Raw genomic sequence first — 110,676 nt, forward strand, 5'->3', positions numbered from 1 at the left:
CGCCGGCCCTGGGCCGGCGCCGACGCCGTTCCCGGGCGCGGCCGTCACTGCTCCGCTTCCGCGAGCAGGGCGTACGCGATGGCCACGAACGGGTCGTGGGCGCGGAAGCGGCGGGTGCGGACCGCGGCCGGGGCCGTGCCTTCCCGTCGTCCCAGATCTGCTCGGCCGGCGGATTCCGGGACGGCCCCGAACCGCTGCGTGTCCGGGAGTGGACGTGCGGGGCCCGCGGGACGGTGCACGACCGCGACCACGACGCGGCCCGCGACGTCCTCGCCGAAGGACGCCGCATCGTCACCGCCGGGCGGGCGGAGGCGTGGAACGCCTCGTGGAGCGCGGGCCGGACCAAGGCGAAAGCCCGGGCACAGCGCGGTGGGGCAGGAAGCCCCGGAAGGGGCGGCCGCCCCGGGCCGGAATCCCTGGGCCTCGGACCGGGGCGCACGTCGATTTCGTCACTTCTTCGACAGGCCGCAGGAGTACGGAATCACGAGGAGACGGCGGGCGGGCGTACGCCGGACAGGAGCACGCCGCTGTGCGGGCGGGTCGGGACCCGGTGCAGCGGGATCGCGAGATTCTGCTCCGGCACCGTGTACTCCGTTCGTGCGAGCCGCACCGCGAGCGCCTCCAGCACGCCGACGGTGATCCCCTCGCCGGGGCAGCGGTGGCCGGCGGCCGGGTCGCCGCCGCCCTGCGGTATCAGTTCGTCGCGCTCCACGGGCCGTTCGAGGAAGCGCCGCGGACGGAAGGCGTACGGATCGCCCCACAGCGACTCGTCGTGGTTCTGCCCGTACACGTCGAGCACCACCAGCCCGCCGGCCGGGACCCACTCGCCCCGCCAGTACAGGTCCCGGGCGGCCAGACCGCCGAGGAACGGCACGAACGGGTAGAAGCGGCGCACCTCGTGGGTGAACGCGGCGGTGAACGGGACGTCCCCGTCCGCCAGGGGCGCCCGGTGCTCGGGCCACTTGTGCAGGGCGTGCGCGGTGAAGGCGACGAACCAGGCGACGGCGGTCGTCGGACGGACGACGTTGAGCAGTTCCACCGCGGCCGTCTTCTCGTCCAGCGCCCCGCCGTCCGCGTCGCGGTGCCGGCACACCAGGTCGAGGACCGAGTCCTCGGGGGCGGTGACCGTGCCGGACCGTACGTCCCGCACCAGCCGGCCCAGCCGGTCCTCCTGCCGGGCGCGGGCGCGCCGGGCCCGCAGATGGCGCGGTCCGGCGGTGGCGAAGCCGTCGACCATGGCGATCATGTCGCGGGCCGTCGCCTCCGCGTCGGCATCGGCCGGCGGTATGCCGGCCCATCGGTGGACCCCGGTGGTGAGCACCGTGGCCGCCTCGTCGAAGAGCACGACGGAGCCGCGCCGGCCCCAGGCGGGTACGGCCTCGTCCCAGGCTTCGGTCACGTGGTCGACGAGGCCGGCGATCCGGCCGGGGGCGAGCAGCGGCAGGAACAGGGACTTGCGGGTGCGGTGGGCGACGCCGTCGAGGGTGTGCACCGCCTCGTGGCCGAACAGGGTGGCGAGCACGGGTTCGGGGATGGCGCGGTGCCGGTGCACGTTCTGTTCGTCGTAGAAGAACCGCACCGCTTCGGGGCCGCGCAGGGCGAGTGCGGGCCGGCCCAGGATCCGGGTGCGGACCACGGGGCCGGGGGTGTCGCGCATCCGGTTGGGCAGCCAGGCGTAGCCCTCGGCCAGCAGCGGCAGGGTGCGGTCGATCAGGGGGCGGCTGAGTACGTCCATCGCCGTCGGGTGCCCCGGGGGGATGGCGGGACACTCCGGGCGGGGCGGGGCCACCCGTTCGGATGTGGCCGAGGCCACGTGCCGAAGGAGGTCGGGGTCATACCGGGACGGGTGGGGCGGCGGCTAGCGTTCCGTGCGGTCCTTTCACCCCAGCAGCTCGGGCGGCCCGGCAGTGCAAGCAGATCTCTCACCGGTCATCGCGGCGACGGCGCAGTGGCTGACGTGTTCCTTTCCCGCGCCCGGCGGGGCGCTGGCCGTCGCGCTGTGCGAGGCGCAGGCGCGACAGGCGGTGACCGTCGCGGCGCGGCTGCGGTACCCGACGGAGATGGATGCCGCCCTGGTCGGGCTGGCGGGGCCGGGGGGTTCGGGGCGGCTCGACCGGGTGACCGGGGCGGACGCGGAGGACTCGGGCGAGGCGTGGCGCACGTGGGTCGACGAGGTGGTGGCCAGCTGGGCGGTGTGTCTGCTGGCCGATCCTAAGCTGGCCGGTCTCGCGGTGAGCACGCTCACGGGGGGTGCCGTGCCTGCCGAGTTCCGTCGGCTGGTCGCGCCCGACGAGGCGGATCTCCGGGCGGCGGCGCTGCTGCGGCATCCGGATCTGGTGGCTCCGGTGGCGGGGCTCCACCAGTCGGCGCTTCTTGGACGACTCGATCCGGATGCCACGCTTGTGATGTGACCCCGCGGCGTCCTGCCGGCCCTGCGCTCGCGGGATGCTGTGCGTGGGTGCGGGACGGGGGTGTTCGCGCGGCCCGGCGCTCGCGGGGTGCCGTCGCGCCCCCCCGTGCCGCCCTGCGGCACGACTGCCCGCGGGAACGACCGCCCGCGGAGGGCGCGGCTCGCGGGGGTCACGTTCTGTCATTCACCGGAACGCAGTAGGCGAGCGGGCCGGGGGTGGGAGCGGGGGGCAGGGTGGGCGGTATGAGTACCGTCATATCGCGGAAGTGGGAGCACGCCGTCGTCACCGGTGGGGCGGGATTCGTCGGGTCCCATCTGTGCGCCGCCCTGCTCGACGCGGGTGCCGCCGTCACCTGCGTGGACGACCTCAGCACCGGCCGCCCGGAGAACATCGCCCCGCTGCTCGAACGGCCCGGGTTCACGCTCGTACGGGCCAACGTGGCGCAGGAGCTGCCGGTCGACCGGCCGACCGACCTGGTGCTGCACTTCGCCTCCCCCGCCTCCCCGGCGGACTATCTGCGGCTGCCGCTGCACACCATGGAGACGGGCAGTCTCGGCACCCGCAACGCCCTGAAGCTCGCCCAGGACACCGAGGCCCGCTTCGTCCTCGCCTCCACCTCGGAGGTCTACGGCGACCCCCAGCAGAATCCGCAGGACGAGCGGTACTGGGGCCACGTCAACCCGGTCGGTCCGCGCAGCGTCTACGACGAGGCCAAGCGCTTCGGCGAGGCGCTGACCACCGCCCACGCGGAGGCCCACGGCACGGACACCTGCATCGTGCGGCTGTTCAACACCTACGGCCCGCGGATGCGCGGCCACGACGGCCGCGCCGTACCGACCTTCGTCCGGCAGGCCCTGGCCGGCGAACCCCTCACCGTGACCGGTGACGGACTGCAGACCCGCTCGCTGTGCTACGTCGACGACACGGTGGCCGGCGTCCTCGCGGCGGCCGCCCACGGCATGCGCGGCCCCGTCAACATCGGCAACCCCGGTGAGATCACCATGCTGGGCCTGGCCCGTCTCGTCGTCGCGCTCGCGGGTTCCCGCTCGGCGGTCCGCTACATCGAACGCCCGGTGGACGACCCCGCCGTGCGCTGCCCGGACATCACGCTGGCCCGCGACAAGCTCGGCTGGGAGCCCCAGGTGGCCGCCGAGGAAGGGCTGCGCCGCACGATCGACTGGTTCCGCGCCGAAGCCCGTCGCTGAGCGAAAGGCCCGTCCGCCATGCGCATCCTCGGAATCAACGCCCTCTTCCACGACCCCGCGGCCGCCCTGGTGATCGACGGCCGGACCGTCGCCGCCGCGGAGGAGGAGAGATTCTCCCGGCGCAAGCACGGCAAGCGCCCGCTGCCGTTCTCCGCCTGGGAGCTGCCCGAGCAGGCCGCCGCCTGGTGTCTGAAACGGGCCGGGCTGCGCCCGGAGGACCTCGACGCGGTCGCCTACTCCTTCGACCCGGCGCTGGCCCGCCCCGCCGACGCGATGGGCCTGGACGACCCGTGGGACCACCTGCGGCTCACCTACGCGCGGGAGGCCCCCGGCTTCCTGCGGACCGCGCTCCCCGGACTCGACCCCGGCCTCGTCCGCTTCGTACCGCACCACATGGCGCACGCCGCCTCCGGCGCCTTCGCCGCACCGGACGCCGGGGACTGCTCCGTCCTCGTGCTGGACGGCCGCGGCGAACGCGCCTCCCACCTCGCCGCCCGCCGGGTGCGCGACCGGCTCGAGCCGCTGCGCGCCCAGGACCTCCCCCACTCGCTCGGCCTGGTCTACGAGGAACTCACCGAGCACCTGGGCTTCCTGCGCTCCTCCGACGAGTTCAAGGTGATGGCCCTCGCCTCCCACGGCACCCCGCGCATGCTGCCCGAACTGCGCCGGTACGTGTGCCCGACCGGCGACGGCGGCTTCCACGCCACCGGTGTGCCCTGGCACGAGATGTGCGCGCCGCGCGGCCCGGACGAGCCGTGGACCCAGGACCACGCCGATGTCGCCGCGAGCGCGCAGGCCGTACTGGAGGAGACCCTGCTGGACCTGGCGCGCTGGCTGCACGGCCGTACCCACCACTCCGTGCTCGCCCTCGCCGGGGGCGTCGCCCTGAACTGCGTCGCCAACTCCCGCATCGCCCGCGAGGGCCCGTTCTCCCGGGTGTGGGTGCAGCCCGCGGCCGGGGACGCGGGGACCGCGCTCGGCGGCGCCCTGCTGCTGTCCGCCGGCGCCGGTGACGGACCCGAGCCCATGACCGGCGCCGACCTCGGCCGGGACTGGTCCGACGCGGAGCTGGGGGCGTGGCTGAAGACGGCCTCCGTCCCCTTCGAGCGGCCGGCGGACATCGCCGCCACCGTGGCCCGGACACTGGCCGGCAACGGCATCGTCGCCTGGTTCCAGGGACGCAGCGAGTACGGGCCCCGGGCGCTCGGTCACCGCTCGCTGCTGGCCCACCCCGGACACGCGGGCAACCTGGAGCGGCTCAACGACGTCAAGGGACGTGAGCAGTTCCGGCCGGTGGCGCCGATGGTGCTCGCCGAACGGGCCGCCGAGATCTTCGACGGGCCGCTGCCGAGTCCGTACATGCTGTTCGTGCACGACGTGGCCCCCGCCTGGCGGGACCGTGTCCCGGCCGTGGTGCACGTCGACGGCACCGCCCGCATCCAGACGGTCGATCCGGCGCGCGAGCCCCTGGTGGCGCGGATGCTGGGCGAGTTCGAGCGGCTGACCGGGCTGCCCGTGGTCGTCAACACCAGCCTCAACACGGCGGGCCGGCCCATGGTGGACGACCCTCGCGACGCCCTGGAGTGCTTCGGCTCCTCCCCCGTCGACCTCCTGGCCATCGGCCCGTACGCGATCCGGCGCGGCGATCTGTTCCGCTTCGGCGACGCCGGCGAGGGGTCCCGGTGACCGGGCCGGCCGCCCCGGACGGGGAGTACGCGGTGGTGGTGCCGACACTCGGCAGGCCCGGCCTCGGCCGGTGCCTGCGGGCGCTGGCCGAGGCGGACGGGCCCGGCCCGGTACGGGTCGTGGTGGTCGACGACCGCCCGGATCGGGCCGGTGCGCCGCTGACCGCCGCCGTCCCGCCGTCGCTGCGCTCGCGCACCCTCGTCGTACCCGGCGGGGCGCGGGGTCCGGCCGCCGCCCGCAACACCGGGTGGCGGGCCGCCGGGGACGCGCCGTGGATCGTCTTCCTCGACGACGACGTGGTGCCCGGCCCCACCTGGGCCGACGACCTGGCGCTCGACCTCGCCGGGGCGAGCGTCGCGACCGCCGGGATCGCCGCCCGGATCGAGGTGCCCCTGCCGCCGGACCGGCCGCCCACCGACTGGGAGCGGGGCACCGCCGGGCTGGCCCGGGCCCGCTGGATCACCGCCGACATGGCGTACCGGCGCCGGGCGCTGGAGGCCGTCGGCGGCTTCGACGAACGGTTCCGCAGGGCCTTCCGGGAGGACGCGGACCTGGCGCTGCGGGTGCTCGACGCCGGCTGGACCCTGTCCGAGGGCCGCCGCACCACCGCCCACCCGGTGCGGCCGGCCGGGCGCTGGATCTCCGTACGGCTCCAGGCGGGCAACGCCGACGACGTGCTGATGACCAGGCTGCACGGGCGCGGCTGGTGGCAGCGGGCACAGGCACCGCGGGGCCGGCTGCCCGCGCACCTGGCGCTGACCGCGGCGGGCCTGACGGCGGCGGGCTGTCTGCTGTCCGGCCGGCCGCGTACGGCGGTGGCGTGTGCCACCGGGTGGCTGGCGGGGACCGCCGAGTTCGCCCTCGCCCGGATCCTGCCGGGCCCGCGCACCCGCGACGAGATCGTCACGACGGTCCTCACCAGCGTGCTCGTCCCGCCCGCCGCGACCTGGCACTGGCTGCGCGGCCACGTCGTGCACCGCACGGCACGGTCCCGCCCGCACCGGGCCGGTTCCCCCGCGCCCGCGCACTCCCCGTCGGCCGACGAACGGCTCCTGTCGTGACCCGCCCGTCCCGCCGGCCGCCCCCGGTAGCGGCCCCTCCGTTCGTGGCCCTCCGCGGCCGACCCGCCGGCCCCGCCGAGGCCGCGTCCCGGCCGGCGGGGCGCACGGCCTCCACCGTGGCGGACCCCCGCACCCGGGCCGTACGGCCACCAGGGGGAAGCCGCCCGGTCCGCCCGCCGTGCGGCCGGTGTGCCCGTCCGGTCCGGCGGACGACCGCGGCCGGGACAGCCGGCGTCCGGCCGTGGCGGCGGTCCGGGGTGCCCGGGAACATTCCGCCGTGGCCTGTGCCGCGACCGATCACGGAGGTGCGCCCATGACCCCCGCTTCCGGCCCGCTCGCCCCGGGCGTGCTGTCCGTCGCCCTGGTCTCGGAACACGCGAGCCCGCTCGCCGCCCTCGGCGGGGTGGACGCCGGCGGGCAGAACGTCCATGTCGCCGCCCTGGCCGGGGCGCTCGCCGACCGCGGCCACCGCGTCACCGTGCACACCCGCCGCGACGCGCCCGAGCTGCCCGACCGGGTGACCCTGCGCGAGGGTGTCGAGGTGCACCACGTCCCGGCGGGCCCCGCCGAGCCGGTCCCCAAGGACCGGCTGCTGCCGTACATGGACGAGTTCGGGCGCCGGCTCGCCCGGGAGTGGCGGGCGCGCACGCCGGACGTGGCGCACTCGCACTACTGGATGTCGGGGCTGGCCTCGCTGGGGGCGGCCCGGGAGCTGGGGCTGCCGCTGCTGCACACCTATCACGCGCTGGGCACGGTCAAGCGCCGGCACCAGCGGGCCGCCGACACCAGTCCGCCGGAACGGATCGGCTGCGAGATCGAGGTGGGGCTGGGCTGCGACCGGATCGTCGCCACCTGCCGGGACGAGGTCGCCGAGCTGATCCGGATGGGTGTGCCGGCGTACCGGATCGGGGTCGTGCCGTGCGGTGTCGACACGGACCGGTTCACCCCGGTGGGCCCGGTCGCGCCGCGCGGCCCGTTCCGGTACCGGCTGGTGCAGCTCGGGCGGCTGGTGCCGCGCAAGGGCGCCGCGGTGTCGGTGGCCGCGCTGGCGCGGCTGCCCGGCACGGAGCTGGTGGTGGTCGGCGGGCCCCCACCGGAACTCCTCGGCGAGGACCCGGAGGTGCGGCGGCTGCGCGGCGTCGCGCGGGACGCCGGGGTCGCCGGCCGGGTCCGGTTCACCGGCGGGGTGGACGCCGCGCGGGTGCCGGCGCTGCTGCGCTCCGCCGACGTGGTGCTGTGCCCCGCCGACTACGAGCCCTTCGGAATCGTCCCGCTGGAGGCCATGGCCTGCGGCCGTCCGGTGGTGGCCACCGCGGTCGGCGGCCAGCTCGACACGGTCGCCGATCCGGGCACCGGCCGGCTGGTGCCGCCCGGCGACCCGGAGGCACTGGCCGGGGCCGTGGCCGGGCTGCTCGCCGATCCGGCGGCCCGGGAGGCGTGCGGGGCGGCCGGCCGTCGCCGGGTGCTCAGCCGCTACGGCTGGGCACGGGTCGCCGCGGCCACCGAGGAGGCGTACTGCGAGGTCCTCGACGCCGAGCCCGCCGCGACCGGGACCGGCTGAACCGCCGACGTCCGACGTTGGAAGGAGGTGCGGGTGCCGCCGCCGTCCCCCGAGGCGGTGCGCCCGAGACGCCATGACCGAAGACTCCGCCCTCGAAGCCGCCCGGCTGCACTGCCGGTCGCTCCAGGAGGCCCTCGACGGCTTCTGCCGAAGCGGCCTGCCCCGGATCGCCGACTGGGGCGGACGCCTCGCCGCCGTGCTCACCGACGGCGGACGGCTGCTGGCCGCCGGCAACGGCGGCAGCGCCGCCCAGGCCCAGCACCTGACCGCCGAGCTGGTCGGCCGCTACCGCCGGGAGCGGCGCGCCTATTCGGCGCTCGCCCTGCACGCGGAGACCTCCAGCGTCACCGCCATCGGCAACGACTACGGCTTCGACCACGTCTACGCCCGCCAGGTGACCGCCCACGGACGTCCCGGCGACGTGCTGATGCTGCTGTCCACGTCGGGGCGCAGCGCCAATCTGATCGCGGCGGCGGTGACGGCCCGGCAGGCCGGGCTGCGGGTCTGGGCGCTCACCGGGCCCGGCCCGAACCCGCTGGCGGAGGCCGCCGACGAGGCGCTGTGCGTGGCGGCGGGCAGCACCGCGACCGTCCAGGAGACGCATCTGGTCGCCGTACACCTGCTCTGCGAGTGTTTCGACGCCGCCGTGGCCGCGCCCCTCGCGCGCGGTGCGGTGGCCGTCCCCGGGAGGATGTCATGACCGGTCCGAAGCCGCTGGTGGTGGTGGGGGACGTCCTGCTCGACGAGGACATCGAGGGGGTCGCGACCCGGCTGGCCCCGGACGCGCCCGCCCCGGTCGTCGACGTCACCGGTGACCGCCGGCACCCGGGCGGGGCCGGGCTGGCCGCCGCGCTCGCGGCCCGCGGCGGCCGGGACGTGGTGCTGGTGACCGCGCTCGGCGACGACCCGGCCAGCGAGGCCGTACGCCGGGAGCTCAGCGGCCGGATCCGGCTGTTGGAGCTGCCGCTGCACGGCACGCTGCCGGTGAAGACGCGGGTGCTGGCGGGCGGGCGGCCCGTGGTGCGCATCGACCGGGGCGGCGGGACGCCGGGCGAGCCGGACGACGCGGTGCGCGAGGCGCTCGCGGGCGCGCACGCCGTCCTCGTCGCGGACTACGGACGGCACACCGCGGGGGCCGTGCGTCCGCAGCTGGAGGACGCGGCCCGGCACACGCCACTGGTGTGGGACCCGCATCCCAAGGGCGACCCGCCGGTGCCGGGGGCGCGCCTGGTCACGCCCAACGCGGCTGAGGCGGTCGCGCTGTGCGCCGGTTCGCCGGGGGCGTCCGGGGCGCCGGGGGCGTCGTTGGGTGCCTTCGCCGAGCGCGGGGCGGAGCTGGCGGAGCGCTGGCGGGCGGCGGGTGTCGCCGTGACGCTCGGCGAGCGCGGGGTGCTGCTGACCCGGCCGGGCGGGGGTACGCCGATGCTGATCCCGGCGCCGTTCCGGGCGGACGGGGATCCGTGCGGCGCGGGTGACTGCTTCGCCGCGACGGCCGTCGCCGCGCTGGCCGACGGGCTGCTGCCGGAGGAGGCGCTGCAGCGGGCGGTCGCCGAGGCGGCGGCGTTCGTCGCGGCGGGCGGGGCGGGGAACCCGGACCTGTGGCACGCGCCGGCCGTGCCCGGGCCCGCGCACGGGTCCGCCGCCGACGCGTTCGAGCTGGCGGAGGGGGTGCGGGCGCGCGGGGGGACGGTGGTCGCCACGGGGGGCTGCTTCGATCTGGTGCACGCCGGGCACGTCGGACTGCTGGAGAGTGCGCGGCGGGTCGGGGACTGTCTGATCGTGTGCCTGAACTCCGACGCGTCGGTCGCTCGGCGGAAGGGGGCGGGGCGGCCGCTGACGCCGGCGGCGGACCGGGCGAGGGTGCTGGCGGCGCTGGGGAGCGTGGACGCGGTGGTGGTGTTCGAGGAGGACACCCCGGAGGTGGTGCTGGGGCGGTTGCGGCCGGATGTGTGGGTGAAGGGCGGGGACTACTCCGTGCAGGAGCTGCCGGAGGCGGGGGTGTTGCGGTCCTGGGGTGGGCAGGCGGTGGTGCTGCCGTATCTGGACGGGCGCTCCACGACGTTGCTGGCCCGGCGGGCGGCTGAGGCGGCGGCGGTCGCCCTTCAAGCGCCGGACGGGTGAGCGGGGGGCGGGGAGGTTTTTTCGCCCCGCCGCCCCTTCCCGTCCCGCCCCGGACCCCGCTCCTCAAACTCCCCCAAAGGGGGCACCCCCAGAAGGGCTGGATCTACGCGGCTGTTTCCAGAGTGGCCCGGCTGAGGACGGCCGAGGCCTGGGTGCGGCGGGTGTGGAGGAGGTGGCCTGCCGCTATCGAGCCGGCGATGATCAGGCCGCCGGTGATCAGGGCGCCGCGGGGGCCGGCCAGTTCCATGAGGAGGCCCAGGGCGGGCGGGCCGCCCAGGCTCCATACCGTGCCGACGCTGCCCCAGACGCCCAGGACGCGTCCGCGCAGATGGGCGGGCGGGTCGGTCTGCAGGACGGCCGTTCCGGCGGTGTCGGAGACGGACTCGACGACGGCCATGGGCAGCACCAGCACCAGCAGCACGGCCAGCGACGGTGACATTCCCGCCACCACCTGCAGCAGCGCGCCCGTCGCCGCGAGGGCGCCGACCAGCCGCACGGACGGCCGGCGCAGCCGCGCGCCGAGCACCGCGCCGAGGATGCCGCCGACCGCGAGGACGGTGGACACCGTGCCGAACGCCCCGGCGCCGCCCGCGAGCGGCCCGGTGACCAGGACGGCGAGGGTGAGCCCGTAGTTGCGGCCGAAGACCGCGCTGATGCCGGTCACCCCGGCGAGCGCGAGCAGCCGCGGCCGGCGGGCGAAGAAGGCGATCCCCTCGCGGACGGTCATGGCGTTCCGCGGACGCTCGCCCTTCCCGCCCTTCTCGACGACGTGCCGGACCGCTCCCGCCGCCGGGCGCAGGAAGGGGATGACCGCGGTCACGAACAGGAAGGAGAACCCGTTGGCGAAGTAGGCGGCGGCGGTGCCGAGGAACCCGACCGTCACCCCGGCGAGCGCGGCGCCCGCGAGCCGGCCCGCGTTGAACACCAGCGCGCCCACGCCGATGGCGGAGGGCACGTCCTCGGCGGGGACGAGGTCGTTGCCCAGCAGGGCGCACGCCGGGTTGTCGACGGTGGCGATCATGCCGGTGACGGCGGCCAGCACCATCAGGGACGTCATGTCGAGCCGGTCCAGCGCCACCAGGGTCGCCGTGGTGAACGCGATCACGGCCAGCAGCGCCTGGCTGACGGCGGCCGTCAGCTTCCGCGGCCAGCGGTCGACCGCCGCGCCGCCGAGGACGCTCATGAGCAGGGCCGGGGCGGCCTGCACGGACATGGACAGACCCGTGGCGGCGGCGGACCCGGTGATCTGGAGGACCAGCAGGTTCTGCACCGTGAGCTGCATCCACGTACCGGCGTTGGACACGAAGTTCGCGACGGACCACCAGCGCATGCTGCGGTGCCGCAGGGAGCGCCAGGGCGAGCGGGACTCGGGCTGGGCAGGGGGGAGCGAGGAAGACACAGATGCGCTACTCGGGGGGACGAGTCGGAGGACTCAGCGGAGGGGCGCGGGAAGCGGAACGCCGGCTGCGCTGCGCGGCGGTTCCCGTCGCCCGGAAGGGCGCGGCCCATCGTGGCAGAAGGGACCGCCGAGTCGGTTCCGGGCAGCCGGTGGTCAGGGGGACGCGGACGTCAAATGTGCTCTCGTATAGGGGACTTGGGCCGTGAGTGTGGTTGCTCACAAGGACGGGGGAGGGGCCCGTCACCGGTGTGACGGGCCCCTCCCTCCGTGTCCCCGTGTGCGCCCCTGGCGTCAGCCGAGCCTGCCGCGTCCGCTCAGCGCGTCCCGGACCCGGTCCACCATGCCGGCGCCCGGTGCCAGCAGCTTGTTCGCCGGGGGCTTGTCCGGGGCGGACGGGTGCGGCCGGGTCGGGGCCGTCTTCTTCGCCTGCCGGACCTTGTCACCGAGCTGGTCGAGTGCCTCCGGGGAGCAGGAGGCGCGCAGCATCGGGAACAGGTTCTGCTCCTCGTCGGCGACGTGCTCGCGGATCTCGCTCATCAGCGCGCCGATGAGCCGGTCGAACTCGGCGTCGCCCGCGTCGCAGCCCTCCAGCTCCTTCATCGTCCGCTCGGCCGTGGCGTGGTCCTCGAGCTCACGGTCGGCCAGCGCGTCCCCGTTCTCCACGTGCTCGCGCACGGCCGGGTAGAGGTACGCCTCCTCGGCCACCGAGTGCCGGACCAGCTCGATGGTGACCTGGTCGGCGTACGTCTTGCGGTCCTTGTGGCCGGGCGGCAGTGCCTCGATCTTGCCGAAGAGCTCCTCGACCTCCCGGTGATCGGTCACCAGTTCGTCGATGACGTTGCCTCCGTGTCCCATGTCCTTCTCACCTCCGGTTCGTGGTGGCACCCGGCCGGGTCCACCCGCCGACGAGTCCCCCCGACTCCGGGGAGCTAACGCGGTCCGCGCGTCAGCAGGACAGCTTGGCCCGGACCCGGCCGGCCGCCGCGGCGGGACCGGCCCCGGCCCGGACGGACCGGCGTACGAGGTGGGCGTCGCGGCGCAGATCATGGGCGGCGTGCCGGCTCCGCCAGAGCAGTGAGGGGGCGGCGCCGGTGTCGTCGGCGGCGATCAGCAGACCGCCGAGCATCGACAGGTTCTTCAGGAAGTGGATGCGCTGCTGCATGCGCTGACCGGGGTCCTCCTCCTCCCAGAAGCGGTGGGCGGCCAGCGTCGTGGGCACGAGCGTGACGGCGACGGCGAGCGCCGCCGGGCGGGACAGGCGTCCCGTGGCCAGCAGCAGTCCGCCCACGACCTGGACGGCGCCGCTGAGGCGTACGGCGTCCTCGGTGCGGTCCGGCAGCACCGCGACACGGTCGGTGACGGGCTTGACGACGGACTCGGCGATCGGGGCGACGTTCTGGGGATTGCGGACGGAATCCAGCCCGCCCGCGACGAACATCGACGCCAGCATCGGCCGGCCGAGGACGCGCAACAGACTCATGCCTTCTCCTGGAGGTGTGGGTGGTGGAGGTGCGCCGGGTTCCCCGCCGGGCGGGGACCATTCGGCACGCCCTCACCAGAAGCGGGTGGTGAGCGCGGGCCGGTGGACGGCCTGGACGGCGTCGCGCAGGCACAGGGCGACGCCGATGGTGGTGCGCAGGGCCGAGGGCCGTACGGTCTGGGCGGTCTCCGTGGCCAGGACCAGCAGGCAGCCCGCCGCCTGTTCCACCACGGACACCGGGAGGGTGTAGTCGCTGTCGGCGGCCGCTCGGAACGCCTTCAACGGGATTCCGGCGCCGTCCACGGTCCGCCGGGCGGCCTGCTCCAGATGGTGCGCGGCCTGTTCGCACAGCGTGGCGGGCAGGGTGAGGGTGCGCTGGAACGATGAACTCGTCATGCTCCGAGTGCTCCCCCGGCGCGGTTTCCTTCGATCGGCGGCGGCCGGGATTTCACCGTCCCGCGTGACCGGCCGACGGCGAACGCGGGCGTGCGGGGAGCCCATACCCTGGGCACGACCGCTCGCCCGTACGTGAGGAGTCCGCCCATGAGCTTCCCTCCCGGTCCGGCCGTCCGGGACGGTGACGGGCCCGGGGCCGTGGCGGCCCGGTTCACCGGACGGGCGGTGACCGGTGTGCGTACGCTGTCCGGCTCACTGGCCGAGGTCGCCCTCGACGACGGCCGGGTGGTGGTCGTCAAGAGCGCCGGCGGAGCGCAGGCCGCGCGCGCCGAGGCGGCGGGGCTGCGCTGGCTGGCCGAGGCCGGGACGGTGCGGGTTCCGGTGGTGCACGGTCACGACGCGTACCGGCTGGTCGTCGACCGGGTGGCGCAGGGCCCGCCCGGGCGGGAGGCGGCGCTGCGGTTCGGCCGGGAGCTGGCCGCGCTGCACGCCGCCGGCGCGCCGGCCTTCGGGGCGCCGCCGCCGGGTGGCCCGGTGGAGGCGTTCATCGGGCTCGCCCCGATGCGCAACGTCACCGGCGACGACTGGCCCGGCTGGTACGCCGGGCACCGGGTCCTGCCGTATCTGCGCCGGGCGGTCGACGACGGCACCGTCACCATCGCTGAGGCGGGTGTCGTCGAGCGGGTCTGTGAGCGGCTGCCGGAACTGGCCGGGCCCGCCGAGCCGCCCGCGCGGCTGCACGGCGACCTGTGGAACGGCAATGTGCTCTGGGGCGCCGACGGGCACGTCCGTCTGATCGACCCGGCCGCCCACGGCGGGCACCGGGAGACCGACCTCGCGATGCTCGCCCTGTTCGGCTGCCCCCATCTGGAGGCGGTGCTGGACGGCTACCGGGAGGTGGCGCCGCTCGCCGACGGGTGGCGGACGCGCGTCGGCGTGCACCAGCTGTTCCCGCTGCTGGTGCACGCCGTGCTGTTCGGCCGCGGTTACGCCGGACAGGCGCTCGCGGTGGCGCGGTCGGCCGGGTGACTCACCGGGTCACCACGTGCCGTTCGTCGGGGACGCAGTGGGTCATGGTGAGTCCCTCCACGTCACGGGGCGGGTTGTCGCCGAGGCTCGCCAGCCGCTTGCGGTCCTCGTCGGTGAGGTCCTGGCTCGCCAGGGGCTCCAGGTGGGCGACGTCCTCCGGCATGATGCCGAGGCCCTCGCCGACCCTGCGGCCGAGGTCGTTCTCGACCAGCAGGAAGTGCCACACCATGCGCTCCTGGACCGGCCGGTCGCACTGGGAGATCAGGGTGACGAAGTTCTTCACCAGGTCGTCGCGCTCCCAGTCCTCCATCAGGCAGTACCGCTGGCCCGCCTGGAGGTAGTCGTTGGTGCGTTCGATGCGCTTGCGGGTGAGCCGGCCCCGGATCTCCGGGCCCTGGTCGTCGTGCGTCGGGTACTCGCCCTCGCGCAGACCGCCGGTGATCGACGGCTCGTAGTTGACGTGCGGATTCTCCCCGCCGTTGTCCTGGAAGTACGCCATCTGCCCGTCGCGCTGGTTGGTGCGCACGTCCGCGTGCTTGGCCTGGTTGACCGGCAGCTGGAGGTAGTTCGGGCCGACCCGGTGGCGCTGGGTGTCGCTGTAGGAGAAGGTCCGGCCGACGAGCATCTTGTCGTCGGAGAAGTCCAGCCCGTCGACGAGGACGCCGGTGCCGAAGGAGATCTGCTCGTTCTCGGCGAAGAAGTTGTCCGGCATCCGGTTCAGCACCATCCGGCCCACCGGCTTCGGCGGGAAGTCCTGCTCGGGCCAGGTCTTGGTGTCGTCCAGCGGGTCGAAGTCCAGTTCCGGGTGGTCGTGGTCGTCCATCATCTGGACCAGCAGTTCCCACTCCGGGTACTCGCCGCGCTCCACCGCCTCGTACAGGTCCTTGGTGGCGTGGCCGAGGCCGTCGGCCTGGACGTTCGCCGCGTCCTCGACGGTCATGCTGCGCACGCCCTGCTTGGGCATCCAGTGGTACTTGACCAGCTTGGTGTTGCCCTCGGCGTCGACCCACTTGTAGGTGTTCACGCCGAAGCCCTGCATGTGGCGGTAGTCCGCCGGGATGCCGCGCGGGCTGAACAGGTTGACCAGCATGTGCATCGACTCGGGCGTCTGCGACATGAAGTCGAAGATGCGGCGCGGCTGCTGCTCGAAGGTGACCGGGTCGGGCTTGAGGGCGTGGATGACGTCCGGGAACTTGATGGCGTCCCGGATGAAGAAGACGCCCAGGTTGTTGCCGACGAGGTCCCAGTTGCCGTCTTCGGTGTAGAACTTCACCGCGAAGCCGCGGGGGTCACGGGCGGCCTCGGAGGAGTCCCGGCCGCCGATGACGGTGGAGAAGCGGACGGCCAGGTCGGTGCGCTTGCCCTCCTCCTGGAAGAGCTTGGCGCGGGTGTAGCGGGAGACCGGCTCGTCGCCCCACTTCCCGTACGCCTCGAAGTAGCCGTAGGCGGTGACGCCGCGGGCGTGCACCACGCGCTCGGGGATGCGTTCCCGGTCGAAGTGGCTGATCTTCTCCAGGAACTGGTAGTTCTCCAGCGTGGCCGGGCCGCGGGAGCCGACGGTGCGCTGGTTCTGGTTGTCGTAGACCGGATGGCCCTGCCGGTTGGTGAGTACCTTGCGGTCGTCGCCCGGAGCGGGGCCCCGGCTCGAAACGTCCGTCATGATCGTGGGCTCCTTGCGCTGTTCGACGTCCCTGCGATGCCGTCCGTACGAGGGCCATGCTGCCCCGCATCACCACGGTCGGCGACTCGGGGAGCGGCCGGTTGCGCCAGGTCGGGTGAGGAAGCGGTGCCCCGGGACGGCACGGACCCGGCCGCCGTGGTCGTCCGCGGTGGCCGGGCCTTGTGAAGCGGCGTGTTCAGCCGCCGTTCAGGCGTGCGCGCAGCAGCCCCTTGCCGAGTTCCGCGCCCTTGCGGCTGTCCGCCTGGGCCTTGCGGAACAGGTCGGCGACCTCGGTGTCCTTGGCGCGTTCGGCGTCCTGGATGTAGCTCTCCAGGCGCAGTGCGTTGCTCAGGCACGCCTCGACGTACCAGATCAGGTTGTAGTCCTTGTCCTGCGTGCCGGTGACGCCGCCGGTCTCCGTCTCGCTGGTCATCCGGGCCTCCTCGTCGCGATGCTCGTCACGGGCCCGTCCGCCTCGGTACACGATGCCGGGGGCGGGCCTCCACAGCGGCGGCCGGGTACCCGTCCGCGCCGGAGGCACACAACGACGAAGGGGCGGGGGCGCGACCGGTCCCCCGTTCCGGTCGTGCCCCCGCCGTGCTGCCGAAACTATTCGGAGTGGGGCGGTCCTGTGTACCGCACCGGTGCCCGTTGTGGCCGCCGGAGGGCTCATCCGTGCACAACTGAGTCCGAAAAGCCCGGTTCACCCGCCTGTGAGGACCGGCTGTTCCAGGTCACCCGCCGCCAGATGGGCCAGGACGACCTCGTACAGGTCGGCCCCGGTGGCCAGCAACTGGCGTTCCAGGACCGGTTCGGCGCTGCGCACGTGCTCGCGCACGGTCTGGGCGTGCACGCCCAGGCTCTGCGCGGCCCGCTCGGCGTTGCCCCCGGCGGCGATCCAGGTGCGCAGGGTGCGGCGCACGTTCCGGGTGTCCCCCTCCAGCCGTCCCAGCAGCTCCCGCGCCCAGCCGCCGACGGCGGGGCCGGCCAGCAGGTCGGCGAGGCCCGGGGAGTGCGCCGCGGGGTCGCCGGCCGCCCGCCCGTCCAGGAGGTTGATCTGGGTGTGCAGCGCCAGGTGCACCACGGCGCGGGCGGTGACGTCGTCGAAGTCCGCGCCGAGCATGGTCTCGACGCGTTCCATGCGGGCCCGTACGGTGTTGCGGCTGACGCCGAGGATCTTGGCCGTGTTGACGGCGGTGAACTCCAGGCCGAGGCGGGTGGTGGCGAGGAGTTCGGCGCGGGTGTGGTGCGGCAGCGCGTCGAGCGGGCGCAGCACCCGTGCCGCCCAGCCGCGCAGCGCGGCGGGGTCCATCAGCCGCTCCGGGTGGGTGCGTTCGGCGTACACGGCCGTCTTGTCGGCGCGGAAGCGCGCCACCGCCAGGGCGCTGACGGCCTGCCCGTACGCGGTGGCGGTACGGGCGAGGCTCTGCCACACACTGCCGCCGAGGAAGGTGCCCGGGTGCCGTTCGACCAGCGACCGCAGCTCGCCGGCGGTCGCCTCGCGGGGGCTGACGACGATCACGTGCCCGTCCATCGCAGGGCAGCGCACGACCAGCGCCTCCTCCCGCGTGGTGTCCAGGCACTCCGCGGCGAGCCGGTCGCGCAGGGCGGGCGCGGACTCGACGACGTAGACGCAGGCGGTGTCGGCGTCGAGCAGCCCTGGCCAGAGTCCGGCGGCGACCCGGCGGGCGGCGACGGTGTCCTCGACCATCAGCAGCTGCAGGATCGCGAGGCGCAGATCGGCGGTGGCCCGCCGCAGCCGGTGTCCGGCGGCGGCGGTCTCGTGGGCGGTCAGCAGGAGCTCGATCACCTGGGCGGTGTACGTGACGACGTCGGAGGTGTGCCGGTCGAAGGGGGCCTCGCGGGAGACGGCCAGCACACGGGCCCCCGAGGGGTGCCCGATCCGCACCAGGCGCACATGGCGCCCCTCCCCCTCCCAGGCGGCGGAGGCGATCCGGCCGGAGCCGAGGCCGGCGACGAGGGACTCGTCCAGCGGCAGCCCGGTCCCGGCGAGCAGCGCCCCGGCGGCGTCCTGGAGGGACACCTCCGCGTGCGCGGTGGCGGCCAGCCAGTCGACGACCCTGCGGGCGTCCCGCCCGGCCGGACGCAGATGTTCGAGCAGCTCCCGCGCCCACGCCGGATCCTCCCCGGCCGCCTCCGGCGCCTGCCGGATTCCGTCCCTACGGCCCGCCACCTCGGCCTTCCCCTCGTCCGCTCGTCGTCCCCGGCCCAGGTCGGGGACGTTACCCCACTCGTGCGCGCGACTCATCCCGGCGTGTCGGCGCACCGGGCCCCGGGGCCGACGTGTGCGGTCCTGGCGCACGGGCGGCATAAGCTCGGTGAATGGCGAAGTACTTCGACGTGCACCCCGACAACCCCCAGCCGCGTACCATCGCGCAGGTCGCCGAGAGCATCCGCTCCGACGCCCTCGTCGCGTACCCCACGGACTCCTGCTACGCACTCGGCTGCCGTCTGGGCAGCCGCTCGGGCATCGACCGGATCCGTACGATCCGCAAACTGGACGACCGGCACCACTTCACCCTGATGTGCCGGGACTTCGCGCAGCTCGGCCAGTTCGTACGGATCGACAACGACGTGTTCCGCGCGGTGAAGGCGTCGACCCCGGGCAGCTACACGTTCATCCTGCCCGCGACGAAGGAGGTGCCGCGGATGCTGCTGCACCCCAAGAAGAAGACGGTCGGCGTGCGCATCCCGGACCACGTCGTCACCCAGGCCCTGCTGGCGGAGCTCGGTGAGCCCCTGCTGTCCAGCACCCTGCTGCTGCCCGGCGAGGACGAGCCGATGACCCAGGGCTGGGAGATCAAGGACCTGCTCGACCACCAGGTGGACGCGGTCCTCGACTCCGGCGACTGCGGCACCGAGCCGACCACGGTGATCGACTTCTCGGGCGGCGAGGCGGAGATCGTACGGCGGGGCGCCGGCGACGTCACCCGGTTCGAGTGAGGGCGCCGCGCCGTCCGCCGCGCCCGGCCGGCGTGCCACGATGGGCGTGATCCACACCCTTCGAGAGGCAGCGCAGTCATGACCGCCGTACAGGGAACGACCGTCGGCATCCCCACCGGGGACGGCACCGCCGACGCGTATCTGACGCATCCCGCCGACGGGGGACCCCGGCCGGGGGTGCTGCTCTACATGGACGCCTTCGGTGTCCGTCCGCGGCTGCGGGAGATGGCCGACCGGCTGGCGGAGGCGGGTTACACCGTCCTGGTGCCGAACCTGTTCTACCGGCACGGCCGTGCTCCGGTGGTCGAGCTGCCCGAGTTCATCGATCCGGGGGCGCGGCCGGAGGTCTTCGAGCAGCTCAGGCCGATCATGCTGGAGCTGACGCCCGAGCGGGCGATGCGGGACGCCGACGCGTATCTGCGGTGGCTCGCCGGCTGCCCCGCGGTGGCCGGCGGCCCGGCCGCGGTGACCGGCTACTGCATGGGCGCGGCGCTGTCCCTGCGTACCGCCGGCACCTACCCGGACCGGGTGGCCGCCGCGGCCGGGTTCCACGGCGGCCGGCTGGCGACGGACGCGCCGGACAGTCCGCACCTGGTGGCCGGCCGGATCACCGCCGAGGTGTACTTCGGCCACGCCGACCAGGACCACTCGCTGCCCGGGGAGCAGATCGAGCGGCTGGAGCGGGCGCTGACGGAGGCCGGTGTCCGGCACCGCTGCGAGGTGTACGCCGGGGCGCCGCACGGCTACACCCAGTCCGACACGGCGGCCTACGACAAGGAGGCGGACGAGCGTCACTGGGCGGCGCTGCTCGACCTGTTGGCACGTACCTTCTGACCACTGTCCCCAACTCGGTGCCGTACGACGGGGATCCGCCGGCACCCCGCTCTCCGGCCGCCCACCGCACCGTTGTTACGGTGCACCGGTGTCCGACTCCTCACGTGATACCGCCGAGGGCGCCGGCTGGGGCACCGCTGAACGCGGTGCGTACCGGCGGCTGATGCCGAACCAGGTCGAGAAGATCTCCTGGCTCGACCCGAGAATGCTGTGGGCCGCCCGCAACGGGGTCCTGGCCTCCTGGTTCGGCGACCCCACGGGAGACACCCGCGGGCGCTGGGTGGCCCAGCGGGAGGCGGCCGGCGCACCCGCCGACAAGGTGATCCGGCGTGACGATCCGGACCGGTTCTCGTTCCTGGTGATCGGTGACACGGGTGAGGGCGGCGAGCCCCAGTACGCGGTGGTGCCCGGGCTGCTTCAGGAGGGCCGGGACACCGCCTTCGCCGTGCTCGCCAGCGATGTGATCTACCCGGTGGGCAGCGCCGACGACTACGGCACCAAGTTCTTCCGCCCGTACCGGGACTACCGGGCCCCGATATACGCGATACCGGGCAACCACGACTGGTACGAGGACCTCGGCGGCTTCATGCGCGTCTTCTGCGGCGACGCCCCGCCGTTGCCGCCCGGTCCCCGGCCGCGCCCGCTCACCCGCGCCTGGCTGCGCTCCCTGCTGTGGCACCGGCCGCGCGCCGGGGACGGCGGGCGCCTGGACGAGGCGCGGGAGATGCGGTCCGCGCCCGCCCAGCAGGCGGTGCAGCCGGGGCCGTACTGGGCGATCGACGCCGGGCCGGTGCGGATCGTCGGCATCGACACGGGACTGCTGGGCACGGTCGACGCCGAGCAGGGCGCGTGGCTGCGCGAGGTCTCCCGCGGTCCGCGCCCGAAGATCCTCGTCACGGGCTCGCCCCTGTACGTGGACGGCGAGCACCACCCGTGCCCGATCGAGGGCGGCGGCACCGTCGACGACATCGTCCGCGACCCCGGTCACCACTACGTGGCCGCGATAGGCGGCGACATCCACAACTACCAGCGCTACCCGGTACGGCTGGACGACGGCCGCACCCTGCAGTACGTGGTGGCGGGCGGCGGCGGGGCGTTCACGCACGCCACCCACACCATCCCCCGGGTGGACGTCGCCGGTGTCACCGAGCGGGACTTCCGCTGCTATCCGCTGCGCGGCGACTCCCTCGCCTTCTACAGCAAGCTCTACGGGCGCCGGCTGCGGCTGCGCCGCTTCTTCGCCCTCACCGACGCCGAGGCGATGGCCGTGATCGCCGAACGCCTCGGCATCGGGCCCACCCGTGCGCCCGGCGCACCGGTCCGCGTCACCCGCCGGACACGGCTGGTCGCCGGGCTGCTCGGCACCGGCCGCCGGCCCGACCGGGGCAAGCGGCTGCGGCTGCCCGTGCGCAAGGCCTACACGTCGCTGTTCTCACCGGGTTCGGCCACCTACAGCCCGCCGTTCTTCAAGTGCTTCCTGCGGCTGGACGTGAGCCCGGAGGCGATCCGGCTGCGCTGTCACGCGGCCACCGGCCACCGCGCGCAGGAGGTCGCCCCGCCGGTCGAGGACGAGGTGACCATCCCGCTGAAGTGAGCTACCAGCGGCCGGGGGCGGTACCGGTGAGGGGCCGCGAGGGCCGGCCGTCCACGCCGACGGGTACGTCACCGGCGAGCATCACCCGGTGCATGATCCGCGGGTGGTCGAGGTGGGCGGTGTCGCTCGGGGCCAGGTGGATGGTGGCCCGGTTGTCCCAGAAGGCCACGCTGCCCGGCTCCCAGCGGAACCGCACGGTGTACTCGGGCCGGGTGGCCTGCTCCAGGAGCATCTGGAGGACGGCCGTGCTCTCGGGGCGGGACAGGCCGGTGATCTGCTCGACGTAGTAGCCGTTGACGAACAGCACCCGCTCCCCGGTCTCCGGGTGGACGCGCACCAGCGGGTGCTCGGAGGCGGTCTGGCGGTCCAGCAGATGGCGCAGATAGGCGTCGTCGCCGGGGCGGGGCTGGTAGCCGACCCCCAGCCGGTGCTCGGCGCGCAGCCGGTCGGCGAACTCCCGCACCGGGGCGGAGAGTCCGGCGTACGCCGCGGCCAGGTTCGACCAGGTGGTGTCGCCGCCGTAGGGCGGGACGGTCTCGGCGCGCAGGATCGTCGCGGCCGGCGGGTCGACGCGGGCGCCGTGGTCGCAGTGCCAGCCGCGCAGCAGGGTGTGGCGGCGGCGCCGCAGCCACTCGTCGTGCTCCATGCCGAAGCGTCCGCCGAGCTCCAGCCGGTCGGCGGTGGTCTCGATCTCGGGGAAGTCCGCCGGTGAGGCCTTGCCGCGCCGGGGCAGCACGACCGGTTCGCCGAAGCGGCGGGCCAGTGCCACGTGTCCGGCGTGGTCGAGGCGCTGGCCGCGGAAGAACACCACCTTCCAGCGGAGCACCGCCGCCCTGACGGCGGCGGTCACGGCGTCGTCGAGGTCACCGGCGAGGTCGACACCGGTGATCTCGGCCCCGATGTGCCCGGCGACCGGACGCACCTCCACCGCCGTGTCCTCCCCCGTGCCGTCCCCGTGCGTCGTCATGCGCTCCCCCCTCCGTCGGTCGTCCCACCGGTCTCCCTACCCGTCCGGTTGATCATTGACCCCTTCGTCCCCGACGCTGGGAGGACGACACTCTCAACGGGAAGGCACCCTGGTGAGCAGCATCCCGAGCCACACCCTCAACGACGGCACCACGATCCCCGCCCTGGGCCTGGGCACCTGGCCGATGGACGACGCCGAGGCGGAGCGGGCGGTGGCCGAGGCCCTGCGGACGGGCTACCGCCTCGTCGACACGGCGACCAACTACCGCAACGAGACCGGTGTCGGCCGCGCCGTGGCCCGGGCCGGCGTCCCGCGCGAGGAGATCGTCGTGACGACGAAGCTCCCGGGCCGGCACCACGGCTACGAGGAGACCCTCGCCTCCTTCGAGGAGTCCCGCGCCCGGCTCGGCCTGGAGTACGTCGACCTCTACCTGATCCACTGGCCGCTCCCCCGCGTCGACAAGTACGTCGACTCCTGGAAGGCCATGGTCAAGCTGCGCCAGGACGGGCTCGTCCGGTCCATCGGCGTCTCCAACTTCACGCCCGCCCACATCGAGCGGCTGGAGAAGGAGACCGGGGTGCTGCCCTCGGTCAACCAGGTGGAACTGCACCCCTTCTTCCCGCAGGAGGAACTGCGCGCGTACCACGCCGGCAAGGGCGTGCTGGTCGAGAGCTGGAGCCCGCTCGGCCGTGGCTCGACGCTCCTGGACGACCTGGCCGTGGCCGCCGTCGCCGAGGCGCACGGGGTCACCCCGGCCCAGGCGGTGCTGCGCTGGCACGTCCAGCTGGGCGCGCTGCCCGTCCCCAAGTCGTCCGACCCCGAGCGGCAGCGCGCGAACCTCGACGTCTTCGGCTTCGAACTGGACGCCGCCCAGATGCGGACCATCGCCGACCGCGCCCACCGGCGGATCGGCGGGGATCCGGAGGCGCACGAGGAGTTCTGACCGGGCGCCCGGCGCCCGCGCGGGCGGCGGTGAAGAACGGGAAGGACCGAGCGGCTCGCCGTGCCCACGGAGGCCGGCCGCCGGCGCACGAGGAGTCCGAGGGCGTGAGCCCGGGCGGCGAGTACGGCGGCCGCACGGTCCTCCGTGGGCACGGCACGTACGAGCCGCTCGGCCACGCCGCGTTCCGGCCGCACGGACCGAAGCCGCACGGCGAGTACGCCCTCGCGCGCTTCCGCGGCGCGGACGGCGACGGCGGCGCGGGGAGGCACGGCTCCTCGTCCGGGCGGCCGAGGGGGGTGCCGGGGGCCGCGGTGCCTCCGGTCCGCGGCGGGGCGGCCGGCTCGCTCCGGCCGGACCCGCGCCCGGGCCGCCGCGGAGTCCGGCGGGGGCCGCGCGGCGGATCACGGCTGCGGCAGCGGCTGTTCCGCCCAGATCGTCTTGCCGCCGTCCGTCTGGCGGCTGCCCCAGCGCTGGGTGAGCTGGGCCACCAGCAGCAGTCCGCGTCCGCCCTCGTCGTAGGCGTGGGCGCGGCGCAGATGCGGTGAGGTGGAGCTGGCGTCGGCGACCTCGCAGATCAGGGTGCGGTCGCGGATCAGCCGTAGCTGGACGGGCGGCACGCCGTACCGGATGGCGTTGGTGACCAGTTCGCTGACGACGAGTTCGGTGACGAAGGCGATCTCGTCCAGCCCCCACGCGGCCAGCCGTTCACCGGCCCACTGCCGGGCGGCGGCCACCTCCTCGGGGTCCGGCGGTACGTCCCTCGTGGCGACCTGATCGGCGCCCAGGGCCCGGGTGCGGGCCAGGAGCAGCGCCACGTCGTCGCCGGGCTCCTGCGGCAGTACGTCCTTCAGCACGCCGTCGCACAGGGATTCCAGCGAGTCGGCGGGCGCCGCCAGGGCACGGCACAGCTCGTCGGTGGCGCGGTCGATGTCGCGGTCGCGGTCCTCGATCAGGCCGTCGGTGTAGAACGCGACGACGGAGCCCTCGGGCAGCTGGAGCTCCGTCGCCTCGAACGGCAGCCCTCCGACGCCCAGCGGCGGGCCCGCGTTCACACGGATGAGCCGGCAGGTCCCGTCGGGCAGCAGGAGCGCCGGCGCGGGATGCCCGGCGGCGGCCACGGTCAGCCGGCGGGAGACGGGGTCGTAGACGGCGTACAGACAGGTGGAGCCCAGCTCGGCGACGTCCCCGCCCTCGGCGGCGAGATGGATGACCAGGTCGTCGAGGTGGGTGAGGAGTTCGTCGGGCGGGAGGTCCACGTCGGCGAGGGTGCGTACGGCGGTGCACAGCCGGCCCATGGTGGCCGTGGAGGGGATGCCGTGGCCGACGACGTCACCCACGACCAGGGCGACCCGGCTGCCGGCCAGCGGGATGACGTCGAACCAGTCGCCGCCGATGCCGGCCGCCGACGCGGAGGGCAGATAGCGGTGGGCGACCTCGACGGCGGCCTGTCCGGGCAGCCCTTTCGGCAGCAGGCTGTGCTGGAGGGTCAGCGCGGTGGTGCGTTCACGGGCGAAGCGGCGGGCGTTGTCGACACAGACGGCGGCGCGGCTGGCGAGTTCCTCGGCGAGCGCGGCGTCGTCGTCGGCGTACCCCTCGGGGTGGATGTTGCGGACGGCGACCGCGACGCCGAGGGTGGTGCCGCGGGCGCGCAGCGGCACGGCCAGCAGGGAGTGGATGCGTGCGGCCGGGGCGGTCGCGCCGCGTTCGGCCATCCACCGGTCGAAGTCCGCCTCACCGGCGCGGGCGAGCACGGCCCTGCTCTCCCGAAGTGCCCGCGCGGGCGGGGAGCAGGGCGGGTAGAAGTCCGTCTGGCCCAGGCGTACGACCGCCTCGGGGGCGCCCTCGGTGGCGGAGCCGTGCGCCACCCGGCGCAGCACCACCCCGGTGCCGGCCCGGGCCGGTGGTTCGTCGGCGCCGAGGACCCAGTCGAGCAGGTCGACGGCGGCGAAGTCGGAGACCGCCGGTACCAGGACCCGTACGAGTTCCTCGGCGGTGCGGACGACGTCCAGGGTGGTGCCGATGGCGGTCGCGGCCTCGTTCAGCAGCGCCAGCCGCCGCCGGGCCCGGTGCTGCTCGGTGCTGTCGAACGCCGCGAGGGCGGTGCCCACCGACTCGCCGGAGGGCCCGGCCACCGGCCACATCTCCATGTTCCAGGCGTGCGGGTGGGGCTGGGTGGGGGCCTGGCTGTAGATCTCGTAGTGCAGGGACTCGCCCGTCTCGGCGACCCGGCGCAGATGCCGGGCCAGGCCGCGGGTGTACTCGTCGTCCTCCATGGGTTCCAGGCAGGACCGGCCGACGAGGCTCTCCTGCGGCTCGCCCAGCAGCCGGCAGGCGGTGTCGTTGACCAGGAGGTAACGCAGGTCGGGGCCGACGACCGAGATCCCCAGGGACGCCTGCTGGAAGGCCCGCGCGGCCAGGGAGGTCTCCGCCGCGTCGGACGGTTCGGCGGTGATCAGGTGTCCGGCCGGGGCGCCCCGGGCGCCCCGCAGGGGCCGGACCGTGAGCCGGGCCGGTACGGAACGGCCGTCGCGGTGACGCAACGTGACCGGGCCCGAGAGGAGGGGCGCGGTGCCGGACGGTGTGTCCTCGGCGAGCAGCGCCCGTACGGCCCGTCCCACGGCCTCCTCGGCCGGGTGTCCGGTCAGCCGCCGGGCGCCCTCGCTCCACCCCGTCACGATGCCGCGGGCATCGACGACCATCGCGGCGGAGGCGTCATCCATTCGTCCAGGATCATCCCATTACGGGCCTGTATCAACCGCGAGGTCCGCCCGGGCGTGCTACGCGCGGAGCGCGGCGAGCGCCCGGTCCGCGTGGGTGTTCATCCGCAGTTCGCTGCGCACGACCTCCAGGACGGTGCGGTCCCGGCCTATGACGAAGGTGGCCCGTTTCGTCGGCGCCAGGGCGATCCCCCGCTTCACGCCGAACCGCTCACGGACCGTGCCGTCGGCGTCGGACAACAGGGTCATGCCGAGGGAGTGCCGTCCGGCGAACTCCGCCTGCCGTTCGACGGCGTCCGCGCTGATGCCCACCGGCCGCGCGCCCACCGCGGCGAACTCGGCGGCGAGGTCGCGGAAGTGGCAGGCCTGCGCGGTGCAGCCGGGGCTCAGCGCGGCCGGGTAGAAGAACAGCACCACCGGCCCCTCGGTGAGCAGCTCCGAGAGCCGGCGGACGGTGCCGGTCTCGTCCGGGAGCGCGAAGTCCGGGGCCGTGTCGCCCTTCTCCACCCGCCCGCTCACGACCTGCCCTCCGCGCCCTTGGCGACGCCGCGCGCCCACAGCACCAGCGGCACCTGCAGGGGCAGCCGGCCGAGGGCCGCGGCCCTCTGCGGGGCGGGACGGTGCCGCCAGTCGACGGCCATCTTCACGTTGGCGGGGAACACGCCGACGAAGAAGGCCGCCGAGGCCAGCGCGGCGGCCTTGCGGGTGCGGGGCAGCGCCAGCCCCGCAGCCAGCGCGAGTTCGACGGCGCCGCTGGCATGGGTCCAGGTCCGGGGCGAGCCGGGCAGGGAGCGCGGCACGATGTGGTCGAACTGGCGGGGGGGCTGCGAAGTGGGCGGCGCCCGCGACGGCCAGCAGGCCGGCGAGCAGCAGGGGCGAGCGTTCGGACCGGGACACGGTTCCTCCTCTGATGACCTGCCGCGCGATATTACCCGACGGTAAGTACCGTGCGACACCGGCCACGGGGCCCGCCGTCAGGCGCCGCGGGCGGGTTCCGGCTCCTCGGCGGCATAGGCGAGGAAGTCGTCGACCATGCGGTGGAAGAGGGTGGCGAGCTGCCGCAGGTCGTCGGGCGACCAGTCGGCCAGGGCCGCCTGCATGCCGCGGACCCCCGTCTCCCGGATCCGGGCGATGGCCTCCCGGCCGGCCCCGGTGAGCTCGATGCGCTGGGCGCGGCGGTCGTCGGGGTCCGGGACGCGGGTGACATGGCCGGACTTCTGCAGCTGCTGCACCGTGCGGGTGACGTGCGAGGCCTCCACACCCAGCCGGGCGGCCAGCTCCCCCGGCCGCATCGGCTCGGTGTCCGCCATCTGCCGCAGCAGTGCGACGGCGGCCCGGTCCAGCGGCACACCCGCCAGGGCCATCAGCCGCTCGTGCTGGCGTGCGCGCGTGCTCAGGTAGGTGAGGCGGTGGAGCGCGCGCTCGATCTCGGCCACTTCCTCAGGGGCGGGGACGTCGGGTGTGGACATGCGCCGCACTTTACCATCTCATTGCGTAACTCAATCAATCGCCCGCGCTCCCACAGCCGGCGGGCGATGGCCCCCCTCACCAGGACGGCACGGCCGTCCCGCGCGCCCGGTCCGGGCGGGAGACCACGGCCGGCACCCCGGGCCCGGCCGCCGGCCGTCGTCCCCGGCACCGGGCCCACGGCCCCGGCCGGCGAGGCCCGTCACGGCTCCCGCACCCCGGAAGGCGTGCCGCGTCGGCCGCTCCGGCCGCACCCGAGGAGGCGGCGGCCGGCGCCCCGGCGCGATCCGGGGCCCGGCGCGGCAAGTGTTGGGCCGCGCTTCACCAGCGGTACCCCTGCGCCCTCTTGGCATGTATACGTCCAACCGGGATGCTGAACTCCCCATCCCCCCACAGCCGTTGGCTGCGCCCGGACCACGAGGAGGACGCAGTGCCGTCGAGCACGTTCCGAACGCACCGCAGGAGATGGCTGACCGGCCTCGCCGGCGCGGCCGCGCTCGTCATCGCCTTCCCCGCCACCGCCTTCGCCGCACCCCCTCCCGCCCTGCCGGCCGACGCGGACGCCCTGGAGCGGACGTACCAGCCCGCCTACGACTACGACACCGACGGCTGCTACCCGACGGCGGCGATCGGCCCGGACGGCTCCGTCAACACCGGCCTCAACCCGACCGGCGCCCTCAACGGCAACTGCCGTGACGCCTCGGACCTGGACAACACCAACGGCTACTCCCGCTCGAAGTGCAACAACGGCTGGTGCGCCGTCCTCTACGGCCTGTACTTCGAGAAGGACCAGGCCCTGCCGGGCGTCGGTCTCGGGGGGCACCGCCACGACTGGGAGCACGTCGTGGTCTGGGTGCAGAACGACACCGCGCAGTACGTGTCCACGTCCAACCACGGGTCCTTCACCGTCCACGCGCGGTCGGCGGTCCGCTTCGACGGCACGCATCCGAAGATCGTGTACCACAAGGACGGCATCGGCACCCACTGCTTCCGCCTCGCGAGTTCGGGCGACGAGCCGCCGGAGAACCACAGGGGCAGCTGGCAGTACCCGACGCTGGTCGGCTGGAACGGCTACCCGGCGGGACTGCGCGAGAAGCTCAGCTCGTACGACTTCGGCAGCGCCCATTTCGGCCTGAAGGACGGCAGCTTCGCCTCCCACCTCGCCGCGGCCAAGCCCTCCGGCATCCCCTTCGACCCGAACGCCTGACCGCGCACGGCTCGTTGACGCCGGGGCGCCGTTCGGCGTCCCGGCACGGGCGGGCCCCTTCGAGGGTCTATGGTGTCGGCATGTCCGCCCCCGAACTGATCCGTATCGTCTCCCGCGACTCGCCCATGGCGCTCGCCCAGGTGGAGCGCGTCCGGGCCGAGTTGGCCGCCGCCCGTCCCGGTGTGCGCACCGAGGTCGTACCGGTGAAGACGACCGGGGACAAGTGGCTCGGCGACCTGTCGGCGGTGGAGGGCAAGGGCGCGTTCACCAAGGAGGTGGACGCCGCGCTGCTCGCCGGTGAGGCGGACCTCGCCGTGCACTGCGTCAAGGACGTGCCCGCCGACCGGCCGCTCCCGGCGGGCACGGTCTTCGCCGCGTTCCTGAAGCGGGACGACATCCGCGACGCCCTCGTGCACCCGGACGGCCTCACCCTGGACGAACTCGCGCCCGGCACCCGGATCGGCACCTCCTCGGTGCGCCGGGTCGCCCAACTGGCCGCCACCCACCCGCATCTGCGGTGCGTGCCGCTGCGCGGCAACGCCAACCGGCGGCTGGCGAAGCTCGCCGCCGGGGAGGCGGACGCCCTGCTGCTCGCGGTCTCCGGCCTGGAGCGCATCGGCCGCGCCGACGTGATCAGCGAGGTGCTCTCCCCCGAGGCCATGATGCCGCCCATCGGCGCGGGCATCCTCGCGCTGCAGTGCCGTGAGGGCGACACCGGCCTGATCGACGCGGTCGGCGCCCTCGGCCACCCGGACACCCATCGCGAGGCCGCCGCCGAACGCATGTTCCTGCACGTGCTGCAGGGGCACTGCAACAGCCCGATCGCCGGCTACGCGCGGGTGAACCGCGGCGGCGAACTGTCCCTGCAGGCGTGTGTCTTCACCCCGGACGGCAAGACCCGGCTGAACGCGCACGAGTGGGCGGGACGGCTCGACCCGGCCACGCTCGGCACCTCGGTCGCCGTGGCGCTGCTGCGTCAGGGAGCCCGCGAGATCATCGACGGCATCCCGCACTGACGCGACGCTCAGGCGGTGCCTTCCTCCGCCTGCTCCTGCAGGAAGACGCTCACCTGCTGGGCGAGGCTCTCCCGGCACGCGCCCGCGGGCGCCCCCGCGGGCCCCTCGTGCACGCCGATGCCGCCCGCCCACAGCCGGCGCCCGGCCCACTCCTCGTCGACGCGCAGCTGGACCTGGACGTCGACCTGGCTCAGGGCCGCCTCGGGGCCGGCCGCGTAGAGGACGGCGGTGGCGCGGCGCAGCGGGTAGACGTCGAATCCCTCGATGAACTGCGAATTGCGCCAGTCGATGAACGCGCTCTCACCGTCGGGGCCGGTCCGTACGTCGATCTGGCCGTCCTCGACGTGAATGGAGAAAGGCCGGTCGCCACGGTTCTCGACGGTCACGCGGACACTGAAGTACGCCAGCCCCTCGGCGGCGTCGTCCCGTCCCCTCGGCGGTTCGCCGGATTCCAGACGGTGGACGCGGACCCGCAGACCGGCATGCTCGTCGTACTCCTGCCAGTCCCCGACCACGTTCGGCTCGTACACAGTGCACCTCTCGACTTCTGTCCGCTGTTTCCTATCTGTGGCCTCGGCGCACTGTCAAATGAGCGGAATGCGCTCTGGTCAGGCGGTTCGCCCGATCTGAGCGGTGATCAAGCGCTGCGCTGGAGGAATCCCCCGGCCGGCCGGCCGGCGGCCGGCGAGGGCGTGCCGCACATCACGTCCGGCGCCGTGATCACCGGCGCGCCGTCCGGGCGGTCCGTGACGGCGGGGACGGGCCGGTCCGGAGCCGCCCGCCCCGCGGCGGGGAATTTCACGCCGTGAATTCACTCGATTTCACACTGTGCGCTTTCCTGTGATTTTCTCCGCAGAATTCCGGGAAACGTTTTGGAATGACGGATCGCGGGGAAGGGAGTTCTCAGTGCTTCGGACAGGAGGCACGTCCGTGGGAACCGCTTCGCCGGCCGCGGGCCTGTCGTGGTCCGAGCCGCCGCTTCCCACGGGTTCTGTCCATCCGGCACCCCGCTCAGGGAGGTGCGCGTGATGCGTACCGTCAGTCCCAGGAAGCAGCACCCCCACGACGACGCCCCCGACACGGCAGGGGACTTCGCACGCCTGGCCCGGCTCCCCGAAGGGCCCGAACGCAGGATGCTGCGTGACGCGCTGGTCACGGCCTGGCTGCCCATGGCCGAGCGCATCGCCGTCCGTTTCCGGGGCCGCGGTGAGGCCCTGGAGGACCTGTACCAGGTGGCGGCCCTCGGTCTGGTCAAGGCGGTGGACCACTACGACCCGGCGCGCGGCAACGCCTTCGAGGCGTACGCCGTGCCGACGATCACCGGCGAGATCAAGCGCCACTTCCGCGACCACATGTGGACGCTGCACGTGCCGCGCCGGGTCCAGGACCTGCGCAACCGTGTGCGGCACGCGGCGAAGGAGCTGGCGCAGACCACTCCGGGCCGCTCTCCCACGGTCGCCGAGATCGCCGCGCACACCCTGCTGACCGAGAGCGAGGTGCGCACCGGGATGGAGGCCCTGGAGTGCTTCTCCGCGCTGTCGCTGGAGGCGGAGATGCCGGGCACCGACGGCTACGCCCTGGGCGACGCGATCGGCGGCCCCGATCCGGCCTACGACACCGTCGTCGACCGGGTGGCGGTGCGGCCCTGCCTGGAGGCGCTGCCGGAACGTGAGCGGCTCATCCTCTATCTGAGGTTCTTCCGGGGGATGACGCAGAGCGACATCGCCGAGCAGCTCGGTATCTCGCAGATGCACGTCTCCCGTCTGCTCAGCGGCTGCTTCGCCCATCTGCGCGAGGAGCTGTTCACCGGGGCCGAGGCCGGCTGAGCGGGACGGGCTCCGCGGGACGCGTCAGCCCTCCGGCGGCGCGCCCGGGATCTGGGTGGGACCGAGCCGGTCCAGGACCTCCTCCAGCACCGTCCGCACCTCCGCCGGCAGGAGCCCGGTGCGTCCCCAGACGAGGATCAGGTCGGCCACGTTGCGGAGCTTGATGTTCGTGCGCTGGGAGACCTCCTTCAGCACGGTCCAGCCCTGGTCGGGCGAGACCCGCCCGAGCGCGACCATCATGCCGATCGCCTGGTCCACCACCGCGTGCGAGACGACCGCGTCCTTCAACTGCTGGACTTCTTCCTCCAACTGGAGGATACGGTCGGCGCCCCCGTCCGTGGGCATGGTCACCTCCGGGTCCGGTGTGCCGCTCTCATAGTGCCTTCGCACAGTGCTTGAGTGCCTTCACCCAGTGTCCGATCCATCCATCGTCGCCACTGCGGCCGCCCTGCGCCACCGGGGTGGCCCGGGGCGGCGGGGCCACCGTTTCGGTGCCGCCGCCGGGGTACTCGGCAGGCGCCCGGAGGGGTACCGGGCGGACACTGGTGCCATCCGGGTGGCTGCCAGGCCGACGAGATCAGGACGCGACTGCCATGAACCACGACATGCCCTCCCCCGCCGGCGCGACGGACGTCGTCTCGACGCACTCCGTGTTCGGGGCGCCCTGCTGGGTGAGCCTGACCAGCCGTGACATGAAGACGACCGAGGAGTTCTACGGGGCCGTGCTGGACTGGGAGTGGCGCCCGGTGCGCCTCGGCGACCGGTTCCGCATCGCCCTGTCCGAGGGCCGGCCGGTGGCCGGGATCGCCGACGTCGCCGGCATGTGGCAGATGGCGGTGGCGTGGACGCCGTACTTCGCGGTGCGCAGCGCCGACGAGGCCGCGGGGCGGGTGCAGGAGCGCGGCGGCACCACGGCGGTCGGCCCGATCTCCCTGCCTCCCGGACGCGCGGCACTGCTGGCCGACCGGGACGGGGCGACGTTCGGGGTCTGGGAGGGCGAGCTGTTCAGCGACTGGCCCACCTGGCGCCGCGCGCAGCTCGCGTTCATCCGGCTGCACACCCGCGACGCCTTCGACGCCGCGATCTTCTACGGCGGGGTCTTCGACTGGGCGTCCGACAAACCGGGCTGCGTCGAGGTGCAGTACGAGGGCGAGGAAGTGGTGCTGCGCAGCGAGGGGGACGTGGTGGCGCGGATCGAGTCGGGGGCGGCGGAGTCGGCCCCCGACCCGACGGTCCGGCCGCACTGGCAGGTGCACTTCGCCGTGAAGGACGTGGCCGCCTGTGCCCGCGCCGCGGAGCGGCACGGCGGCAGTGTGCTCTCCCTGGGCGCCGACGAGGCCGTGCTCCGCGACAACGAGGGCGCCCAGTTCACGGTGACGTCACGCAGCGAGCGCTGACGCCTCGCAGAACCCGCCGGTCACTCCGGCGTACGGGAGGGGCGGGACAGCAGGACCAGACCGCGGGGGCCCACGGTGAGGGTGGTGCCGGCCTTGTGCTCCGCCTCGTCGGGGGTGCCCTCCGGGTCGGCGGTGTCGATCAGGGCCGTCCAGCGCTCGCCGTAGGAGACGGGCGGCAGGCGGAATCCGACGGGCTCCCAGTGGCTGTTGAGCAGCAGCAGGAAGGAGTCGTCGACCAGGCGCCGGCCGCGCGGGCCGGGTTCGGCGATGGCGTCGCCGTTGAGGAACACGCCGACCGAGTGGGCGTCGGAGCGCTGCCAGTCGTCGTCGGTCATCTCCTGCGCGTCGGGCAGCAGCCACACCAGGTCGGGCAGCGGCTGGTCGGCGTGGCGCACGGTCTCGCCCCGGAAGAAGCGGCGGCGGCGCAGCACGGGGTGGGCGAGGCGCAGCGAGATGAGCCTCCGGGTGAAGTCCAGCAGTTCGCGCTGTTCGCCGGTGAGCCGCCAGTCGATCCAGCTGATCTCGTTGTCCTGGCAGTAGGCGTTGTTGTTGCCGCGCTGGGTGCGGCCCAGTTCGTCGCCGTGGGAGAGCATCGGGATGCCCTGGGAGAGCAGCAGGGTGGCGAGGAAGTTGCGCTGCTGGCGGGCGCGGAGTTCGAGCACGGCCGGGTCGCGGGTGGTGCCCTCCACGCCGCAGTTCCAGGACCGGTTGCCGCTCTCGCCGTCCCGGTTGTGCTCGCCGTTGGCCTCGTTGTGCTTGTCGTTGTACGAGACGAGGTCGCGCAGGGTGAAGCCGTCGTGCGCGGTGACGAAGTTGACGCTGGCGCGGGGGCGGCGCCGGTGGTGCGCGTACAGGTCGGAGGAGCCGGTCAGCCGGGAGGCGAACTCGCCGAGGGTGTGTTCCTCGCCGCGCCAGAAGTCCCGTACGGCGTCCCGGTACAGGCCGTTCCACTCCGACCACAGCGGGGGGAAGTTCCCCACCTGGTAGCCGCCCTCACCCACGTCCCAGGGTTCGGCGATCAGCTTGACGCGGCTGATCACCGGGTCCTGCTGGATGAGGTCGAAGAACGCCGACAGCCGGTCCACCTCGTGGAACTGGCGGGCCAGGGTGGCCGCGAGGTCGAAGCGGAAGCCGTCGACGTGCATATCGGTGACCCAGTACCTGAGCGAGTCCATGATGAGCTGGAGGACGTAGGGGTGGCGCATCAGCAGGCTGTTGCCGGTGCCGGTGGTGTCGTAGTAGTGACGCCAGTCGCCGTCCACCAGGCGGTAGTACGAGGAGTTGTCGATGCCCCGGAAGGAGAGCGTGGGGCCCTTCTCGTTGCCCTCGGCGGTGTGGTTGTAGACCACGTCGAGGATGACTTCGAGGCCGGCCGCGTGCAGGGTCTTCACCATCTCCTTGAACTCGGTGACCTGCCGGCCGCGGGTGCCGTGGGCGGCGTAGGCGTTGTGCGGGGCGAAGAAGCCGATGGTGTTGTAGCCCCAGTAGTTGGCCAGGTCGCGGCCCTGCAGCACACCGTCCTGGACGAACTGGTGGACCGGCATCAGCTCGACGGCGGTGACGCCGAGCGAGGTGAGGTGCTCGACCACCGCGGGGTGCGCCAGTCCGGCGTAGGTGCCCCGGAGTTCCGCGGGGACGTCGGGGTGGGTGCGGGTGAGGCCCTTGACGTGGGCCTCGTAGATCACGGTGTCGGAGTAGGGGCGGCCGGGCCGGGTGTCGTCGCCCCAGTCGAAGGCCGGGTCGGTCACCACGCCGAGCATGGTGTGTCCGGCGCTGTCGGCGGGGTCGGGGCCGTGCGGGGCGCGCTCGTACAGCGAGGGGTGGTTGTCGATCTGGCCGTCCACCGCGGTGGCGTAGGGGTCGAGGAGGAGTTTCGCCGGGTTGCAGCGGTCGCCGGCCGCCGGGGCCCAGGGGCCGTGCACCCGGTAGCCGTAGCGCTGTCCGGGGCCGACGCCGGGGAGGTAGCCGTGCCAGACGAAGCCGTCGACCTCGGTGAGCCGTGTGGTGGTGTGCCGGCCGTCGTCGTCGACCAGGACCAGGTCGACGCGTTCGGCTACCTCGCTGAAGAGCGCGAAGTTGGTGCCCTCGCCGTCGTAGGACGCACCCAGCGGGTAGGGGCGCCCGCTCCAGGCGGGCGCCCCTTTCCGGTTCTGTCGCCGGGTCACCGGACCTCCTCCAGGAGGCCGCCCGGCGTTCGTACCCGGCCGGTGAGCGTGGCGACGCTCACCTCGCGGGGGAGGTCCAGGCCCTCGCTCTCGCGCGGGTCGGGCGCGGTCGGTACGAGGGGGACGCGTTCGCCGGCGCGGGCGCGCTGCGAGAACCAGATGACCTTGCTGCCGTTCTCGGTGGCGCAGCAGCCCCAGCCGTCGCTGCTCGCCGCGATGTGCTCGAGGCAGCCGCGCAGTTCCTGGTCGGGGCGCAGGGCGCGGTTGTTGTCACCGATGGCCGTGATGAGGTGCTGGCCGTTCCACCACATCTCGATCGACGTGTTCTTGTCGGTGGCGTGCTCGTCGATGGCCCGCAGCAGCATCTCGGCGCCGCCGCAGACGGGCTCCATCAGATTCTCCAGGTCCCAGAACCGGAGGTGAGCGGCCAGTATGCGGCTGACCTGTCCCACCCTCTCGGGGCTGACTTCCACGTCGAGGTGGTAGTAGCAGGGCACTGCGGTCTTCATGGTCGTTGGCTCCTCACGCGAAGCTCTCGTCCCTCCTCGCCCCCGCGGGGCGAGCCCCCGAACACGGAACGTGAGCGGGTATCGCTTCTGAGTCACTTTTCAGGGTGAGGGGGTTGGTCCGTTCGTGCAACACGAGCGCACACCCGTGACTCCTGGGGCGGCATCCGGACAAGGACGGCACAGCATGCCCCCTCAAGTGGTTGAAAATCCAACAAGACGTTGCGTCATCACCCGTGCACCATGTGTGAAGACCTCGATCGCCGTTACGGGTCCGTGCAGCTGCGCGCACGGCCGCCGCCCGACCGTCGGGACAACGCACCTCGAATCGAGCCCCGGAAAGGTGAACGGCGCCATGCTGCTACCCGCCAAAGCCGAAGTTGCCCGGCAGTTGCGTCGGTACCGGGCCTGGGAACGCGTGATGCTGGCGGCCCCGACCGATCACACGGTACGGGCCACCTTCGAGGACGCCGGCTACACCCTCTGCGTGCTGATGGGCAAGCGCTGCGCGCGGGAGGCGGCGGACGCCGCCGAACGGTATCTGCGCACCACCCTCGTCACCTATCTGCAGGAACAGAACGACACGTCCCGTCCGGCGGCCGCGGTCCGACGGGGACCGCCGGCCGTCGAGCGGCGCTCCCCGGCGGGAAGGCAGTGACCTTCCCGCCGCTGTTTGGTCCCACGCCCGGGCGTCCGCCCGGGCGTCGAGCACGGCGGAGGTGCACAGACCCATGAAGACGACCCGGACCATCGGCCGTGTCCCGGTACGGGACGTCCGGCCGTCCGTGGACTGCGGCAGGCGGCCGGCCAAGGCCGTCGTGGGCGAGACGTTCGAGGTCACTGCCACGCTCTTCCGGGAGGGCCACGACGCGGTCGCCGCCAACGTGGTGCTGAAGGACCCCGAGGGACGTCCGGGGCCGTTCACGCCGATGCGGGAGCTCGCGCCCGGCAGTGACCGGTGGGGCGCGGAGGTCGTCGCGGACGGCCCGGGCCGGTGGATCTACCGTGTCGAGGCGTGGGGCGATCCCGTGACCACCTGGCGCAGGACCGCCGGCATCAAGGTTCCGGCGGGCATCGACACCGGACTGGTGCTGGAGGAGGGCGCCGACCTCCACGAGCGTGCGGCCGCCGGGGTTCCGCCGGACGACGGGCAGGCCGTGGTCCTCGCCGCGGCCGAGACCCTGCGGGACGACTCCCTGCCCTGTGCCACCCGGCTGGCGGCGGCGTTGACGCCGGAGGTGGACGCGGTGCTGGCCCGGCATCCGCTGCGGGAGCTGGTCACCAGCAGTGAGCCGCTGCCGCTGCTGGTGGAACGCGAGCGGGCCCTGTACGGGGCCTGGTACGAGTTCTTCCCCCGCTCCGAGGGCACCCCCGCCCGGCCGCACGGCACCTTCGAGTCCGCCGCCCGCCGCCTGCCCGCGATCGCCGCGATGGGCTTCGACGTGGTCTACCTCCCGCCGATCCACCCGATCGGCACCACCCACCGCAAGGGCCCCGACAACACGCTCGGCGCCGGCCCGGACGACGTCGGCGTGCCGTGGGCGATCGGCTCCCCGGAGGGCGGCCACGACGCCGTCCACCCCGACCTGGGCACCCCGGAGGACTTCGCCCGGTTCGTCGCCCGGGCCGGTGAGCTGGGGCTGGAGGTGGCCCTCGACTTCGCGCTGCAGTGCTCCCCGGACCACCCCTGGGTGCACAAGCACCCGGAGTGGTTCCACCACCGCCCCGACGGCTCCATCGCCTACGCGGAGAACCCGCCGAAGAAGTACCAGGACATCTACCCCATCGCCTTCGACGCCGACCTCGACGGCCTGGTCACCGAGACCGTCCGGGTGCTGCGGCACTGGATGGACACGGGGGTGCGGATCTTCCGCGTCGACAACCCGCACACCAAACCGGTCGTCTTCTGGGAGCGGGTGATCGGCGAGATCAACCGCGCCGACCCCGACGTGATCTTCCTGGCCGAGGCGTTCACCCGCCCCGCGATGATGCACACCCTGGCCCAGATCGGCTTCCAGCAGTCCTACACCTACTTCACCTGGCGCACCACCAAGCAGGAACTGACCGAGTACCTCACCGAACTGTCGGGGGAGGCCGCCTCCTACATGCGGCCCAACTTCTTCGTCAACACCCCCGACATCCTGCACGCCTACCTCCAGCACGGCGGACGTGCCGCCTTCGAGGTCCGCGCCGTCCTGGCCGCCACCCTCTCCCCCACCTGGGGCATCTACAGCGGCTACGAACTCTGCGAGAACACCCCCCTGCGCGACGGCAGCGAGGAATACCTCCACTCCGAGAAGTACCAGCTCAGACACCGGGACTGGGAGACCGCCGAACGCGAGGGCCGCACCATCACCCCCCTCATCACCCGGCTCAACACCATCCGGCGCGCACACCCCGCGCTCCACCGGCTCAGGAACCTCCGCTTCCACCGGACGGACAACGACTCCGTCATCGCGTACAGCAAGCGCAGCGGCTCCGATGTCGTGCTCGTGGTCGCCAACCTCGACCCGCATCACCCCCAGGAGGCCACGGTCTCGTTGGACATGCCGCAACTCGGCCTGGACCGGCACGAGTCGGTACCGGTGCGCGACGAGCTCACCGGCGAGACCTACCACTGGGGCAGCGCCAACTACGTGCGGCTGGAGCCGGGGCGGGCTCCCGCGCATGTCCTGCACGTACCGAGACCGCCCGCCGCACAGCGAAACGGAGGGCCAGGAACGTCATGACCGTGAACGAGCCGGTGCCGGACACCTTCGAGGACACACCGGTCAGGGACCGGGATCCGGAGTGGTTCAAGCGTGCCGTCTTCTACGAGGTGCTCGTCCGCTCCTTCCAGGACAGCGACGGTGACGGCATCGGCGACCTGAAGGGTCTGACCGCCAAACTGGACTACCTGCAGTGGCTGGGCGTCGACTGCCTCTGGTTGCCGCCCTTCTTCAAGTCCCCGCTGCGTGACGGCGGTTACGACGTGGCCGACTACACCGCCGTCCTCCCCGACTTCGGCGACCTCGCCGACTTCGTGGAGTTCGCGGACGCGGCGCACCAGCGCGGGATGCGCGTGATCATCGACTTCGTCATGAACCACACCAGCGACGAACACCCGTGGTTCCAGGAGTCCCGCAAGGACCCCGACGGCCCCTACGGCGACTTCTACATGTGGGCCGACGACGACAAGGGCTATCCGGACGCGCGGATCATCTTCGTCGACACCGAGGCCTCCAACTGGACGTACGACCCGGTGCGGGGGCAGTACTACTTCCACCGCTTCTTCTCCCACCAGCCGGACCTCAACTACGAGAACCCGCGCGTGCAGGAGGAGATCCTGGCGGCCCTGCGCTTCTGGCTGGACCTGGGCATCGACGGTTACCGGCTGGACGCGGTGCCGTACCTCTACGCGGCCGAGGGCACCAACTGCGAGAACCTGCCCGCCTCGCACGCCTTCCTGAAGCGGGTCCGCAAGGAGATCGACGCCCAGTACCCGGACACGGTGCTGCTGGCGGAGGCGAACCAGTGGCCGGAGGACGTCGTCGACTACTTCGGCGACTACGCCGCCGGGGGCGACGAGTGCCACATGGCCTTCCACTTCCCGGTCATGCCGCGCATCTTCATGGCCGTGCGCCGTGAGTCCCGCTACCCCGTCTCCGAGATCCTCGCCAAGACCCCGGCCATCCCGTCGGGCTGCCAGTGGGGCATCTTCCTGCGCAACCACGACGAGCTGACCCTGGAGATGGTCACCGACGAGGAACGCGACTACATGTGGGCGGAGTACGCCAAGGACCCCCGCATGCGCGCCAACATCGGCATCCGCCGCCGGCTCGCGCCACTGCTGGACAACGACCGCAACCAGATCGAACTCTTCACCGCCCTGCTCCTCTCCCTGCCGGGCTCGCCGATCCTCTACTACGGCGACGAGATCGGCATGGGCGACAACATCTGGCTCGGCGACCGCGACGCCGTACGGACCCCCATGCAGTGGACGCCGGACCGCAACGCCGGATTCTCCTCCAGCGACCCGGGCCGGCTGTTCCTGCCGACCATCATGGACCCGGTCTACGGCTACCAGGTCACCAACGTCGAGGCCTCCATGGCCTCCCCGTCGTCGCTGCTGCACTGGACCCGCCGGATGATCGAGATCCGCAAGCAGAACCCGGCGTTCGGCCTCGGCTCCTACACCGAGCTGCCGTCCTCCAACCCGGCCGTCCTCGCCTTCCTGCGCGAGTACGAGGACGACCTGGTGCTCTGCGTCAACAACTTCTCCCGCTTCTCCCAGCCCACCGAGCTGGACCTGCGCGAGTTCGACGGACGGCACCCGGTCGAGCTGTTCGGCGGGGTGCGCTTCCCGGCCGTCGGCGAACTGCCGTACCTGCTGACCCTCGGGGGCCACGGCTTCTACTGGTTCCGGCTCACCCGAGTCGCGTCCCGCATCGGCCGACGACTGTGAGCGTGTGCCGGGGAGAGGAGGCGTCACCATGACGAAGACCGCGTTCCTGCGGCCGCGAAGCGCGCCCGCCGAGCCCATGGAGTCGCTCACCGGGCTGCTGCGCGAGTGGCTGCCGCTGCAGCGCTGGTTCGCCGGCAAGGACCGGCCCGTCACCGACCTCGGTGTGCTCTCGATGACGGAGCTGTTCCCGGGCTGTCTGCACATGCTGGTGCACGCCGGTCACGGAGGCGTGCCCGCTCCCGGCGGCACACCCCCGGCCGGTGACTGCTACCAGCTCCTCCTCGGCGTACGGGAGCACCCCTCGCCGCGGCTCGGCAAGGCACTCATCGGCAGGGTGCCGGACGGCCGGCTGGCCGGACTGACGGTCTACGACGCCCTGCACGACCCGCGCGCCGCCCAGCTGCTCCTGGAACGGCTGCGCCACCCCGGCGCGGCGGGCCCGCTGCGGTTCGAGTGCGACGGGTCCCAGCAGGTGCCCGCCGGACTGGTGCCGCGCCTGATGACCGCCGAGCAGTCCAACTCCTCCCTGGTGTACGGCGACGAGTACATCCTGAAGGTGTTCCGGCGCGTCCAGCCCGGTGTCAATCCGGACCTGGAGGTGCCCGGGGCGCTGGCCCGGCAGGGCTGCCACCGGGTGCCCGCCCCGGTGGCCTGGCTGCGCACCACGTACCCGTTCAACGCGACGCTCGGTGTGCTCCAGCCGTATCTGCGCAACGCCTCCGACGGCTGGACGCTGGCCCTCGACGCGCTCGCCGCCGGTGACGACTTCACCGCGCAGTCGCACGCGCTGGGCCGGGCCACGGCGGACGTCCACCTGGCGCTGTCCACGGCGTTCCCCGTCGGCGCGCCCGGCGAGAACGGGCGGACGGCGGCGGCGATGACCGAGCGGCTGACCGCCGCGGCGCACGCCGTCCCCGCGCTCCAGCCGTTCGTGCCGGGACTGCGGGCCGCCTTCGCCGCCCTGACCACCTGCGACGCCGGGCCGCCCGCCCAGCGCGTCCACGGCGACCTGCACCTGGGACAGGTACTGCGGGCGGGGCGCGAGTGGTTCGTCATCGACTTCGAGGGCGAGCCGTCCCGGCCGCTCTCCGAACGGCGCAGCGCCCACTCCCCCGTGCGGGACATCGCCGGGATGCTGCGCTCCTTCGACTACGCCGCCCGCCAGCGCCGCCCCTGGCGCCCGGAGTGGGCGCGCCGCTGCCGTGAGGCCTACTGCGCGGGCTACGCCGCCCGCGCCGGCTGGGACCCGCGCAAGAAGCACGGCCTGCTCCGCGCCTACGAGACGGACCGGGCCGTGTACGAGGTGCTGTACGAGGCCCGGCACCGACCCGACTGGCTGCCCGTACCCATGGCGGCGATCGAGCGCCTCGCCGTGAGAGGAGACTGAAGCCGTGGCCCTGCGTGACACCCCGCTTCCCGAGTCGGCCGGGCCCGTCCCGTCCGCCGCCGCGCCCCCCGGCGCCGCACCCGCCCTCGACCCGACCGACCGGGGGCGCCTGCTGGCGGGCGCCCACCATGATCCGCACGCGCTGCTCGGCGCCCATCCGGTACCCGGCGGGATCGCCTTCCGGGCGCTGCGGCCCTTCGCGCGTGAGGTGGGTGTGGTCGTCGACGGCGAACGCACCCCGCTCGTGTCGGAGGGCGACGGCCTCTTCTCCGGCGTACTGCCGCTGGACGCGGTCCCCGCGTACACGCTGACGGTGGCCTACGGCGACGACGCGGCCGTCGAGACACACGATCCGTACCGGTTCCTGCCCGCGCTCGGCGAGTTCGACCTGCACCTGATCGGCGAGGGCCGGCACGAGGAGCTGTGGACGGCGCTCGGCGCGCACCCGACGACCCACCAGGGCGTCACCGGCACCCGCTTCACGGTGTGGGCGCCGAACGCGCAGGGGGTGAGGGTCGCCGCCGACTTCACCCACTGGGACGGCACGGCGTTCCCGATGCGCTCGCTCGGCTCGTCCGGGGTGTGGGAGCTGTTCCTGCCCGGCATCGGTGAGGGCACCTGCTACAAGTTCGAGATCCACTCCCGCTACGGCCACCGGTTCCTCAAGGCCGACCCGATGGCGCGGCGCACGGAGGCGCCGCCGAACACGGCGTCCGTCGTGACGGCCTCGCACTACGAGTGGGGCGACGCCGACTGGTTCGCGCGGCGGGCGGCGACGCCCGTGCACGAGGCGCCGTTCTCGGTGTACGAGGTGCACCTGCCGTCCTGGCGGCCGGGACTGACGTACCGCGAACTCGCCGAAGAGCTCCCGGCGTACGTCAAGGACCTCGGCTTCACCCACGTGGAGCTGATGCCGGTCGCCGAGCACCCCTTCGGGCCGTCCTGGGGCTACCAGGTCACCGGCTTCTACGCGCCGACCGCCCGGCTGGGCACCCCGGACGACTTCAAGTACCTGATCGACGCGCTGCACCGGGCCGGCATCGGCGTGATCATGGACTGGGTGCCGGCGCACTTCCCCAAGGACGACTGGGCACTGGCCCGGTTCGACGGGGACCCGCTGTACGAGCCCGGGGACTCCCGGCGCGCGGAGCACCCCGACTGGGGGACGTACACCTTCGACTTCGCCCGCACCGAGGTGCGCAACTTCCTGGTCGCGAACGCCGTGTACTGGTGCCAGGAGTTCCACATCGACGGACTGCGGGTGGACGCGGTGGCCTCCATGCTCTACCTGGACTACTCGCGCGAGGACGGAGGCTGGGAGCCGAACGCGTACGGCGGCCGGGAGGACCTGGCGGCGATGGCGTTCCTCCAGGAGATGAACGCGACCGTGTACCGGCGCTGCCCCGGGGTGGTGACCATCGCGGAGGAGTCCACGGCGTGGGGCGGGGTGACCCGGCCCACCGACACCGGCGGTCTCGGGTTCGGCCTGAAGTGGAACATGGGCTGGATGCACGACTCGCTGGAGTACGTCTCCCACGAGCCGGTGCACCGCAAGTACCACCACCACGAGATGACGTTCGCGATGGTGTACGCCTACAGCGAGAACTACGTGCTGCCCATCTCGCACGACGAGGTGGTGCACGGCAAACAGGCGCTGGTGTCGAAGATGCCGGGCGACTGGTGGCAGCGGCGGGCGAACCTGCGGGCCTACCTCGGTTTCATGTGGGCCCACCCCGGCAAGCAACTGCTGTTCATGGGGCAGGAGTTCGCGCAGGGTGCCGAGTGGTCCGAGAAGGCCGGCCCGGAGTGGTGGCTGCTCGACGACGGGTACCACTCCGCGGGCGACCACCGAGGGGTGCGGGACCTGGTGCGCGACCTCAACACCCACTACCGGGCGACCCCGGCGCTGTGGCAGCGCGACACCGACCCGTCCGGCTTCCGGTGGGTGTCGGTCGACGCGGCCGACGACAACGTCTTCGCGTTCCTGCGGTACGACACCGAGGGCCGGCCGCTGCTCGCGGTGTCGAACTTCTCCCCCGTGGTCCGGCACGACTACGCCCTCGGTGTCGGTGACGACGTGATCGCCTGGCAGGAGGTCCTCAACACCGACGCCGCGCACTACGGCGGCGGGGACATCACGCACCCGGACCCGGTCAAGCCCGAGGACGGCACCGTCCGGCTCACGCTGCCGCCGCTCGCGACGATGTGGCTGACACCGGTCGCCCTGTGAGGGGCCGGCGGCGCCGCCAGGTGTCCGAGGCCCTCACCGGGGCATTCGGGGTCGTACGGCCGAGGTCTTCTCGGCGTCGTCACGACAGGACACAGAAGGGCGGCACCAGGTGCGCACCGTCGGAGTGGAGGAGGAGCTCCTCCTGGTCGATCCGGAGAGCGGCGAACCGCGGGCGATGTCCGCGGCGGTACTCGCCCGTGCCGCCCGGGACGGCGCGGAGCAGGACGTCTTCGAGAAGGAACTGCACGAGCAGATGCTGGAGTTCGCCACGCATCCGCAGTCCTCGATGGAGAGCCTGCACGCGGAGATCGTCCGCTGCCGCGAGGAGGCCGCCGGGCACGCCGGGAAGATCGGCTGTGCCGTGGCCGCCCTCGCCACCTCGCCGCTGCCGGTCAGCCCGGCCATCGGCGTCAACCGGCGGTACCGGTGGATGGAGGAGCAGTACGGCATCGCCACCCGGGAACAGCTCGTCATGGGCTGCCACGTCCATGTGTCCGTCGAGTCCGACGAGGAGGGCGTCGGGGTCGTGGACCGGCTGCGGCCCTGGCTGACGGTGCTGGCGGCGCTGAGCGCGAACTCGCCGTTCTGGCAGGGCAAGGAGACGGGGTACAGCAGCTACCGCAGCCGGGTCTGGCAGCGCTGGCCGTCCGCCGGTCCCACCGAGACGTTCGGCTCGGCCGAGCGCTACCACCGGCGGGTCGCCGACATGGTGGCCACCGGTGTCATCCTCGACGAGAAGATGGTCTACTTCGACGCCCGGCTGTCCCAGCAGTACCCGACGGTGGAGATCCGCGTCTCCGACGTCTGTCTGCACGCGGAGACGGCGGCGCTGATCGCCACCCTCGCGCGCGCACTGGTGGAGACCGCGGCACGCGAGTGGCGGGCCGGCCGGGAGCCGGTGGACCCCGGTGTCAGCCTGCTCCGGCTGGCCGCCTGGCAGGCGGCCCGGTCGGGGCTGACGGGCGAGCTGCTCCACCCGGAGACCATGCGGCGCATGCCGGCGGAGACGGTCGTACGCGACCTCCTCGACCACGCCGCCGAGGCCCTGGAGGCCACCGGCGACCTGGAGCGCGCCCGCGAGGGCTGCGCACGGCTGCTGCGCGACGGCAACGGGGCGCAGGTGCAGCGCGCCCTGCTGGAACGCACGGGGAGTCTGAGGGACGTCGTCACGGAGTGCGTACGGCACACCCAGGGGGCGGGGCGTACGGGGTCCGCTCCTCGCGGGTAGGGGGCGTCTCCTCGCGGTCAGGGGGCGTCAGAGGATGAGGATGATGGCGTAGACCAGGAAGAACGCCGCGATCAGCGCCACGAGGACGAGGATCGCGGTCATCGGGCCCTTGGCCCAGCCCTTGGTCGGGTTGTGCGTCTCCCGGGGGCCCGCCTCGGGCATGCTGCTCTCCGCGGGCGGGGTCTCGCCCGGGGGTACGCCGCCGCCCGGTTCGAGGCCGGTGCTGCGTTCCGGATCGGGATCTGGATTGACGTAACTCATGCCCTCCGGGTCCCCCGAAAGCGGCGAGATCATCAGTGCGGACACACTTGTCGCGATCCCGGCGCGTGGGCGCTCCGGCTCGGCTACATTCAGGCACCGCCGATGACGGTGCTCATCGGCCGAGTCACAGCCCGTACACGTCAGGAGCAGTGCATGCGCGACCTCGCTCTCGCTCCCCCATCCGCCTCGCCCCTGGCCGGCGGCCTCGCCGACAGCCTCTTCGAGACGGCGGCCGAGAGCCCCGCCCTGCCGGTGCTCGCCCGCCGCGCCGGTCCGGCCTCCGCCACCTGGGAGCGGATCACCGCCATCGAGTTCCGCGACGAGGTCGTCGCCGTGGCCAAGGGCCTGGTGGTGTCCGGGATCTCGCCCGGCACGCGGGTGGCGATCATGGCGCGCACCCGCTACGAGTGGACCCTCCTGGGCCATGCCCTGTGGGCGGTGGGCGCCGAGGTCGTCCCCATCTATCCGACCTCCTCGCGCGAGCAGGTCGAGTGGATCCTGCGGGACTCCGGCTGTGTGGCCGTGCTGGTGGAGGACGAGCAGGGCGTGATGACCGTCGGGTCCGTGTGCGCCGCGCTGCCGGCGCTGCGGCACGTGTGGCAGCTGGACGCGGGCGCGCTGGACCAGCTGGTGGCGCGCGGCGAGTTCATCCCGGCGGCCACGGTGGACTCGATGCGCCGCATCGTCCTGCCGGACTCCACGGCCGTCGTCGCCTACACCTCCGGCACCTCCGGCCACGCCATGGGCTGCGCGCTGAGCCACCGCGGCCTGGCCTTCATGAGCGACACCCTGCTGGCGGGCTGGGGCCACGTCACGGCGCCCCCCGGTGAGCAGGCCGCCGTCCTCGCCTTCCTGCCCTTCTCCCACGTCTACGGTCTGATGATCCAGGTGCTGTGCGTGCGCGGCGGGCTGCTGATGGGGCACGAACCCGACATCGGCGGGGAGTCCCTGGCCTCGGCCCTGCGCACCTTCCGGCCCACCTATCTGTACGCCGTCCCGTCGCTGCTGGAGAAGATCTACAAGAACTTCCTGCGCTCGGCACAGCTGTCGGGCCGCGGTGCCCTGTTCGAGCGGGCGGCCGGCACGGCACAGGACTTCGCCGCCGCGCTGGAGCGGCAGCGGCTGGGTCTCGGCTCCGGGCCGGGCCTCGACCTGCGGCTGCAGCACGCCCTGTACGAGCGCACGGTCTACCGCAGGCTGCGGGCCACGCTGGGCGGCCGGGTGCTGCGGGCCACCTCCGGGGGGTCGACGCTCCACCGCGACCTGTCCCTCTTCTACGAGGGGATCGGCATCTACGTCCACGACGGCTACGGGCTCACCGAGACCAGCGGCGGGGTGACGATGCAGCCGTTCGGGCGGGAGAAGTCCGGCACCGTCGGGCAGGCACTGCCGGGCACCGGGATACGGGTGGCCGACGACGGGGAGATCCTGGTGCGCGGGCCGTCGGTGTTCCAGGGGTACGTGGGCGACGAGGCCGCCACCCGGGCCGTGCTGCGCGACGGCTGGCTGGCCACGGGCGATCTGGGCCGGCTGGACGCCGAGGGCTACCTCACGATCACCGGCCGCAAGAAGGACATCATCATCACGAGCAGCGGCAAGAGCGTGGCGCCGTCGGCCCTGGAGCAGCGGCTGCGGATGCACCCGCTGGTCCACCAGGCCGTGGTCGTGGGCGACAACCGGCCGTGCGTGGGTGCCCTGATCACGCTGGACCCGGAGTTCCTCAACGACTGGCGGGCGGCGCTGTCCCTGCCGGGCGACGCGCCGGCCCGGGAGGCGCGGGAGGAGAACGCGCTGCGGGAGGAGATCGCGCGGGCGGTCGCCGCGGCCAACAGCAGTGTGTCGCGCTCGGAGTCGATCCGGGTGTTCCGGGTGCTGCCCGAACCGTTCGACGTGGCCAACGGGCTGCTGACGCCGTCGATGAAACTGCGCCGGGACGAGATCGTGCGGCACTACGCGCTGGAGATCGACGCGATGTACCACTCCCGGACCCGTCCGGGACGGACACCGGCCGTGGACGACCCGTCCGGCTGGGACGACTCGGACAACGTCTTCCGCTGAGCGTCCGGGGAGGGCCGGGTCCTGTCCGGCCCTCCCCGTCGTCCGTCCGAGGGGCGGCCCCGCGCGAGCTCGGTCCGAGCGTGCGGTCGCAGGGCGTCGGAGCGTCCTCGACGGAGCCCGTTCATGGGGGTCCCCCTCCGGGGAGCGCGTGCCGGGCGTCGCGCGGCGGGCGGGACGGACGTCGTGGGCAGGCTCCGGGAGCCGCTGCCGGTCGGTGACGGGTTTGTCACCGGGCGGGCACGGGCATGCGGGCGCGTAGGCTCCGCCCGCACGGGAACCCACAGTTCCAGGGGGCGCAGACGCGAGGACGACTGCCCCGCGACGACGGGGCCTGGAAGGCGAGATGGCACGCGAGCCGCGTAGGGACAGGACACTGGCTGCCGAGGACATCACGAGCCGCATCGCCAGCTTCCCGGGGGAGCTGCACGATGTGACGGACGCACGCCTGGTCGCGGAGGAGTTCCTCTTCGACCTGGCCCGTGTGGTGGCGCCGTCGGCCCCGGAGCACTGGGACGACATACTCCTGGTGGTCACGGAGCTGGCCGCCAACGCGGTGCAGTACGCGCCGGGCCCGTTCCAGCTGCGTCTGCGCAGAACGTTCGACGGAGTGCACGTGGTGATGCACGACACCAGCACCACCGAGCCGGCCCCGCGGCCCTTCCACCCCAACCGCGGCGGCGGCGGGATCGGCTGGCACCTGATCCACACGCTGTGCGACCAGGTCAGCGTCGTCGGCGACGACCACGGCAAGGACATCCACGTCTTCCTGCCCTGGTGAGCCTAGGCCGGCGCGTCGCGCAGGGGGACGAGCACGCTGACGGTCTTGCCGCCCCCGGGGCGCCTGCGGATGTCGATGTCCCGCGCCAGCCGGATCACCAGGGGCCATCCGTAACCGCTGCCGCGGTGCACGGCCGGCAGGGCGCCGGTCCCGCCGGCGGCCTCGGGGATGACGTCACTGTGGTCGTGGACGGCGATCCGCACACCCTCCCCGGTCGTCCGCACGTCGAAGCCGGCCAGTCCGGCGCCGTGCCGGATGGCGTTGGTGACCAGCTCCGACACGACGAGCGAGAGGTCGATCATGTCCTGGTGGTGCGGGGTGCGGCCCTCGGAGTCCCAGCGCGCCCGCACCGTCGCCTCGGCGTGCGCCCGCGCGCCGGCGGCACTGCGCACCCCCGTGCCGTCGGCCGGGCGCGTCTGCCGTGCGGTGCTCACTCGGCGGGACTCTCGCGCGGCGGCAGCCGATGGTAGTAATCGCCGACCTCGGTGAGGTAGGCGGGGTCCATGGTCTCGCTGTCGGTCCGGAACCGGGGCGCTTCCTTCACCTCGGCCCTGGTGCAGGCCAACGTCACCTGGCGTTCCCCGGCGTGGACGGCCGTGACGACGCCGACCGGCACCAGGAGGCTGCGGCCGAACACCCACACCCCGGTGTCGACGACGAGGTGCCGCATGCCGTGGTGGTCGGCCTGCCGGTCCACGTGGCCGATGGTGCCGTCGCTCGCGACGACGGTGTAGTCCGTGAGGTCCTGCCCCTGGACCTGGTCCAGGTCCGGCGCGTACGACCAGATGCTGTCGATGGACACTGCTCCTTGCCTCCCCGATGACGACGGATCCCCTGGGCGTCGCCCAGCTCCACAGCAGCAAATACCCGTCAGGCGCGTGCGCATTCGAAAGGCGTGGACCAAAACCGCGCGCGCCGGCGCTCCGACGCTCCGCGTCCGGTCAAATCAAGCCGAGTACCCCTCAATGACCAAGGTATGCAAGCGATTCCGAGTTTTCTCGAATCGTTTTCCCCCGAGGCGCCGCGCTTTGTTCCGCACCCGCCACCTGGGTTAGCCTTCGGCGTATTTTCTCATCGCGCACATCCGTGAACTGCGGAAACGCGCACTGACTCTGGCCGGAACGAGGGTGCGCATGACCAGCAAGAGCACCGAGGGGACCGAGGCGGCACCGGGGGACCAGGAGCTGAGGCGGCTCCTGGCGGGGCTGACGGCCGTACGGGACGGGGACTTCGGCACCCGGCTGCCGGACGACGCGGACGGCCTCATGGGGGACATCGCCAAGGTCTTCAACGGGATGGTGGACCAGCTGTCGGTGTTCACCTCCGAGGTGACACGGGTGGCCCGCGAGGTCGGCACCGAGGGGGCGCTGGGCGGCCAGGCGCAGGTGCCGGGGGTCTCGGGCACGTGGTCCGACCTGACGGACTCGGTGAACGCGATGGCGGGCAACCTCACCGCGCAGGTCCGCTCCATCGCCCAGGTGACGACGGCGGTCGCCAAGGGCGACCTGTCGCAGAAGATCACCGTGGACGCCCGCGGCGAGATCCTCGAACTCAAGAACACCATCAACACGATGGTCGACCAGCTCTCCGCCTTCGCCGACGAGGTCACCCGCGTCGCCCGCGAGGTAGGCACCGAGGGTCGCCTCGGCGGCCAGGCCGACGTGCAGGGCGTGAAGGGCACCTGGCGCGATCTCACCCACTCGGTGAACTTCATGGCCGGCAACCTCACCGGTCAGGTCCGCAACATCGCGCTGGTGGCGACGGCGGTCGCCAAGGGCGACCTGTCGCAGAAGATCACCGTGGACGCCCGCGGCGAGATCCTCGAACTCAAGAACACGATCAACACGATGGTCGACCAGCTCTCCGCCTTCGCCGACGAGGTCACCCGCGTCGCCCGCGAGGTCGGCACCGAGGGCCGCCTCGGCGGCCAGGCGCAGGTGCGCGGCGTCTCCGGCACCTGGAAGGACCTCACCGACAACGTCAACGTGATGGCGTCCAACCTGACCGGTCAGGTCCGCTCCATCGCCCAGGTCGCCTCCGCGGTGGGCCGGGGCGACCTGTCGCAGCGGATCAGGGTCGAGGCGGCCGGGGAGGTCGGGGCGCTGGCCGACGTCATCAACACCATGGTCGACACGCTGTCGGCCTTCGCCGACGAGGTCACCCGCGTCGCCCGCGAGGTAGGCACCGAGGGCCGCCTCGGCGGCCAGGCGCACGTGCCCCATGTCGCGGGTACCTGGAAGGACCTCACCGACAACGTCAACTCCATGGCCAACAACCTCACCGGTCAGGTCCGCAACATCGCGCTGGTGACGACCGCCGTGGCCCGCGGTGACCTGTCGAAGAAGATCGACGTCGACGCGCGCGGCGAGATCCTCGAGCTGAAGACGACCATCAACACGATGGTCGACCAGCTCTCCGCCTTCGCCCAGGAGGTCACCCGCGTCGCCCGCGAGGTCGGCACCGAGGGCCGCCTCGGCGGACAGGCGGAGGTCGAGGGCGTCTCCGGCACCTGGAAGCGGCTCACGGAGAACGTCAACGAACTGGCGGGCAACCTCACCCGGCAGGTCCGGGCGATCGCCGAGGTCACGAGCGCGGTCGCCGAGGGCGACCTGACCCGCTCCGTCAACGTGGAGGCCTCCGGTGAGGTCGCCGAGCTCAAGGACAACATCAACTCGATGGTGGAGTCCCTGCGCGAGACCACTCGGGCCAACCAGGAGCAGGACTGGCTCAAGACCAACCTCGCCCGGGTCTCCGGCCTGATGCAGGGCCACCGCGACCTGCCCGTGGTCGCCGAGCTGATCATGGACGAGCTGGTGCCGCTGGTGTCGGCCCAGTACGGCGCCTTCTACCTCGCGGAGGACGGCGACGGCGGCCACGGGCTGCGGCTCGTCGGCTCCTACGGCTACCCCGACGACGACGGCCGGCCCACCCGGATCGCCTTCGGCCGGACCCTGGTCGGCCAGGCCGCGCGCAGCCGCCGCACCATCACGGTGGACGAGCTGCCGCCGGACTACGTCACCATCTCCTCCGGACTGGGGCAGGTGGTGCCGACCACGCTGGTGCTGCTGCCCATCGTGGTCGAGGGCCAGGTCCTCGGCGTGATCGAGCTGGCGTCGGTGACCCCGTTCACCCAGATCCACCAGGACTTCCTGGCCCAGCTGATGGAGACCATCGGCGTCAACGTCAATACCATCGTGGCCAACGCCCGCACCGACGAGCTGCTCGTCGAGTCGCAGCGGCTCACCGCCGAACTGCAGGAACGCTCGGCGGAGTTGCAGACCCAGCAGGAGGAACTCCAGCACTCCAACGCCGAACTGGAGGACAAGGCCGCGCTGCTGGCCGCGCAGAACCGGGACATCGAGGCGAAGAACCTCCAGATCGAGCAGGCCCGGCAGGAGCTGGAGGCACGGGCCCAGCAGCTGTCGCTGGCCTCGAAGTACAAGTCCGAGTTCCTGGCGAACATGAGCCACGAGCTGCGCACCCCGCTCAACAGCCTGCTGATCCTGGCCCAGTTGCTCGCCCAGAACCCCTCGCGCAACCTCAGCCCCAAGCAGGTCGAGTACGCGCAGATCATCCACTCGGCCGGCTCGGACCTGCTGCAGCTGATCAACGACATCCTCGATCTGTCCAAGGTCGAGGCCGGGAAGATGGACGTCAGCCCCGAGCGGGTGGAGCTGCGCCGGCTCATCGAGTACGTCGAGGCCACCTTCCGGCCGATGACGATGCAGAAGAGCCTGGACTTCACCGTGACGACGGCGCCCGGCGCGCCGGCCGACCTGCTCACCGACGACTCGCGGCTGCGGCAGGTGCTGCGCAACCTGCTGTCCAACGCGGTCAAGTTCACCGAGCGGGGCGGTGTGGAGCTGCGGATCGAGCCCGCGCCGGACGACGAGGTGCCCAGCGGTGTGCTGCGGGGCGGGTCCGTGGTGGCCTTCCGGGTGCAGGACACCGGTGTGGGCATTCCCGAGCAGCACCTGGAGGCGATCTTCGGCGCCTTCCAGCAGGCGGACGGCACGACGAGCCGCAAGTACGGCGGCACCGGGCTCGGTCTGTCCATCACCCGGGAGATCGCACATCTGCTGGGCGGCGCGGTGACGGTGGACAGCGTCGCGGGCCAGGGCAGCACGTTCACCCTGTTCCTGCCCGTGGCCCGGCCGGACTTCGAGGAGCTGCTGCGGCCCGTCGTCGTCCCGGACGGGGAGCGGGGCGAGGTCCTGCCGGAGGTGCCGGCCCGGCAGCCGGCGGCGCTCGAGGCGGGGCCGGCGTCCGGCCGGCGTCCGCGGCGGCTGCTCGTGGTGGAGGAGCGGCCCCGGGGCCTGCTGACCCTGGTCGCGGAGAGCGTGGTCCAGGATGTCGCGCACGGCGACGGCGCCTCCCGTCCCTCGGTCGACATACTCACCGCCGTCGGCGCCCAGGAGGCGGCCGGTGCGCTGGCCGCCGATCCGTGCCACTGCGTGGTGCTGGAGCTCGGCACGGCCCAGGAGGAGGTCACCCGCTTCCTGGAGGCGCTGCGGGGCGACTCCGCCCTGGCGAGCGTGCCGGTGCTGGTGCACAGCGGCCACCGGGTGGACGCGGCGGTGGAGGAGGACCTGCGGTCCCGTGCCGATGGCACCGCGCTGGAGTTCCTGTCCAGCCTCGACGAGCTGCGCGAACGCATCGCCCTGCACCTCTCCGCGGAGGAGCCCGGCGACGTGCTGTCGCTGGTGCGGCCCGACGAGCCGCAGCGGCCTGCGCCGCAGACCGTGGTGGACGACTCGTTCTCCGGCCGCACCATCCTCGTCGTCGACGACGACGCGCGCAATCTCTTCGCGCTCAGCGGGATCCTGGAGCTGCACGGCTTCCGGGTGCTGCACGCGGAGAACGGCCGCAAGGGCATCGAGAGACTGGTGGACAACCCCGACGTGGCGCTCGTGCTGATGGACGTGATGATGCCCGAGCTGGACGGCTACGCCGCCACGGCCGAGATCCGCACCATGCCGCGGTACGCCGAGCTGCCCATCATCGCCGTCACCGCGAAGGCGATGCCCGGGGACCGGGAGAAGAGCCTCGCCTCGGGGGCCAGCGACTACGTCACCAAACCGGTCGACACCCAGGACCTGATCGCCTGCGTCCGCCGCTGGCTGCCCGCATGAGCCCCGGGGAGCAGGGCGAGCGGCTCGACGGGTTCCGCCTCGAACGGCCGTCGGCCGGACCGGCCGGGGTGTCCGCGGACTCGCCCGTGGGCAGGCTGGCGGCCACCGTGGACCGGCTCAGCCGGGAGGTGCGGGCCGCACAGGCCGAGGCCGAGGGCAGGGCGCTGATCGAACTCGCCAAGGGCATCCTCGTCGAACGGCTGGGGTGCGGTCCCTCGCAGGCCGCCCGCCAGCTCGCCGAGCTGACCGAGCAGGCCGGGACGACCCAGCTGGAGTTCGCGGTCGAGGTCATCAACCAGGCCGCCCGGGACCGGATGTCCGAGGTGACGGACGCCTTCCTGGCCGCCACCCGGGCCGCCGAGGAGGCGAGGCAGGACCCCGCCGTCGTACGGCTGCGCGCGGCCGAGAGCGGGGCGCTGGCGGCGGACGACACCCAGGCCGTGGCCGAGTCCCTGCTGGCGCAGGCGCTGCGTCCGCTGGGCGCGGTGGCCGTGGCGATCTGGGCGGTCGGCGCCGACGGATCGCTCACCCTGGCGGGCAGCGCCGGCTTCTCCCCCGCGGAGGCCGCGCGCTGGTACTACGTACCGCCGGACGTGGCGACGGTCGCCCGGTGCGGCCTCGCGGAGCGCGACGGCCTGTGGATCACGTCGCTGGCCGAGCGGGGCCTGCCCAGTGTCGGCCGGCACCATCACCCGGACGGCGGCAGGGCGGCCGTACCCGCCGGTACGGGGGGCCGTGTGTACGGCGTGCTGGAGATCGTCTGGCCGGCTCCGCTGCCCGAACAGCCGCCGCAGATCGTGCGCCAGGTGGAGGCCCTGGCGGAGCTGTGCGCGCACACCCTGGAGACGTACACGGCGCCGGGCGGCCCGGACCGGCAGCCCCGGGCGCTGCCGGACGCCGCGGAGCTGATGGACCTGGCCGACGGGCTGTACGACCCGGCCCTCGTCCTGGTGCCGCACCTGGACGACCAGGGCAACCTGCTGGACTTCCGCATCCAGCACGTCAACAGCCGTTTCCTGGACCCGGCGGGCCGGCCGCGCGCCATGGTCAGCGGCGCGCTGCTCCTGGAGGCGTACCCGATGGCCGCCGGGAACAGCGAGCTCTTCCAGCGAATCGAACGGGTGTACGCCACGGGGGAGCCGTTCCGCGCCCGGCGCATGAACCTGACCGCCCTCGTCGACCAGGTGCCGCTCGCCTCGGTCGCCGACATCAGTGTCAGCCGGCACGGCTCCGGCATCCTGTTCATCTGGCGGATCGAGGACGAGACGGCCCGCCTGGCGAGCCTGCTCCAGCACGCCCAGCGGCTCGGCCGGATCGGCGGGTTCGAGGAGAACCTGCTGACCGGGGAGATCACCTGGAACGGGCAGCTCTTCGACCTGTACGGGCGTCCGCAGTCCAGCCTGCCGGTACCGCTGGAGGAGCTGCCGGCCCACGCCCACCCGGACGACGCCGTCACCATCGGCCGCTTCCTGCGCACGCTGCTGCACCACCGGCGCCCGGCGTCGGCCGCCTTCCGGCTGCAACGCCCCGACGGGGTGACCCGGCACATCCGGGTCGTCGCCGAGCCGGTCCTGGACACCGACGGCCGGCTGCTCACCACCCGCGGCGCCTACCAGGACATCTCCTCCCAGCACTGGACCGAGGTGGCGCTGGCGGCCACCCGCGACCAGCTCGCGCACACCGAGCAGCACGCCAGCGAGCGCGACCGGCTGGCGCTGCAGTTGCAGCGCGCCATCATGCCGCCCACCCAGGCGCCGCTGCAGGTGCCCGACCTGGACGTGGCCGTCCGCTACCGGCCCGCGGAGGCCGAGCAGCTGGTGGGCGGCGACTGGTACGACGCCGTGGTGCTGCCGTCCGGGCTGGTGCTGCTGTGCGTGGGCGACGTCGCCGGCCACGGCATAGAGGCGGCGACCAGCATGGTCGTCCTGCGCAACGCGCTGCGCGGCCTCGCGGTCACCGGGGCGGGCCCCGGACAGCTGCTGTCGTGGCTGAACATCGTGACGCACCACCTGACGGGCGGCGTCACCGCCACCGCCGTGTGCGGTCTGTACGACCCGGACTCGCACACGCTGCGGTGGGCCCGTGCGGGTCATCTGCCGCCGGTGCTGGTGCGGGGCTCCGAGGCCGCTCCGCTGCCGCTGGTGCGCGGGATGCTGCTCGGTGCCGTGCCGGAGGCGGTGTACGAGGAGTCGGAGGTGCGGCTGGCCGCCGAGGACAACCTGCTGATGTACACGGACGGTCTGATCGAGCGCCGGGACCGCAGCGTGGAGGAGTCACTGACCCATCTGCTCACCACCGCCGCCACCGCCCCGGACACGCTCGACCAGCGGCTGGACCGGCTGCTCACGTACAGCAGGTCGGACACGGACGACGACACCTGCATCGTCGGCATCCGGGTCGGCTGAGGAGTGAGCCTCGGCCCGCCGGGCGGGCCGAGGCATGACCGGGCGATTCGGGGGTACGCGCGGCTGCGCGACGAAGAGCTTGATCACCTTGTTGGAGGTACTCGTGCCCATTGCCCAGGACCCGTTGTCCGTCGAGGTGACCCTGCCGCGTGAGGACGTGGCGCTGCTCACCGTGGAGGGGTACTTGGACGTCGACACGGCGACCGAGTTCCAGCACCACCTGGCGAACCAGCTGCATCACGGCCGCCGGCACTTCCTGCTCGACCTGTCGGCGGTCCCCTTCATGGACTCGTCCGGCATGAACATCATCCTCCGGGTCTACCAGGAGGCCCGTGAGCTGCCGGGGAGCGTGCACATCATCTCCCCCACCTCCGCGGTGCGCCGCATCCTGGACCTGACGGGCGTGAGCATCACCGTGCCCGTCTCGGAGAGCGTCGACGAGGCACTGGAACGCGTGGACGGGCTGCCGGGGGTCCCGGTCGAACCGGAGGCCTGAGCGCGGTCCCCACGCTCCGGCGCCCACGGCGCCCGGGCGTGGTCGGAGTGGCCATCCGGCCGAGGTCACATCGCCGCCCCGGCGTTCGGGCGCGGTGCGACGCAACGACGACGAGGAGAACAGACAGGTGCCGGAGCACGAAGCGGGCGGACCACTCGGAACACCGACGCACGAGGTCAGGGACTTCCTGCGGCGCCGGCGCGAGCAGATCGCCCAGCGATGGGCGGACGAGCCCCTGTTCCGTACGGTGTTCACGGTCTCGCGCGACGAGGCGGTGGAGGCGGGGAAGGCGGTCGTCGACGCGCTGGCCCAGGTCGCCGACGCGCAGCGGGTCGAGGACCCGGACGCCGCGGGCTTCACGGCGGTGCGCGAGCAGCTGGCGCGGATGGGGGCGGCCCGCTCCCGCGCGGGGCTGTCGCCCACGCAGGTGGCGAGCGAGCTGGCGGCGCTGCGGCCGCCGGTGGAGAACCTCCTGGTCGCCGATCTGGAGCAGGCCCCGCCCGAGGAGCTGCGGGAGTGCTCGACCACGCTGAGCGTGCTCATGGGAACGCTGCGGCTGGTGGCCATGCAGACCGCGCTGAGCGAGGTGCAGGCGCTCACCGACCGGCAGCGGCTGCAGCTCCTCGAGGTGGCGACACCGGTGATCAAGCTGTGGGACGGCATCGTGGCGGTCCCGCTGATCGGGACGCTGGACAGCGCCCGCAGCCAGGTGGTGATGGAGACCCTGCTGAACGCGGTCGTCGAGCAGCACGCCCGGTTCGCGATCCTCGACATCACCGGTGTGCCGACGGTCGACTCCCTGGTGGCGCAGCACCTGATGAAGACGGTCGCCGCGGCCCGGCTGATGGGCGCGGAGTGCGTGGTGTCCGGCATCCGCCCGGCGATCGCGCAGACCATCGTGCACCTCGGTCTGGACCTCGGCACGGTGAAGACGCGGGCGAGCCTCGCCGACGCGCTCGGGTACTGCCTGCACGAGCTGGGGACGAACATCGTGCACACGGCCCCCGACGGAGCGGGCCGGCGGTGAGTGAGGAGTTCGCCCGCCCGGTCGCGGGACATGTGCCGGTCCTCAGGCTCGGTGACGTTCTGCTGGTCACCCTCCAGGGGGACCTGTACGACAGCACGGCACACCGGCTTCAGCAGGACCTCTCCGAGACGATCGCCCGCAGCGGGGCCACGGGGGTGGTCATCGACATCTCCGGGGTGGAGATCGTCGACTCCTTCCTCGGGCGGGTGCTGGCCGAGACCGCGGCGCAGACCGAGCTGCTGGCCGCGCGCACCGTGGTGGCCGGTATGCGGCCCGCGGTCGCCATCACCCTGGTGGAGCTGGGTCTGACGCTGCCGGGGCTGCGGACCGCGCTCACCACCGAGGCGGCGATGGAGCTCCTCGCGCAGCCCGTCGTGTCGCCGCGTTCCGGCGGCGTGCGCGAGGAGAGTCCGTGATGCCCACCGCCGCGGGCGTCGAGGCCCGCCTGCCCATCCGGTCGGACATGGACCTGGTGTGGGTACGTCAGCATGTGCGGCAGGCCGCCGCCCAGCTCGGCTTCGGTCTGGTGGACCAGACGAAACTGGTGACCGCCGCCAGCGAGCTGGCCCGCAACACCCTGGTGCACGGCGGGGGCGGCCTGATGGAGGCGTCGCACGTCACCACCGGCGGGGCCGACGGGCTGCGGCTGGCCTTCAGCGACTCGGGCCCCGGCATCCCCGACCTCGACCGGGCGCTCAGTGACGGCTACACCTCCGGCGGCGGGCTGGGGATGGGGCTGGGCGGTGCCCGGCGCCTGGTGCACGACTTCGAGGTCGAGAGCGCCCCGGGGTCGGGGACCACGGTGCGGGTGACCTCGTGGGTGACCCGGCCGCCGCGCCGGCGTGAGGACGTCTGATGCCCCGCGTCCGGTACGTGCCGGTGCAGGACTCGACCCGGGTGCGCGACGTCCGGGTCGCGGCGGAGGAGGCCGCGGCGGCGGCCGGGCTCGACGACCAGCGCACCGCCGCCGCGGCGCTGGTGGCGACCGAGCTGGCCACCAACCTCCTCAAGCACGCACAGGCGGGAGAGGTGGTCGTCGACCTCGTGGACCCGCCCGTACCGCGTGAGGGCCGGCCGGGACAGGTCGTGCAGATCACCGCGCTCGACCACGGGCCGGGGATCTCCGATGTGGACGGTGCGCTGCGGGACGGGTTCTCCACCGCCGACTCGCTCGGCGCGGGCCTCGGCACCTGCCGGCGCCTGGCCGACGACTTCGCCCTGCACAGCGCCCTCGGCCGGGGCACCGTGGCGGTGGCCCGCATCGGCTCCGCCGCCGGTGGGGGCTCCGCCGGGGCCCCCGGTGTGCGCGTCGGCGGTGTGAACGTCCCGTTCGCCGGGGCGGACTTCTCGGGGGACGCCTGGGCCTGGGTCAGGTCCGGTGACCGGCTGACCCTGATGCTGGCCGACGGTCTCGGCCACGGGAGCGAGGCGGCGCGTGCCTCGACGGCCGCCGTCGAGGAGCTGCGCCACTGGGCCCGGCTCCCGCCCGCCGAGTGCCTGCCGAAGCTCCACGCGGCGCTGGCCGGCACCCGGGGCGCGGCCGTCGCCGTGGCGCAGCTCGACACCTGGTCCGGGCGGCTGCGCTTCGCGGGGATCGGCAATGTGACGGCCCGGCTGCGGGAGGGCGACCGCTGGCGGACCCTGCTGTCCCGGCCCGGCATCGTCGGGGTGCACCGGCCGGGCACCGTGCGCGAGGACGAGGTCGCCTGGACCCCGGAGAGTCTGCTGATCCTGCACACCGACGGTCTGCCCAGCCGCTGGACGCCTCCCCCGGACACGGGGCTTCTGTCCGCCGACCCGGCCGTGACGGCCGCCGTGGCCGTCCGCGACGCCGGCAGTCCCGCGCGTCCGGTGCGGGACGACACCGCCGTGGCCGTGCTGGCCCCCGCACCGCCGGACCGCCCATGACGCACACCTGGCGGATCCGGACCGTCACGGACGCGGCACGCGCCCGGATAGCCGTGGCCCGGCTGGCCGCGGCGCACGGGGTGCCCCCCGTCGAACGCGCGCGGCTGGCCGCGGCACTCAGCGGCCAGCTGCGGCAGTGCCTCACCAAGGGCGGCGTCTGGATGCTCACCCTGGACGGCCCCGGCCCCTCCGCCGGGGCGGGGGCGCTGCACGTGGCGGTGACGCCGGCACCGGGCGCGGGCGCCGCCGGCCGCGCCCCGTGGACGGTGGCCGTTCCGTGCCCCGAGCCGGGCCGGGCGTCCGACGCGGGCCCGGTGACGAGGGACCCGGCCGTCCTGTCCGAGGCGCTGCTGGGCGCCGACGAGGACACGGCCGTGGTGCTGGACAAGCTCGCCGAGCAGGAGGAACTGGTCGCCTTCCACCGGGAGGAGCTGCACCAGACCAACCAGGGCGTCCTGGCGCTGCACGCCGAGCTGGACGCGGCGGGACGCGCGCAGCGGGAGGCGTTCGCCGCCGAGCGCCGGGCGCGCGAGGAGGCGGAGAACGCGCGCCGCAGGCTGACGTTCCTGGCGGACGCGAGCGCCGTGCTGAACGCCTCGCTCAACCACGACGAGATCGTGAGCCGGCTGCCGGAGCTGCTGGTGCCGCGGTACGCCCACCACGTCGACGTATGGCTGTTCGACCACGAGGACGACCGGTACCGGCCCACGTCCCGCCCGCGCGCGGCGATCCACGCGGCCCGCACCGGGCGCCCCCAGTACGCGGCCGGTCACCCCGGCGGCCTGCCCGGGGTGGACGACCGGCCCCCGTCGGCCCTGGACCCCGGCCGGCCGCTGCTGTGCATCCCGCTGCTGACCCGCCGGGCGCCGCTGGGGGTGCTGACCCTGTCGCCGCCCGGTGAGCGCTGGGACCCGGACGACGCCGTGATGCTGCTCGAACTCGCCCGGCGGGCCGGCACCGCCATCGACAACGCCCGCCGCTTCGAGCACAACCGTGACATCGCCGAGACGCTGCAGCGCGCCCTGCTCACCGACCTGCCGGCGACGCCGGGGCTGAGCCTGGCCGCGCGCTATCTCCCCGCCACGCACGGGCTGAACATCGGCGGCGACTGGTACGACGCCTTCCGGCAGCGCGACGGCGGTCTGATCACCGTCATCGGCGACGTGACCGGGCACGGGCTGCACGCGGCGGTGATGATGAGCCAGCTGCGCACCGCGCTGCGCGCCTACGCCGTCGACGGCGACAGCCCCGGCCGGCTGCTGACCCGGCTGCACGGGTATCTGCGCCATCTCCAGCCCGATCTGTTCGCCACGGCGGTCATCGCCCGGTTCCATCCCGACGGGCAGACGCTGACGTGGGCCGCCGCCGGTCATCCGCCGCCGGTGCTGCGGCTGCCCGACGGGCGGGTGCGCACCCTGGACGCCAAGCCCGGCGCGATGCTCGGCATCCCGCTGAAGCAGGACATCGACGACCACATCGAGCGGCTGCCGCCCGGTTCGACGCTCGCGCTCTACACGGACGGGCTGGTGGAGCGGCGCGCCCGGGGCATCGACCCGGGCATCGAGCGGCTCGCGGCGGCCCTGGGCTCGTTCGGTCCGGCGGAGCTGGACGCGGATCTGGAGGACTCGGCGGACCGGCTCCTGCGCCCCCTGCTGAGCGACTCCGAGCGCGACGACGACGTCTGCCTGCTCCTGTGCCACCTGCGCGGCTGAGCCGGCCGCCGACTCCCTTCCCGGTGCGTTCCGGCGAAGGTGCGGGCATCGTGGTGCCGAACAGGGGCACGCGTCAGTTGTCGATGTTCGAGGCAGACCGCCTGGAGCCGCAGGAAGGGATGGACACCGTGACACGACCCAGGATCCTGGTGGTGGGCGCAGGCTTCGCCGGCGTGGAGTGCGTGCGCCGGCTGGAGCGCAGGCTCGCCCCGAACGAGGCCGACCTCACTCTGGTGACGCCGTTCTCCTACCAGCTCTATCTGCCGCTGCTCCCCCAGGTGGCGTCGGGCGTGCTGACCCCGCAGTCGGTCGCGCTCTCCCTGCGCCGCAGCGAGAAGTACCGCACCCGGATCATCCCGGGCGGGGCCATCGGCGTGGACCTGAAGTCCAAGGTCTGCGTCATCCGCATCGTCAACGGCGAGATCGTCAACGAGCCGTACGACTACATCGTGCTGGCCCCCGGCAGCGTCACCCGCACCTTCGACATCCCGGGGCTGACGGACCACGCCTTCGGGCTCAAGTCGCTCGCCGAGGCCGCCTACCTCCGCGACCACGTCATCTCCCAGCTCGACCTGGCCGACGCGAGCCACGATCCGGCCGAGCGGGCCTCGCGGCTGCAGTTCGTGGTCGTCGGCGGCGGCTACGCGGGCACCGAGACCGCGGCCTGCCTGCAGCGGCTGACGCACGCCGCCGTCAAGCGCTACCCGCGGCTCGACCCGGGCCTGATCAAGTGGCATCTCATCGACATCGCGCCGAAGCTGATGCCCGAACTGGGCGAGAAGCTCGGGCGCAGCGCGCAGGAGATCCTGACCCGGCGCGGCATCGAGATCTCGCTGGGCGTCTCCATCGCGAAGGCGGGCGCCGAGGAGGTCACCTTCACCGACGGCCGGGCGGTGCCCACCCGCACCCTGATCTGGACCGCCGGTGTCGTCGCCAGCCCGCTCATCGCCACGCTCGACGCGGAGACCGTCCGGGGGCGGCTCGCGGTCAACGCGGACATGTGCCTGCCGGGCCACGACGGGGTGTTCGCGCTCGGCGACTCGGCCGCGGTGCCCGACGTGGCCAAGGGCGACGACGCCGTGTGCCCGCCGACCGCGCAGCACGCCCTGCGGCAGGGCCGGCACGTCGCCGAGAACGTCATCGCGACGCTGCGGGGCCGGCCGACACGGCCGTACGTCCACCAGGACCTCGGACTCGTGGTGGACCTCGGCGGCACCGACGCGGTGTCCAAGCCGCTCGGCATCGAACTGCACGGCCTGCCCGCCCAGGCGGTGGCCCGCGGCTACCACTGGTCGGCGCTGCGCACCGGTGTCGCCAAGACGCGGGTGATGACCAACTGGCTGCTGAACGCGGTCGCCGGCGACGATTTCGTACGCACCGGATTCCAGGCGCACAAGCCGGGGAACCTGCGGGACTTCGAGTACCTGGACGCCTATCTGACGCCGGAGCAGGTGCGGGAGCACGTCGCGGAGGCGGGCCGGGCCGCGCGGTGATCCGGGGGGCGGGAGACGGCGCGCGCCCGGCGGTGCCGGGGTCCGGGCGTGCGTGTACGACGGGAGAGAGTGCGGTGGAGTGAAGGCGGCGGGACGCTCGGTGCGGACACGGCTGCGGGACCACCTGGCGGCGTCCGACCCCGGTCTGCTGCGGCTGACGGCCGGGCTGCGGACGGTGGGCGCGATCGCGCTGACGCTGGCCGTGCTCGTCTCGGCGGGATTCGACGTCACCCGTCTGGTGGCGGGGGCGATGGCGGCGATGGTCGCCACCTTCGCCATCCGGGAGAAGCAGCGCGGCGCCCAGGCGATCACGCTGGCCGTCGGCCTGCCCGTCGCGCTGGTGTCCGTGTCGCTGGGCGCGGTGCTCAGCGAGCGGGTCGTCGTCGGGGACGCCTTCTTCGTCGTCCTCATCTTCGCCGCGGTGTACGGCCGCCGGTTCGGGGACCGCGGGACCGCGCTCGGTCTGATCGGCTTCCAGGTCTACTTCGTGTCCCTGTTCGTCGGCGCCTCCCCCTCACAGCTGCCGGGGCTGTGGGCGGTCCTGGCCGTCGCGTTCGCGTGCAGCGCCCTGGTCCGGTTCGCGGTCGTCCCCGTGACGCCCGCCGGACTGCTGCTGCGGCTGCGGACGGCCTTCCGGGCCCGGCTGGGCCGGCTCGTCTCCGCGCAGCTGGCGCTGCTGGACGCCGGGCCCGACGAGGTGGACAAGGCCCTGGAGGACATGCGGGAGGGCACCGCACGGCTGCACGAGACGGCCCTGATGATCCAGAGCCGGCTGGAGGAGGGCACGCCGGACGAGTCGACGGCGCGGCTGGTGCAGCGCCGGATCGCGGACGCGGAGATCGCCGCCGAGCGGCTCGGTCTGCTGCTGCTGTCGGCGCGCAGCGCCCAGCGGGCGGACACCCTCACCCTGCATCTGCCCGGTGCGCCCGCCCCGGAGGTGGGCCGACTGCCCGGCCCGGACGAGGCCACGGCCGTACTGCGACGGGACCTGCTCGCGCTGCGGGCGCTGGTGGTGCGCACCGGGGCCGGCGGAACGGGCGTGGCCCAGCTGCGCAACCGGCTGCTCGGCTACCGGGACGAGGAGAACCTGCCGGTCGCCACCCCGGCCGTGCGGGACGTGTTCCGGGCCGTCGGCGAGACCGCGCGCGCCGTCATGGGGCTGCGTATCGCGCTGGAGGGCCCGCAGGACGAGTCGGACGACAGTCCGGCGACGGCCAGGTCCCGGGAGGAGCTGGACGCCGAGGACGCCGCCATCGACGCCGGCGAGGAGGCGGAGGCGGCCGAGCCGCCGAAGGGGCTGCGACGGCCCACCACGCGCGCCGCCGTGCAGGTCTCCGTGGGCTCGACGCTGGCCATCGCCGGGGGCGAGCTGCTGTCCGCGCACCGCTGGTACTGGGCGGTGCTGACCTGCTGGATCGTCTTCATCAACACGGCCTCGACCGGCGAGATCCTGGTCAAGGGCTACCGGCGGCTGCTGGGCACGGTGTTCGGCGTCGTCGCCGGCATCCTGCTGGCCGCCCTGGTGGGCCGGCACACCTGGACGGCGTTCTTCCTGGTGCTGGTGCTGATCTTCGCCATGTTCTACACGGCGCCGCTGTCCTACACGCTGATGTCGTTCTTCGTGACGGCGATGCTCGGGCTGCTCTACACCCTGCTGCACACCTACAGCTGGGAGGTGCTGGTGCTGCGGGTGGAGGAGACGGCGCTGGGGGCGGCCTGCGGGGTGGTCGCGGCGGCGCTGGTGCTGCCGGTGAACACCGACCGGCGCACCAACGAGCTGCTGGTCACCGTGCTGGAGCGGCTCGCCGAGGTGACCGAGGCCGCCGTCGGCCAGCTCAGCGGCGGTCCCGCCGGCGATCTGCTGGACAAGGCGCGGGAGCTGGACCAGGCGCTGGGCGACCTGCGGTCCGCCACCCAGCCGCTGACGCATCCGGTGACCCCGCTGCGGGCCCGGCGCACCAACGCGCGCTATGTGGTGGCGCTCCTCGAGACGTGCGCGTATCACGCGCGTTCGCTGGCGGCCACGGCGGAGCTGCTGCCGACCCATCCGTCGATCGCGGCGGATCCCCGGCTGCGCGGGGCGGCGGGGCGCACGGTGCGCAACATCGTGACGATCGCGGACCGCGTCGCCGACGAGGACGTCACCGTGCCGGTCGAGACCGGCCCGAGCATCGCGTCCCTGCTGGGCGGCGACGGCACCGCCCGCTACGGCCGCATCACCGACCGCGTCCTGCGCCACCTGGAACGCCTGGACGAGGCCGTGGTGGGCCTCGCCCGCCCCCTGGCCGTCCCGGTGAAGACCCCCGAGCGCTGAGCCGCGGTCCCCGGTACGCCCGGACACCTCCCCCGGCGACCGGGCGGTCGCCCTTGCCGGCCCACGTGTTCGCCCCCGCCCGGCACCCGGACGCCGTCACGGACCGGCCGGCAGACCGCCGCCTCCGGCCCACGCGCCCGCGCGTACGCCCGGCCGGAGCGGCGCGCCCGTGTGCGCCCCCGCCCGGCACCCGGGCGCTGTCGCCGGGACCACCACAGGCCGGCCGGCAGGCCGTCGGCCCGCGCCCACGGCCCGACCAGGACCGCACATACGAGTCCGCCCGACCGGCAGACCGTCGGCCCCGGCCTACTGGACCGGCCCACGCGCCCGCGCGTACGCCCGGCCGGGGCGGCACGCCCGCGTGCGCCGCGCGTTCGCCCCCGCCCGGCACCCGGACGCCGTCGGCCCCGTCACAAGCCGACCGGCGGACCGCCGGACCGGTCGGGTCCCGCCCACGCGTACGGCCCCGGTCGGTACCGGGGCCGTACGTGCGGGCGGGACGTGGGCGGGGTTCAGAAGTCGGTCGGGAGGCCGCTGGCCTCGGCGATGCCTCGTAGCTCCTCGTTCTGGCGGTGGCGGTCCCTGATGTAGCCGGCGATCTCGTCCAGGCGGGAGGGGTCGGCGGCGGTCTCCGCGTCGGTGACCACCCGGACCGGTCCGGTCTCGTCGACCTCCAGCTCGACCACCTCGTTGTCCAGGCGGCCGGTGACGGCGGTGGCGATGACGAGGGCGGCCTCGTCGCGCACCTCCTGGGGGAGTTCCTCGTCCCCGCCGTCCAGCGCGAGGTCCATGCCGGACAGCCGGTGTTCCTCGATCGCCTGGAGGACCGGCTCCACCACGTGGAGCAGAAGCCGGTAGTCCTCGGTGTCCATCCGGACCCGCAGGAGGTCGAGATAGACGTCCACGGGCCTGCCTTCCGGGGGAATCTCGGATTCGCTCATCCGCTACGGGTTCCCCGCACACCGCGGGTCATACGGCGGCCGGGGTGCCGGCCCCGGGCGCGTCCTGCCCGGCCGTCGCCAGCCAGCCGCGCGCGGTGGCGAGCGCGTGGCGTACGTCCCGGGTGCCGGTCGACACGTACAGGGTGTACGCCAGGTCGCCGATCCGCGGGTCCGGGCCGGCCGGTCCGCCTCCGGCCGCCGTCAGGGCCTCGTACTCCTCGACGAGCCGGCGCAGCACGGTGGGGTGGGGCTTCAGCATGTGTCTCGCTCTCTGGTGGGGGCGGGCGTCGCTCACGCCGTCGCCGAGTGTCCGCCGGTGCCGCGGCGGCCGGTGCGCTGTCCCATCACGTCGGCGCGCACCCGGGCGCAGCTGCGGCTGATGAGACGGGAGACGTGCATCTGGGAGATGCCCAGCCGGTCGGCGATCCGGCTCTGGGTCATGTCCTCGAAGAACCGCATGTAGAGGATGGCGCGCTCGCGCTCCGGCAGCCTGCGCAGGCCCTCCTTGGCGGACTCGCGGTCGACGACGATGTCGTAGGAGGCGTCCGCGGCGCCGAGGGTGTCGGCGAGGCTGTAGCCGTCGTCGTCGGACGACAGTTCCGCGTCCAGGGAGAGGGTGCTGAAGCTCTCCAGGGCCTCCATGCCGGCGCCGACCTCGTCCTCGGTCAGCCCGGTGTGGGCGGCGATCGCCGCCACGGACGGCTCGGGGCTGCCGGGGTTCTGGGTGAGTTCGCGCCGGGCCACCCGCACCTTGTTGCGCAGTTCCTGCACCCGGCGGGGCACGCGCAGGGCCCACATCCGGTCGCGGAAGTGCCGCTTGACCTCGCCGGTGATGGTGGGGACGGCGTAGCTCTCGAAGGCGCCGCGGCTCGGGTCGAAGCGGTCGATGGCCTTCACCAGGCCCAGGGCGGCCACCTGGCGCAGGTCCTCGACGGCCTCGCCGCGGTCGCGGAAGCGGCCGGCGATGCGGTGGGCCATGGGCAGCCACGCGGTGACGAGCTCGTCCCGGACGGCGTCCCGTTCGGGGCCGTCCTCCAGGGAGGCCAGCCGGGTGAAGAGGGAGGCGGTGTCGGGGGCGTCGTCGTGCCGCCGGCGGGGTGCGGCGGTCGTCGTGTCGGAAGGGCCGGAACGATGGGCGGTCGTGTCAATGAGCATGCGGTTCGCTCCCGAACGGTGGTTTCAGGGATCTACCGCGGGAGGGCCGTCGCCGGGACGCCCGGAGGGTCCACAGCAGCCGTACCGCTCCCGCTGGCGCGCCTCCGGTCCGAAGCACGAACCTCCGATTGCCCCCTCGCCGGTGGAACAAACTCCGCTTCTTCACGCGATCTGCCGGGGCCTGTTCCGGCCGGTCAGGACAGGGGCACCACGGCGGTGATGCACTTGCCTCCGGCGGGCAGGTCGGACACCCGGATGTCGCGGGACAGCCGGCACACGATGGGCCAGCCGTGGCCGCCCGGACGGCGGCGTCCCTGCCGGTCGGCCGACGGCACGACCACGGGCAGCTCGTCGCTGCGGTCGCTCACCGACAGACGTACTCCGGGACCGCTCACGTCGACCTGGAAGTCGATGATCCCGCCGCCGTGCAGCATGGCGTTGGTGGTGAGTTCGGAGGCGACGAGCAGGACGTCCGCCAGGGCCTCGTCGTCGCAGGGGGTGCGGGTGGCCCGGCAGCGTTCGGACACCGCCCGGGTGACGGCCTCGCGGACCTCGGCCGGACGGCAGGGGCGAGGGGGTCCGGCCCGGTGCGCGCCGGGCAGTTCGAGGGGTTCGGTCGTGTACTCCTCACACATCGTGCGGCTCCCTGATCGGTGGCGAAGTAGATGGAGAATGCCTCGTACCTCCCTTTTCGGCTCACCTGTCCCGGTAGCGGCAAACCTCCCGGCCGTTCGCTGAATGCCTGTCATCCGATCGGCGCACGGGGGTACGCGGACGGTATGACCGATGTGGTGGACTCGGACGAACTGATGCGGCGCATCCAGCGGGCACGGGCCTGCGCGGCCCAGGAGGAGCGGACCTGGCGGGCCCGGGGCGACGAGCTGGGACGGGCGGGCACCGGCGATCCCGGCGCGGCGCGCGACGCCGAGGTGCGCGGGGTGGCCTACGGCGTGGTGCTGCGGGTGCTGGACGAGATCCTGACGCCGGGCAAGCGCGCGGCGCAGGGCTGACGGGCGGGGCCGTGTGGACTTCCGTACGGATTTCCGCGCGGATTTCCGTACGGGTTGAGGCGGGCCGCTGCCGGGCACCCGGAATCCCATGACGGTCGATCACAGCCGGGCGCCGGTTCTGGAAGCACTGGAGGAGTACCACCGCAAGGGGCGGCTGGGCTTCACCCCACCTGGGCACAAGCAGGCCCGCGGGGCGGATCCCGCGGTGCGTGAGGTGCTCGGGGACGCGGTGTTCCTGAGCGATGTGCTGGCGTCGGGCGGCCTGGACGACCGGCTCGTCCGGGGCCGGGTGCTGCAGCGGGCCCAGGAGCTGATGGCCGACGCGGTCCATGCCGACCACACCTTCTTCAGCACGTGCGGCAGCTCCCTGTCGGTCAAGGCGGCGATGCTGTCGGTCGCGGGGCCTCACGAGAAGCTGCTGATCGGGCGGGACGCCCACAAGTCGGTGGTGTCCGGGCTGATCCTGTCCGGGATCGAGCCGGTGTGGGTGGAGCCGCGGTGGGACGCCGAACGGCACATCGCGCACCCGCCGTCGGCCGACGACTTCGACCGGGCCTTCGACGCCCACCCGGACGCGCGCGGCGCGCTGGTGACCAGCCCGACGCCGTACGGCGCCAGTGCGGCGCTGCGGGACATCGCCGAGGTGTGCCACCGGCGTTCGCGCCCGCTGATCGTGGACGAGGCCTGGGGCGCGCACCTGCCCTTCCATCCCGATCTGCCGTCCTGGGCGATGGACGCGGGCGCCGACATCTGCGTGACCAGCATCCACAAGATGGGCAGCGGTCTGGAGCAGGGCTCGGTGTTCCATCTGCGGGGCGATCTGGTGCCGCCGGCGCTGCTGGGCATGCGCGCCGACCTGCTGGGGACCACCAGCCCGTCGGTGCTGATCCTCGCGGGCCTCGACGGCTGGCGGCGGCAGATGGCGCTGCACGGCAAGGAGCTGATGGGGTCGGCGCTGTCGCTCGCCGACGGGGTCCGGGCCGCGATCGAGGAGATCGACGGCATGCACGTCGACGACCGGGACGACTTCTGCGGCCCGGGGCTGGCGGACGGCTTCGATCCGCTGCCCGGCGTGATCGATCTCGACGGTCTCGGCATCACGGGATTCCAGGCGGCGGACTGGCTGCGCGAGCACCGCGGCGTCGACGCGCACCTGGTGGACCACCGCCGTATCGGGATGCAGATCACCCACGGCGACGACCGGGAGACGACCGGGGAACTGCTGTCGGCGCTGCGGGACCTGGGCCGGGCGGCGCGGAGCCTGCCCCGGGCGCCGAGGGTGGACGTGCCGTCGCCGGGCGAACTGCGGATGGCGCAGGCGCTGCTGCCGCGGGACGCGTTCTTCGGCCCGACCGAGGACGTGCCGGTGGACCGGGCCGCCGGACGGATCGCGGCCGAGATGGTCACGCCGTATCCGCCCGGGATCCCGGCCGTCCTGCCGGGCGAACGGCTCACCGGGCCCGTGCTCCGCTATCTGCGGACGGGGCTGGCCGCGGGCATGCACCTGCCGGACCCGTCGAACCCCGGTCTGGACACGGTCCGGGTGGTGGACGAGCGCGCCGGCCGGGACCAGTGAAACAGGTCACGTGACCCGATTACCCGGACACCGCCGAAATGGTTTATCGTTCATTCATACGTGGTGGCGGAGTCGACCCCCCGTCCTCCGGACATCACCGCTTACGGCCCTGGCTGGCTTCCCCCGTCCAGCCAGGGCTTTTTCATGCCCGGGCGGGGGCCGGCGGCAGGAACCGGACTTCCCGTGCCCGCCGAGGTGCCCCGAACGGCCGCAGCGGCTGAAATGAACGTAGGGAAAGCACCGGAACCGAATGCCCGGCGAGGAGCCCCGCGCCATGACCAAAGCGATCAAACTCCTGACCGCCCTTCCCCCGCCGCAGCGCGAGCGCCTGATGGCACTGGCGCGGGAGGTGTCCTTCCCCGAGGACACCCGCATCTTCGAGGCGGGAGGCACCGCCGACCGGTTCTGGGTGATCCGCTCCGGCGCGGTCTCGCTGGACCAGCGGGTGAACGACCTGCACCGGGTGACCGTCGCCGGTCTCGGCGCGGGTGATCTGCTGGGCTGGTCCTGGCTGTTCCCGCCCCACCAGTGGGACTTCGGCGCCGTGGCCTTCAGCCAGGTGCGCGCCTACGAGTTCGACGCGGCGGCCGTGCTGCGGCTCTGCGAGGAGGACCCGCCGCTCGGGCTGACCCTGGTGCGCAGCGTCGCCGAGGTGCTCGCCCACCGGCTGGAGACGACACGCGGCAAGCTGATGGAGCAGTACACGATGCACCGGCGCGGCGGGACGCTGTAGCGGCCCCGCACCCGGTGGCGGCGCGGCGCGGGCACCGTGACGACCGTACGGGGAGGCCGGAGGCGGAGCCCGCGACGCGGCCGTGCGGCACGTCGGCCGGGCCCGGCGTCGGGGAGCCGCGCGGGCCTTCGGTGTCAGGCTCCCGCGATGAGCGTCAGGCCGAGGACGATCATGGTGGCGGCGACCAGGCCGTCCAGGACCCGCCAGGCGGCGGGACGGGCCAGGAAGCGGCTCAGCAGGCGGGCGCCGAAGCCGAGCGCCGCGAACCAGCAGACGCTGGCCAGTACGGCACCGAGGCCGAAGGTCCAGCGCAGCGGGCCGTGGTCGGCGGCGACCGAGCCCAGCAGGAACACCGTGTCGAGGTAGACGTGCGGGTTGAGCCAGGTCATGGCGAGGCAGGTGAGCACGGCCCGGCGCCGTGAGCTCGCCGCCTCGCCCGCCGTCTCCAGCCCGGCGGCGGCAGGGCGCAGCACCCGGCGGGCGGCCAGGGCGCCGTAGCCGAGCAGGAACGCGCCGCCGATCCAGCCGACCGCCGTCAGCGCGCCGGGCCAGGCCACGACCACCGCGCCGACCCCGCCGACACCGAGGGCGATGAGCGCCGCGTCGGACAGGGCGCAGATCCCGACGACGGCGAGTACGGCGTCGCGGCGGACGCCCTGGCGCAGGACGAAGGCGTTCTGGGCACCGATGGCGACGATGAGGGAGAGGCCGGTGCCGAATCCGGCGGCGGCGGTGGTCAGGGCGCTGGTCATGCCGAGGACGCTACGGGCGGGAAGGCCCTGCAGTACAGCTAAGGATTCTTACGTAGCATTAGCTCCCATGATGAAGGATCTTCCGCTGGACCAGGTGAGGACCCTGCTCGCCGTGGTGGACGAGGGGACGTTCGACGCGGCGGCCGCCGCGCTGCACGTCACGCCCTCGGCGGTGAGCCAGCGGGTGAAGGCGCTGGAGCAGCGCACGGGGCGGGTGCTGCTGCTGCGCACCAAGCCGGTGCGGCCGACCGAGTCGGGCGAGGTGCTGGTCAGGCTCGCCCGCCAGACGGTCCGGCTGGAACGGGACGCCTGCGCCGAGCTGGGGCTGAGCGGGGCCGGGGAGCCGACCCGGGTGCCGGTGGCGGTGAACGCGGACTCGCTGGCGACCTGGTTCCTCGGGGCCCTCACCCGCCTGCCGGCCGACTCGCGGCTCCGCTTCGAACTGCGCCGGGAGGACGAGGCCCATACGGCGGCGCTGCTGCGGGAGGGGACGGTGATGGCCGCGGTGACCTCGTCGCCGGACCCGGTGCCGGGCTGTTCCGTACGGCATCTGGGGCGGATGCGCTATCTCCCGGTGGCGAACCCGGAGTTCGCCGTACGGCATCTCGCGGGACCGCTGCGGGAGGTACTGCCCGTGGCGCCGGTGGTGGTGTTCGACCGGAAGGACGACTTCCAGGACGGCTTCGTGCGCCGGCTCACGCGCGGACGCACCGAGGCGAGCGCGCTGCGCCACTACGTGCCGGCCTCGGAGGGCTTCGCCGAGGCGGTCGCCGCGGGCCTGGGCTGGGGCATGGTCCCCGAGGCCCAGGCCGGCCCCCTGCTCCGGGCCGGCCGCCTCACGGTGTTCGCCCCGGACCGGGCGGTCGACATCTCCCTGTACTGGCAGCAGTGGAAGCTGGACTCCCCCGCGCTGGCGGCGGTGGCGGACGCGGTCACGGAGGCGGCGGCAGAGGCCCTGCGCCGCTAGGCCAGGCTGTTCCCCGCGCTCTCCAGGAGCATGTCCAGCGCCGTCGGGTAGGCGCTGGTGACCATGCGGGTGGCCAGCAGGGGCGCGGCCTCGGCGATGCGGGGGTGGGTGGCGGCGGGGAGGCGGGCGTAGGTGGAGCGCCACATCTCCTCGTCGGCGTGGAGTGCGGCGCCGGGCAGGGCCAGGGACGCGGCGTCGAGGGCGGCGAAGGCCAGCGTGGTGTCGATGAAGGCGTGGTAGACGCGGACCGTCTCCGGCAGCGGGAAGCCCGCGGTGCGCAGCACGTCGAGGACCGCCTCGTCGGCCGCCAGTTCGTTCGCCCGGCCGGAGACCCGGCTCGCCGTGAGGACGGCGGCCTGCGGGTGCGACACATAGGCGGCGTGGATGCGCAGCCCGACGGCCCGCAGGTCGGCCCGCCACTGTCCCGTGGGATGCCAGCCGTGCAGCGCCTGGCCGATCAGCGCGTCGCCGATGGCGAGGGTCAGCTCGTCCATGCCGCGGAAGTAGCGGTAGAGGGTGCTCGGGTCGCAGTCCAGGGCGAGGCCGAGGCGGCGGGCGGTCAGACCCGTGCTGCCGTGCTCGCGCAGCAGACGCAGCGCCGTCCCGACGATCAGCGTCTCGGACAGGACCCGGCCGCTCCTCGTCGGCCTGCGGCGCCGCCGGCGCTCCTCGGGAACCACGCGTTTCGGCATCGTCGTCTCCTCACGCCCTTATGCCAACGCCATTGACCTTATGTCGTCGCGAGGCGTTGTATCTCCGGCCAGGGGCCCCGCACACATCCCGGATCCCTGAGGATCCACGAGGCAGAGAGGGAGTGCTCCGTCATGCGCGTACTGCTGGTGGGAGCCGGCGGCGTGGGTACCGCCGTCACCCGGATCGCGGCCCGGCGGCCGTTCTTCGACCGGATGGTGGTGGCCGACCACGACCGGGGCCGGGCCGAGGCGGCGGTCGCCGCGCTCGGCGCGGAAGGGGACCGGTTCCGTGCCGAGCACGTGGACGCCGGTGACAAGGACGGGGTGGTGGCGCTGCTCGGACGGCACGGCTGCGACGTCCTGCTCAACGCCACCGACCCCCGGTTCGTGATGCCGCTGTTCCGGGCCGCGCGCCGCGCCGGTGCCACCTATGTCGACATGGCGATGTCGCTGTCCCGGCCGCACGCCGAACGGCCGTACGAGGAGTGCGGGGTGAAGCTCGGCGACGAGCAGTTCGCACGGTCCGAGGAGTGGGAGAAGGCCGGTGCGCTCGCCCTGGTCGGGATGGGCGTCGAACCGGGGCTGTCGGACGTCTTCGCCCGGTACGCCGCCGACGAACTCTTCGACGAGATCGAGGAGATCGGCGTCCGCGACGGCGCGAACCTCACGGTGGACGGCTACGGCTTCGCGCCGTCCTTCAGCATCTGGACCACCATCGAGGAGTGCCTCAACCCGCCCGTGGTCTACGAGGAGGGCCGCGGCTGGTTCACCACCGAGCCGTTCAGCGAGCCGGAGGTGTTCGACTTCCCGGAGGGCATCGGCCCGGTGGAGTGCGTGAACGTCGAGCACGAGGAGGTGCTGCTCGTCCCGCGCTGGGTGGACGCCCGCCGGGTGACCTTCAAGTACGGTCTGGGCCGAGAGTTCATCGACACGCTCAGGACGCTGCGCCTGCTGGGCCTGGACCGCACCGAACCGGTGACCGTGCCCGGCCCGGAGGGTCCGGTGCGGGTCTCCCCCAGGGACGTGGTGGCCGCCTGTCTGCCCGACCCGGCGACGCTGGGCGAGCGGATGCACGGCAAGACCTGCGCCGGCACCTGGGTGCGGGGCGTGAAGGACGGGGCGCCGCGTGAGGTGTACCTGTACCACGTGGTCGACAACCAGTGGTCCATGGCCGAGTACGGCTGCCAGGCCGTGGTGTGGCAGACCGCCGTCAATCCCGTCGTCGCCCTCGAACTGCTCGCCGGCGGCGCCTGGTCGGGCACGGGCGTGCTCGGTCCGGAGGCGTTCCCCGCGGGGCCGTTCCTGGAACTGCTGACCGCGTACGGCTCGCCCTGGGGGCTGCGCGAACAGTGACCGCGCGCACGGCGTCCCGTTGTTTCACCTCCGGTAGACAGGTGACCCGAAAAGGAGTAAGGCGCCCAAAAGGGTGCCTGCCCGTTCTCACACCGATGATCGCAGGTGACTCTCGATGGACAACTGGCGCGAACGTGCGGCCTGCAGGACCGAGGACCCCGACCTCTTCTTCCCGATCGGCACCACCGGCCCCGCCCTGATGCAGACGGAACAGGCCAAGGCCGTGTGCCGACGCTGCCCCGTGCGGGAGCAGTGCCTCCAGTGGGCGCTGGACACGGGGCAGTCCATCGGGGTGTGGGGCGGTACGAGCGAGACGGAACGCCGTGCCCTGAAGCGCCGTATCGCCGCCCGGCGCTCCTCCGGCTAGCCGGGCCCGGCGGTCCCGCCGTGCCCGGCCCGGTGCGTCGCAGTACGCTCGCGGGACACCGCCGGAAGGGGCCGACCATGAGCGTGCGCGTGCGCCGTGTCCACGAACCGCCCGAGCCGGACGACGGGATCCGGGTCCTGGTCGACCGCCTGTGGCCGCGCGGTCTGACGAAGGACGCGGCGCGGGTGGACGAGTGGCCCAAGGGGCTGACCCCGTCCACCGGGCTGCGCCGCTGGTACCACGCGGACGACCGGCCGTACGAGGAGTTCCGCGAGCGCTACGAGGCGGAACTGGCCACCCCGGAGGCCGCCGAACTCCTCGACCACGTACGGGAACTGGCCAGGAAGGGCCCGGTGACCCTGCTGACCGCGTCCAGGAGCCCTCGGACCGGTCACGCGGAGGTGCTGGCCCGCCTGCTGGAGGACTAGGCGGTGTGCGCGGCCGCCGCGCGCCCCGCCGCCCGGCCCGAGAAGAGGCAGCCGCCGAGGAAGGTGCCCTCCAGGGCGTTGTAGCCGTGGACACCGCCGCCGCCGAAGCCCGCCACCTCGCCCGCCGCGTACAGGCCCTCGACGGGCCGGCCGTCGGCGCCGAGCGCGCGGGAGTCGAGGTCGGTCTGGATGCCGCCGAGGGTCTTGCGGGTGAGGATGTTCAGCTTGACGCCGATCAGCGGGCCGGCCGCCGGGTCGAGGATGCGGTGCGGGGTGGCGACGCGGCCGAGACGGTCACCGATGTAGCGGCGGGCGTTGCGGATGCCCTGTACCTGGGCGTCCTTGCTGTAGGCATTGGCCATCTGCAGGTCGCGGGCCTCGATCTGACGGCGTACGAGGGCCGCGTCGAGCAGCGGTTCGTCGGTGAGGGCGTTCATCTTCTCGACGAGCTGTTCGACGGTGGGGGCGGTCACGAAGTCGGCGCCCTTGCGCAGGAACGCGTCCACCGGGCCGGGGGCGCCCTTGCCCAGCACGCGGGTGCGCAGGAAGCCGGCCCGGTCCTTGGCGGTGATGTCGGGGTTCTGCTCGGAGCCCGACAGCGCGAACTCCTTCTCGATGATCCTCTGGGTGAGGACGAACCAGGAGTGGTCGTGTCCGGCGATGTCCTCGGTGGTGCGCAGGTGCTTCAGCGTGCCGAGGGTGTCGTAGCCGGGCAGACAGGGGTCGGGCAGCCGGCGGCCGAGGGCGTCGAACCACATCGAGGACGGTCCGGGCAGGATGCGGATGCCGTGTCCGGGCCAGATCGGGTCCCAGTTGCGCAGGCCCTCGGTGTAGTGCCACATGCGGTCCCGGTTGACCAGCCGCACGCCCGCGCGGGCGCTGATGTCGAGCATCCGCCCGTCGACGTAGGCCGGGACCCCGGTGACCATCTCGCGGGGCGGGGTGCCCAGCCGCTCGGGCCAGTACCGGCGGACGATGTCGTGGTCGGCGCCGATGCCGCCGCTGGTGACGATCACGGCCTGGGCGGTGAGCTCGAACTCGCCGATCGCCTCGCGGCCGGAGGCGACACCGCGCGGTGCGTCGTCCTCCGCGAGCACGGTGCCGCGCACCCCGCGCGCGGTGCCGCCCTCGACGACGAGTTCGTCGACCCGGTGACGGTGGTGGAAGGTGAGCAGTCCGTCGCGGACGGCCTGCCGGGCGTACCGGACGAAGGGCGCGACGACGCCGGTCCCGGTGCCCCAGGCGATGTGGAAGCGGGGCACGGTGTTGCCGTGTCCGTCCGCGCGGAGGTCGCCGCGCTCGGCCCAGCCGACGGTGGGCAGGAAGGTGATGCCGTGGCCGTCCAGCCAGGACCGCTTCTCCCCCGCCGCCCACTCGACGTACGCCCTCGCCCAGCGCACCGCCCAGGAGTCCTCGTCGTCGAGCCGGTCGAAGCCCGCGCTGCCCTGCCAGTCGTTCCAGGCGAGGTCGAAGGAGTCCTTGACGCCCAGGCGCCGCTGCTCCGGGGAGCCGACGAGGAACAGCCCGCCGAAGGACCAGAAGGCCTGCCCGCCGAGGTTGGCGGCGTTCTCCTGGTCGACCAGGGCGACCCTGCGGCCCCTGGCGGTCAGCTCGTGGGCCGCGACGAGGCCCGCGAGTCCCGCTCCGACGACGATGACGTCGGCATCCATGGCGACCGTCCCTTCCTGTTGTGCGGTGACTGTGGTGCGGTGACTGTCATGCGGTGAGCAGCGCGGTCAGCAGTTGTTTCAGCCAGGCCCGGGCGCCCGCGACGTCCCGGTCAAGGAGCAGTCGGGTGGTGACACCGTCGTAGGCGGCGACCACGGCGTGCGCGGCGCCCTCGGCGTCACCGAGCACGGCGGGCAGTCCGGTGTGGCCGCGGGCCCGCGCGAGCCGGTCCTCGACGGCCCGCCGCAGCCGCGCCCGGTGCTCCAGCAGGGCGCGCGCCACCTCCGGGTCACGGGCGGCGTGCACCAGGAAGTCGGTCTTCACCAGCAGCCAGTCGCGGTCGAGGAGCAGGACCTCGGTGACGCGGTCCACGGCGGCGGGCACGTCGAGGTCGGGTCCGTCCTGGGCGAGGGCCCCGGCGACCTGCTCGGCGATCAGTTCGGCGCGCTCCGTGTAGAGGGCGAAGAACAGTTCGTCCAGGCCGGCGAAGTTGGAGTAGAAGGCGCCCCTGGTGTAGCCGGCGGCCTCGCAGACCTCCTCGATCGAGACGTGCCCGAAGCCCTTGGCGGCGAAGACGGAGAACGCCGCTTCGAGCAGGTTCGCGCGCGTGCGCAGCCGGCGTCCGGTGACGCGCCTCTCCGTACCGCCCGCCGTCATGGTCGCTCCTTCGTCCGATACGGGAACGTATCCGATACACCGGTGTATCGAAAGAGCCGGGAGCGGCGGGATCGCACCGGAGTCCCGCGGGGCCGGCGCCGCCACGGCCGCGCCCACCACCCGCGCCGTGATCTGCTTTCCTTCTCCCGTCCGGCAGGAACGACTGGAAGTCGGGACGAACATGCGAGCAACCGTGCGGCACGTCGCGGACGGCACCTTCCTGGTGCACGGCACGAACACCAACTGGGTGATCCTGACCGAGGGGGACGCCGTCACACTGATCGACACCGGCTACCCCGGCGACCGCGAGGGGCTGCTCGCCTCCCTCGCGGAGGTGGGGAGTCCGCCGGAGGCGGTGACGGCCGTACTGATCACGCACGCCCACAGCGACCACCTGGGCTCCGCCGAGTACCTGAGCGCCGCGTACGGCACCCCCGTGTACACCCACAAGGCCGAAGTCCCGCACGCCCGGCGGGACTTCCTGCACCAGGTGACCGTCGGGCAGGTACTGCGCAACGGCTGGCGGCCGGGCGTGCTGCCCTGGGCGGCGCACGCCCTGCGCTCCGGCGGGACGGCGGACGTGGCGGTCACCGCGCCCGAGCCGTTCCCCGGGGCCGGTCCGGGTCCGCTCGATCTGCCCGGCCGGCCCGTACCCGTGCACACGCCCGGCCACACCGCCGGGCACTGCGCGTTCCACTTCCCGGGCACCGGGGTGGTGGTGTCGGGCGACGCCCTGGTGAGCGGCCATCCCACCTCGCGGACCGAGGGACCGCAGATGCTGACGGACATGTTCCACCACGAGCGCGCCACCGCCGTCGCCTCGCTGGACGTCCTGGCGGAGCTGGACGGCGACCTGCTGCTGCCCGGACACGGCCCGCTGCACGAGGGGCCCGTACGGGACGCCGCCCGGCTGGCCCGGGAGCGCGCGCAATAGGGTGGGACGACGATCGCCCACGAGACGAGGACACTCCCGCCATGGCACTGCAGATCAACGCCACCAACCCGGAGCATCCCGCGCTCCTGTTGGAACTGCCGTGGCACCTGCCGCTGGAGGAGTGGCCGGAGGAGTACCTGGTGCCGCTGCCACGCGGCATCTCCCGGCACGTGGTGCGCTACTCGCGCGCCGGCGACGAGGTGATCGCGGTGAAGGAGCTCGCCCGGCGGCCCGCGCTGCGCGAGTACGAGCTGCTGCGCGACCTGGACCGGATCGGCATCCCCGCGGTGGACCCGCTGGCCGTGGTCACCGGCCGCACCGACACCGCCGGTGAGCCGCTGGAGAGCGTGCTGATCACCCGTCACCTCGGCGGCTCGATGCCGTACCGGTCGATGTTCGAGACGACGCTGCGCCCGGCGACCATGCACCGGCTGATGGACGCGCTCGCCGTGCTGCTGGTGCGGCTGCACCTGGCCGGGTTCGCGTGGGGCGACTGCTCGCTGTCCAACACGCTGTTCCGGCGCGACGCGGGCGCCTACGCCGCGTATCTCGTGGACGCCGAGACCGGTGACCTGCACCCGGAACTGAGCGTCGGCCAGCGCGAGTACGACCTCGATCTCGCGCGCGTCAACATCAGCGGCGAACTGCTCGACCTGGAGGCCTCCGGGGCGCTGCACCCCTCCGTCGACCCGATCGAGTTCGGCACCGAGATCTGCGCCCGCTACACGGGGCTGTGGCAGGAGCTGACCCGTACCTCCGTCTACCCGGCGGGCAAGCACCACTACATCGAGCGCCGCATCCGCCGGCTGAACGACCTCGGTTTCGACGTGGCCGAGATGCAGATCGAGCACGCCTCCAACGGCGACACCGTCACCTTCGTGCCCAAGGTCGTCGACGCCGGCCACCACCAGCGGCAACTGCTGCGCCTGACCGGGCTCGACGCCGAGGAGAACCAGGCCAGGCGGCTGCTGAACGATCTGGAGAGCTGGATGGCCACCCAGGACGACTACGCGCCCGGTGATCCTCTCGGCGCCCGCCCGGAGGTCCTCGCCCACCGCTGGGTGCGCGAGGTCTTCCGGCCCACCGTGCGGTCCGTGCCGCCGGAGCTGCGCGGCCCGATGGACGCCGCGGAGATCTACCACGAACTGCTGGAGCACCGCTGGTACCTGTCCGAGCGGGCGCAGCACGACATCGGACTCGACACGGCCGTCGAGGACTACATCAGGAACATCCTCCCGAAGGCGCGGGAGACGCTCCGGCCGACGGACGGCTAGCCGGCCGGAGCGCACGGGGTCAGGCCGGCGGAACCACGGCCACCGGGCAGTCCGCGTGGTGCAGGACGCCGTAGGCCACCGAGCCGATCCTGGCGCCCACGGCCGTGCGGTGGGCGCGGCGGCCGACCACCATCAGCTGGGCGGTGCCCGCCACCGACAGCAGCACCTGCCCGGCGCTGCCCATCTCCACGTGCTCGATCACGTGCACGTCCGGGTAGCGCTCCCGCCACGGCGCGAGGGCCGCCGCCAGCGCCTTCTGCTCGTACGGTTCCAGGCCGCCGGCCTCGTCGAGGAGCTGGAGCGAGGCGGGGCTGTAGGCGAACACCGGGGGCAGGGTCCAGGCCCGTACGGCGCGCACCGTGGCCCCGCGCCGGGCCGCGGTCTCGAAGGCGAGGCCGAGCGCGGCGGCGCTGTCCTCGGGGTCGCCCTGCTGGCCGACGACGATCTCGTGTCCGGCGACCTCGTTCGACGGCTGGTCCCCGGCCCGCACGAACACCACAGGACGCCCGGCGTCGACGATCACCTGCTGGCCGACCGAGCCGACCAGGAAGCCCATGATCCGCCCGTGTCCGCGCGAGCCGAGCACCAGCAGCTCCGCGTCCGCGGCGGCGCCGGTCAGCGTTTGCACGGCGTCGCCCTCCAGGACGTCCGTCGTCACGGCCAGGTCGGGGTGGCGTTCACCGACGGCACGGACCGCCTCCTCCACCGACGCGCGCACCCACTGCTCCTGCGTGGCCCTGTCCCCCGTGTCCACCGCGTCGTGCGCCTCGAACCGCCAGGCGTGCACCACCCTGAGCGGCAGTCCCCGGCGGACCGCCTCCCGCGCGGCCCAGGCCAGCGCGGCGAGGCTCTCCCCGGTTCCGTCGATCCCTGCCGTGATCGGGCGTGTCATGCGGTTCCTCCCGGTGTCGTGTCCACTTCGCATGATCCAGTCTTCCCTACGCTCCGCGGCTCGCGCATACCTGAGCGCGGGAGCGCCGTCGAACATACGATGGACAGGGCCGGTGCGGTGGCCGCGGCCGGGCCGGGGCCCGCCGCGCCGGGGATCCGACCGTACGACGTGGGGGACGTATGACACAGGCCGCCGAAGCGGCGCGGACCGTGATCATGACCGTGGACGACGACCCGGGCGTCTCCCGCGCCGTGGCGCGGGACCTCAGACGGCGCTACGGGGCGTCGTACCGGATCGTGCGCGCGGAGTCCGGCGAGTCCGCGCTGGACGCGCTGCGCGAACTGAAGCTGCGCGGCGACCTGGTGGCGGTGATCCTCGCCGACTACCGGATGCCGCGGATGAACGGCATCGAGTTCCTGGAACAGGCCCTCGACATCCATCCCGGCGCGCGGCGGGTGCTGCTCACCGCGTACGCGGACACCGGCGCGGCGATCGACGCGATCAACGTCGTCGACCTCGACCACTACCTCCTCAAGCCGTGGGACCCGCCGGAGGAGAAGCTCTATCCGGTCCTGGACGACCTCCTGGAGGCCTGGCGGCGCAGCGACCACCGGCCGGTGCCCAGCACCAAGGTGGTCGGGCACCGCTGGTCGGCGCGCTCCTCGGACGTACGGGAGTTCCTGGCCCGCAACCAGGTGCCCTACCGCTGGTACTCCGCCGACGAGCCGGAGGGCCGGCGGCTGCTGGCCGCCGCCGGCGAGGACGGGATGCGGCTGCCGGTGGTGATCACCCCGGACGGGACGCCGCTGGTGGAGCCGGAGTCCGTGGACCTCGCCGCACGGGTGGGCCTGGCGACGACCCCGGAGGCCGACTTCTACGACCTGGTGGTGGTCGGCGGCGGCCCGGCGGGGCTCGGCGCGGCGGTCTACGGGGCCTCCGAAGGGCTGCGGACCGTGCTGGTGGAGCGGTCGGCGACCGGTGGGCAGGCGGGGCAGTCCTCCCGGATCGAGAACTACCTGGGCTTCCCCGACGGCGTGTCGGGGGCGCAGCTCACCGAGCGGGCGCGGCGGCAGGCCACGAAGTTCGGCGCCGAGATCCTCACCGCGCGGGAGGTGACGGGTCTCGAGGTCAACGGCGGCGCCCGGGTCGTACGGTTCTCCGACGGTTCGGCGGTCGCCGCGCACAGTGTGATCCTGGCGACCGGGGTGTCGTACCGGCAGCTGGCCGCACCCGGCTGCGACGAGCTCAACGGTTGCGGTGTCTTCTACGGGTCCGCGCTGACGGAGGCCGCCGCCTGCCAGGGCCACGACGTGTACATCGTCGGCGGCGCCAACTCGGCCGGGCAGGCCGCGATGTACCTGTCCCGGTTCGCCAAGTCGGTGACGCTGCTGGTGCGCGGGCCGGATCTGACGGCGTCGATGTCGTACTACCTGATCCAGCAGATCGACCGGGCGCCGAACATCTCGGTGCGGTGCGGCGCGGTCGTCGAGGGCGCGCACGGCGACGGCCGGCTGGAACGGCTGACGCTGCGCGACACGGACAGCGGGCAGACCGAACTCGTCGACGCGCAGTGGCTGTTCGTGTTCATCGGCGCCGCCCCGCTGACCGACTGGCTGGACGGCACGGTGCTGCGGGACGAACGCGGGTTCATCCTCGCCGGGCCCGATCTGACCCCCGACGGGCGGCCACCGGCCGACTGGGAGCTGGACCGGCCGCCGTACCACCTGGAGACCAACGTGCCCGGCGTGTTCGTCGCGGGCGACGCCCGCGCGGAGTCCGCCAAGCGGGTCGCGTCCGCCGTCGGAGAGGGAGCCATGGCCGTGATGCTCGTCCACCGGTACCTGGAGCAGTCGTGAGCGGGCGTCCGATGCCGTGCAGCCCGCAGGAGATCGGCTCCCTGTTCCTGTTCGAGAAACTCACCGCCGAGCAGCTCGGACGGCTCTGCGCCGAGGGACGGGTGGAGCGGTTCGAACCCGGGCCGGTCTACACCGAGGGCTCCCCCGCCACCTGCTTCTACGTGATGCTGGAAGGCACCGTCGTACTGTCCCGCCGGGTCGGCGCGGACGACGTGGAGGTCAGCCGCACGTCCCAGCGCGGGGTGTACGCGGGGGCCATGCAGGCGTACCTCGGGGACCGGGTGCGGCAGGTCTACAACAACTCGATGCGCGTGACGGAGCCGACGCGGTTCTTCGTGGTGCCCGCGGACACGTTCGCGAGCGTCATGCGGGAGTGGTTCCCGATGGCGGTCCACCTCCTGGAGGGGCTGTTCTTCGGTTCGAAGAACGCCCAGCGCGCCATCGGCCAGCGCGAACGGCTGCTGGCGCTCGGGTCGTTGTCGGCCGGGCTGACGCACGAACTGAACAACCCCGCCGCGGCCGCCGTACGGGCGACGGCGACGCTGCGCGAACGCGTCGGCAAGATGCGGCACAAGCTGCGCGTCATCTCCGCGGGCACCTACGACCGCGAGACCCTCGCCAACCTCATCGACATCCAGGAGCGGACGGCCGAACGGGTCGCGAAGGCGCCCGTGCTCAGCCCGTTGGAGGCGTCGGACCGGGAGGACGCGCTCGCCGACTGGCTGGACGACCACGGCATCCCCGACGGCTGGCGGATCGCCCCGACGTTCGTCCAGGCCGGACTGGACCTGGACTGGCTGGACCAGGTCGCCGCCGCCGTGGACGAGGCGACGCTGCCGTCGGCGGTCGGCTGGCTCAGCTACACGGTCGAGACGGAACTGCTCATGGACGAGATCGCGGACTCCACGAACCGCGTCTCGCACCTCGTCGACGCCGCCAAGCAGTACTCGCAGCTCGACCGCGCCCCCTTCCAGGTCGCCGACGTACATGAACTCCTCGACAGCACCCTGCTGATGCTGTCGGGGAAGTTCGGGCAGCGGATCAAGGTGGTCAAGGAGTACGACCGCGCACTGCCGCGGATCCCGGCGTACCCGGCGGAGCTCAACCAGGTGTGGACCAACCTGATCGACAACGCGGTCTCCGCCATGAACGGCGCGGACGCGGACGACGGGCAGGGCGGGGAGGGCACCCTGACCGTGCGCACCGCACGGGAGAACGACCGGCTGCTGGTGGAGTTCGGCGACACCGGCACGGGCATCCCGCCGGAGGTCCGCGACCGGGTCTTCGACCCGTTCTTCACCACCAAGCCGGTGGGCGAGGGCACCGGGCTCGGCCTGGACATCTCCTGGCGGATCGTGGTCGACAAGCACCACGGGACCCTGCGGTTCGAGTCCGAGCCGGGCGACACCCGCTTCCAGGTGCTGCTGCCGCTCACCGCTCCGGCCCCCGACGACACACCCGAGGAGCCCGCATGACCAGCGACCACGCCATCGACCCCGGCGTCCCCCCGACCGGCGCGGGCTGCGCCGACTGCGACGCCGTGGGCGGCTGGTGGTTCCACCTGCGGCGCTGCGCGAGTTGCGGCCACATCGGCTGCTGCGACAGCTCGCCCGGTCAGCACGCCACGGCGCACTTCGAGGCCACCGGGCACCCCGTGGTCCGCAGCTACGAGCCGGGCGAGGACTGGTTCTGGGACTACGCCACGAACGAGCTGTACGAGTCCGGCCCCGACCTGGCCCCGCCCGTGAGCCACCCGGCGGACCAGCCGTCACCGGGCCCGGCGGGACGGGTGCCGTCGAACTGGGCCCAGGCGCTGCACCGCTGAGGAACCGCGGCCGCGCAGGCGCACAGCGCCGACATGGCGGCCCGCGACTTCTACTCCCTCACCGCGCCCGACGGCGGCAGGCCCTGGGACCGGGCCGCCGCCGCGGGTTCGGCGCGGCGGACGACCGGCGAGAACACAGCGTGCGGCCGGCGCTCGGCCGCCGAGGTCGTCCAGGGCTGGATGAACAGCCCCGGTCACCGCGCCGACATCCTCGAGGCCGGCTTCACCCGCATCGGCGTCGGATTCGCGGGCGGCGGCCGGGCGGGCACGTGCTGGACCCAGCTCTTCGGCGGCTGACGGCGCCGGTCCCGGTGCCGTCCGTGCATGATCCTGGCGGAGGGAGAGAGTCCGGGTGAGGATGCCCTCATGAAGGGTGACCTGTTTTCCAGTCAGCACATGGTGCAGCCGGCCACGGCCGCGGGCATGACCGTCGAGAACGCCAAATGCATCCGCTACACGGTCGACGGCGAGATGCACGCCCGGCAGGGCGCGATGATCGCCTATCGCGGCAGCCTCCGGTTCGAGCGCAAGGGCCAGGGCGTCGGCGGCATGCTCAAACGGGCGGTGACCGGCGAGGGGCTGCCGTTGATGGCGGTCCGCGGACAGGGCGAGGCCTGGTTCGCGCACGAGGCGCAGAACTGCTTCGTCGTCGAGGTCGACCCCGGCGACGAGTTCACCGTCAACGGCCGCAACGTCCTGTGCTTCGACTCCTCGCTGTCGTACCGGATCGCGACCGTGAAGGGCGCCGGCATCAGCGGCGGCGGGCTGTTCAACAGCGTCTTCACCGGGCACGGCCGGCTGGGGCTGGTGTGCGAGGGGAATCCGCTGGTGATCCCGGTGTCGCCGCAGTACCCGGTGTACGTGGACACGGACGCGATCGTCGGCTGGACCGCGGGCCTGGCCACCTCGCTGCACCGTTCCCAGTCTCTGGGCTCGATGCTGCGCGGCGGGTCGGGCGAGGCCGTGCAGCTGATGCTGCAGGGCGAGGGGTACGTCGTCGTCCGGCCCAGTGAGGCGACACCGCAGAAGGCCCAGCAGCACTGAGCGATGTTGACCTTGGCCGCCCCGCGGGTCAGGGTGGATGACGGCACGGATCACACCCCCGCGCCGGAGAGGTGACAGTCGTGATCGGGATCGCCGACATCGAGACCGCGGCCGAGCGGATCGCCGGGCACGTGGTGCGGACCCCGACCGTGCCGAGCCCCGGCCTGTCGGCACTGCTCGGGGCCCCGGTCACCACGAAGCTGGAGCTGTTGCAGCGCACCGGTTCGTTCAAGGTGCGGGGCGCGGCGGCGAAGCTGCTGTCGCTGGGCGAGGCCGAGCGGGCCGCCGGGGTCGTGGCGGTGAGCGGCGGCAACCACGGGATCGCCCTCGCGGTGATGGCCGCGGCCCTCGATGTGAAGGCCACGGTGGTGATGCCGCGTTCGGCGCCCCTGCGGGCCGTGGAGATCGCGGAGTCCGCGGGCGCGTCGGTGCGGCTGACCGACGACATGGACGGTGCGTTCGCGCTCATGACGCGGCTCCAGCAGGAGGGGCTGACCCTGGTCCACCCCTTCGACGACCCGGTGGTGATCGCCGGCCAGGGCACGGTGGGGCTGGAGTTCGCCGCGGACGCCGGTGACCTCACGGACGTCCTGGTGAGCATCGGGGGCGGCGGGCTGATCGCCGGGGTGGCGGCGGCGCTGCGCGCGCTGCGGCCGGGGGTGCGGGTCTGGGGTGTGGAGACCGAGGGCGCGCAGGCGATGTCCGAGGCGCTGGCGGCGGGCGGCCCGGTGCCGGTGGAGCTGACGTCGATCGTCTCCACGCTCAGCGCCCCGGCCGTCTCCCCGCTGACGTACGAGCATGTGTCGGAGCTGGTCACCGAGGTGCTGGTGGTACCGGACCGGGAGGCGGTGCGGGGCTCGCTGGAGCTCGCGGACCACGCCAAGGTGTGGGCCGAGCCGGCCGCCGGCTGTCTGCTGCCCGCCGCGCGGCGGGTGCTGGAACGGGTCGGCGAGGGGGCCCGGCTCGGTCTCGTGGTGTGCGGCGGCAACGCCACCACCGGCGACATGATCGCCTGGACGGAACACTTCGAGCTTCTCTGAGCCTCCCGTTGAACGGACCCCGCCCGCTCCCCGTACCACTGGGGACAGCGGGAGCCGGCGGTTCGACGAGGGATGGCCATGGGCAGGGCGCACGTCTCCACGGAACGGCCGGTCGCCGGACGCTACCGGCTGGTCGAGATCACCCATCGCGAGACCAACCGCGTCCGCTGGTACGCCGACGACCTGCGGACCGGCCGCCCCTGCCTGGTCACCCGGGTCGGGCTCCCGCAGGACGCGGCCGGCACGCGGCGCGCGCCCTCCCGTGCGCTGCGGGCGACGGAGAGCGTGGCGCACCTGTGCCCCGGCCGGATCGCCGCCGTCGTCGACGCCGTCGAGGAGGCCGGTTTCCTGTGGACCGTCACCGCGTGGATCGACGGCACACCGCTCGACGAGGTCCTCGCCGAGGAGGGCACGTTCCCCCCTGTGCGGGCCGCCCGCATCGCGCTGGAGCTGCTCGACGTGCTGGAGGCCGCGCACGCCGGGGGCGTCACGCACGGCGAGCTCAGCCCCGGCCAGGTGTTCCTGCGCGAGGGCGGGCCGGCCGTCGTCACCGGGTACGGTCTGGCCGGCACGGTGCCGGCGCCCCGGCTCACGGCACCGTCGTACGCCTCCCCGGAGCAGGCCCGTGCCGAGCGGATCGGCCCCGCCGCGGACCTGTGGGCGCTGGGCGCGATCCTCCACACGATGCTGGAGGGGCGTCCGCCGTTCCGGGACCGCGGGCGGCCCGAGGCCACGCTGAAGGGCGTGGACCGGCTGCCGCCGCGCACACCGGTACGGGCGGGCCCGCTCACCCAGGTCGTCCAGGGACTGCTGCGCAAGGACCCGCGGGAGCGGCTGACCCGCCAGGTGGTCCGCGGGGCGCTCACCCGCGTGCTGCGGGAGGGCCCGGAGGCGGCGCCGAGCCCCCGGCCGCACGGCTCGCACACCGGCACCGTGCGGTACGCGGGCCGGGAGCGTGGCAGACGGACGACGCTCCTCGGCACCACGCTCGCCGTCGTCACGGTGGCGGTCGCCGTGCTCGCCGCGACGCGGGGGCTGCCGGGCGCCGGCGGCGACTCCGCCGCCGACGCGCCGCCGCCCTCGGCGTCCGTGCCGGCCGCCCCACCGGACGAGCCCGGGGACCCGTCCGCGCCCACCCCGTCCCCCTCCCCGTCGGACGGCGCGGGCGGCCTCCCGCCCGGCTACCGCGCCCACCACGCCCCGGAGGGCTTCTCCGTCGCGCTACCGAAGGGCTGGGAGCGGCTGGACACCTCCCGCGGCGCCGACCGGGGCTACCGCGTCACCTTCGGCGCCGACGGGGACCCGCGCACGCTCGCCGTCACCTACAGCGAGCGGGTGGGGTCGGACGCGGTGGCCGTGTGGCGGGACGACGTGGAGCCGCGCCTGGAGCGGTCCGGCGCCGGCTACGAGCGGATCGGCGGGATCCGGGCGACGACGTACCAGGGGCGCGAGGCCGCCGACCTGGAGTGGTACGCCGAGGCCGGCGGCGCCCGGGTGCGCACCCTCGGCCGCGGGTTCCTGCTGGGCGGCGGGCGCGGCTTCTCGCTGCGCTGGACGACCCCGGCCGCCGACTGGGAGGGACCCGCGAGCCGGGAGGCCCTGCGGACCTTCCTACGGACGTTCCGGCCCGCCGCGGACTGAGCCGCGCGGGGCGCGCAGCTTGCGCAGGGGCCACTCGTGCAGCGGGCGGGTGAGCCAGCGGGCGGTGAAGGTCCGGTCGGTGAGGGAACAGGTGACCCGGAGGCGGTGCGGCGTCTCCAGGAACACCAGGTCCACGGCGAGGGTGTCGCCGTCGTCCCAGCCTCCGCTCGCGGCGGCCGGGACGGGCTTCTCGGCGGTCGTCCACCCCTGCCCGGCGGAGAACGGTGCGCCGAACCGTTCGCCGTCCTCGGTGAGGGTCAGCGTCCAGCCACCGCCGGCGTCCGCCGTGACCTCGGCCGCGGTCAGCTTCGGCTGGTCGGCGCAGCCCCCGCCCTCCGGGGTGAACGCGGCACCGGACCAGTCCCCGGCCCGCTCCGGCGGTACGGGGCCTCCCCCGGCCGGGGGCAGAGCGAGCCGTTCGAGACGTTCGCGCAGGGCGGTGTCCGTGGCCTGACGGCCGGTCAGCGGCTCCGGGTGGAAGGCGGGCAGGAGGTGCCGCCAGACCAGGTCGAGGTACTCCTGCGTCCGCTCGGTCGCCGTCGTCACGGCGACCACCGCGTCGTGCTCGGGCAGGACGAGGCAGAACTGCCCGTAGGCCCCGTCGCCCCGGAATCCGTGCCGGGAGACCCAGAACTGGTACCCGTAGCCGCGGTTCGAGTCCTGCCGGTCCCCCACCAGCACGGTTCCGGCGGTCGGTGTGTGCGGGTGCGAGGCGCGGGCGGCCCACCCCTCGGGCAGCAGCCGTTCGCCCCGCCACACCCCGTCGTTCAGGTACAGCAGGCCGAGCCGGGCCACGGCGTCGGTGGCGGCGTGCAGTCCGCTGAAGCCGATCTCGCGGCCGGTGCGGTCCCGCTGCCACAGCGTCTCGCCGATGCCCAGCGGGTCGAACAGCCGGGGCCGCAGATAGTCGGTGAGCGGCTGTCCTGTGACCCGCTGCACGATCGCGCCGAGGGTGTACGTGCAGGGCTGGTTGTAGGCGAAGACGGTACCCGGGTCGCGCTGCGGCGGCTGGAGCAGGAAGCCGCGCACGGGTTCGGCGGGGTCGGCGGCGAACGCCGCGTCGACGGTCTCGTCCTCGTGGCCGCTGGCCATGGACGCCACGTGCCGGACCAGCATCGCCCGGCTGCGCGGGTCGGTGATGTCGGCCTCGAACTCCGGGAAGTACGACAGCACCGGGGCGTCGAAGTCGAGCAGTCCCTCGGCCTCGGCGAGGGCGGCGGCGGTCGCCGTGAAGCTCTTGCTGAGCGAGTACAGCAGCTGCGGGCGCCGCGCGGCGTACGGTGCCCACCAGCCGGCGGCCACCAGGTGGCCGTGGCGAAGGATCATCAGGCTGTGCGGCTCGATGTCCGGGGCGGCTTCGAGGGCGTCGAGGAAGGCGTGGACGCCGGACGCGTCGACGCCCTGGGCGGCGGGCTCCGCGGTGGGGAGCGGGTGGGCGGTCATGAGGGGCATCCTGCCCGGAGCGCCGCCGGGTGATCCATCGTTTTCCCCGCCCCGGCCGGGGGACCCGGGGCACATGGTGCGAATCGGATACACGATGATGACCGAGCAGGCCGGACCCCGTGAGCTGGTCGACCATGTGGTGCGGGCCGAGGAGGCCGGCTTCGACTTCTCGGTGACCTCGGACCACTACTTCCCCTGGCTGGCGTCGCAGGGTCACGCGCCGTACGCCTGGAGCGTGCTGGGCGCCGCCGCACAGGCCACCTCGCGCATCCCGCTGATGACGTACGTGACGTGTCCGACGCTGCGCTACCACCCGGCGGTGGTGGCGCAGAAGGCGGCGACGGTACAGCTGCTGTCCGAGGGCCGGTTCCGGCTGGGGCTCGGCTCCGGCGAGAACCTCAACGAGCACGTGGTGGGCGGCGGCTGGCCGTCCGTGGACGTGCGGCACGAGATGCTCGAGGAGGCGGTGGAGATCATCCGCGCACTGTTCGAGGGCGGCCACGTGAACCACCGGGGCACCCACTTCGACGTCGAGTCGGCCAAGTTGTGGGACCTGCCGGACGAGCCGCCGCCGATCGGTGTCGCGGTGTCCGGGAAGCGGTCCTGCGCCCTCGCGGGCCGGCTCGCCGACCTGGTGATCGCCACCGAGCCGGAGGCGGAGCTGCTGGACGACTTCGACCGGCACGGCGGGCAGGGCAAACCGCGGGTGGGACAGCTTCCGGTGTGCTACGACCCCGACCGGGACGCGGCCGTCGAACGCGCCCACGACCAGTTCCGCTGGTTCGGCAACGGCTGGAAGGTCAACTCGGAGCTGCCGCACCCGGACTCCTTCGCGTCGGCGACGCAGTTCGTCCGGCCCGACGACGTCGCCGGGTCGATTCCGTGCGGCAGCGACCCGGCGGACTTCGTCGAGGCCGTCCGTCCCTACGCCGAGGCGGGTTTCACCGAGATCGCCCTGGTGCAGATCGGCGGCGAGTCGCAGCCGGCGTACCTGGACTGGTCGGAGAAGACGTTGCTGCCGGCGCTGCGGGACGCCCTCGGCTGACGCCCCCGGCGGCCCCGCACGGACGGTGATTCACCCGTAGAGCTGAGCATCTTGCGTGGATGCGGGGTACTAGAGGGCTCTACGTCGGTACTTCCCGGAGGCCCTTTCGTGAACTCGTTCGTGCACAAGACCCTGGTGGTGGAGCTCCAGGCGGGCGACACGGAGCGCTTCCCCGTGCTCGCCCACCTGAGCTACGACCCGTCCGACCCGTTCGCCGTCACCGTCGTCTTCAGCCACGACGGCCGGGTCCTCGCCCGCTGGCAGCTCGACCGGGAGATGGTCACCGAGAGCCTCACCCGCCCGGTCGGCATCGGGGACGTGCGGCTGCGGCCGGAGTCCCGGGGCGTGGGGCGGGAGCTGCGGATGGAGTTCCTCGGCGAGGCCCACGCCGACGGCGGCCGGCACCACGCGGTGGTGTTCGCGTGGGCCGAGACCGTCGGCGGGTTCCTGCACGAGACCCGGCTGCTGGTGCCGCCGGGGTGCGAGGAGGTCCGCGTGGACGACTTCCTCGCGGACGTCCTCACCGGGAACTGAACTCCCCTAGCGCGTGGTGTGGCGGTGCCGGGCCCACATCGGCAGGCCGAACCAGCACAGCAGGTACCAGGCCACCACTCCGGCCACCAGGTAGGGCACGAAGCCGTCGTGGGTGGCCACGCGCAGGATGAGCAGCAGGGAGCAGCTGGTGGTGGCCAGCAGCAGCAGGAGGCCGAGCAGGGTGAGCCGGGAGGCCCACCGCACGGCGTGCGCCTTGATGCGCCGTCCGGAGACGAGCCGGTGCAGGGACACGGGACCGATGAGGGCGCCGGTGGCGCAGGCGCCCAGCACCACCGTGATGAGGTAGATCGTCTGATCGGTGTCGGACAGTTTGGCGTAGGTCGGGGTGAACACGACGGTCAGCAGGAAGCCGAAGAGGATCTGCACCCCCATCTGGGCGACACGGACCTCCTGTATGAGCTCCGTCCACATCCGGTCCGCTCTCTCGTCCTCCGTCTCGTTCCGTCCCCGGCGCCTGACCTCGCCCCGCTCCGTGTCCGACACAGTGCCTCCCTTTCCGTGGGTCTCCCCCTCCGGATGCCCCGAAAGCCGCCGTCCTCCCAGGCCGGTCGCCGGTTTGGGGGTGCGGGGCACGGTTACACGGACGGCGATGACACCGAGGCCAGGAGGTCGTGGACGCATGTCGGACACCCAGCTCACCTTGACGTTCAGCGGCGGGGACGCCGACGACGCCCGGGCGGTCGTCCGGGTTCTGGAGGGCACGTTCGGGGACGCGGAACAGCGTCCCTCCGCGGAGCACGCGACGGTCCGCGTGGCGACGTTCACCGGGGAGAAGCGGGCGGCGGCCGGGGCCGCGGACGCGGGGCCGCTGTCGGCGCCGGTGACCGTCACCGTGCAGGGCACTCCGGAGGCGGTGCGGCGGGCGAGCGACACCCTCACGCGGTCCTTCACGGCGCGCGACGAGGGCGCCGCCTCCGGCGACCAGGAGCAGGAGCGGCAGCTGCTCCTGGAGCCGTGACGTCCGTCGCCGCTACCAGCGGCCCTCCACCTGGTCCTTGATCCGCCGGTCGTAGAGGTCCCGGATCGCCGTGAGCGTCGCCCCGGGCAGCTCCGGGAGCCGGGCGGCGGCCGCGTTGGCGCGGGCCTGCTCGGGCGTACGGGCGCCGGGGATGACGGTGGTGACGCCGGGCTGCTCGATGATCCAGCGCAGGGCGAGCTGGGCCGGGGTGTATCCCTCGGGGGCGAGCGCGGCGAACTCGGCGGCGGCCTCGACACCGGTCGCGTAGTCGACGCCGGAGAAGGTCTCGCCCTGGTCGAAGGCCTCGCCGTGCCGGTTGAAGCTGCGGTGGTCGTTCTCGGCGAAGACGGTGTCCCGGGTGTACTTGCCGGACAGCAGTCCGGAGGCGAGCGGGACGCGGGCGATGATGCCGACGCCCGCCTCGCGGGCGGCCGGGAGGACCTCGCGCAGCGGCTTCATGCGGAACGGGTTGAGGATGATCTGCACGCTCGCCACGTTCGGCCGGGCGATCGCGGTGAGCGCCTCCGCGCAGGTCTCCACGCTGACGCCGTAGGCGGCGATCCGCTCCTCCTCCACCAGGGTGTCGAGGGCGTCGAAGACCTCGTCGGTGGAGTAGACGGGGGTCGGCGGGCAGTGCAGCTGCACCAGGTCGATCCGGTCGACGCCGAGGTTGCGCCGCGAGCGGTCGTTCCAGGCGCGGAAGTTGTCCAGGACGTAGTTCCCGGGGATCTGGTCGACCCGGCGGCCCATCTTGGTGGCGACCAGTACGTGCAGATCGGGCCGTCCGCCGATGAACGACGCGATGGTCTGCTCGCTGCGTCCGTCGCCGTACACGTCGGCGGTGTCGAAGAAGGTGACGCCCGACTCGGCGGCGGTCTCCAGCACCGTGAGGGCTTCCTTGTCGTCGACGTCGCCCCAGTCCGCCCCGAGTTGCCATGTGCCGAGACCGATCACGGAGGCGTGCTGCTGCGACCTGTCGAATGTGCGCTCGTCCATGGGGTCAGTCTGTCATCCGTGCCGCCCGGCCGGCGGGCGGCTCCGCCGTCGTCGTGCGCCCGCTCAGACGCTCCGGGCCGCCGTCCGGCACTCGGGGTGGCCCCAGCCCTTGCCGTTCTTGGCGATGGGTTCGCCGGCCGCGTAGGACCGTCCGCACGGGCAGCGGCCCGGGAACTTCGCCTTGATCGTGCGGGACGAGGAGCCGCCGCGCTGCCGGGGTGTCCTCGCCCCGCCGGACCCGCGCCCCGCCGCGCCGCCCGCCGGGCGGTCCGGGGCGGCCGGCGGCTCGGGCGAACCCAGCTCGCTGCCGGCGTCCTCCTGGGCGGTGGCCGCCCGGCTGGCCGCGCGGTCGGCGAAGTCGTTGAGCCGGTCGCCGTCGACCTGGTGGGCGGGGACGTAGCGGAACTCGACCGAGCGGTCCTGGAGGAGTTCGTCGATGCGGACGACGAGTTCCTGGTTGGCGACCGGTTTGCCGGCCGCGGTGCGCCAGCCGTTGCGCTTCCAGCCGGGGAGCCAGGTGGTGACGGCCTTCATGGCGTACTGCGAGTCCATCCGGACCTCGAGCGGTACGGCGGGGTCGGTCGCCGCCAGCAGCCGCTCCAGCGCCGTGAGTTCGGCGATGTTGTTGGTGGCCCTGCCGAGCGCTCCCGCCTCCCAGCGGACCGGCGTCCCGGACCGGTCGGCGACCACCCAGGCCCAGCCGGCGGGCCCCGGGTTTCCCTTCGAAGCCCCGTCGCACGCGGCCACAACTCGTTCACGCATGCGCCCGATCATGCCATGTCCGGCCGGGCGGGCCGGGCCCGCCCGGAGTGGTGACGCCCTGCGGGCCGCCGGCTGTCGCGTCGGCCCGGCGCGGGGCGCCTCCGGGCGGTACGGCCGTGGCTCCGGCCCCTTCCGGACGGGGGCCGGTCCGTCTCCTCACGCCGGGCGGGAACCGCCGTGCGCGCAGGCCGTGGACCGTGCCGGTGGCGCCGGCCGCCGCGCCGCCCGGCGCGTGCACGGGCCCGTCGTCCGGGTGCGCCGGGTGAACGTGCCGTACGAGGAGCGGGCCGCCGCCTCAGGCGGGCCGGGCGGAGCCCGGTACAACCTGGGGCACGGTACCTGCCGTGCGACGGCCCACGACCGCGCCCGACCGGGGACGGCGGGGCCCCGTGGCGGCCTCGCCGCCGGTCCGGGCCGCCTCACTCGCCCGCGTACGCCTTCTCCAGGGCGGCGATGTCGAGCTTGCCCATCGTCATCATGGACTTCATGGCGCGGTCCGCCTTCCGCCGGTCCGGGTCGCTGATCATCTCGGTCAGCCGCACCGCGTTGACCTGCCAGGATACACCGAACCGGTCCTTGAGCCAGCCGCAGGGGCCGTGCTCGCCGCCGCCCTCGACGAGCTTCTCCCAGTAGTGGTCGATCTCCGCCTGGTCCGCGCAGTCGAGCTGGAAGGAGATCGCCTCGTTGAACTTGAACTCGGGCCCGCCGTTGAGCGCGACGAACTTCTGGCCGTTGGCCGTGAACTCGACGGTGAGCACGGAGTCCTCGGCGCCGGGCGTGGCGCCGGTGCTGCGGACGACGTCGCCGAGGCTCGAGTCCTTGAAGACCGAGACGTAGAAGTTCGCGGCCTCCTCGGCCTGGCCGTCGTACCAGAGGCATGTGGTGAATCCGTCGGTGGTCATGAGTACCTCCCGGGCGTGGAACACGGTCATGGGTGTTGACCCGGCCCCGCCCCGGAACTCATCGGTGCGGTCCCGGATCGATCCGGACGGCGGTACGGACGGTCACTCTGCCCACGGCGAATCTGCCACGGGCAGAGATTTCCCCGCCGGCCCGGCGGGCCGGCCGAGAGTGGGGGCGCGCGGTCGTCCCGGCCGCGTTCCAGCGACCTTCAGGAGCGCCGATGTCCCCGTTCACCGCCGGCCCGTGGCCGGTCCCGCTGCCCCGGGCCGAGGAGGGCGACACCCCGCCGACCCGGTTCGACGACCATCTCGCCGCCCAGCTCCTCGCGCAGCGCATCGTGCTGCTCGGCACGCAGGTCGACGAGGTGTCCGCCAACCGTGTGTGCGCGCAGTTGCTGGTCCTGTCCGCCGAGGACCCGCGCACCGACATCAGCCTGTACATCAACAGCCCCGGCGGCTCGGTCCACGCGGGCCTGGCCATCTACGACACGATGCGGCTGATCCCCAACGACGTCTCGACCCTGGCCATGGGCTTCGCGGCCAGCATGGGCCAGTTCCTGCTCTGTGTCGGCACGCCCGGCAAGCGCTACGCCCTGCCGAACGCACGCGTCATGATGCACCAGCCGTCGGGGGGCATCGGGGGCACCACCGCCGACATCGAGATCCAGGCGGAGAGCCTGGAGTTCACCAAGCGGACCATCGAGCGGATCACCGCCGAGCACACCGGCCAGACCCCGGAGACCATCTCCCGGGACGGCGACCGGGACCGCTGGTTCACCGCCGGGCAGGCGAGGGAGTACGGGATGGTCGACCGGGTGGTGGAGTCGCTGGACGACGTCCGCCCGGCCGCCGCCCGGCCCAGGATGGGGCTGCGGTGATGGGGTCGTACACGATTCCGAACGTCGTCGAGCGCACCCCGCAGGGCGAACGGTCCTACGACGTGTTCAGCCGGCTGCTGGCCGAGCGGATCATCTTCCTGGGGACGGAGATCGACGACGGGGTCGCCAACGTCGTCATCGCGCAGCTCCTCCATCTGGAGTCGTCGGCCCCGGAGAGCGAGATCGCGGTCTACATCAACTCCCCCGGTGGCTCGTTCACCTCGCTGATGGCGATCTACGACACGATGACGTTCGTCCAGGCGCCGATCTCGACGTTCTGCGTCGGGCAGGCGGCGTCCACGGCGGCCGTGCTGCTGGCCGGCGGGGACCCGGGGCGGCGGTTCGTGCTGGAGCACGCGCGGGTGCTGCTGGGGCAGCCCGCCACCGGCGGGACGCGCGGCACGGCGTCCGACCTGTCGCTGCGGGCCAAGGAGATGGTGCGGATCCGCTCCCAGGTGGAGGAGGTGCTGTCCCGGCACACGCACCACGACGTGGCGACCCTGCGGGCCGACATGGACCGCGACAAGGTGTTCACCGCCGAGGAGGCCGTGGCGTACGGCCTGGCCGACGAGGTGCTGGCCCGGCGCCTCGTGAGGGTGTGAGGCGCCGGGCGCGGGTCAGGCGGCCAGGCAGAGTCCGTTGTGCGCGGAGCCGGACGCTCCCCGGGTCGTGGTGACGGCCCGCCGGCCGGTGACGCGGACCAGTTCCCCGTGGGCCCGGGTCAGCAGGTCGCCGAGGCCGAGGCCGAGCGCCCGGGCGGCGGCCGCGAGGACCTCCGAGGAGGCCTCCTTGCGGCCCCGCTCCACCTCCGAGAGATAGGGCATGGAGATCCGGGCCGCGTCGGCGACGTCCTTCAGTGTCCGTTCCTGGGTGAGCCGCTCGCTGCGGAGCACGTCCCCGACGAGGTCGCGCAGCAGCGGCTCCCTGGGCGCGGGAGCCGCCGGGTCCGGCGGCGGGCCGGGGCGCAGGGGGATGACGCGGGCACGGTCCGGCGCTGGGCCGGTCATCTCTTGATTGGTCACCTCCTCAGCCTAGGAATTCCGGCCCCGGGGGGAAGGGACCGGCGTTCCGCCCTGAGTGAAGGAGTTCCGGGGCGCGGCCCGGAGCGCCGTACGGGCCGCGCCCCCGTACCATCGGACGTACGAGTGACGACCGGTGCGCACCGCGGTTCCGATCCTCCCGGAACTCGGTGGGCATGGGTCGGTACGACCTGGGTACTCGCAGTTCTCAGGCACATGTCAGCCATGACGTCCGTGGGGAGAGGCAATGAGGACCGCCGTGATCCGGTCGCAGGCACAGGTAGTCGAGCAGCACACCGAGGCCGGGACGGGTGACGGGGACCTGCGGGACGTGGTGGATCCGCGTGCCGTCGCCCCGCGCGACGCCAGGGAGCTGTCCCGTCAGTTCTTCCGTCGCCTGGCGGAGCTGGAGGAGGGCACGCACGAGTACCAGTACGCGCGCAACACCCTCATCGAGATGAACATGTCCCTCGTCCGCTTCGCGGCCGGGCGGTTCCGCGGTCGCGGCGACGACATGGACGACATCGTGCAGACCGGCATGATCGGTCTGATCAAGGCCATCGACCGGTTCGAGCTGTCCCGCGAGGTCGAGTTCACCTCCTTCGCGCTGCCGTACATCGTCGGTGAGATCAAGCGTTTCTTCCGGGACACCACATGGGCCGTGCACGTGCCGCGCCGGCTCCAGGAGCTGCGGGTCGAGCTGGCGAAGGCCCGCGAGGAGCTCGCCAGCCGGCTGGACCGGGAGCCCACGGTCGGCGAGCTGGCCACGCTGATGAACATCACCGAGCAGCAGGTCGTCGAGGGGCAGATCGCAGCGAACGGGTACAACTCGTCGTCGCTGGACGCCGCCCTCACCGGTGACGGCCCCGAGCACGGCGAGGCCGTACTGGCCGACTTCATCGGCGTCGAGGAGGAGGGGCTGCGCCTCGTCGAGGACTTCCACTCGCTCGCTCCGCTGATGGCCGAGCTCAGCGAACGCGACCGGGAGATCATCCACATGCGGTTCGTGGAGGAGGCCACCCAGGCGGAGATCGGTGAGCGCCTCGGCTGCTCGCAGATGCACGTGTCCCGCCTGATCAAGCGGATCATCAGCCGGCTGCGCGAGGGCATGCTGGGCGAGCTCGGCTGCGCCTGACCGGGCGGACGACGGCGTCGCCGGTCAGGCGGCGCCGAGGTCCAGCACGGCGCGTACGCGCTTGCCGACCGGCACGCGCTCGACGGTGACGTCCCGCGCCAGCGCGCGGACGATCTCCAGACCGTGCCGGCCGACGCGCTCGGGGTTGCGCGGGAAGACCCGGGGCAGGCTGGCGCTGCTGTCGTACACCGCCACCGTGAGCGCGGTGTCGGTGCCCTCCAGCTCCAGGATGTACGGGCCGTCGCTGTGCCGGTCCGCGTTGGTGACCAGTTCGCTCACCACCAGCAGCACCGCGCCGTCGGCCCGCTCGTCGATCGTGGCGCACCATTCGGTCCGCAACTGCTGGAGGAAGTGCGCGGCGAACGTCCGCGCCTCGGCGATACACCCCGGCTCGCCGGTGAAGTGTGCCGACCGCCGCAGCGGTTCCACGGGCACGTCGAAACCAGTCGGTATCACTGCCCCGTCCAGGTAGTAGGTCATGCTCGTTCTCTCCGCGAAGCCGGGTCGGCCGGACGAATCTGCACCCGTCCTGGTACCCCGACTCCCGCGGCACAGTCCACCCGATCGGTGTTCGCTCCCGCGGGGCGGGGAACCCGGGTTCCGCCGGTGTGCGGCGGAAGGGGCGCCATGAACGGACTGACGGCGGTACGGAGCCTGACGACGCTGCCCGTGGTGACGCTGGGTGGCGATGCCGTGGCGCATGTCAAGGACACGGTCTTCGACCCGGAGGGCGAGCGGATCGCGAGCTTCACCCTCACCGGCCGGACCCTGATGTCGGGCCCGCTGCCACGGGATCTGCCCTGGCAGGCGGTGCACTGCCTGGGCCGTCACGCGGTGATGGTCCGCGACGAGGGGGCACTGTTCGATCTGCCCCTGTCGGTGGCGCGCCGTGACGCCCTGCGCGGGCGGCTGCTCGGGGCGCATGTGCTGACCGACGACGGCGACCTGGTGGGCACGGTGCTCGACGTGCTGGTCGAGGGCGGCACCAGCGGCCGGCTCGTCGCGTTCCGGCTCGCCGCGCACCGGGAACTGGTGCACGGCTCCCGGCACCGCCGGCACCAGGTGTACGTGCCGCGGGGTGAGGCCCTGAGCGTCTCCGGCCGGACGCTGGTGATCCCGGCGCACGCGACGACGTACGTCACCGACGACCCGCCGGCCTTCGCCGCCCGGGCCGGCGCCCGCCACGACCGCGGGAGGGGTGCGGCCCGATGATGCTGTTCTCACGGGTGCGCGGGCTGCCCGTCCTGACGCCGGGCGACGCGGACCGGGTCGGGGTGGTCCGCGCGCTGACGGTCGACGCGGCGTCCGGACAGGTCACGCATGTCCGGATACGGCGCGGGCGGCTGCGCAGGGAGGCCGTGGTGGCCTGGAGCGCCCTGGGCGCGGCCGGCCCGGACATGCTGATCGCGCGCCCGGCCGGCGACCCGGCCGAGGTTCCGCCCCACCGTGATCTGGTGGGGAGCAGGGTGCTCACCGAGTGCGGGGAGGAGCGCGGCACCGTGCTCGACGCGGCGTTCGATCCGGCCACCGCCCGCATCGAGGCGGTCCTGACGACCCTCGGCGAGCTGCCGGCCGAGCGCCTGCTGGGCCTCGGCGACCACGCCCTGGTGATCCGGACGGGCCACGGGCATCCCGGTTAGGGTCTCCCGGCGGGCGGGGCGGGCCGGGGCTGCTTAGCGTGCAGAGGTGAGCTCACGCACCCTTTCCGGCCGTCCGGTCGCCCGCCACGGCTGGGCGCAGGCCCTCGTCACGGTCCTCGGCGCGCTGATCGCCATGGGCGCGGTGGCCGCACTGGGACTGTGGGCGGCCGGCGCCACGGACCTCCCGGGCGGCTCCTTCCCCCAGGTGGTCGCGGCGACCGTGGTCACGGCCGTCGGCGGGACGGTGGAGCTCTCCGGGGACGCCGGCGAGCTGGCCGGCGCGGAGGGCGGTCTGACGGTCATCCCGCTGTCCGTCACCCTCGTCGGGGCACTGGTCATCGGCCGGGGCTTCCTGCGCCCACTGCGGCACCGGGCGGTCGCCGGGGCGCCCGAGCTGGCCGGGTGGACGGCGCGGATCGCCGCGTTGTGGCTGCTCGCGGTCCTCGGTCTCGCGCTCGCCGCGCGGCACACGTACGAGCTCTCCCTCGGGGACGGTCCGCTCGGTGACCTGGGTGAGCTGTTCGGGATCAGGCCGGTGGTGGGGTTCTCCACCGATGTGCCGCCGACCGTCCTCATCGGCCTGCTCTGGCTGGCGGGCGTGCTGCTGGTGGCGCTGACGGTGTCCCGTGGCGCCCCGTTGCCGGCCGGGCTGCTGCGCCTCCGGACGTCGGTGCGTCCCGCGGCGCACGCGATGGTGCTGCTGTTGCTGGCCACGGTCGTCATCGGCCTCGTCATCGCGCTGGTCGTCGCCGCCACCCGGGGACATCCGGCCGAGACGTTCGCCGTGGTCCTGCTGGGGCTGCCCAACGTGGTCTGGCCGGCGCTGACGATCGGGCTCGGTGCCACCTGGGACGGCAGGGTGGAGGGGCCCTTCGGGCTGCCCATGCCGCATGTGCTCGACGAGGTGCTGCGCACACCGGACGTCTCCACCCTGAACCTGGGCACGCTCACCGAGCACGACGGCGGGAAGTGGTGGTGGCTGCTGGTGGTGACAGCGGTGCTGCTGCTGGCCACCGCGTTCCTGATGGCGGCCCGCTCCCCCGCCCGGGTGCGGGCCTGGCAGCACGCCGTGCACATGGCGGTGGCGCTGGCGCTGACCGTGCTGATGATCTGCCTCATGGCCCGGATCTCCGCGCGGTTCGGCCTGTCCGTGCTCGGCATCGGCGATCTGGGCGAGGGCCTCTCCGGCCAGGTACTGCTGAGACCACGGCTGTGGAGCGCCCTGGGCCTGGCCCTGCTGTGGGGCCTGGTCGCGGGTTTCGCGGGGGCGCTGCTGGCGCGGGGGGTACGCCGAAGGGGCGGGAACGGCCGCTGACCGGGTTCACACCCGCGGACCGAAGGCCGGGACGGCGCGGGGCGCCCCGTCGGCCGTACAGGTGTGCGGCCGGGTGCCGTCGGTGTGCACCCGTCGCCCGTGGTCGGGGTCGTGGAGCCGTACGGACTCCCCGTCGACGACGGTCCCGACGCGCAGGCCGCGGGTGCGCGCGGGAGGGCTCCCCCGTCGAGGCCGCCGTCGGCCGGGCCGGCCACGGCGGCCCGGTGGCGGGTCGGGGCCTCCTCGGCCCGCATCGGCGGCGGCCGCGGGTCGGCGGTGGGTGGGCCCCGGGGTACGAAGACCGGGCGGCGGCCGTCGATCCAGGCCGACCGGCCGTCGGAGCACGGCACGTGCCCCCCGGCCGCCGTACCGTTCCGGCGGCTGCACCGGCGGCAGCGGGTCGAAGGACACGGTGGGCCGGCCGGGGCCGGTGGTCTCCCGGGCGGACAGGTCGTGCTCGGGACGACGCGTGCGGCACGGGATCCGGGGGCCGTCGTCGTGGGCGCCTACCCCCGCATCACGGCCGGTTCGTGCCGCCGCAGCAGACGGGACACCAGCAGGCCGAGGACCAGCGACAGGACGAGCAGCATGCCGACGGCGAGCAGCCACACGTCCACCGTGTGCGCGAAGAGCGGATCACGGCTCAGGTCGCCGGGCGAGAGCGAGGGGAGCCCGATGGTGCCGGCCATCGCGGCGAACCCCCAGCGGGCGGGTACCAGCCAGGCCAGCTGCTCCAGCACGAGCACGCCCTGGAGCGGCAGCAGGGCGCCGCAGAAGACGACCTGGACGATGGCGAGCAGCACCAGCAGCGGCATCGTCACCTCCTCCTTGCGGACCACCGCGGAGACCAGCAGGCCGAGCATCATCGCGGTGAAGGCGAGCAGCGCGACGGCGACGGTGATCTCGACAAGGGGCGGCATCAACACGCCTTCGCCGCCGGGTGCGTTCAGGTCCACGCCGAGCAGCGCGACGAGGGTCAGCACCACGGCCTGGAGCACGGTGACCGTGCCGAGCACGACCACCTTGGACATCAGGTACGCCGATCTGGACAGGCCCACGGCCCGCTCCCGCTGGTAGATCACCCGCTCCTTGACGAGTTCGCGCACCGCGTTGGCCGCGCCGGTGAGGACCGCGCCGACGCACAGGATGAGCAGGGCGTTCATGGCGGACCTGCTCGTCAGCTCACTGCCCGCGAGGGCCCGCGCCATGGCACCCATCACGAACGGCAGCGCGATCATGACGGCGAGGAAGGTGCGGTCCGCGGCGAGCGCGGCGGTGTAGCGGCGGACCAGGGTGCGGAGCTGGGCGCCCCAACCGCGCGGCCGGGGCGGGGGTCCCACGACGACCGGCTCCTCGCGGGGCCGCTCGGGCTGGGCGGCGGCCTCGACGACGTACCGCCGGTGGAAGGGGGAGTCGCGGTACTGCCCCGCCCAGTCCCGGTCCTGCTGCTGCTCGAACGCCTCGAAGGCCTCCGGCCAGTGCTCGAAGCCGAAGAAGGCGAGGGCGTCACCGGGGGGACCGTAGTAGGCGACCCTGCCGCCGGGGGCGAGGACGAGGAGGCGGTCGCAGACGTCCAGGCTGAGCACGCTGTGGGTGACGACGACGACGGTCCGGCCGTCGTCGGCGAGGCCGCGCAGCATGTGCATCACCGAGCGGTCCATGCCGGGGTCGAGGCCGGAGGTCGGCTCGTCGAGGAAGAGCAGCGACGGCTTGGTCAGCAGTTCCAGCGCGACGCTGACCCGTTTGCGCTGTCCGCCGGACAGGCTGTGCACATGCTGGCGGGCCCGGTCCTGGAGGCCGAGTTCGCGGATCACCTCGTCGACCCGGGCCCGTCGTTCGGCCTGGGCGGTGTCCTGCGGGAAGCGCAGCTCGGCGGCGTAGGACAGGGCGGCGTGGACGGTCAGCTGGGTGTGCAGGATGTCGTCCTGCGGGACGAGGCCGATGCGCTGGCGCAGCTCGGCGTAGTCGTGGTAGAGGTCGCGGCCGTCGTAGAGGACGGTGCCGTCGTCGGCGGGACGCTGACCGGTGAGCGCGTTCATCAGGGTGGACTTGCCCGCACCGCTCGGTCCGACGACCGCGAGCAGGCACTTCTCCCCCACCGGGAAGGAGACGTGGTCGAGGAGGCGCTTGGTGCCCCGGTCGACGGCGACGGTGAGGTCCTGGACGTCGAGGGAGACCTCGCCGGTGTCGACGTACTCCTGGAGTTCGTCGCCGATCAGGCAGAAGTCGGAGTGGCCGATGCCGACGATGTCGCCGGGGCGGATGTCGGCCCGGTCGACCGGCACGCCGTTGAGGTAGGTGCCGGTGTGGCTGCCGAGGTCGACGATCTCGTACGAGCCGTCGGCGTGGACGTGCAGTTCGGCGTGGTACCGGGAGACGATCAGGTCGTCGACGACCAGGTCGTTGTCGGGGTGCCGGCCGATGCGGACGGTGCGGGTGGGCAGCGGCCGTACGGAGACCGGCTGCCGGAAGGTGTGGGTGAGGGCGGGCCGGGAGACCGCCTGCGGCCGGTCGCGTGCGGGGGCGGCGAGGACGGCGCGGGGGCCGTCGTCGGGATTGCCGAAGTGGAGGACGCTGCCGGGGCCGACCTCCCGGGCGCGGATGCGCCGGCCGTTGGCGTAGGTGCCGTTGGTGCTGTGCTCGTCCTCGACGGTCCAGCGGCCGTCCACGGGGTGGAGCACCGCATGGTGCCAGGAGACCCGGGCGTCGTCGATGACGATGTCGCTCGACGGGTCGCGTCCCACGTGGTAGTCGCGGACCGGACTCATCACGGTGGAGCCCGTCTCGGTCTCCAGGACGAGCTCCGGGGCGACCAGTCGCTCCGCCATGTCTGGATTCTACCCATTGGCCCGTTCGGGTGCCCGGCGTCACCGGCCGGAGTGCGCCTGTACGCCTCAAGCGACGGGAACACCGAGCATCCGGGCGGCGCGTTGCATGCGCAGGGCGTCCACGGACTCGGCCAGCAGTTCGTACTCGGTGGTGTCGTCGCCGGTGGCGAGGCGTACCATCCGCCCGGCGGCGAGCGTCTCGGCCACCTCCTCCTGCCGGGCGACGTCGCCGCACCAGGTGCGCAGTACGGCGGGGACGTCGGGCACCCCGTCGGCGACGGGGACGAGTGCCCCCGGCGGTAAGTGATCGGCGTCGGGCTGCGGGTCGAGGCGCTCGGCGATCCAGAGGGCACGGTCGCGCAGCCACCACAGGGCGAGGGCGAGGGTGGGCGCCCGGTAGGTGCCGAGCGGTACGCCGATGCGCCGGCCGTCGCAGACCCCGTACGCGGTGACATGGCACAGGAATTCGTCGTGCACATTCCCTCCCCCGCTGCGTTGCTCGCCCGCCGGGCCGGGCCGGCTGCCCGCCTCGTGGCTCGCATGCTGTGCGTGAGGGCGCCGTCGCGCGGTGTGAAGCGCTCTCGCTAGTCGAGTATGTTCACCGCTGAAACACTGTCACCATGTGTTTCCGGCCAGTCTCCTGGCATATTCACAGCCGCCGTTGGCCGAAACAGTGCGGGTGCGGCCGACGGGCCGCATATGACCTCGGGGGTAATCGACCGCGGACCCGGGGCGCGGGCAAGGTGGGGGCACCGGGTCGCCACGACCGGGACCCACCGTCCGACCAGCAGACACGACCTCCCTGGGGGATTCGCCATGACCACAGCCGCCCACCGCCACGACGCCGTCGTCGCCCGCTACTTCGAGGCCTGGAACGCCGACGGCGCCGAGGCACGCGCCAAGGCGGTGGCCGACGTGTGGACCGCGGACGGCCGTTACACCGATCCGCTGTCCGACGCCGTCGGCCACGAGGCGATCACCGCGGTGATCGCGGCGGTGCACGAGCAGTTCCCCGGCTTCGTCTTCCGGCTCGTGGGGAACGTCGACGGCCACCACGACACCGCGCGCTTCTCCTGGGAGCTGGTGAACCGGGCGGACGGCTCGGCCCCCGTCGCCGGCTCGGACGTGATCACGCTCGACGCCGAGGACCGCGTCCGCGCCGTGTACGGCTTCCTGGACCGGGTGCCCGAAGGGGCGTGACCCCGCCGACGACGGCCGGTACCGCCCCGCCCGCCCCGGGCCGGTGCCCGCGCCTTTCGCGGGCCGCCGAAGGCCGAACGGGCGTACGCGTCACACGCGTACGCCCGGCGGACGGACCGGCACGGTCCGGTGGAGCTACCGCTTCACGACCGCGTCGATGCGGGCCAGCTCCTCCTCGCCGAAGTCGAGGTTCCGGGTGGCCGCGACGCTGTCCTCGAGCTGCTGCGGGCTGCTCGCGCCGACCAGGGCGGAGGTGAGCCGGCCGCCGCGCAGCACCCAGGACAGTGCCATCTGCGCCAGGGTCTGGCCGCGCGAGGCGGCGATCTCGTCGAGCGCGCGCAGCCGGCCCACCAGTTCACCGGTGACGGCGTCGGTGTTCAGGAAGGGGCTGTCGCTCGCGGCCCGGGAGTCCTCGGGGATGCCGTCGAGGTAGCGGGCGGTCAGCAGGCCCTGCTCCAGCGGGGAGTAGGCGATGGAGCCGACCTGGAGCTCGTCCAGGGCGTCCATCAGCCCCTCGTCCTCCGGACGGCGGTCGAGCATCGAGTAGCGGGGCTGGTTGATCAGCAGCGGTGTGCCCAGCTCACCGAGGATGCGGGCGGCCTCGCGGGTCTGCTCCGCGGAGTAGTTGGACACACCGACGTACAGCGCCTTGCCCTGCTGGACCGCCGAGTGCAGCGCGCCCATCGTCTCCTCCAGCGGAGTCTCCGGGTCGAAGCGGTGCGAGTAGAAGATGTCGACGTATTCCAGGCCCATCCGGCTCAGGCTCTGGTCCAGCGAGGACAGCAGGTACTTGCGCGAGCCCCATTCGCCGTACGGGCCGGGCCACATCAGGTAGCCGGCCTTGGTGGAGATCACCAGTTCGTCGCGGTAGGCCGCGAAGTCCGACCTCAGCGCCTCGCCGAGGGCGGACTCGGCCGCACCAGGCGGGGGCCCGTAGTTGTTGGCGAGGTCGAAGTGGGTGACGCCCAGGTCGAAGGCGCGGCGCAGGATGGCGCGCTGGGTCTCGGCCGCACGGTCGGGACCGAAGTTGTGCCACAGGCCGAGCGAGAGCGCGGGAAGCTTCAGGCCGCTGCGTCCGGTGCGCCGGTAGGGCATGTCCGCGTAACGGTCGGGGTGTGCGGTGTACAACACGACTCCAGAGGGGTTGGCACACGTCTCGGCGGTTCCGTCGAACCACCCGTCCACTCTGTCGTGACCTGCGGGCAGTGGTCCAACAGAAGAATCCGATGGGATTCAGCGGATACGCTTCTCAATCATGGAACTGCGTCACCTCCAGCACTTCGTCGCCGTGGCCGAGGACCAGCACTTCACCCGCGCGGCGGAGCGGCTGATGGTCTCCCAGTCGGGCCTGTCCGCGTCCATCCGCGCCCTGGAGCGCGAGCTGCAGACCCCGCTCTTCGTCCGGACGACCCGCAGGGTGACGCTCACCGAGGCGGGGCGGGCGCTGCTGGCGGAGGCCGAGCGGATCCTGGCGCAGGTGCGGGCGGCGCACGAGGCGGTGGCCGCGGTGCAGGGCGTGCTGCGCGGCACCCTCGCGCTGGGTGCCGAGCAGTGCGTCGCCGGGGTGAACGTGGCGGAGCTGCTCGCCACGTTCCGGCGGCTCCACCCGGACGTGGAGATCCGGCTGCGCCAGTGGGGCTCGGCCGCGCTGGCGGAGGAGGTCGCGGCGGGGCGGCTGGACCTGGCCTTCGCCTACCGGACGGAGGCGGACCCGGAGCAGCTGCGGTCGGTGCCGCTGACCAGTGAGCCGATGACCGTGCTGTGCCACCCGGACCACCGGCTCGCACGGACGGGGGCACCGCTGACCCCGCACGACCTGGCCGACGAGGTCTTCGTCGACTTCCACCCGGACTGGGGTCCGCGCCGCGCCACCGACGCCTCCTTCGCCGCCGCGGGCGTACGGCGCACGGTGGCGCTGGAGGTGAACGACGTGCACAGCCTGCTCGACCTGGTCGACGAGAACCTGGGCGTCGCCGTCGTGCCGCGGCACTTCCGGCACAAGCGGGAGGCCCTCACCGCGCTCCCGCTGAAGGACACCGGGGAGGCGGTGTACGAGACGGTCGCCCTGGTGCCGTCACCGCGGGCGACGAGCCCGGCGGCGCGGGCGCTGATGGCCCTGTTGGACAAGTCGGACGACGGGGGCGCGTGAGGCGCGCGGATGCGCGAGGGTGGAGGCATGCATGCCAAGGACATCCTCATCGACGGCTTCGGCCGCATCCGGGAAGAAGTCCACGCCGCCGTCGAGGGCCTCGGCCCCGACGCGCTCAACGCCCGGCCCGGCCCCGACGCGAACTCCGTCGCCTGGCTGGTCTGGCACCTCACCCGGGTCCAGGACGACCACGTCGCCGACGCCTTCGGACTCGACCAGGTGTGGCTCTCCCAGGACTGGGAGAAACGCCTGGAGCTCGGCCTGCCCCGCCGCGACACGGGGTACGGCCACACCTCGGCGAAGGTCGCCGAGGTACGGGTCGACGACGGCGGTCTGCTGACCGGCTACCACGACGCGGTGCACGAGCAGACCCTCGGCGTGCTGCGCGCGCTGGCCGCCAAGGACCTGGAACGGGTGATCGACGAGGGCTGGGATCCCCCGGTGACCCTGGGCGTACGGCTGGTCAGCGTCCTGTCCGACGATCTGCAGCACGTCGGACAGGCCGCGTACGTACGGGGGCTGGTTCAGAGCGCCGCGTCGTAGCCGGGCAGGACCACGTCCCGGATGAGCGCGTTCCGCTCGTCGAACGGGAGGAACGCGCTCTTCACGGCGTTCACCGTGACCGTGCGCAGGTCCTCGACCGTCCAGCCGGCCTGCTCGGCCAGCAGGGACATCTCCCGCGTCATGGTGGTACCGGAGACGAGACGGTTGTCGGTGTTGAGGGTGACGCGGAAGCCGAGGTCCTTCAGCGCGGTGATCGGGTGCTCGGCGATCGAGGTCGCGGCGCCGGTCTGGAGGTTGGAGGTGGGGCACATCTCCAGCGCGATCCGGCGGTCGCGGACCCAGCCGGCGAGACGGCCGAGCTTGCCCTCCACGATGTCCTCGGTGATGCGCACCCCGTGCCCGATGCGCTGGGCGCCGCACACCTGGAGCGCCTGGTGGATGCTGGGCAGGCCGTGGGCCTCACCGGCGTGGATGGTGAAGGGCACGTTCTCGCGGCGCAGGTGCGCGAAGGCGTCGAGGTGGTCGGCGGGCGGGAAGCCGTCCTCGGCGCCGGCGATGTCGAAGCCGACGACCCCGGCGTCCCGGAAGGCGACGGCCAGGTCGGCGGCCTCGCGGACCCGGTCGAACATCCGCATGCCGCAGAGCAGGGTGCCGACCCGGACGGGCGTCCCGGCGGCGGCCGCCTTGGCCGTGCCGGCGGCGAGGCCCTCCTGGACGGTCTCCACGACCTCGCCCATCGTCAGTCCGCCCCTGGTGTTCAGCTCGGGGGCGTAGCGGACCTCGCCGTAGACGACACCGTCGGCGGCCAGGTCGAGTACGTACTCCTCGGCGGTGCGCAGCAGGCCCTCGCGGGTCTGCATGACGGCGAGGGTGTGCTCGAAGGTGGCGATGTAGCGGACCAGGTCACCGGAGTTCGCGGCCTCGACGTACCAGGCGGCGAGCTCGTCGGGGTCGGTGGTGGGCAGGGTGTGGCCGACGGCCTCCGCCAGCTCCACGACGGTCGCGGGACGCAGACCGCCGTCGAGGTGGTCGTGCAGCACCGCCTTGGGGAGGCGGCGGAGGGTCTCGGTGTCTATGCGCGTAGATGACATGTGCGGTCGTTCCTCAGCGGGTCGTTCGGCAGAAAAGCGGAGCGGATCAGGGGGCGGCGGGCTGGAGCAGGTCCCAGCGGTTGCCGTACAGGTCCTGGAACACGGCGACCGAGCCGTACGGCTCGTGGCGCGGCTCCTCCAGGAAGGTCACGCCGGCGGCGGTCATACGGGCGTGGTCGCGGGCGAAGTCGTCGGTGTGCAGGAAGAAGCCCACCCGCCCGCCGGTCTGGTCACCGACCCTGGCCCGCTGGCCCTCCCCCTTGGCACGGGCGAGCAGCAGCCCCGCGCCGCTGTGCCCGGCGTCCGGTTCGACGACGACCCAGCGGCCGCCGTCCGGCCGGGGCGCGTCCTCGGCGAGCCGGAAACCGAGCGCCTCGGTGTAGAAGCGGATCGCCTCGTCGTAGTCGTCGACGACGAGGGTGACCAGGGGGATGCGTCTCATCGTGACCTCTCGAAGGGGGATTGACCGGAGAGGTTATACGTAAAACTGTCGAACGCGCCAGTTCCGTTCCGGGACCGGCGGCCCGGAGCGGGACCGGCGGGGCGGCTACGGATACGCGTAGGTGTTGAGGGCGGCGACGGCGGCCGCCGGATCGCCGAGGTCGTAGCGGTCCACGGCGAGGTAGTTGGGCTTCTTGCGGGCGGCCGGCAGGCAGAACCGGCGGGCGCGGTCGGCGAGCTTGGAGTTGTCGGTGCCGGCGGTGGAGGTGATCGTGGTGTCCCGGAAGTGGTTCATGACGAACAGGGGGCGGAAGCCGGGTTCGGTGCGGGTCAGCGGGATGTCGGTGCCCGCGTCGTACCAGCGGCTGTAGCAGGACCAGTCGGAGGCGCCGATGCCCGGGCCCATGGACCAGTGGTTCTCGACGGTCCACTCCCGCTGGTACATGACACCGAAGGCGTCCCGGGTCGTTCCGGCAGCCCGGTCCGCGGCGCGGCTGCGGTCGGTGAAGATCAGCAGCCGCTGCCCGGCGGCGGTCAGTTGCCCCATGGCCGGCCAGCCGTTCTCCCGGACACCGGTGCGGTCGGGCCGGTAGAGCACGTCCGACAGCCCCTGGACGCGGGCGAGTTCGGCGCGCAGGACGTCCGGGGCGACGTAGTCCTCCAGGAAGACGGTGACGAACTGGTCGGGGTGGGCGCGCAGGAAGTCGACGATCCGCTGGAGGTCCACCCACAGGGCGACGGGCCTGCTGACCAGGGTGCAGCTGTTGTGGCAGAGGATCGCGCCGTCCGGGGTCTGGTGGATGTCCAGCATGAACCCGCGGACGCCGTCGGCGAGTTGGCGCTCGATGCCCCGGTTCTGGTTGGGGAAGAGGTCGATGAAGGGCGGGGCGAAGCCGCCGTCGACGCCGTTGGCGTAGGCGTTGTGGGCGGTGAGGAAGGTGACCTGGTCCAGGGTGCGTTGGTCCCGCGGCGGCAGAGGGCGGGTCACCGGGTCGACCGGGGTCAGGTACCAGGTGGCGAGGTCGCCCGTGCCGCTGCCGACGGCGAGCGGGGCGGGATGGCCCGCGCCGGAGGGTTTCGGGGCCACGGTGAGGCGGCGGTCGGTGCCGGGGACGGTGAGCGTGAACCGGTCCGCGCCCACGGAGGCGATCTCCCAGCGTGCCTCCGGGCTCGCGCAGGCGACGGTCCGGGCCTGGTCGCCGGTGCGGCCGAGGCAGGTGCCGGGGCTGTCGGTGTTCTCCAGGGTGCCGTCGGCGCCCAGGTTCCACTGCTGACGGTCCTCGTCGCCGCGCGGTCTGTGCTGTTCGACCGCCCCGGCGGCGTCGGCGGCGTTCAGTCCGGTCGTCGCGCTCTGGACGTAGTGGGCGCCGGGCGACGGAGCCGCCTCTGCGGCGGCGGGCAGGGGTGCCACGACCGTCGCGGCCAGCGCGGCGGCCGTGACGGTCGTGGCGAGCAGGGCGTGGGGGGTGCGCATGGTGGCTGCCCTTCGTCCGGGGACGGCCCGCGCACGTGCGGTGCGCGGGCCGCGATCCGAGGGTCTTAGGTCAGGTGCATGACACCATGCCGAGCGGTCGGACGTCAGGACCTCAGCAGTACAGATTGCCGCCGGGCGAGGTCCCGAGGATCTGGGTGAACTGCTGGTACTTGCTCACCCTGCTCTGCACCTGCGCCGGGTTACGGCCGTCGCACTCGAGGGAGCCGTTGATGCTGCGGATCGTCTGGCCGAAACCGGCCTGGTTGACCATGGCGTTGTGCGGGGTCATGGTGCCCGGTCCCGACTGGGTGTTCCAGTACCACAGGGCCGTTTTCCAGGCCACGGCCGCGTCGTTCTGCACCAGCCAGGGGTTGCCCAGGAGGTCGATGCCGAGCGCGTCGCCCGCCGCCTTGTAGTTGAAGTTCCAGCTCAGCTGGATCGGTCCGCGCCCGTAGTACGCGGCCTGCCCGGCCGGACAGCCGTACGGCTGCCCCCAGTCGCAGTAGTGCGGGTAGTTGGCGGTGTTCTGCTCCACCACGTGCACCAGACCGCCGGTCTCGTGGCTGACGTTGGCCAGGAAGGCGGCGGCCTCCTGCTTCTTCACCGCGTCGCTGCCGGTGTTGGCGAAACCGGGGTAGGCGCTCAGCGCGGCCTTGAGCCCGCTGTAGGTGTAGAAGGGGTTCCGGCTCGGGAACATCTGGTTGAACTGCGCCTCGGTCACGACGAAGTTGCCGACGGGCGTTCCGGGGCCGTTGTCGCAGGCGTACGGCTCCCAGTACCAGGTGCTGATGATCGGGTCGTACCCCGGATTGGCGTGCTCGGCGATGTACGCCCGGCCGTCGGTGTAGCGCACGATGTCACCGGCGTTGTACGACCTTCCGGCCACCCAGTTCGGATAGCCGGCGCACGAGGCGGCGGAGGCGGAGGCGGCGGGGAGCAGCACCGGCGCGCCGCCGGCGAGGACGAGGGCGGCGGTCACGGCGGCGATGCGTCTTCTCGACAAGGGAACAACTCCTTCGCGGAACACGGCCGCTCCCGGACGAGGACACGC

At 73.3% G+C, this 110,676-nt stretch carries 104 protein-coding genes and 2 pseudogenes; 62 read left to right on the forward strand and 44 right to left on the reverse strand.

The genetic code is table 11. The annotated features are described in order from the left end of the window. Positions 1-44 precede the first annotated feature (44 nt). Both ACFV5H_RS13695 and ACFV5H_RS13700 read right to left on the reverse strand, forming a co-directional pair. Positions 45-239, reverse strand: a complete 195-nt coding sequence (locus ACFV5H_RS13695; RefSeq protein ID WP_385194742.1) for a hypothetical protein — start codon at positions 237-239, stop codon at positions 45-47. Between the two features lie 242 nt (positions 240-481). Next, a complete protein-coding gene (locus tag ACFV5H_RS13700) occupies positions 482-1,735 on the reverse strand; it encodes a cytochrome P450 (protein WP_385056243.1) in 1,254 nt (417 codons plus the stop codon). Positions 1,736-1,907: 172 nt separating this feature from the next. Here ACFV5H_RS13700 and ACFV5H_RS13705 point away from each other — a divergent pair, with 172 nt between their 5' ends. From ACFV5H_RS13705 to ACFV5H_RS13735, 7 genes are all read left to right on the forward strand, one after another. Further along, positions 1,908-2,411 (forward strand): hypothetical protein, encoded by a 504-nt coding sequence (locus ACFV5H_RS13705; RefSeq protein ID WP_385194744.1) that lies wholly within the window; start codon positions 1,908-1,910, stop codon positions 2,409-2,411. A 242-nt stretch (positions 2,412-2,653) separates the two neighbouring features. Continuing rightward, a complete protein-coding gene (locus ACFV5H_RS13710) occupies positions 2,654-3,616 on the forward strand; it encodes an NAD-dependent epimerase/dehydratase family protein (RefSeq protein ID WP_385194747.1) in 963 nt (320 codons plus the stop codon). Between the two features lie 18 nt (positions 3,617-3,634). Then, positions 3,635-5,302 carry a carbamoyltransferase gene (locus tag ACFV5H_RS13715; RefSeq protein ID WP_385194750.1) on the forward strand — a complete coding sequence of 556 codons (1,668 nt, stop codon included), beginning with the start codon at positions 3,635-3,637 and terminating at the stop codon, positions 5,300-5,302. Further along, positions 5,299-6,363: a glycosyltransferase family 2 protein gene (locus ACFV5H_RS13720; protein WP_385194752.1), complete on the forward strand. Its 1,065-nt coding sequence runs from the start codon at positions 5,299-5,301 to the stop codon at positions 6,361-6,363. Before ACFV5H_RS13715 ends, ACFV5H_RS13720 begins: the two co-directional genes overlap by 4 nt. A gap of 313 nt (positions 6,364-6,676) precedes the next feature. Continuing rightward, positions 6,677-7,924: a glycosyltransferase gene (locus ACFV5H_RS13725; RefSeq protein ID WP_385194755.1), complete on the forward strand. Its 1,248-nt coding sequence runs from the start codon at positions 6,677-6,679 to the stop codon at positions 7,922-7,924. Between the two features lie 73 nt (positions 7,925-7,997). Continuing rightward, the gene (locus tag ACFV5H_RS13730; RefSeq protein ID WP_385194758.1) at positions 7,998-8,624 is read left to right on the forward strand and encodes an SIS domain-containing protein; all 627 of its coding nucleotides are present in this window, start codon (positions 7,998-8,000) and stop codon (positions 8,622-8,624) included. After that, entirely contained in the window at positions 8,621-10,045 is a 1,425-nt protein-coding gene (locus ACFV5H_RS13735; protein WP_385194761.1) for a PfkB family carbohydrate kinase, read from the forward strand. The genes ACFV5H_RS13730 and ACFV5H_RS13735 overlap by 4 nt, the downstream gene beginning before the upstream one ends. Before the next feature lie 103 nt (positions 10,046-10,148). Here ACFV5H_RS13735 and ACFV5H_RS13740 read toward each other — a convergent pair whose 3' ends face one another. The 4 genes from ACFV5H_RS13740 to ACFV5H_RS13755 form a co-directional block, all read right to left on the reverse strand. Next, positions 10,149-11,375, reverse strand: coding sequence for an MFS transporter (locus ACFV5H_RS13740; RefSeq protein ID WP_385194897.1), 1,227 nt, complete (start codon positions 11,373-11,375; stop codon positions 10,149-10,151). Positions 11,376-11,735: 360 nt separating this feature from the next. Beyond that, entirely contained in the window at positions 11,736-12,299 is a 564-nt protein-coding gene (locus tag ACFV5H_RS13745; protein WP_385056221.1) for a hemerythrin domain-containing protein, read from the reverse strand. Between the two features lie 91 nt (positions 12,300-12,390). Next, on the reverse strand, positions 12,391-12,924 hold the full coding sequence (locus ACFV5H_RS13750; protein WP_385056219.1) for a DoxX family protein: 534 nt from the start codon (positions 12,922-12,924) through the stop codon (positions 12,391-12,393). A 72-nt stretch (positions 12,925-12,996) separates the two neighbouring features. Continuing rightward, positions 12,997-13,320, reverse strand: coding sequence for a hypothetical protein (locus ACFV5H_RS13755; protein WP_385056216.1), 324 nt, complete (start codon positions 13,318-13,320; stop codon positions 12,997-12,999). A 147-nt stretch (positions 13,321-13,467) separates the two neighbouring features. Here ACFV5H_RS13755 and ACFV5H_RS13760 point away from each other — a divergent pair, with 147 nt between their 5' ends. Continuing rightward, a complete protein-coding gene (locus ACFV5H_RS13760; RefSeq protein WP_385194763.1) occupies positions 13,468-14,349 on the forward strand; it encodes a fructosamine kinase family protein in 882 nt (293 codons plus the stop codon). Position 14,350: 1 nt separating this feature from the next. On the opposite strand, the gene ACFV5H_RS13765 is transcribed toward ACFV5H_RS13760, so the two are convergent. The 3 genes from ACFV5H_RS13765 to ACFV5H_RS13775 all read right to left on the reverse strand — a co-directional run bounded on the left by ACFV5H_RS13765 (position 14,351) and on the right by ACFV5H_RS13775 (position 18,278). After that, the gene (locus tag ACFV5H_RS13765; protein WP_385056210.1) at positions 14,351-16,009 is read right to left on the reverse strand and encodes a catalase; all 1,659 of its coding nucleotides are present in this window, start codon (positions 16,007-16,009) and stop codon (positions 14,351-14,353) included. 196 nt (positions 16,010-16,205) lie between these two features. Next, on the reverse strand, positions 16,206-16,442 hold the full coding sequence (locus tag ACFV5H_RS13770) for a hypothetical protein (protein WP_030869562.1): 237 nt from the start codon (positions 16,440-16,442) through the stop codon (positions 16,206-16,208). 270 nt (positions 16,443-16,712) lie between these two features. Next, the gene (locus tag ACFV5H_RS13775; RefSeq protein ID WP_385056206.1) at positions 16,713-18,278 is read right to left on the reverse strand and encodes a helix-turn-helix domain-containing protein; all 1,566 of its coding nucleotides are present in this window, start codon (positions 18,276-18,278) and stop codon (positions 16,713-16,715) included. Positions 18,279-18,352: 74 nt separating this feature from the next. On the opposite strand from ACFV5H_RS13775, the gene ACFV5H_RS13780 reads away from it, so the two are divergent. The 3 genes from ACFV5H_RS13780 to ACFV5H_RS13790 all read left to right on the forward strand — a co-directional run bounded on the left by ACFV5H_RS13780 (position 18,353) and on the right by ACFV5H_RS13790 (position 21,401). Next, the gene (locus ACFV5H_RS13780; RefSeq protein ID WP_073935933.1) at positions 18,353-18,973 is read left to right on the forward strand and encodes an L-threonylcarbamoyladenylate synthase; all 621 of its coding nucleotides are present in this window, start codon (positions 18,353-18,355) and stop codon (positions 18,971-18,973) included. A gap of 78 nt (positions 18,974-19,051) precedes the next feature. Beyond that, positions 19,052-19,807, forward strand: a complete 756-nt coding sequence (locus ACFV5H_RS13785) for a dienelactone hydrolase family protein (protein WP_385056203.1) — start codon at positions 19,052-19,054, stop codon at positions 19,805-19,807. Positions 19,808-19,895: 88 nt separating this feature from the next. Further along, positions 19,896-21,401 (forward strand): metallophosphoesterase family protein, encoded by a 1,506-nt coding sequence (locus ACFV5H_RS13790; protein ID WP_385194766.1) that lies wholly within the window; start codon positions 19,896-19,898, stop codon positions 21,399-21,401. Between the two features lies 1 nt (position 21,402). Here the strand turns inward: ACFV5H_RS13790 and ACFV5H_RS13795 are convergent, their stop codons facing one another. Then, positions 21,403-22,368 (reverse strand): TauD/TfdA dioxygenase family protein, encoded by a 966-nt coding sequence (locus ACFV5H_RS13795; protein WP_385056198.1) that lies wholly within the window; start codon positions 22,366-22,368, stop codon positions 21,403-21,405. A gap of 112 nt (positions 22,369-22,480) precedes the next feature. Here ACFV5H_RS13795 and ACFV5H_RS13800 point away from each other — a divergent pair, with 112 nt between their 5' ends. Further along, the gene (locus ACFV5H_RS13800; protein ID WP_385056196.1) at positions 22,481-23,311 is read left to right on the forward strand and encodes an aldo/keto reductase; all 831 of its coding nucleotides are present in this window, start codon (positions 22,481-22,483) and stop codon (positions 23,309-23,311) included. Positions 23,312-23,712: 401 nt separating this feature from the next. On the opposite strand, the gene ACFV5H_RS13805 is transcribed toward ACFV5H_RS13800, so the two are convergent. From ACFV5H_RS13805 to ACFV5H_RS13820, 4 genes and pseudogenes are all read right to left on the reverse strand, one after another. Continuing rightward, positions 23,713-26,031 (reverse strand): SpoIIE family protein phosphatase, encoded by a 2,319-nt coding sequence (locus tag ACFV5H_RS13805; protein ID WP_385194769.1) that lies wholly within the window; start codon positions 26,029-26,031, stop codon positions 23,713-23,715. A 57-nt stretch (positions 26,032-26,088) separates the two neighbouring features. After that, the gene (locus ACFV5H_RS13810) at positions 26,089-26,547 is read right to left on the reverse strand and encodes a peroxiredoxin (RefSeq protein WP_385056192.1); all 459 of its coding nucleotides are present in this window, start codon (positions 26,545-26,547) and stop codon (positions 26,089-26,091) included. Beyond that, a pseudogene (locus ACFV5H_RS13815) lies at positions 26,544-26,925 on the reverse strand (MauE/DoxX family redox-associated membrane protein). Before ACFV5H_RS13815 ends, ACFV5H_RS13810 begins: the two are co-directional and overlap by 4 nt. Positions 26,926-27,002: 77 nt before the next feature. Further along, positions 27,003-27,497: a MarR family winged helix-turn-helix transcriptional regulator gene (locus ACFV5H_RS13820; RefSeq protein WP_385056185.1), complete on the reverse strand. Its 495-nt coding sequence runs from the start codon at positions 27,495-27,497 to the stop codon at positions 27,003-27,005. 428 nt (positions 27,498-27,925) lie between these two features. Here ACFV5H_RS13820 and ACFV5H_RS13825 point away from each other — a divergent pair, with 428 nt between their 5' ends. Together ACFV5H_RS13825 and hemC are read left to right on the forward strand one after the other, a co-directional pair. After that, complete coding sequence (locus ACFV5H_RS13825; protein WP_385056182.1) at positions 27,926-28,702, forward strand: NPP1 family protein; 777 nt, start codon at positions 27,926-27,928, stop codon at positions 28,700-28,702. Positions 28,703-28,782: 80 nt separating this feature from the next. After that, positions 28,783-29,718 carry a hydroxymethylbilane synthase gene (hemC, locus tag ACFV5H_RS13830; protein WP_385056180.1) on the forward strand — a complete coding sequence of 312 codons (936 nt, stop codon included), beginning with the start codon at positions 28,783-28,785 and terminating at the stop codon, positions 29,716-29,718. A gap of 8 nt (positions 29,719-29,726) precedes the next feature. On the opposite strand, the gene ACFV5H_RS13835 is transcribed toward hemC, so the two are convergent. Beyond that, positions 29,727-30,248 (reverse strand): hypothetical protein, encoded by a 522-nt coding sequence (locus tag ACFV5H_RS13835; protein WP_385194772.1) that lies wholly within the window; start codon positions 30,246-30,248, stop codon positions 29,727-29,729. A gap of 498 nt (positions 30,249-30,746) precedes the next feature. Here ACFV5H_RS13835 and ACFV5H_RS13840 point away from each other — a divergent pair, with 498 nt between their 5' ends. After that, positions 30,747-31,544: an RNA polymerase sigma factor SigF gene (locus tag ACFV5H_RS13840; protein WP_385056174.1), complete on the forward strand. Its 798-nt coding sequence runs from the start codon at positions 30,747-30,749 to the stop codon at positions 31,542-31,544. A gap of 24 nt (positions 31,545-31,568) precedes the next feature. On the opposite strand, the gene ACFV5H_RS13845 is transcribed toward ACFV5H_RS13840, so the two are convergent. After that, entirely contained in the window at positions 31,569-31,895 is a 327-nt protein-coding gene (locus tag ACFV5H_RS13845) for an ANTAR domain-containing protein (protein ID WP_385056246.1), read from the reverse strand. Positions 31,896-32,137: 242 nt separating this feature from the next. Between ACFV5H_RS13845 and ACFV5H_RS13850 the strand changes: the two genes are divergently transcribed. Continuing rightward, positions 32,138-32,941, forward strand: coding sequence for a VOC family protein (locus ACFV5H_RS13850; protein WP_385194775.1), 804 nt, complete (start codon positions 32,138-32,140; stop codon positions 32,939-32,941). A gap of 20 nt (positions 32,942-32,961) precedes the next feature. On the opposite strand, the gene glgX is transcribed toward ACFV5H_RS13850, so the two are convergent. Continuing rightward, positions 32,962-35,106, reverse strand: a complete 2,145-nt coding sequence (glgX, locus tag ACFV5H_RS13855; RefSeq protein ID WP_385194777.1) for a glycogen debranching protein GlgX — start codon at positions 35,104-35,106, stop codon at positions 32,962-32,964. Further along, on the reverse strand, positions 35,103-35,615 hold the full coding sequence (locus tag ACFV5H_RS13860) for a pep a2 (protein ID WP_381231475.1): 513 nt from the start codon (positions 35,613-35,615) through the stop codon (positions 35,103-35,105). The genes glgX and ACFV5H_RS13860 overlap by 4 nt, the downstream gene beginning before the upstream one ends. 352 nt (positions 35,616-35,967) lie before the next feature. Between ACFV5H_RS13860 and ACFV5H_RS13865 the strand changes: the two genes are divergently transcribed. The 6 genes from ACFV5H_RS13865 to ACFV5H_RS13890 all read left to right on the forward strand — a co-directional run bounded on the left by ACFV5H_RS13865 (position 35,968) and on the right by ACFV5H_RS13890 (position 44,901). Next, positions 35,968-36,270, forward strand: coding sequence for a DUF5133 domain-containing protein (locus tag ACFV5H_RS13865; protein WP_385056166.1), 303 nt, complete (start codon positions 35,968-35,970; stop codon positions 36,268-36,270). 73 nt (positions 36,271-36,343) lie between these two features. Next, positions 36,344-38,341: an alpha-1,4-glucan--maltose-1-phosphate maltosyltransferase gene (locus tag ACFV5H_RS13870; protein ID WP_385194780.1), complete on the forward strand. Its 1,998-nt coding sequence runs from the start codon at positions 36,344-36,346 to the stop codon at positions 38,339-38,341. Continuing rightward, positions 38,338-40,056, forward strand: coding sequence for a maltose alpha-D-glucosyltransferase (gene treS / locus ACFV5H_RS13875; protein ID WP_385194783.1), 1,719 nt, complete (start codon positions 38,338-38,340; stop codon positions 40,054-40,056). The genes ACFV5H_RS13870 and treS overlap by 4 nt, the downstream gene beginning before the upstream one ends. Before the next feature lie 28 nt (positions 40,057-40,084). Next, on the forward strand, positions 40,085-41,443 hold the full coding sequence (locus tag ACFV5H_RS13880; protein ID WP_385050063.1) for a maltokinase: 1,359 nt from the start codon (positions 40,085-40,087) through the stop codon (positions 41,441-41,443). Between the two features lie 4 nt (positions 41,444-41,447). Then, positions 41,448-43,673, forward strand: a complete 2,226-nt coding sequence (glgB, locus tag ACFV5H_RS13885; protein ID WP_385194786.1) for a 1,4-alpha-glucan branching enzyme — start codon at positions 41,448-41,450, stop codon at positions 43,671-43,673. 109 nt (positions 43,674-43,782) lie between these two features. Next, positions 43,783-44,901 carry a glutamate--cysteine ligase gene (locus tag ACFV5H_RS13890; protein ID WP_385194789.1) on the forward strand — a complete coding sequence of 373 codons (1,119 nt, stop codon included), beginning with the start codon at positions 43,783-43,785 and terminating at the stop codon, positions 44,899-44,901. Between the two features lie 27 nt (positions 44,902-44,928). Here the strand turns inward: ACFV5H_RS13890 and ACFV5H_RS13895 are convergent, their stop codons facing one another. Beyond that, on the reverse strand, positions 44,929-45,162 hold the full coding sequence (locus tag ACFV5H_RS13895; RefSeq protein WP_385050057.1) for a DUF6480 family protein: 234 nt from the start codon (positions 45,160-45,162) through the stop codon (positions 44,929-44,931). Positions 45,163-45,315: 153 nt separating this feature from the next. On the opposite strand from ACFV5H_RS13895, the gene ACFV5H_RS13900 reads away from it, so the two are divergent. Both ACFV5H_RS13900 and ACFV5H_RS13905 read left to right on the forward strand, forming a co-directional pair. Continuing rightward, on the forward strand, positions 45,316-47,220 hold the full coding sequence (locus ACFV5H_RS13900; protein ID WP_385050056.1) for an AMP-dependent synthetase/ligase: 1,905 nt from the start codon (positions 45,316-45,318) through the stop codon (positions 47,218-47,220). A gap of 343 nt (positions 47,221-47,563) precedes the next feature. After that, positions 47,564-47,998 carry an ATP-binding protein gene (locus ACFV5H_RS13905; RefSeq protein ID WP_385050054.1) on the forward strand — a complete coding sequence of 145 codons (435 nt, stop codon included), beginning with the start codon at positions 47,564-47,566 and terminating at the stop codon, positions 47,996-47,998. Positions 47,999-48,000: 2 nt separating this feature from the next. On the opposite strand, the gene ACFV5H_RS13910 is transcribed toward ACFV5H_RS13905, so the two are convergent. After that, a complete protein-coding gene (locus ACFV5H_RS13910) occupies positions 48,001-48,432 on the reverse strand; it encodes an ATP-binding protein (RefSeq protein ID WP_385050052.1) in 432 nt (143 codons plus the stop codon). Beyond that, entirely contained in the window at positions 48,429-48,800 is a 372-nt protein-coding gene (locus ACFV5H_RS13915; RefSeq protein ID WP_385050050.1) for a PRC-barrel domain containing protein, read from the reverse strand. The genes ACFV5H_RS13910 and ACFV5H_RS13915 overlap by 4 nt, the downstream gene beginning before the upstream one ends. A 331-nt stretch (positions 48,801-49,131) precedes the next feature. Here ACFV5H_RS13915 and ACFV5H_RS13920 point away from each other — a divergent pair, with 331 nt between their 5' ends. The 10 genes from ACFV5H_RS13920 (at position 49,132) to ACFV5H_RS13965 (ending at position 64,485) form a co-directional block, all read left to right on the forward strand. Then, a complete protein-coding gene (locus ACFV5H_RS13920) occupies positions 49,132-53,130 on the forward strand; it encodes a HAMP domain-containing protein (RefSeq protein ID WP_385194792.1) in 3,999 nt (1,332 codons plus the stop codon). Then, complete coding sequence (locus ACFV5H_RS13925; protein ID WP_385050046.1) at positions 53,127-55,535, forward strand: SpoIIE family protein phosphatase; 2,409 nt, start codon at positions 53,127-53,129, stop codon at positions 55,533-55,535. Before ACFV5H_RS13920 ends, ACFV5H_RS13925 begins: the two co-directional genes overlap by 4 nt. A gap of 103 nt (positions 55,536-55,638) precedes the next feature. Beyond that, positions 55,639-56,031, forward strand: a complete 393-nt coding sequence (locus ACFV5H_RS13930) for an STAS domain-containing protein (RefSeq protein ID WP_385050044.1) — start codon at positions 55,639-55,641, stop codon at positions 56,029-56,031. A 127-nt stretch (positions 56,032-56,158) separates the two neighbouring features. Continuing rightward, positions 56,159-57,058 (forward strand): STAS domain-containing protein, encoded by a 900-nt coding sequence (locus tag ACFV5H_RS13935; RefSeq protein ID WP_385050042.1) that lies wholly within the window; start codon positions 56,159-56,161, stop codon positions 57,056-57,058. Then, positions 57,055-57,474, forward strand: a complete 420-nt coding sequence (locus ACFV5H_RS13940; protein ID WP_385050040.1) for an STAS domain-containing protein — start codon at positions 57,055-57,057, stop codon at positions 57,472-57,474. The genes ACFV5H_RS13935 and ACFV5H_RS13940 overlap by 4 nt, the downstream gene beginning before the upstream one ends. Further along, entirely contained in the window at positions 57,474-57,914 is a 441-nt protein-coding gene (locus ACFV5H_RS13945; RefSeq protein WP_385050038.1) for an anti-sigma regulatory factor, read from the forward strand. The genes ACFV5H_RS13940 and ACFV5H_RS13945 overlap by 1 nt, the downstream gene beginning before the upstream one ends. Next, positions 57,914-58,966: a SpoIIE family protein phosphatase gene (locus ACFV5H_RS13950; RefSeq protein ID WP_385194795.1), complete on the forward strand. Its 1,053-nt coding sequence runs from the start codon at positions 57,914-57,916 to the stop codon at positions 58,964-58,966. The genes ACFV5H_RS13945 and ACFV5H_RS13950 overlap by 1 nt, the downstream gene beginning before the upstream one ends. Further along, entirely contained in the window at positions 58,963-60,678 is a 1,716-nt protein-coding gene (locus ACFV5H_RS13955) for a PP2C family protein-serine/threonine phosphatase (RefSeq protein ID WP_385194797.1), read from the forward strand. Before ACFV5H_RS13950 ends, ACFV5H_RS13955 begins: the two co-directional genes overlap by 4 nt. 119 nt (positions 60,679-60,797) lie before the next feature. Beyond that, positions 60,798-62,171, forward strand: a complete 1,374-nt coding sequence (locus ACFV5H_RS13960; protein ID WP_385194900.1) for an NAD(P)/FAD-dependent oxidoreductase — start codon at positions 60,798-60,800, stop codon at positions 62,169-62,171. Positions 62,172-62,250: 79 nt separating this feature from the next. Then, the gene (locus ACFV5H_RS13965) at positions 62,251-64,485 is read left to right on the forward strand and encodes an FUSC family protein (RefSeq protein ID WP_385050032.1); all 2,235 of its coding nucleotides are present in this window, start codon (positions 62,251-62,253) and stop codon (positions 64,483-64,485) included. 512 nt (positions 64,486-64,997) lie between these two features. Here ACFV5H_RS13965 and ACFV5H_RS13970 read toward each other — a convergent pair. The 4 genes from ACFV5H_RS13970 to ACFV5H_RS13985 all read right to left on the reverse strand — a co-directional run bounded on the left by ACFV5H_RS13970 (position 64,998) and on the right by ACFV5H_RS13985 (position 67,216). Continuing rightward, the gene (locus ACFV5H_RS13970) at positions 64,998-65,426 is read right to left on the reverse strand and encodes a hypothetical protein (protein ID WP_385050031.1); all 429 of its coding nucleotides are present in this window, start codon (positions 65,424-65,426) and stop codon (positions 64,998-65,000) included. Between the two features lie 28 nt (positions 65,427-65,454). After that, positions 65,455-65,685, reverse strand: a complete 231-nt coding sequence (locus ACFV5H_RS13975) for a DUF5133 domain-containing protein (RefSeq protein WP_385194799.1) — start codon at positions 65,683-65,685, stop codon at positions 65,455-65,457. 32 nt (positions 65,686-65,717) lie between these two features. Then, complete coding sequence (locus ACFV5H_RS13980; RefSeq protein ID WP_385050027.1) at positions 65,718-66,581, reverse strand: SigB/SigF/SigG family RNA polymerase sigma factor; 864 nt, start codon at positions 66,579-66,581, stop codon at positions 65,718-65,720. A 194-nt stretch (positions 66,582-66,775) separates the two neighbouring features. Next, the gene (locus tag ACFV5H_RS13985) at positions 66,776-67,216 is read right to left on the reverse strand and encodes an ATP-binding protein (RefSeq protein WP_385050025.1); all 441 of its coding nucleotides are present in this window, start codon (positions 67,214-67,216) and stop codon (positions 66,776-66,778) included. Positions 67,217-67,360: 144 nt separating this feature from the next. Between ACFV5H_RS13985 and ACFV5H_RS13990 the strand changes: the two genes are divergently transcribed. The 3 genes from ACFV5H_RS13990 to ACFV5H_RS14000 all read left to right on the forward strand — a co-directional run bounded on the left by ACFV5H_RS13990 (position 67,361) and on the right by ACFV5H_RS14000 (position 69,900). Beyond that, complete coding sequence (locus ACFV5H_RS13990; RefSeq protein WP_352384626.1) at positions 67,361-67,591, forward strand: hypothetical protein; 231 nt, start codon at positions 67,361-67,363, stop codon at positions 67,589-67,591. An 88-nt stretch (positions 67,592-67,679) separates the two neighbouring features. Continuing rightward, on the forward strand, positions 67,680-69,167 hold the full coding sequence (locus ACFV5H_RS13995) for an aminotransferase class I/II-fold pyridoxal phosphate-dependent enzyme (RefSeq protein WP_385050024.1): 1,488 nt from the start codon (positions 67,680-67,682) through the stop codon (positions 69,165-69,167). 274 nt (positions 69,168-69,441) lie between these two features. Continuing rightward, positions 69,442-69,900 (forward strand): cyclic nucleotide-binding domain-containing protein, encoded by a 459-nt coding sequence (locus tag ACFV5H_RS14000; protein ID WP_385050022.1) that lies wholly within the window; start codon positions 69,442-69,444, stop codon positions 69,898-69,900. 134 nt (positions 69,901-70,034) lie between these two features. On the opposite strand, the gene ACFV5H_RS14005 is transcribed toward ACFV5H_RS14000, so the two are convergent. Further along, entirely contained in the window at positions 70,035-70,652 is a 618-nt protein-coding gene (locus tag ACFV5H_RS14005) for a LysE/ArgO family amino acid transporter (RefSeq protein ID WP_385050020.1), read from the reverse strand. 67 nt (positions 70,653-70,719) lie between these two features. Between ACFV5H_RS14005 and ACFV5H_RS14010 the strand changes: the two genes are divergently transcribed. Further along, positions 70,720-71,619 carry a LysR family transcriptional regulator ArgP gene (locus tag ACFV5H_RS14010; RefSeq protein WP_385194801.1) on the forward strand — a complete coding sequence of 300 codons (900 nt, stop codon included), beginning with the start codon at positions 70,720-70,722 and terminating at the stop codon, positions 71,617-71,619. Here the strand turns inward: ACFV5H_RS14010 and ACFV5H_RS14015 are convergent. Further along, the gene (locus ACFV5H_RS14015) at positions 71,616-72,311 is read right to left on the reverse strand and encodes a TetR/AcrR family transcriptional regulator (protein ID WP_385050018.1); all 696 of its coding nucleotides are present in this window, start codon (positions 72,309-72,311) and stop codon (positions 71,616-71,618) included. The two genes, ACFV5H_RS14010 and ACFV5H_RS14015, sit on opposite strands and share 4 nt — an antisense overlap. A 132-nt stretch (positions 72,312-72,443) precedes the next feature. On the opposite strand from ACFV5H_RS14015, the gene ACFV5H_RS14020 reads away from it, so the two are divergent. From ACFV5H_RS14020 to ACFV5H_RS14030, 3 genes are all read left to right on the forward strand, one after another. Next, complete coding sequence (locus ACFV5H_RS14020; protein ID WP_385194803.1) at positions 72,444-73,664, forward strand: saccharopine dehydrogenase family protein; 1,221 nt, start codon at positions 72,444-72,446, stop codon at positions 73,662-73,664. Positions 73,665-73,779: 115 nt separating this feature from the next. Further along, positions 73,780-74,031, forward strand: coding sequence for a WhiB family transcriptional regulator (locus ACFV5H_RS14025; protein WP_385050012.1), 252 nt, complete (start codon positions 73,780-73,782; stop codon positions 74,029-74,031). 77 nt (positions 74,032-74,108) lie between these two features. Further along, the gene (locus ACFV5H_RS14030) at positions 74,109-74,459 is read left to right on the forward strand and encodes a DUF488 domain-containing protein (RefSeq protein ID WP_385050009.1); all 351 of its coding nucleotides are present in this window, start codon (positions 74,109-74,111) and stop codon (positions 74,457-74,459) included. Here ACFV5H_RS14030 and ACFV5H_RS14035 read toward each other — a convergent pair. Together ACFV5H_RS14035 and ACFV5H_RS14040 are read right to left on the reverse strand one after the other, a co-directional pair. Further along, positions 74,456-76,129, reverse strand: a complete 1,674-nt coding sequence (locus tag ACFV5H_RS14035) for an FAD-binding dehydrogenase (RefSeq protein ID WP_385050006.1) — start codon at positions 76,127-76,129, stop codon at positions 74,456-74,458. The genes ACFV5H_RS14030 and ACFV5H_RS14035 overlap by 4 nt on opposite strands. A 46-nt stretch (positions 76,130-76,175) precedes the next feature. Continuing rightward, positions 76,176-76,784, reverse strand: a complete 609-nt coding sequence (locus tag ACFV5H_RS14040) for a TetR/AcrR family transcriptional regulator (RefSeq protein ID WP_385050004.1) — start codon at positions 76,782-76,784, stop codon at positions 76,176-76,178. 181 nt (positions 76,785-76,965) lie between these two features. Between ACFV5H_RS14040 and ACFV5H_RS14045 the strand changes: the two genes are divergently transcribed. Together ACFV5H_RS14045 and ACFV5H_RS14050 are read left to right on the forward strand one after the other, a co-directional pair. Further along, a complete protein-coding gene (locus ACFV5H_RS14045) occupies positions 76,966-77,718 on the forward strand; it encodes an MBL fold metallo-hydrolase (RefSeq protein WP_385050001.1) in 753 nt (250 codons plus the stop codon). A gap of 41 nt (positions 77,719-77,759) precedes the next feature. Continuing rightward, entirely contained in the window at positions 77,760-78,992 is a 1,233-nt protein-coding gene (locus tag ACFV5H_RS14050) for a DUF4032 domain-containing protein (RefSeq protein WP_385049998.1), read from the forward strand. A 19-nt stretch (positions 78,993-79,011) separates the two neighbouring features. Here ACFV5H_RS14050 and ACFV5H_RS14055 read toward each other — a convergent pair whose 3' ends face one another. Then, positions 79,012-79,884 carry a universal stress protein gene (locus ACFV5H_RS14055; protein WP_385049995.1) on the reverse strand — a complete coding sequence of 291 codons (873 nt, stop codon included), beginning with the start codon at positions 79,882-79,884 and terminating at the stop codon, positions 79,012-79,014. Between the two features lie 179 nt (positions 79,885-80,063). Between ACFV5H_RS14055 and ACFV5H_RS14060 the strand changes: the two genes are divergently transcribed. The 7 genes and pseudogenes from ACFV5H_RS14060 to ACFV5H_RS14090 all read left to right on the forward strand — a co-directional run bounded on the left by ACFV5H_RS14060 (position 80,064) and on the right by ACFV5H_RS14090 (position 87,290). Then, a complete protein-coding gene (locus tag ACFV5H_RS14060; RefSeq protein WP_385049992.1) occupies positions 80,064-81,740 on the forward strand; it encodes an FAD-dependent oxidoreductase in 1,677 nt (558 codons plus the stop codon). Beyond that, positions 81,737-83,215: an ATP-binding protein gene (locus ACFV5H_RS14065; protein ID WP_385049989.1), complete on the forward strand. Its 1,479-nt coding sequence runs from the start codon at positions 81,737-81,739 to the stop codon at positions 83,213-83,215. The genes ACFV5H_RS14060 and ACFV5H_RS14065 overlap by 4 nt, the downstream gene beginning before the upstream one ends. Further along, a complete protein-coding gene (locus ACFV5H_RS14070) occupies positions 83,212-83,565 on the forward strand; it encodes a UBP-type zinc finger domain-containing protein (protein WP_385049987.1) in 354 nt (117 codons plus the stop codon). Before ACFV5H_RS14065 ends, ACFV5H_RS14070 begins: the two co-directional genes overlap by 4 nt. 3 nt (positions 83,566-83,568) lie before the next feature. Then, positions 83,569-83,862 (forward strand): annotated as a pseudogene (locus tag ACFV5H_RS14075) (CAP domain-containing protein); the annotation flags it as partial. 69 nt (positions 83,863-83,931) lie between these two features. Then, positions 83,932-84,609 (forward strand): AIM24 family protein, encoded by a 678-nt coding sequence (locus ACFV5H_RS14080; RefSeq protein ID WP_385049984.1) that lies wholly within the window; start codon positions 83,932-83,934, stop codon positions 84,607-84,609. An 80-nt stretch (positions 84,610-84,689) separates the two neighbouring features. Then, positions 84,690-85,649 (forward strand): threonine/serine dehydratase, encoded by a 960-nt coding sequence (locus tag ACFV5H_RS14085; protein ID WP_385194806.1) that lies wholly within the window; start codon positions 84,690-84,692, stop codon positions 85,647-85,649. A gap of 78 nt (positions 85,650-85,727) precedes the next feature. Then, positions 85,728-87,290, forward strand: coding sequence for a serine/threonine-protein kinase (locus ACFV5H_RS14090; protein ID WP_385194808.1), 1,563 nt, complete (start codon positions 85,728-85,730; stop codon positions 87,288-87,290). On the opposite strand, the gene ACFV5H_RS14095 is transcribed toward ACFV5H_RS14090, so the two are convergent. Then, positions 87,261-88,733, reverse strand: coding sequence for a serine hydrolase domain-containing protein (locus ACFV5H_RS14095; protein ID WP_385049975.1), 1,473 nt, complete (start codon positions 88,731-88,733; stop codon positions 87,261-87,263). The two genes, ACFV5H_RS14090 and ACFV5H_RS14095, sit on opposite strands and share 30 nt — an antisense overlap. A gap of 73 nt (positions 88,734-88,806) precedes the next feature. On the opposite strand from ACFV5H_RS14095, the gene ACFV5H_RS14100 reads away from it, so the two are divergent. Both ACFV5H_RS14100 and ACFV5H_RS14105 read left to right on the forward strand, forming a co-directional pair. Beyond that, complete coding sequence (locus tag ACFV5H_RS14100) at positions 88,807-89,778, forward strand: LLM class F420-dependent oxidoreductase (protein ID WP_385194809.1); 972 nt, start codon at positions 88,807-88,809, stop codon at positions 89,776-89,778. A 108-nt stretch (positions 89,779-89,886) separates the two neighbouring features. Beyond that, on the forward strand, positions 89,887-90,312 hold the full coding sequence (locus tag ACFV5H_RS14105; RefSeq protein WP_385049969.1) for an SsgA family sporulation/cell division regulator: 426 nt from the start codon (positions 89,887-89,889) through the stop codon (positions 90,310-90,312). A gap of 6 nt (positions 90,313-90,318) precedes the next feature. Here ACFV5H_RS14105 and ACFV5H_RS14110 read toward each other — a convergent pair whose 3' ends face one another. Next, the gene (locus ACFV5H_RS14110; protein ID WP_385049966.1) at positions 90,319-90,816 is read right to left on the reverse strand and encodes a DUF6328 family protein; all 498 of its coding nucleotides are present in this window, start codon (positions 90,814-90,816) and stop codon (positions 90,319-90,321) included. Positions 90,817-90,952: 136 nt separating this feature from the next. Between ACFV5H_RS14110 and ACFV5H_RS14115 the strand changes: the two genes are divergently transcribed. Beyond that, positions 90,953-91,291 (forward strand): hypothetical protein, encoded by a 339-nt coding sequence (locus tag ACFV5H_RS14115; protein WP_385194812.1) that lies wholly within the window; start codon positions 90,953-90,955, stop codon positions 91,289-91,291. A 12-nt stretch (positions 91,292-91,303) separates the two neighbouring features. Here ACFV5H_RS14115 and ACFV5H_RS14120 read toward each other — a convergent pair whose 3' ends face one another. The 3 genes from ACFV5H_RS14120 to ACFV5H_RS14130 form a co-directional block, all read right to left on the reverse strand. Further along, entirely contained in the window at positions 91,304-92,287 is a 984-nt protein-coding gene (locus ACFV5H_RS14120; protein WP_385049961.1) for an aldo/keto reductase, read from the reverse strand. Between the two features lie 63 nt (positions 92,288-92,350). Next, complete coding sequence (locus ACFV5H_RS14125; RefSeq protein WP_385049958.1) at positions 92,351-93,049, reverse strand: ribonuclease H; 699 nt, start codon at positions 93,047-93,049, stop codon at positions 92,351-92,353. 419 nt (positions 93,050-93,468) lie between these two features. Next, entirely contained in the window at positions 93,469-93,951 is a 483-nt protein-coding gene (locus ACFV5H_RS14130; RefSeq protein ID WP_385049955.1) for a VOC family protein, read from the reverse strand. 221 nt (positions 93,952-94,172) lie between these two features. Here ACFV5H_RS14130 and ACFV5H_RS14135 point away from each other — a divergent pair, with 221 nt between their 5' ends. Both ACFV5H_RS14135 and ACFV5H_RS14140 read left to right on the forward strand, forming a co-directional pair. After that, the gene (locus ACFV5H_RS14135; RefSeq protein WP_385049952.1) at positions 94,173-94,829 is read left to right on the forward strand and encodes an ATP-dependent Clp protease proteolytic subunit; all 657 of its coding nucleotides are present in this window, start codon (positions 94,173-94,175) and stop codon (positions 94,827-94,829) included. Further along, positions 94,829-95,431: a ClpP family protease gene (locus ACFV5H_RS14140; protein WP_385049949.1), complete on the forward strand. Its 603-nt coding sequence runs from the start codon at positions 94,829-94,831 to the stop codon at positions 95,429-95,431. Before ACFV5H_RS14135 ends, ACFV5H_RS14140 begins: the two co-directional genes overlap by 1 nt. A gap of 15 nt (positions 95,432-95,446) precedes the next feature. Here the strand turns inward: ACFV5H_RS14140 and ACFV5H_RS14145 are convergent, their stop codons facing one another. Further along, complete coding sequence (locus ACFV5H_RS14145) at positions 95,447-95,836, reverse strand: helix-turn-helix domain-containing protein (RefSeq protein ID WP_385050067.1); 390 nt, start codon at positions 95,834-95,836, stop codon at positions 95,447-95,449. Between the two features lie 259 nt (positions 95,837-96,095). Here ACFV5H_RS14145 and ACFV5H_RS14150 point away from each other — a divergent pair, with 259 nt between their 5' ends. Beyond that, on the forward strand, positions 96,096-96,983 hold the full coding sequence (locus ACFV5H_RS14150; protein ID WP_385049946.1) for an RNA polymerase sigma factor SigF: 888 nt from the start codon (positions 96,096-96,098) through the stop codon (positions 96,981-96,983). Positions 96,984-97,007: 24 nt separating this feature from the next. Here the strand turns inward: ACFV5H_RS14150 and ACFV5H_RS14155 are convergent, their stop codons facing one another. Then, complete coding sequence (locus tag ACFV5H_RS14155; protein ID WP_385049945.1) at positions 97,008-97,463, reverse strand: ATP-binding protein; 456 nt, start codon at positions 97,461-97,463, stop codon at positions 97,008-97,010. 147 nt (positions 97,464-97,610) lie between these two features. Here ACFV5H_RS14155 and ACFV5H_RS14160 point away from each other — a divergent pair, with 147 nt between their 5' ends. Genes ACFV5H_RS14160 through ACFV5H_RS14170 form a run of 3 tightly spaced genes read left to right on the forward strand, consistent with a single transcriptional unit; the run spans position 97,611 to position 99,938 of the window. After that, complete coding sequence (locus ACFV5H_RS14160) at positions 97,611-98,195, forward strand: PRC-barrel domain containing protein (RefSeq protein WP_385049943.1); 585 nt, start codon at positions 97,611-97,613, stop codon at positions 98,193-98,195. Continuing rightward, the gene (locus ACFV5H_RS14165) at positions 98,192-98,623 is read left to right on the forward strand and encodes a PRC-barrel domain containing protein (protein WP_385049940.1); all 432 of its coding nucleotides are present in this window, start codon (positions 98,192-98,194) and stop codon (positions 98,621-98,623) included. Before ACFV5H_RS14160 ends, ACFV5H_RS14165 begins: the two co-directional genes overlap by 4 nt. Positions 98,624-98,669: 46 nt before the next feature. Next, positions 98,670-99,938: a streptophobe family protein gene (locus ACFV5H_RS14170; protein WP_385049937.1), complete on the forward strand. Its 1,269-nt coding sequence runs from the start codon at positions 98,670-98,672 to the stop codon at positions 99,936-99,938. Positions 99,939-100,444: 506 nt separating this feature from the next. Here ACFV5H_RS14170 and ACFV5H_RS14175 read toward each other — a convergent pair. Together ACFV5H_RS14175 and ACFV5H_RS14180 are read right to left on the reverse strand one after the other, a co-directional pair. Then, entirely contained in the window at positions 100,445-102,766 is a 2,322-nt protein-coding gene (locus ACFV5H_RS14175) for an FHA domain-containing protein (protein ID WP_385049934.1), read from the reverse strand. A 66-nt stretch (positions 102,767-102,832) separates the two neighbouring features. Next, positions 102,833-103,243, reverse strand: coding sequence for a hypothetical protein (locus ACFV5H_RS14180; RefSeq protein WP_385049931.1), 411 nt, complete (start codon positions 103,241-103,243; stop codon positions 102,833-102,835). 339 nt (positions 103,244-103,582) lie between these two features. On the opposite strand from ACFV5H_RS14180, the gene ACFV5H_RS14185 reads away from it, so the two are divergent. After that, entirely contained in the window at positions 103,583-103,966 is a 384-nt protein-coding gene (locus ACFV5H_RS14185) for a nuclear transport factor 2 family protein (protein WP_385049928.1), read from the forward strand. Positions 103,967-104,101: 135 nt separating this feature from the next. On the opposite strand, the gene mgrA is transcribed toward ACFV5H_RS14185, so the two are convergent. Further along, on the reverse strand, positions 104,102-105,094 hold the full coding sequence (gene mgrA / locus ACFV5H_RS14190) for an L-glyceraldehyde 3-phosphate reductase (protein ID WP_385049926.1): 993 nt from the start codon (positions 105,092-105,094) through the stop codon (positions 104,102-104,104). A gap of 127 nt (positions 105,095-105,221) precedes the next feature. On the opposite strand from mgrA, the gene ACFV5H_RS14195 reads away from it, so the two are divergent. After that, on the forward strand, positions 105,222-106,115 hold the full coding sequence (locus ACFV5H_RS14195) for a LysR substrate-binding domain-containing protein (protein WP_385049923.1): 894 nt from the start codon (positions 105,222-105,224) through the stop codon (positions 106,113-106,115). A gap of 27 nt (positions 106,116-106,142) precedes the next feature. Further along, a complete protein-coding gene (locus ACFV5H_RS14200; protein ID WP_385194815.1) occupies positions 106,143-106,658 on the forward strand; it encodes a DinB family protein in 516 nt (171 codons plus the stop codon). On the opposite strand, the gene ACFV5H_RS14205 is transcribed toward ACFV5H_RS14200, so the two are convergent. The 4 genes from ACFV5H_RS14205 to ACFV5H_RS14220 form a co-directional block, all read right to left on the reverse strand. Next, positions 106,640-107,710, reverse strand: a complete 1,071-nt coding sequence (locus tag ACFV5H_RS14205) for an adenosine deaminase (RefSeq protein ID WP_385194818.1) — start codon at positions 107,708-107,710, stop codon at positions 106,640-106,642. The two genes, ACFV5H_RS14200 and ACFV5H_RS14205, sit on opposite strands and share 19 nt — an antisense overlap. Before the next feature lie 46 nt (positions 107,711-107,756). Then, complete coding sequence (locus ACFV5H_RS14210) at positions 107,757-108,152, reverse strand: VOC family protein (RefSeq protein ID WP_385049914.1); 396 nt, start codon at positions 108,150-108,152, stop codon at positions 107,757-107,759. A 105-nt stretch (positions 108,153-108,257) separates the two neighbouring features. Further along, positions 108,258-109,625, reverse strand: coding sequence for a phospholipase (locus ACFV5H_RS14215; RefSeq protein ID WP_385049911.1), 1,368 nt, complete (start codon positions 109,623-109,625; stop codon positions 108,258-108,260). A gap of 112 nt (positions 109,626-109,737) precedes the next feature. Continuing rightward, positions 109,738-110,628 carry a glycoside hydrolase family 19 protein gene (locus tag ACFV5H_RS14220; protein ID WP_385049908.1) on the reverse strand — a complete coding sequence of 297 codons (891 nt, stop codon included), beginning with the start codon at positions 110,626-110,628 and terminating at the stop codon, positions 109,738-109,740. Positions 110,629-110,676: the final 48 nt, after the last annotated feature.

The organism is Streptomyces sp. NPDC059787 (genome assembly GCF_042732315.1).
Taxonomy (GTDB): Bacteria; Actinomycetota; Actinomycetes; order Streptomycetales; family Streptomycetaceae; genus Streptomyces; species Streptomyces atrovirens.

What these genes read in the sequence shown, in the direction of transcription:
- ACFV5H_RS13925 (WP_385050046.1), top strand. Translation starts at nt 53,127, where the DNA reads ATGAGCCCCGGGGAGCAGGGCGAGCGGCTCGACGGGTTCCGCCTCGAA.
- ACFV5H_RS13905 (WP_385050054.1), top strand. Translation starts at nt 47,564, where the DNA reads ATGGCACGCGAGCCGCGTAGGGACAGGACACTGGCTGCCGAGGACATC.
- ACFV5H_RS14215 (WP_385049911.1), bottom strand. Translation starts at nt 109,625, where the DNA reads ATGCGCACCCCCCACGCCCTGCTCGCCACGACCGTCACGGCCGCCGCG.
- ACFV5H_RS14135 (WP_385049952.1), top strand. Translation starts at nt 94,173, where the DNA reads ATGTCCCCGTTCACCGCCGGCCCGTGGCCGGTCCCGCTGCCCCGGGCC.
- ACFV5H_RS14140 (WP_385049949.1), top strand. Translation starts at nt 94,829, where the DNA reads ATGGGGTCGTACACGATTCCGAACGTCGTCGAGCGCACCCCGCAGGGC.
- ACFV5H_RS14055 (WP_385049995.1), bottom strand. Translation starts at nt 79,884, where the DNA reads ATGACACGCCCGATCACGGCAGGGATCGACGGAACCGGGGAGAGCCTC.
- ACFV5H_RS13860 (WP_381231475.1), bottom strand. Translation starts at nt 35,615, where the DNA reads ATGAAGACCGCAGTGCCCTGCTACTACCACCTCGACGTGGAAGTCAGC.
- ACFV5H_RS13745 (WP_385056221.1), bottom strand. Translation starts at nt 12,299, where the DNA reads ATGGGACACGGAGGCAACGTCATCGACGAACTGGTGACCGATCACCGG.
- ACFV5H_RS13760 (WP_385194763.1), top strand. Translation starts at nt 13,468, where the DNA reads ATGAGCTTCCCTCCCGGTCCGGCCGTCCGGGACGGTGACGGGCCCGGG.
- ACFV5H_RS13970 (WP_385050031.1), bottom strand. Translation starts at nt 65,426, where the DNA reads ATGAGCGAATCCGAGATTCCCCCGGAAGGCAGGCCCGTGGACGTCTAT.
- ACFV5H_RS13770 (WP_030869562.1), bottom strand. Translation starts at nt 16,442, where the DNA reads ATGACCAGCGAGACGGAGACCGGCGGCGTCACCGGCACGCAGGACAAG.
- ACFV5H_RS13715 (WP_385194750.1), top strand. Translation starts at nt 3,635, where the DNA reads ATGCGCATCCTCGGAATCAACGCCCTCTTCCACGACCCCGCGGCCGCC.
- ACFV5H_RS14165 (WP_385049940.1), top strand. Translation starts at nt 98,192, where the DNA reads ATGATGCTGTTCTCACGGGTGCGCGGGCTGCCCGTCCTGACGCCGGGC.
- ACFV5H_RS14205 (WP_385194818.1), bottom strand. Translation starts at nt 107,710, where the DNA reads ATGTCATCTACGCGCATAGACACCGAGACCCTCCGCCGCCTCCCCAAG.
- ACFV5H_RS13880 (WP_385050063.1), top strand. Translation starts at nt 40,085, where the DNA reads ATGACGAAGACCGCGTTCCTGCGGCCGCGAAGCGCGCCCGCCGAGCCC.
- ACFV5H_RS13805 (WP_385194769.1), bottom strand. Translation starts at nt 26,031, where the DNA reads ATGGATGACGCCTCCGCCGCGATGGTCGTCGATGCCCGCGGCATCGTG.
- ACFV5H_RS14210 (WP_385049914.1), bottom strand. Translation starts at nt 108,152, where the DNA reads ATGAGACGCATCCCCCTGGTCACCCTCGTCGTCGACGACTACGACGAG.
- ACFV5H_RS14010 (WP_385194801.1), top strand. Translation starts at nt 70,720, where the DNA reads ATGATGAAGGATCTTCCGCTGGACCAGGTGAGGACCCTGCTCGCCGTG.
- ACFV5H_RS14155 (WP_385049945.1), bottom strand. Translation starts at nt 97,463, where the DNA reads ATGACCTACTACCTGGACGGGGCAGTGATACCGACTGGTTTCGACGTG.
- ACFV5H_RS14200 (WP_385194815.1), top strand. Translation starts at nt 106,143, where the DNA reads ATGCATGCCAAGGACATCCTCATCGACGGCTTCGGCCGCATCCGGGAA.
- ACFV5H_RS13950 (WP_385194795.1), top strand. Translation starts at nt 57,914, where the DNA reads ATGCCCCGCGTCCGGTACGTGCCGGTGCAGGACTCGACCCGGGTGCGC.
- ACFV5H_RS13995 (WP_385050024.1), top strand. Translation starts at nt 67,680, where the DNA reads ATGACGGTCGATCACAGCCGGGCGCCGGTTCTGGAAGCACTGGAGGAG.
- ACFV5H_RS14150 (WP_385049946.1), top strand. Translation starts at nt 96,096, where the DNA reads ATGAGGACCGCCGTGATCCGGTCGCAGGCACAGGTAGTCGAGCAGCAC.
- ACFV5H_RS13980 (WP_385050027.1), bottom strand. Translation starts at nt 66,581, where the DNA reads ATGCTCATTGACACGACCGCCCATCGTTCCGGCCCTTCCGACACGACG.
- ACFV5H_RS14035 (WP_385050006.1), bottom strand. Translation starts at nt 76,129, where the DNA reads ATGGATGCCGACGTCATCGTCGTCGGAGCGGGACTCGCGGGCCTCGTC.
- ACFV5H_RS14175 (WP_385049934.1), bottom strand. Translation starts at nt 102,766, where the DNA reads ATGGCGGAGCGACTGGTCGCCCCGGAGCTCGTCCTGGAGACCGAGACG.
- ACFV5H_RS14015 (WP_385050018.1), bottom strand. Translation starts at nt 72,311, where the DNA reads ATGCCGAAACGCGTGGTTCCCGAGGAGCGCCGGCGGCGCCGCAGGCCG.
- ACFV5H_RS13780 (WP_073935933.1), top strand. Translation starts at nt 18,353, where the DNA reads ATGGCGAAGTACTTCGACGTGCACCCCGACAACCCCCAGCCGCGTACC.
- ACFV5H_RS14040 (WP_385050004.1), bottom strand. Translation starts at nt 76,784, where the DNA reads ATGACGGCGGGCGGTACGGAGAGGCGCGTCACCGGACGCCGGCTGCGC.
- ACFV5H_RS14130 (WP_385049955.1), bottom strand. Translation starts at nt 93,951, where the DNA reads ATGACCACCGACGGATTCACCACATGCCTCTGGTACGACGGCCAGGCC.
- ACFV5H_RS13895 (WP_385050057.1), bottom strand. Translation starts at nt 45,162, where the DNA reads ATGAGTTACGTCAATCCAGATCCCGATCCGGAACGCAGCACCGGCCTC.
- ACFV5H_RS13840 (WP_385056174.1), top strand. Translation starts at nt 30,747, where the DNA reads ATGCGTACCGTCAGTCCCAGGAAGCAGCACCCCCACGACGACGCCCCC.
- ACFV5H_RS14005 (WP_385050020.1), bottom strand. Translation starts at nt 70,652, where the DNA reads ATGACCAGCGCCCTGACCACCGCCGCCGCCGGATTCGGCACCGGCCTC.
- ACFV5H_RS13990 (WP_352384626.1), top strand. Translation starts at nt 67,361, where the DNA reads ATGACCGATGTGGTGGACTCGGACGAACTGATGCGGCGCATCCAGCGG.
- ACFV5H_RS14050 (WP_385049998.1), top strand. Translation starts at nt 77,760, where the DNA reads ATGGCACTGCAGATCAACGCCACCAACCCGGAGCATCCCGCGCTCCTG.
- ACFV5H_RS14160 (WP_385049943.1), top strand. Translation starts at nt 97,611, where the DNA reads ATGAACGGACTGACGGCGGTACGGAGCCTGACGACGCTGCCCGTGGTG.
- ACFV5H_RS14080 (WP_385049984.1), top strand. Translation starts at nt 83,932, where the DNA reads ATGAAGGGTGACCTGTTTTCCAGTCAGCACATGGTGCAGCCGGCCACG.
- ACFV5H_RS13730 (WP_385194758.1), top strand. Translation starts at nt 7,998, where the DNA reads ATGACCGAAGACTCCGCCCTCGAAGCCGCCCGGCTGCACTGCCGGTCG.
- ACFV5H_RS13850 (WP_385194775.1), top strand. Translation starts at nt 32,138, where the DNA reads ATGAACCACGACATGCCCTCCCCCGCCGGCGCGACGGACGTCGTCTCG.
- ACFV5H_RS14095 (WP_385049975.1), bottom strand. Translation starts at nt 88,733, where the DNA reads ATGACCGCCCACCCGCTCCCCACCGCGGAGCCCGCCGCCCAGGGCGTC.
- ACFV5H_RS13785 (WP_385056203.1), top strand. Translation starts at nt 19,052, where the DNA reads ATGACCGCCGTACAGGGAACGACCGTCGGCATCCCCACCGGGGACGGC.
- ACFV5H_RS13985 (WP_385050025.1), bottom strand. Translation starts at nt 67,216, where the DNA reads ATGTGTGAGGAGTACACGACCGAACCCCTCGAACTGCCCGGCGCGCAC.
- ACFV5H_RS13945 (WP_385050038.1), top strand. Translation starts at nt 57,474, where the DNA reads ATGCCCACCGCCGCGGGCGTCGAGGCCCGCCTGCCCATCCGGTCGGAC.
- treS (WP_385194783.1), top strand. Translation starts at nt 38,338, where the DNA reads ATGACCGTGAACGAGCCGGTGCCGGACACCTTCGAGGACACACCGGTC.
- ACFV5H_RS14045 (WP_385050001.1), top strand. Translation starts at nt 76,966, where the DNA reads ATGCGAGCAACCGTGCGGCACGTCGCGGACGGCACCTTCCTGGTGCAC.
- ACFV5H_RS13725 (WP_385194755.1), top strand. Translation starts at nt 6,677, where the DNA reads ATGACCCCCGCTTCCGGCCCGCTCGCCCCGGGCGTGCTGTCCGTCGCC.
- ACFV5H_RS13920 (WP_385194792.1), top strand. Translation starts at nt 49,132, where the DNA reads ATGACCAGCAAGAGCACCGAGGGGACCGAGGCGGCACCGGGGGACCAG.
- ACFV5H_RS13960 (WP_385194900.1), top strand. Translation starts at nt 60,798, where the DNA reads ATGGACACCGTGACACGACCCAGGATCCTGGTGGTGGGCGCAGGCTTC.
- ACFV5H_RS14115 (WP_385194812.1), top strand. Translation starts at nt 90,953, where the DNA reads ATGTCGGACACCCAGCTCACCTTGACGTTCAGCGGCGGGGACGCCGAC.
- ACFV5H_RS13775 (WP_385056206.1), bottom strand. Translation starts at nt 18,278, where the DNA reads ATGAGTCGCGCGCACGAGTGGGGTAACGTCCCCGACCTGGGCCGGGGA.
- ACFV5H_RS13865 (WP_385056166.1), top strand. Translation starts at nt 35,968, where the DNA reads ATGCTGCTACCCGCCAAAGCCGAAGTTGCCCGGCAGTTGCGTCGGTAC.
- ACFV5H_RS13735 (WP_385194761.1), top strand. Translation starts at nt 8,621, where the DNA reads ATGACCGGTCCGAAGCCGCTGGTGGTGGTGGGGGACGTCCTGCTCGAC.
- hemC (WP_385056180.1), top strand. Translation starts at nt 28,783, where the DNA reads ATGTCCGCCCCCGAACTGATCCGTATCGTCTCCCGCGACTCGCCCATG.
- ACFV5H_RS14125 (WP_385049958.1), bottom strand. Translation starts at nt 93,049, where the DNA reads ATGCGTGAACGAGTTGTGGCCGCGTGCGACGGGGCTTCGAAGGGAAAC.
- ACFV5H_RS13710 (WP_385194747.1), top strand. Translation starts at nt 2,654, where the DNA reads ATGAGTACCGTCATATCGCGGAAGTGGGAGCACGCCGTCGTCACCGGT.
- ACFV5H_RS14025 (WP_385050012.1), top strand. Translation starts at nt 73,780, where the DNA reads ATGGACAACTGGCGCGAACGTGCGGCCTGCAGGACCGAGGACCCCGAC.
- ACFV5H_RS14030 (WP_385050009.1), top strand. Translation starts at nt 74,109, where the DNA reads ATGAGCGTGCGCGTGCGCCGTGTCCACGAACCGCCCGAGCCGGACGAC.
- ACFV5H_RS14100 (WP_385194809.1), top strand. Translation starts at nt 88,807, where the DNA reads ATGGTGCGAATCGGATACACGATGATGACCGAGCAGGCCGGACCCCGT.
- ACFV5H_RS14020 (WP_385194803.1), top strand. Translation starts at nt 72,444, where the DNA reads ATGCGCGTACTGCTGGTGGGAGCCGGCGGCGTGGGTACCGCCGTCACC.
- ACFV5H_RS13700 (WP_385056243.1), bottom strand. Translation starts at nt 1,735, where the DNA reads ATGGACGTACTCAGCCGCCCCCTGATCGACCGCACCCTGCCGCTGCTG.
- ACFV5H_RS13765 (WP_385056210.1), bottom strand. Translation starts at nt 16,009, where the DNA reads ATGACGGACGTTTCGAGCCGGGGCCCCGCTCCGGGCGACGACCGCAAG.
- ACFV5H_RS14090 (WP_385194808.1), top strand. Translation starts at nt 85,728, where the DNA reads ATGGGCAGGGCGCACGTCTCCACGGAACGGCCGGTCGCCGGACGCTAC.
- ACFV5H_RS13750 (WP_385056219.1), bottom strand. Translation starts at nt 12,924, where the DNA reads ATGAGTCTGTTGCGCGTCCTCGGCCGGCCGATGCTGGCGTCGATGTTC.
- ACFV5H_RS13870 (WP_385194780.1), top strand. Translation starts at nt 36,344, where the DNA reads ATGAAGACGACCCGGACCATCGGCCGTGTCCCGGTACGGGACGTCCGG.
- ACFV5H_RS14070 (WP_385049987.1), top strand. Translation starts at nt 83,212, where the DNA reads ATGACCAGCGACCACGCCATCGACCCCGGCGTCCCCCCGACCGGCGCG.
- ACFV5H_RS14145 (WP_385050067.1), bottom strand. Translation starts at nt 95,836, where the DNA reads ATGACCGGCCCAGCGCCGGACCGTGCCCGCGTCATCCCCCTGCGCCCC.
- ACFV5H_RS13820 (WP_385056185.1), bottom strand. Translation starts at nt 27,497, where the DNA reads ATGTCCACACCCGACGTCCCCGCCCCTGAGGAAGTGGCCGAGATCGAG.
- ACFV5H_RS13740 (WP_385194897.1), bottom strand. Translation starts at nt 11,375, where the DNA reads ATGCGCTGGTGGTCCGTCGCGAACTTCGTGTCCAACGCCGGTACGTGG.
- ACFV5H_RS14120 (WP_385049961.1), bottom strand. Translation starts at nt 92,287, where the DNA reads ATGGACGAGCGCACATTCGACAGGTCGCAGCAGCACGCCTCCGTGATC.
- ACFV5H_RS14185 (WP_385049928.1), top strand. Translation starts at nt 103,583, where the DNA reads ATGACCACAGCCGCCCACCGCCACGACGCCGTCGTCGCCCGCTACTTC.
- ACFV5H_RS13975 (WP_385194799.1), bottom strand. Translation starts at nt 65,685, where the DNA reads ATGCTGAAGCCCCACCCCACCGTGCTGCGCCGGCTCGTCGAGGAGTAC.
- ACFV5H_RS13795 (WP_385056198.1), bottom strand. Translation starts at nt 22,368, where the DNA reads ATGACGACGCACGGGGACGGCACGGGGGAGGACACGGCGGTGGAGGTG.
- ACFV5H_RS13955 (WP_385194797.1), top strand. Translation starts at nt 58,963, where the DNA reads ATGACGCACACCTGGCGGATCCGGACCGTCACGGACGCGGCACGCGCC.
- ACFV5H_RS14000 (WP_385050022.1), top strand. Translation starts at nt 69,442, where the DNA reads ATGACCAAAGCGATCAAACTCCTGACCGCCCTTCCCCCGCCGCAGCGC.
- ACFV5H_RS13900 (WP_385050056.1), top strand. Translation starts at nt 45,316, where the DNA reads ATGCGCGACCTCGCTCTCGCTCCCCCATCCGCCTCGCCCCTGGCCGGC.
- ACFV5H_RS14060 (WP_385049992.1), top strand. Translation starts at nt 80,064, where the DNA reads ATGACACAGGCCGCCGAAGCGGCGCGGACCGTGATCATGACCGTGGAC.
- ACFV5H_RS13755 (WP_385056216.1), bottom strand. Translation starts at nt 13,320, where the DNA reads ATGACGAGTTCATCGTTCCAGCGCACCCTCACCCTGCCCGCCACGCTG.
- ACFV5H_RS14195 (WP_385049923.1), top strand. Translation starts at nt 105,222, where the DNA reads ATGGAACTGCGTCACCTCCAGCACTTCGTCGCCGTGGCCGAGGACCAG.